Origin of the sequence: Prescottella subtropica (assembly GCF_005434945.1) — a bacterium.
Classification (GTDB): domain Bacteria; phylum Actinomycetota; class Actinomycetes; order Mycobacteriales; family Mycobacteriaceae; genus Prescottella; species Prescottella subtropica.
This window is the reverse complement of the sequence record NZ_SKCH01000010.1, coordinates 1-115,343: the sequence shown is the minus strand read 5'-3', so window position 1 is coordinate 115,343 and position 115,343 is coordinate 1. Positions and strand designations below refer to the sequence as shown.

General features: G+C 68.7%; 95 protein-coding genes, 4 tRNA genes, 1 pseudogene and 2 riboswitches (1 of these 102 running past the window's edge). Of the genes and pseudogenes, 23 read left to right on the top strand and 77 right to left on the bottom strand.

Translation table 11 applies throughout. The annotated features are described in order from the left end of the window. Together E0497_RS11720 and E0497_RS11715 are read right to left on the bottom strand one after the other, a co-directional pair. A protein-coding gene (locus E0497_RS11720; RefSeq protein WP_137724971.1) for a non-ribosomal peptide synthase/polyketide synthase crosses the window boundary here: on the bottom strand, positions 1-10,652 show its 5' portion. 23,098 nt of this gene lie to the left of the window's left edge; only the first 10,652 of its 33,750 coding nucleotides appear in the window; the start codon lies at positions 10,650-10,652; its stop codon lies off the left edge, out of view. A gap of 194 nt (positions 10,653-10,846) precedes the next feature. Further along, positions 10,847-11,602, bottom strand: coding sequence for a FadR/GntR family transcriptional regulator (locus E0497_RS11715; RefSeq protein ID WP_137724970.1), 756 nt, complete (start codon positions 11,600-11,602; stop codon positions 10,847-10,849). 240 nt (positions 11,603-11,842) lie between these two features. Here E0497_RS11715 and asnB point away from each other — a divergent pair, with 240 nt between their 5' ends. Beyond that, the gene (gene asnB / locus E0497_RS11710) at positions 11,843-13,528 is read left to right on the top strand and encodes an asparagine synthase B (RefSeq protein WP_206663634.1); all 1,686 of its coding nucleotides are present in this window, start codon (positions 11,843-11,845) and stop codon (positions 13,526-13,528) included. Between the two features lie 3 nt (positions 13,529-13,531). Here asnB and E0497_RS11705 read toward each other — a convergent pair whose 3' ends face one another. Genes E0497_RS11705 through E0497_RS11680 form a run of 6 tightly spaced genes read right to left on the bottom strand, consistent with a single transcriptional unit; the run spans position 13,532 to position 21,535 of the window. Then, entirely contained in the window at positions 13,532-15,484 is a 1,953-nt protein-coding gene (locus E0497_RS11705; protein ID WP_137724969.1) for an acetoacetate--CoA ligase, read from the bottom strand. After that, positions 15,481-16,290, bottom strand: coding sequence for an HpcH/HpaI aldolase/citrate lyase family protein (locus E0497_RS11700; protein WP_137724968.1), 810 nt, complete (start codon positions 16,288-16,290; stop codon positions 15,481-15,483). The genes E0497_RS11705 and E0497_RS11700 overlap by 4 nt, the downstream gene beginning before the upstream one ends. Further along, a complete protein-coding gene (locus E0497_RS11695) occupies positions 16,287-16,763 on the bottom strand; it encodes a MaoC family dehydratase (protein WP_137724967.1) in 477 nt (158 codons plus the stop codon). Before E0497_RS11695 ends, E0497_RS11700 begins: the two co-directional genes overlap by 4 nt. Then, complete coding sequence (locus tag E0497_RS11690) at positions 16,760-17,929, bottom strand: acyl-CoA dehydrogenase family protein (RefSeq protein ID WP_137724966.1); 1,170 nt, start codon at positions 17,927-17,929, stop codon at positions 16,760-16,762. Before E0497_RS11690 ends, E0497_RS11695 begins: the two co-directional genes overlap by 4 nt. Beyond that, a complete protein-coding gene (locus E0497_RS11685) occupies positions 17,926-19,953 on the bottom strand; it encodes an acetyl-CoA carboxylase biotin carboxylase subunit (protein WP_137724965.1) in 2,028 nt (675 codons plus the stop codon). Before E0497_RS11685 ends, E0497_RS11690 begins: the two co-directional genes overlap by 4 nt. Before the next feature lie 7 nt (positions 19,954-19,960). After that, complete coding sequence (locus tag E0497_RS11680; RefSeq protein WP_137724964.1) at positions 19,961-21,535, bottom strand: carboxyl transferase domain-containing protein; 1,575 nt, start codon at positions 21,533-21,535, stop codon at positions 19,961-19,963. Positions 21,536-21,662: 127 nt separating this feature from the next. Between E0497_RS11680 and E0497_RS11675 the strand changes: the two genes are divergently transcribed. After that, positions 21,663-22,256 (top strand): SACE_7040 family transcriptional regulator, encoded by a 594-nt coding sequence (locus E0497_RS11675; RefSeq protein WP_137724963.1) that lies wholly within the window; start codon positions 21,663-21,665, stop codon positions 22,254-22,256. A gap of 196 nt (positions 22,257-22,452) precedes the next feature. Here E0497_RS11675 and E0497_RS11670 read toward each other — a convergent pair whose 3' ends face one another. The 16 genes and pseudogenes from E0497_RS11670 to mftA all read right to left on the bottom strand — a co-directional run bounded on the left by E0497_RS11670 (position 22,453) and on the right by mftA (position 41,957). Further along, positions 22,453-23,565, bottom strand: a complete 1,113-nt coding sequence (locus E0497_RS11670; RefSeq protein ID WP_137724962.1) for an NDMA-dependent alcohol dehydrogenase — start codon at positions 23,563-23,565, stop codon at positions 22,453-22,455. A 51-nt stretch (positions 23,566-23,616) separates the two neighbouring features. Beyond that, positions 23,617-25,116, bottom strand: a complete 1,500-nt coding sequence (locus E0497_RS11665) for an aldehyde dehydrogenase family protein (RefSeq protein WP_137724961.1) — start codon at positions 25,114-25,116, stop codon at positions 23,617-23,619. Between the two features lie 121 nt (positions 25,117-25,237). Beyond that, positions 25,238-26,872: a sigma-54-dependent Fis family transcriptional regulator gene (locus tag E0497_RS11660; protein ID WP_137724960.1), complete on the bottom strand. Its 1,635-nt coding sequence runs from the start codon at positions 26,870-26,872 to the stop codon at positions 25,238-25,240. Between the two features lie 18 nt (positions 26,873-26,890). Then, entirely contained in the window at positions 26,891-28,543 is a 1,653-nt protein-coding gene (locus E0497_RS11655; RefSeq protein ID WP_137724959.1) for an AMP-binding protein, read from the bottom strand. 123 nt (positions 28,544-28,666) lie between these two features. Next, entirely contained in the window at positions 28,667-29,224 is a 558-nt protein-coding gene (locus E0497_RS11650; protein ID WP_137724958.1) for a hypothetical protein, read from the bottom strand. A gap of 60 nt (positions 29,225-29,284) precedes the next feature. Then, positions 29,285-30,616, bottom strand: a complete 1,332-nt coding sequence (locus E0497_RS11645) for a GAF domain-containing protein (protein ID WP_137724957.1) — start codon at positions 30,614-30,616, stop codon at positions 29,285-29,287. Between the two features lie 63 nt (positions 30,617-30,679). Next, positions 30,680-32,146 (bottom strand): mycofactocin dehydrogenase MftG, encoded by a 1,467-nt coding sequence (mftG, locus tag E0497_RS11640; protein WP_137724956.1) that lies wholly within the window; start codon positions 32,144-32,146, stop codon positions 30,680-30,682. Position 32,147: 1 nt separating this feature from the next. Further along, on the bottom strand, positions 32,148-33,545 hold the full coding sequence (gene mftF / locus E0497_RS11635) for a mycofactocin biosynthesis glycosyltransferase MftF (protein ID WP_137724955.1): 1,398 nt from the start codon (positions 33,543-33,545) through the stop codon (positions 32,148-32,150). Then, a complete protein-coding gene (gene mftE / locus E0497_RS11630; RefSeq protein WP_137724954.1) occupies positions 33,545-34,225 on the bottom strand; it encodes a mycofactocin biosynthesis peptidyl-dipeptidase MftE in 681 nt (226 codons plus the stop codon). The genes mftF and mftE overlap by 1 nt, the downstream gene beginning before the upstream one ends. Positions 34,226-34,345: 120 nt before the next feature. Further along, positions 34,346-36,307: a mycofactocin system FadH/OYE family oxidoreductase 2 gene (locus E0497_RS11625; protein WP_137724953.1), complete on the bottom strand. Its 1,962-nt coding sequence runs from the start codon at positions 36,305-36,307 to the stop codon at positions 34,346-34,348. Between the two features lie 13 nt (positions 36,308-36,320). Continuing rightward, positions 36,321-37,133, bottom strand: a complete 813-nt coding sequence (locus tag E0497_RS11620; protein WP_137724980.1) for a mycofactocin-coupled SDR family oxidoreductase — start codon at positions 37,131-37,133, stop codon at positions 36,321-36,323. A 39-nt stretch (positions 37,134-37,172) separates the two neighbouring features. Continuing rightward, a pseudogene (locus E0497_RS11615) lies at positions 37,173-39,044 on the bottom strand (mycofactocin system FadH/OYE family oxidoreductase 1); the annotation flags it as partial. 13 nt (positions 39,045-39,057) lie between these two features. Next, positions 39,058-40,233, bottom strand: a complete 1,176-nt coding sequence (mftD, locus tag E0497_RS11610) for a pre-mycofactocin synthase MftD (RefSeq protein ID WP_137724952.1) — start codon at positions 40,231-40,233, stop codon at positions 39,058-39,060. A gap of 42 nt (positions 40,234-40,275) precedes the next feature. Continuing rightward, positions 40,276-41,493 (bottom strand): mycofactocin radical SAM maturase, encoded by a 1,218-nt coding sequence (mftC, locus tag E0497_RS11605; RefSeq protein WP_137724951.1) that lies wholly within the window; start codon positions 41,491-41,493, stop codon positions 40,276-40,278. A 66-nt stretch (positions 41,494-41,559) separates the two neighbouring features. Continuing rightward, positions 41,560-41,862, bottom strand: coding sequence for a mycofactocin biosynthesis chaperone MftB (gene mftB / locus E0497_RS11600; RefSeq protein ID WP_137724950.1), 303 nt, complete (start codon positions 41,860-41,862; stop codon positions 41,560-41,562). A gap of 2 nt (positions 41,863-41,864) precedes the next feature. Further along, the gene (gene mftA, locus E0497_RS11595) at positions 41,865-41,957 is read right to left on the bottom strand and encodes a mycofactocin precursor MftA (RefSeq protein ID WP_137724949.1); all 93 of its coding nucleotides are present in this window, start codon (positions 41,955-41,957) and stop codon (positions 41,865-41,867) included. Between the two features lie 124 nt (positions 41,958-42,081). Here mftA and mftR point away from each other — a divergent pair, with 124 nt between their 5' ends. The 5 genes from mftR (at position 42,082) to E0497_RS11570 (ending at position 45,857) form a co-directional block, all read left to right on the top strand. Beyond that, a complete protein-coding gene (gene mftR / locus E0497_RS11590) occupies positions 42,082-42,711 on the top strand; it encodes a mycofactocin system transcriptional regulator (protein ID WP_137724948.1) in 630 nt (209 codons plus the stop codon). Further along, a complete protein-coding gene (gene mftM, locus E0497_RS11585) occupies positions 42,708-43,517 on the top strand; it encodes a mycofactocin oligosaccharide methyltransferase MftM (protein WP_137724947.1) in 810 nt (269 codons plus the stop codon). The genes mftR and mftM overlap by 4 nt, the downstream gene beginning before the upstream one ends. A 160-nt stretch (positions 43,518-43,677) precedes the next feature. Then, positions 43,678-44,733 (top strand): ferredoxin--NADP reductase, encoded by a 1,056-nt coding sequence (locus E0497_RS11580; RefSeq protein ID WP_137724946.1) that lies wholly within the window; start codon positions 43,678-43,680, stop codon positions 44,731-44,733. 205 nt (positions 44,734-44,938) lie between these two features. After that, complete coding sequence (locus E0497_RS11575; RefSeq protein ID WP_137724945.1) at positions 44,939-45,301, top strand: SPW repeat domain-containing protein; 363 nt, start codon at positions 44,939-44,941, stop codon at positions 45,299-45,301. Beyond that, complete coding sequence (locus E0497_RS11570) at positions 45,285-45,857, top strand: TetR/AcrR family transcriptional regulator (protein ID WP_137724944.1); 573 nt, start codon at positions 45,285-45,287, stop codon at positions 45,855-45,857. The genes E0497_RS11575 and E0497_RS11570 overlap by 17 nt, the downstream gene beginning before the upstream one ends. A gap of 8 nt (positions 45,858-45,865) precedes the next feature. Here E0497_RS11570 and E0497_RS11565 read toward each other — a convergent pair whose 3' ends face one another. Both E0497_RS11565 and E0497_RS11560 read right to left on the bottom strand, forming a co-directional pair. Further along, positions 45,866-46,633 carry a glutamate racemase gene (locus tag E0497_RS11565; protein WP_137724943.1) on the bottom strand — a complete coding sequence of 256 codons (768 nt, stop codon included), beginning with the start codon at positions 46,631-46,633 and terminating at the stop codon, positions 45,866-45,868. A gap of 46 nt (positions 46,634-46,679) precedes the next feature. Then, positions 46,680-47,876, bottom strand: a complete 1,197-nt coding sequence (locus tag E0497_RS11560; RefSeq protein ID WP_137724942.1) for an NAD(P)/FAD-dependent oxidoreductase — start codon at positions 47,874-47,876, stop codon at positions 46,680-46,682. 192 nt (positions 47,877-48,068) lie between these two features. Between E0497_RS11560 and E0497_RS11555 the strand changes: the two genes are divergently transcribed. The 5 genes from E0497_RS11555 to E0497_RS11535 are packed head-to-tail and all read left to right on the top strand — an operon-like array spanning position 48,069 to position 50,571. Beyond that, positions 48,069-48,545, top strand: a complete 477-nt coding sequence (locus E0497_RS11555; RefSeq protein WP_137724941.1) for an Asp23/Gls24 family envelope stress response protein — start codon at positions 48,069-48,071, stop codon at positions 48,543-48,545. After that, complete coding sequence (locus E0497_RS11550; protein ID WP_137724940.1) at positions 48,542-48,847, top strand: Asp23/Gls24 family envelope stress response protein; 306 nt, start codon at positions 48,542-48,544, stop codon at positions 48,845-48,847. Before E0497_RS11555 ends, E0497_RS11550 begins: the two co-directional genes overlap by 4 nt. Next, positions 48,844-49,023 carry a DUF2273 domain-containing protein gene (locus E0497_RS11545; protein ID WP_137724939.1) on the top strand — a complete coding sequence of 60 codons (180 nt, stop codon included), beginning with the start codon at positions 48,844-48,846 and terminating at the stop codon, positions 49,021-49,023. The genes E0497_RS11550 and E0497_RS11545 overlap by 4 nt, the downstream gene beginning before the upstream one ends. Next, complete coding sequence (locus tag E0497_RS11540) at positions 49,016-49,984, top strand: DUF6286 domain-containing Asp23/Gls24 family envelope stress response protein (protein ID WP_137724938.1); 969 nt, start codon at positions 49,016-49,018, stop codon at positions 49,982-49,984. The genes E0497_RS11545 and E0497_RS11540 overlap by 8 nt, the downstream gene beginning before the upstream one ends. Continuing rightward, the gene (locus E0497_RS11535; RefSeq protein ID WP_137724937.1) at positions 49,981-50,571 is read left to right on the top strand and encodes a hypothetical protein; all 591 of its coding nucleotides are present in this window, start codon (positions 49,981-49,983) and stop codon (positions 50,569-50,571) included. Before E0497_RS11540 ends, E0497_RS11535 begins: the two co-directional genes overlap by 4 nt. 8 nt (positions 50,572-50,579) lie before the next feature. On the opposite strand, the gene E0497_RS11530 is transcribed toward E0497_RS11535, so the two are convergent. Further along, complete coding sequence (locus E0497_RS11530; protein ID WP_137724936.1) at positions 50,580-50,957, bottom strand: YybH family protein; 378 nt, start codon at positions 50,955-50,957, stop codon at positions 50,580-50,582. A gap of 98 nt (positions 50,958-51,055) precedes the next feature. On the opposite strand from E0497_RS11530, the gene E0497_RS11525 reads away from it, so the two are divergent. Continuing rightward, positions 51,056-51,928 (top strand): LysR family transcriptional regulator, encoded by an 873-nt coding sequence (locus tag E0497_RS11525; protein ID WP_137724935.1) that lies wholly within the window; start codon positions 51,056-51,058, stop codon positions 51,926-51,928. Positions 51,929-52,011: 83 nt separating this feature from the next. Here E0497_RS11525 and tuf read toward each other — a convergent pair whose 3' ends face one another. From tuf to E0497_RS11500, 5 genes are all read right to left on the bottom strand, one after another. Further along, positions 52,012-53,202 (bottom strand): elongation factor Tu, encoded by a 1,191-nt coding sequence (tuf, locus tag E0497_RS11520; RefSeq protein WP_137724934.1) that lies wholly within the window; start codon positions 53,200-53,202, stop codon positions 52,012-52,014. A gap of 89 nt (positions 53,203-53,291) precedes the next feature. Next, positions 53,292-55,394 carry an elongation factor G gene (gene fusA / locus E0497_RS11515; RefSeq protein WP_137724933.1) on the bottom strand — a complete coding sequence of 701 codons (2,103 nt, stop codon included), beginning with the start codon at positions 55,392-55,394 and terminating at the stop codon, positions 53,292-53,294. Between the two features lie 148 nt (positions 55,395-55,542). After that, complete coding sequence (gene rpsG, locus E0497_RS11510; protein ID WP_007531707.1) at positions 55,543-56,013, bottom strand: 30S ribosomal protein S7; 471 nt, start codon at positions 56,011-56,013, stop codon at positions 55,543-55,545. Then, entirely contained in the window at positions 56,013-56,387 is a 375-nt protein-coding gene (gene rpsL, locus E0497_RS11505) for a 30S ribosomal protein S12 (RefSeq protein WP_127915634.1), read from the bottom strand. Before rpsL ends, rpsG begins: the two co-directional genes overlap by 1 nt. A gap of 340 nt (positions 56,388-56,727) precedes the next feature. After that, a complete protein-coding gene (locus tag E0497_RS11500; protein ID WP_241665841.1) occupies positions 56,728-57,381 on the bottom strand; it encodes a TetR/AcrR family transcriptional regulator in 654 nt (217 codons plus the stop codon). Between the two features lie 136 nt (positions 57,382-57,517). Between E0497_RS11500 and E0497_RS20980 the strand changes: the two genes are divergently transcribed. Further along, positions 57,518-57,649 carry a hypothetical protein gene (locus E0497_RS20980; RefSeq protein ID WP_277751681.1) on the top strand — a complete coding sequence of 44 codons (132 nt, stop codon included), beginning with the start codon at positions 57,518-57,520 and terminating at the stop codon, positions 57,647-57,649. 55 nt (positions 57,650-57,704) lie between these two features. Here the strand turns inward: E0497_RS20980 and E0497_RS11495 are convergent, their stop codons facing one another. From E0497_RS11495 to E0497_RS11460, 8 genes are all read right to left on the bottom strand, one after another. Then, the gene (locus E0497_RS11495) at positions 57,705-58,490 is read right to left on the bottom strand and encodes an enoyl-CoA hydratase family protein (protein ID WP_137724932.1); all 786 of its coding nucleotides are present in this window, start codon (positions 58,488-58,490) and stop codon (positions 57,705-57,707) included. Between the two features lie 10 nt (positions 58,491-58,500). Next, positions 58,501-59,664 (bottom strand): acyl-CoA dehydrogenase family protein, encoded by a 1,164-nt coding sequence (locus tag E0497_RS11490; RefSeq protein ID WP_137724931.1) that lies wholly within the window; start codon positions 59,662-59,664, stop codon positions 58,501-58,503. Next, positions 59,661-61,649 (bottom strand): ATP-binding protein, encoded by a 1,989-nt coding sequence (locus E0497_RS11485; RefSeq protein ID WP_137724930.1) that lies wholly within the window; start codon positions 61,647-61,649, stop codon positions 59,661-59,663. Before E0497_RS11485 ends, E0497_RS11490 begins: the two co-directional genes overlap by 4 nt. 23 nt (positions 61,650-61,672) lie before the next feature. Then, the gene (locus E0497_RS11480) at positions 61,673-63,271 is read right to left on the bottom strand and encodes an acyl-CoA carboxylase subunit beta (RefSeq protein ID WP_137724929.1); all 1,599 of its coding nucleotides are present in this window, start codon (positions 63,269-63,271) and stop codon (positions 61,673-61,675) included. Continuing rightward, positions 63,268-64,416: an acyl-CoA dehydrogenase family protein gene (locus E0497_RS11475; protein ID WP_137724928.1), complete on the bottom strand. Its 1,149-nt coding sequence runs from the start codon at positions 64,414-64,416 to the stop codon at positions 63,268-63,270. The genes E0497_RS11480 and E0497_RS11475 overlap by 4 nt, the downstream gene beginning before the upstream one ends. After that, positions 64,413-66,194: an acyclic terpene utilization AtuA family protein gene (locus E0497_RS11470; protein WP_277751680.1), complete on the bottom strand. Its 1,782-nt coding sequence runs from the start codon at positions 66,192-66,194 to the stop codon at positions 64,413-64,415. Before E0497_RS11470 ends, E0497_RS11475 begins: the two co-directional genes overlap by 4 nt. Next, positions 66,191-66,988: a TIGR03084 family metal-binding protein gene (locus E0497_RS11465; protein WP_137724927.1), complete on the bottom strand. Its 798-nt coding sequence runs from the start codon at positions 66,986-66,988 to the stop codon at positions 66,191-66,193. Before E0497_RS11465 ends, E0497_RS11470 begins: the two co-directional genes overlap by 4 nt. Positions 66,989-67,096: 108 nt before the next feature. Beyond that, positions 67,097-68,527, bottom strand: a complete 1,431-nt coding sequence (locus E0497_RS11460; protein WP_194150315.1) for a short-chain fatty acyl-CoA regulator family protein — start codon at positions 68,525-68,527, stop codon at positions 67,097-67,099. A gap of 151 nt (positions 68,528-68,678) precedes the next feature. Between E0497_RS11460 and prpD the strand changes: the two genes are divergently transcribed. Genes prpD through E0497_RS11445 form a run of 3 tightly spaced genes read left to right on the top strand, consistent with a single transcriptional unit; the run spans position 68,679 to position 72,215 of the window. After that, a complete protein-coding gene (gene prpD / locus E0497_RS11455; protein WP_137724925.1) occupies positions 68,679-70,181 on the top strand; it encodes a 2-methylcitrate dehydratase PrpD in 1,503 nt (500 codons plus the stop codon). A 1-nt stretch (position 70,182) separates the two neighbouring features. Next, positions 70,183-71,097: a methylisocitrate lyase gene (prpB, locus tag E0497_RS11450; RefSeq protein WP_137724924.1), complete on the top strand. Its 915-nt coding sequence runs from the start codon at positions 70,183-70,185 to the stop codon at positions 71,095-71,097. Then, complete coding sequence (locus E0497_RS11445; protein ID WP_137724923.1) at positions 71,094-72,215, top strand: bifunctional 2-methylcitrate synthase/citrate synthase; 1,122 nt, start codon at positions 71,094-71,096, stop codon at positions 72,213-72,215. Before prpB ends, E0497_RS11445 begins: the two co-directional genes overlap by 4 nt. Positions 72,216-72,260: 45 nt before the next feature. Here E0497_RS11445 and metE read toward each other — a convergent pair whose 3' ends face one another. After that, positions 72,261-74,522, bottom strand: coding sequence for a 5-methyltetrahydropteroyltriglutamate--homocysteine S-methyltransferase (metE, locus tag E0497_RS11440; protein WP_137724922.1), 2,262 nt, complete (start codon positions 74,520-74,522; stop codon positions 72,261-72,263). A gap of 158 nt (positions 74,523-74,680) precedes the next feature. Further along, a riboswitch (cobalamin riboswitch) is annotated at positions 74,681-74,849 on the bottom strand. A gap of 175 nt (positions 74,850-75,024) precedes the next feature. After that, a riboswitch (cobalamin riboswitch) is annotated at positions 75,025-75,152 on the top strand. Positions 75,153-75,184: 32 nt separating this feature from the next. Between metE and E0497_RS11435 the strand changes: the two genes are divergently transcribed. Genes E0497_RS11435 through E0497_RS11420 form a run of 4 tightly spaced genes read left to right on the top strand, consistent with a single transcriptional unit; the run spans position 75,185 to position 79,951 of the window. Beyond that, positions 75,185-76,777, top strand: coding sequence for an ABC transporter substrate-binding protein (locus E0497_RS11435; protein ID WP_137724921.1), 1,593 nt, complete (start codon positions 75,185-75,187; stop codon positions 76,775-76,777). Further along, the gene (locus E0497_RS11430) at positions 76,774-77,727 is read left to right on the top strand and encodes an ABC transporter permease (RefSeq protein ID WP_161987410.1); all 954 of its coding nucleotides are present in this window, start codon (positions 76,774-76,776) and stop codon (positions 77,725-77,727) included. The genes E0497_RS11435 and E0497_RS11430 overlap by 4 nt, the downstream gene beginning before the upstream one ends. Beyond that, positions 77,724-78,554 (top strand): ABC transporter permease, encoded by an 831-nt coding sequence (locus E0497_RS11425; RefSeq protein WP_137724919.1) that lies wholly within the window; start codon positions 77,724-77,726, stop codon positions 78,552-78,554. Before E0497_RS11430 ends, E0497_RS11425 begins: the two co-directional genes overlap by 4 nt. Then, positions 78,551-79,951: an ABC transporter ATP-binding protein gene (locus E0497_RS11420; protein WP_137724918.1), complete on the top strand. Its 1,401-nt coding sequence runs from the start codon at positions 78,551-78,553 to the stop codon at positions 79,949-79,951. The genes E0497_RS11425 and E0497_RS11420 overlap by 4 nt, the downstream gene beginning before the upstream one ends. Here the strand turns inward: E0497_RS11420 and E0497_RS11415 are convergent. Further along, positions 79,934-80,878, bottom strand: a complete 945-nt coding sequence (locus E0497_RS11415; RefSeq protein ID WP_137724917.1) for an LLM class flavin-dependent oxidoreductase — start codon at positions 80,876-80,878, stop codon at positions 79,934-79,936. The genes E0497_RS11420 and E0497_RS11415 overlap by 18 nt on opposite strands. 215 nt (positions 80,879-81,093) lie before the next feature. Here E0497_RS11415 and E0497_RS11410 point away from each other — a divergent pair, with 215 nt between their 5' ends. Further along, complete coding sequence (locus E0497_RS11410; protein WP_137724916.1) at positions 81,094-81,381, top strand: hypothetical protein; 288 nt, start codon at positions 81,094-81,096, stop codon at positions 81,379-81,381. 47 nt (positions 81,382-81,428) lie between these two features. Here the strand turns inward: E0497_RS11410 and E0497_RS11405 are convergent, their stop codons facing one another. From E0497_RS11405 to E0497_RS11235, 35 genes are all read right to left on the bottom strand, one after another. Then, a complete protein-coding gene (locus E0497_RS11405) occupies positions 81,429-81,977 on the bottom strand; it encodes a hypothetical protein (RefSeq protein WP_137724915.1) in 549 nt (182 codons plus the stop codon). Positions 81,978-81,982: 5 nt separating this feature from the next. Beyond that, positions 81,983-82,789, bottom strand: a complete 807-nt coding sequence (locus E0497_RS11400) for a MerR family transcriptional regulator (RefSeq protein ID WP_241665840.1) — start codon at positions 82,787-82,789, stop codon at positions 81,983-81,985. 64 nt (positions 82,790-82,853) lie between these two features. Continuing rightward, positions 82,854-83,231, bottom strand: a complete 378-nt coding sequence (locus tag E0497_RS11395) for a type II toxin-antitoxin system death-on-curing family toxin (protein ID WP_137724913.1) — start codon at positions 83,229-83,231, stop codon at positions 82,854-82,856. Further along, entirely contained in the window at positions 83,228-83,425 is a 198-nt protein-coding gene (locus tag E0497_RS11390; RefSeq protein WP_137724912.1) for a plasmid mobilization protein, read from the bottom strand. The genes E0497_RS11395 and E0497_RS11390 overlap by 4 nt, the downstream gene beginning before the upstream one ends. A 159-nt stretch (positions 83,426-83,584) precedes the next feature. Then, entirely contained in the window at positions 83,585-85,087 is a 1,503-nt protein-coding gene (locus tag E0497_RS11385; protein ID WP_137724911.1) for a DHA2 family efflux MFS transporter permease subunit, read from the bottom strand. Continuing rightward, positions 85,084-85,503, bottom strand: a complete 420-nt coding sequence (locus tag E0497_RS11380; protein WP_137724978.1) for a MarR family winged helix-turn-helix transcriptional regulator — start codon at positions 85,501-85,503, stop codon at positions 85,084-85,086. The genes E0497_RS11385 and E0497_RS11380 overlap by 4 nt, the downstream gene beginning before the upstream one ends. A gap of 205 nt (positions 85,504-85,708) precedes the next feature. Then, a complete protein-coding gene (locus tag E0497_RS11375; RefSeq protein WP_137724910.1) occupies positions 85,709-86,674 on the bottom strand; it encodes an NADPH:quinone oxidoreductase family protein in 966 nt (321 codons plus the stop codon). Positions 86,675-86,734: 60 nt separating this feature from the next. Next, complete coding sequence (locus E0497_RS11370; protein WP_137724909.1) at positions 86,735-88,429, bottom strand: FAD-dependent oxidoreductase; 1,695 nt, start codon at positions 88,427-88,429, stop codon at positions 86,735-86,737. 88 nt (positions 88,430-88,517) lie between these two features. Continuing rightward, a complete protein-coding gene (locus tag E0497_RS11365; protein ID WP_137724908.1) occupies positions 88,518-88,718 on the bottom strand; it encodes a hypothetical protein in 201 nt (66 codons plus the stop codon). Positions 88,719-88,845: 127 nt separating this feature from the next. Then, complete coding sequence (locus E0497_RS11360; RefSeq protein WP_137724907.1) at positions 88,846-92,805, bottom strand: DNA-directed RNA polymerase subunit beta'; 3,960 nt, start codon at positions 92,803-92,805, stop codon at positions 88,846-88,848. A gap of 127 nt (positions 92,806-92,932) precedes the next feature. After that, positions 92,933-96,439, bottom strand: coding sequence for a DNA-directed RNA polymerase subunit beta (gene rpoB / locus E0497_RS11355; RefSeq protein ID WP_137724906.1), 3,507 nt, complete (start codon positions 96,437-96,439; stop codon positions 92,933-92,935). A gap of 352 nt (positions 96,440-96,791) precedes the next feature. Then, positions 96,792-97,400, bottom strand: coding sequence for a mammalian cell entry protein (locus E0497_RS11350; RefSeq protein ID WP_241665839.1), 609 nt, complete (start codon positions 97,398-97,400; stop codon positions 96,792-96,794). Between the two features lie 126 nt (positions 97,401-97,526). Then, positions 97,527-98,144 (bottom strand): mammalian cell entry protein, encoded by a 618-nt coding sequence (locus E0497_RS11345; protein ID WP_421958336.1) that lies wholly within the window; start codon positions 98,142-98,144, stop codon positions 97,527-97,529. Positions 98,145-98,185: 41 nt separating this feature from the next. Next, positions 98,186-99,436, bottom strand: a complete 1,251-nt coding sequence (locus tag E0497_RS11340; protein ID WP_137724904.1) for an MCE family protein — start codon at positions 99,434-99,436, stop codon at positions 98,186-98,188. Then, a complete protein-coding gene (locus E0497_RS11335; RefSeq protein ID WP_137724903.1) occupies positions 99,436-100,692 on the bottom strand; it encodes an MCE family protein in 1,257 nt (418 codons plus the stop codon). The genes E0497_RS11340 and E0497_RS11335 overlap by 1 nt, the downstream gene beginning before the upstream one ends. Next, positions 100,689-101,918 carry an MCE family protein gene (locus tag E0497_RS11330; RefSeq protein ID WP_137724902.1) on the bottom strand — a complete coding sequence of 410 codons (1,230 nt, stop codon included), beginning with the start codon at positions 101,916-101,918 and terminating at the stop codon, positions 100,689-100,691. The genes E0497_RS11335 and E0497_RS11330 overlap by 4 nt, the downstream gene beginning before the upstream one ends. Continuing rightward, positions 101,918-102,913, bottom strand: a complete 996-nt coding sequence (locus tag E0497_RS11325) for an MCE family protein (RefSeq protein WP_137724901.1) — start codon at positions 102,911-102,913, stop codon at positions 101,918-101,920. The genes E0497_RS11330 and E0497_RS11325 overlap by 1 nt, the downstream gene beginning before the upstream one ends. Next, complete coding sequence (locus tag E0497_RS11320; RefSeq protein ID WP_137724976.1) at positions 102,910-103,974, bottom strand: MCE family protein; 1,065 nt, start codon at positions 103,972-103,974, stop codon at positions 102,910-102,912. Before E0497_RS11320 ends, E0497_RS11325 begins: the two co-directional genes overlap by 4 nt. Positions 103,975-103,982: 8 nt before the next feature. After that, complete coding sequence (locus E0497_RS11315) at positions 103,983-105,320, bottom strand: MCE family protein (RefSeq protein ID WP_137724900.1); 1,338 nt, start codon at positions 105,318-105,320, stop codon at positions 103,983-103,985. Continuing rightward, positions 105,317-106,177 (bottom strand): MlaE family ABC transporter permease, encoded by an 861-nt coding sequence (locus tag E0497_RS11310; RefSeq protein WP_137724899.1) that lies wholly within the window; start codon positions 106,175-106,177, stop codon positions 105,317-105,319. Before E0497_RS11310 ends, E0497_RS11315 begins: the two co-directional genes overlap by 4 nt. Positions 106,178-106,181: 4 nt before the next feature. After that, complete coding sequence (locus E0497_RS11305) at positions 106,182-106,976, bottom strand: MlaE family ABC transporter permease (RefSeq protein ID WP_137724898.1); 795 nt, start codon at positions 106,974-106,976, stop codon at positions 106,182-106,184. A 10-nt stretch (positions 106,977-106,986) separates the two neighbouring features. Then, complete coding sequence (locus E0497_RS11300) at positions 106,987-108,057, bottom strand: ABC transporter ATP-binding protein (RefSeq protein WP_137724975.1); 1,071 nt, start codon at positions 108,055-108,057, stop codon at positions 106,987-106,989. Positions 108,058-108,327: 270 nt separating this feature from the next. Continuing rightward, entirely contained in the window at positions 108,328-108,711 is a 384-nt protein-coding gene (rplL, locus tag E0497_RS11295) for a 50S ribosomal protein L7/L12 (protein ID WP_137724897.1), read from the bottom strand. A gap of 83 nt (positions 108,712-108,794) precedes the next feature. Further along, a complete protein-coding gene (rplJ, locus tag E0497_RS11290) occupies positions 108,795-109,352 on the bottom strand; it encodes a 50S ribosomal protein L10 (protein ID WP_137724896.1) in 558 nt (185 codons plus the stop codon). Positions 109,353-109,779: 427 nt separating this feature from the next. After that, positions 109,780-110,493: a 50S ribosomal protein L1 gene (gene rplA, locus E0497_RS11285; RefSeq protein ID WP_137724895.1), complete on the bottom strand. Its 714-nt coding sequence runs from the start codon at positions 110,491-110,493 to the stop codon at positions 109,780-109,782. Positions 110,494-110,618: 125 nt separating this feature from the next. Continuing rightward, on the bottom strand, positions 110,619-111,053 hold the full coding sequence (rplK, locus tag E0497_RS11280) for a 50S ribosomal protein L11 (RefSeq protein WP_031937663.1): 435 nt from the start codon (positions 111,051-111,053) through the stop codon (positions 110,619-110,621). Positions 111,054-111,151: 98 nt separating this feature from the next. Further along, positions 111,152-111,958 (bottom strand): transcription termination/antitermination protein NusG, encoded by an 807-nt coding sequence (nusG, locus tag E0497_RS11275; protein WP_137724894.1) that lies wholly within the window; start codon positions 111,956-111,958, stop codon positions 111,152-111,154. A 60-nt stretch (positions 111,959-112,018) separates the two neighbouring features. Next, complete coding sequence (gene secE / locus E0497_RS11270; RefSeq protein ID WP_161987409.1) at positions 112,019-112,480, bottom strand: preprotein translocase subunit SecE; 462 nt, start codon at positions 112,478-112,480, stop codon at positions 112,019-112,021. A gap of 34 nt (positions 112,481-112,514) precedes the next feature. After that, positions 112,515-112,587 (bottom strand) — tRNA-Trp (locus tag E0497_RS11265). A gap of 142 nt (positions 112,588-112,729) precedes the next feature. After that, positions 112,730-113,155, bottom strand: a complete 426-nt coding sequence (hadB, locus tag E0497_RS11260) for a (3R)-hydroxyacyl-ACP dehydratase subunit HadB (RefSeq protein WP_137724892.1) — start codon at positions 113,153-113,155, stop codon at positions 112,730-112,732. Continuing rightward, a complete protein-coding gene (gene hadA / locus E0497_RS11255) occupies positions 113,142-113,627 on the bottom strand; it encodes a (3R)-hydroxyacyl-ACP dehydratase subunit HadA (RefSeq protein WP_421958337.1) in 486 nt (161 codons plus the stop codon). The genes hadB and hadA overlap by 14 nt, the downstream gene beginning before the upstream one ends. A 148-nt stretch (positions 113,628-113,775) precedes the next feature. After that, on the bottom strand, positions 113,776-113,943 hold the full coding sequence (gene rpmG / locus E0497_RS11250) for a 50S ribosomal protein L33 (protein ID WP_068156180.1): 168 nt from the start codon (positions 113,941-113,943) through the stop codon (positions 113,776-113,778). Between the two features lie 63 nt (positions 113,944-114,006). Beyond that, positions 114,007-114,079 (bottom strand) — tRNA-Met (locus E0497_RS11245). Positions 114,080-114,124: 45 nt separating this feature from the next. After that, a tRNA-Thr gene (locus E0497_RS11240) sits at positions 114,125-114,197 on the bottom strand. Between the two features lie 285 nt (positions 114,198-114,482). Beyond that, a tRNA-Tyr gene (locus E0497_RS11235) sits at positions 114,483-114,565 on the bottom strand. A gap of 167 nt (positions 114,566-114,732) precedes the next feature. On the opposite strand from E0497_RS11235, the gene E0497_RS11230 reads away from it, so the two are divergent. After that, entirely contained in the window at positions 114,733-115,224 is a 492-nt protein-coding gene (locus tag E0497_RS11230; RefSeq protein WP_137724890.1) for a YajQ family cyclic di-GMP-binding protein, read from the top strand. The last annotated feature ends 119 nt before the right edge of the window (positions 115,225-115,343 follow it).

Here is a 115,343-nt window from a genome sequence, read left to right as displayed (position 1 = left end):
AACGCGGTGCCGAACGGGATCGGGCCGTCCTCGGCGTCGGTCGCCGACAGGTCCACCTCGTAGCAGGACGTGGTGTCCGACGTCTCCGTCGGACCGTACGTGTTGATCATGCGGGTCGACGACCCGATCAGCGGTGCGGTGGCCGCGGGGCGGATCAGCTCGCCGCCGAGCACCACCGCCGACAGCTTCGTCAGGACCGATCCCATGCCGGTGTCCTTCTGGACATCGGCGAGGACCTCGAACGCACTCGGCGCCATGTTCGCGACCGCGACGTCGCCGGTGTCGACGATCTTCAGGATCGCCAGCGGATCGAAGCCGTCCGGCGCGAGATACAGCACACCCCCGAACCCGATCGAGACCCAGATGTTCTTCTGCGTCTGGTCGAACAGCGGCGAGTTGGCGCCCAGCACCCCGGTGCCCGCCTCGAACGCCAGTTCCCGGCGGTACCACTGGAACGTGTTGGACACGCCCAGCATCGGCACCATCGTCGGCTTCGGCCGGCCCGTCGACCCGGACGTGGTGATGACGTACGCGATCCGCGCGCCCGCGTGCGGGCCGGACCACGGGTCGGTGACCGGCAGCCCCTGCGGGTAGCCGGCGAGGGTCGCGGCGGTGGCCGGGTCGTCGAGCACGATCGGATCGAAGCTCGCCGATCCCAGATCCGCCCACGCCGACGTCGTCACGACCGCCTTCGCGCGGACGTCGGTGACCAGACCGGTGATCCGGTCGAGGGCCCACGACTGGTCGAACGGGCAGTAGGCGGCACCGATCTTCCACGCCGCGAGCATGCCGACCACCCAGTCCAGCGAGCGCGGCACCAGCAGCGCCACCACATCGTCCGGTCCGACACCGCGGCCGAGCAGCGCGTGCGCGAGCTGGTCGGTGCGCAGATCGAGTTCACGGCGGGTGGTGGTGACACCGTCGACCACGACGACGGCCGCGTCCGGGTCGGCCTCGACCTGACCGCGCCACAGCGCGACGGCGTCGGCGAGCGGCCACCCCTCCGGGCCCGGGGCATCGGCGTCCGCAGCGGGGGCGGCCGCGACCGCGGTGGCCTCCACCTCCGACAGGTCGATGTCGCCGACCAGGGCGGCGGCGTCCGCGAGCAACTGGTCGAGGACGACGGTGAAGCCGTCCCGGCCGTCCGCGGCCGGCGGCGCCATCATGACCGTCGGCACCAGGCCGGTGAGGACCACCGACACGATCGCGTCCGGGCTCATGCCGCGTTCGGCCATCGGCCCCGACAGCATCCGCAGCCGGTCGTCGAACTCGCGGTACGTGACCTGCATGCCGTCGTGTGCGACCGCGACCGCGTCCGGTGCGACCCCGACAGCCGCCGCGAGCAGTTGCGGGAGCTCCTGGACGGTCAGCGGACGACGATTCTGCGGCTGGCTCAACTGGTTTCTCTCGTGCTCGGTGAAGATGTCGATGTCACCGACGACCGTGGACGGGTCGGCGGTGACGGTATCGAGGACGCGGACGTAACGCTCGGCGAGCGCGGACGCGGTCGCGGCGTCGAACAGATCGGTCGCGTACGTGACACGACCCGAGTAGGCGACCGGACGGCCGGCGGCGTCGACGCGTTCGGTGAGGGTGACGGTGAGGTCGTACTTGGCGCCCTCCGCGAGGTCCTCGAGGACCTCGACGGTCAGGCCCGGCAGTTCGAGCGCGCCGACCCGGTTGTTCTGGAACGAGAGCATCACCTGGAACACCGGCGTGTACGCCGACGTGCGGCGCACGTTCAGCGCGCCGACGATGTCCTCGAACGGGACGTCGGCGTTCTCGAATGCCGCCAGATCCTGCTCGCGGGTGTGGCCGAGCAGGTCGGCGAACGACTCGCCCGACCCGATACGGGTGCGCAGGGCCAGCGAGTTGACGAACATGCCGACCATCGGATGCAGGGCCCGGTCGGTGCGCGACGCGTTCGGGGTGCCGATCACGACGTCCCCGGTGTTCGCGAGCCGGGACAGCAGCGCCGCCAGCGCGGCGTGCGCGACCATGAACGTCGACGCCTCGTGCCGGGCGGCGACCGCGTGCAGGCCGGCGGTCAGCTCGGCGCCGACCTCGAAGTCGACGAACGCGCCGGCCGCCGACGCCCGCGCCGGGCGGGGACGGTCGGTGGGCAGCTCGAGCACCTCGGGGGCGCCGGCAAGGGCGTCCGTCCAGTACGCGATCTGCGCGGCCGCCCGCGAGTCCGGGTCGGCGGCGTCGCCGAGGACCTCGCGCTGCCAGAGCGCGAAGTCGGCGTACTGCACCGGCAGCGGCGACCAGGCGGGCGCCTGCCCGCGGGTGCGGGACCGGTAGGCGGTCATCACGTCCACCGCGAGCGGGGCCAGCGAGGCGCCGTCGGCGCTGATGTGGTGCACCACGAGCACCAGCAGGAACTCGGTGGGTGCGGTGCGCAGCAGCCGGATCCGGACCGGCGCGACGGCCGTCAGATCGAAGCCGCGGGACGCGAAATCGACGACGGACGAACGCAGTTCGGTCTCGGTGACGTCCACGGGCGCGAGGTCGACGGGGACCTCGTCGACCGGCAGCACCCGCTGGAACGGGCCGTCGACCGACTCCGGGAACACGGTGCGCAGCGACTCGTGCCGGCCCAGGACGTCCCGGACCGCGGCCGCCATCGCGGCCACGTCGAGGTCGCCGGACAGCCGGACCGCGAGCGGAATGTTGTAGGCCGCAGAATCCACGTCGAGGCGGTTGAGCAGCCACATGCTGCGCTGCGCCATCGACACCGGGATCCGCTCCGGACGCGGCCGCGGCGCCAGTGCGGGGCGGTCGCCGCCGGTGCCGGCGGACGCGTCCAGCCGGGCCGCGAGCGCCTCGACGGTCTTGGCCTCGAACACGTCCCGCACCCCGAGCTCGGTGCCGGTCTCGGCGCGCAGCGCGGCGACCACCTTGGTGGCCAGCAGCGAGTTGCCGCCCAGCTCGAAGAACGAGTCGACGACGCTCACCTCGGCGAGACCGAGGACCTCGGCGAACACGGCCGCCACGGCCGTCTCGCCCGGGGTGCGGGCCGCGACCGTCTCGCCGCGTACGGCGGTGAAGTCGGGCTCCGGCAGTGCGCGCCGGTCCAGCTTCCCGGCCGGGGTCAGCGGGATCTCGTCCAGCACCACGATCACGCTCGGCACCATGTGCGACGGCACCGAACGGCCCACGAACGTTGTCAGTGCGGCCGGGTCGAGGACGACACCGTCGGTGTCACCCGAGGCATGTACGTACGACACCAGCGCGGTCTCCCCCGCCGGCGTCGACGCACCCAGCGTGGCCGCGAACGCGACATCCGGGTGCGCGTTGAGGACGGCGTCGATCTCGCCGAGTTCGATGCGGAAACCGCGCACCTTCACCTGGAAATCGGAGCGGCCCACGTACTCGACGTCGAGCCCCGACGGGTGACGGGCGTCGGGCACGAACCGCACCACGTCGCCGGTGCGGTACATGCGGGCACCCGGCGCCGCGAACGGGTCGGCGACCATGCGCTCGGCGGTCAGACCGGCGCGGGCGTGGTAGCCGCGGGCCAACTGCGGGCCCGACAGGTACAGCTCACCCGCGACACCGACCGGGACCGGCCGCAGACCGGTGTCGAGGACGTACACGGTCAGGCCGCGGACCGGGCCGCCGATACGGACGGGCGCACCCGGGACCATCGGGGCGCTGACGTTGCTCATGACGGTCGACTCGGTGGGGCCGTACGCGTTGAACAGGCGCCGGCCGACCCCCCAGGAGTCCACCAGTTCCGGCGGGCACGCCTCGCCGCCGACCACGACGGTGGTCAGCGCCGGAAGACCGGCCGGGTCCACCGAGGCGAGCGCGGCCGGGGTGACGAACGCGTGCGTGACGGCGTGCTCGGCCAGGAAGTCGTGCAGTTCGGTGCCGCCGTACACGTCGGCCGGGGCGACGACCATCGTGGCACCGCACCCGAACGCGAGCAGCAGTTCGAGCACCGACGCGTCGAAGCTCGGGGACGCGAAGTGCAGGGTCCGCGCCGCCGGCGTGATGCCGTAGCGCTCCCGCTGCTCCGCCGCGAAGTACGCCAGACCCGCATGGGTGACGGCGACGCCCTTCGGCTGTCCGGTGGTCCCGGACGTGTAGATCATGTAGGCGGTGTTCGCGACCCGCAGCGGGGTCCGCCGGTCCGCGTCGGTGACCGCCGCGGGCGACGCCGCCGCGCACGCCTGCGCGCACTCGTCCGAGTCCAGCGCGAGCCAGTCGACGGCGGCCGGCAGGTCCAGACCCTCGGCACCGACCGAAAGGCCCAGCACCGCACCGGAATCGGCGATCGTGAACGCCACCCGATCGGTCGGGTAGCGTGGGTCGACCGGCACGAAGAAGCCGCCGGCCTTCGCGACCGCCCACGTCGCCGACACCGACTGCCGCGACCGGGTCATCCCCAGCGCCACAGCAGTTTCCGGTCCGACACCACGATCGATCAGGACCCGGGCGAGCCGGTTGGAGTGCTCGTCGAGTTCCCGGTACGTCCACTCGGTGCCGTCGGCGACCAGCGCCGCACCGTCCGGGTTCGCCGCGACCGCCGCCGCGAGGATCTCCGGCAGCAGCAGGGGCTCGGACACGTCGGCTCCGCGAACGGCGCACAGCCGGGCCCGCTCGGCCGGATCGAGCACGTCGATGTCGCCGACCCGGACGGTGCCGTCGGTGGCGACCACGTCGAGTACCCGCACCAGCCGGTCCATGATCGTGGCGGCCTCGTCGGCGGTGAACAGCGACGACCGGTACTTGGCACTCAGGTGCAGCTGCCCGTCGGTGAGTGCGACGACCGCGAACGGGTAGTGGGTGGCGTCGTTGGACGTCACACCCTCCACCTGCAGGCCGCCGATACCACCGGCGCGGGTGAGCGCCTCCCGGTCGAGCGGGTAGGACTCGTACACCATCAGGGTGTCGAACAGCGTGCCCAGACCGGTGGTGCCCTGGATCTGCGGCAGCCCCACGTGATGGTGGTCGAACAGGCCGGTCTGTCGGCCCTGCAGCCGTTCGAGCAGCGCGTCGACGGTCTCGTCGTCACGCAGCGGCACCCGTACCGGCAGCGTGTTGATGAACAGGCCGAGAATGTTCTCGACGCCGTCCACCTCGGGCGGCCGGCCCGACACCGTGGTGCCGAACACGACGTCGTCGCGGCCGGTCAGCCGGCCGAGCACGACGGCCCACGCCGCCTGCACGAGCGTGTTCATGGTGACCCCGAGCATGCGGGAGCGCTTGGTGAGCGCCTCGAGCAGCGCGTCGGGCAGCGTCACGGTCGACTCGGCCGGTTCACTGTCGGCCGGGGCGTCGGCGGTGTCGAGCGCGTCCGCGGCGTGCGGCGCGAGCAACGTCGACTCCTCGAGACCGGCGAGTTCCTGCGTCCATGCCGCGAGCGATGCCCGCGTGTCCCGGGCGCCCAGCCACTCCAGGTAGCTGCGGTACGAGCGGGTCGGCGGCAGCATCGCCCCGTCCCCGTCGAGCGCGTACAGCCCGAGCAGGTCCTGCACCAGGATCGGCAGCGACCAGCCGTCGAACAGGATGTGATGGTTGGTGACGACGAAACGGAAACGGTTGTCCGGCAAGCGGATCAGCAGGAACCGCACGAGCGGCGGCGCCGTCATGTCGAAGCGTTCGGTGCGGGCCGCGGCGATCAGCTCGTCGACCCGGGCCGTGCGGGCCGGCTCGTCGAGCGTGCTCAGATCCGCCTCGGTCCACGGCACGTCCACGTCGCCGACGACGATCTGCATGCCGGTGCCGGCGTCGTCGAGTTCGAACGCGGTGCGCACCGTCTCGTGCCGGGCCACGAACGCCTCCGCGGCCCGCCGCAGCCGCGGCGCGTCCATCGCGCCGGACAGGTCGAACACCAGCTGTGTGGTGTACACGTCGGTGCCGGCATCGGAGATGGCGGCGTGGAACAGCAGGCCCTCCTGCAGCGGGGCCAGCGACCACACGTCCTGCAGCGACGGGTACCGCGCCTCGAGCTCCTCGATGCGGCGCTGCGTCACCCGCACCAGATCCAGCTCGGACGGGGTGCGCCCGCCCGCATCCGGGCGCGCGCAGTGCGACGTGACCGCGGTCAGCGCCCGCACCCACAGGTCCGTGAACTCGCGGACGTCGGCGGCGTCGAGGACCCCGGTCGGGAAGTCGACGGTCGCCGTCAGCTGCGACCCGGCGGCCGTCTTCGTCACCATCGCGTTGATGTCGAGAGCCAGACCGACCCGCATGTCGTCGCCGCGGGTGCCGGTCATCGCCATCGTGTCGACGTCCGGCAGCCACGCCAGCGGGCGCACCTCGTCGGGGACGTCCCCGACGTCGACACGGCCGAGGTAGTTGAAGCCGATCTGCGGGCGGCGCGCGGCCGCCAGTTCGTCGCGGGTCTGCGGATCCACGTAACGCAGCAACCCGTAACCGATGCCGCGCTGCGGCACCGTGAGCAACTGCTCCTTGACGGCCTTGAGGGCGCTGCCGGTGGCGGCGCCGCCGGCGAGGACATCCGTCGCGGACGCACCCGCCAGATCGAGCCGCACCGGGAACATGCTGGTGAACCAGCCGACGGTGTGGTCGAGTGTGGCGCCGGTGAGGGCGTCCTCCTCACGGCCGTGGCCCTCGAGCAGGACCAGCGCCGAGTTCTGCGTCTCGCCGCGGGCCGCGAGCCACGCCGACGTGGCCGCGGTCAGGGCGGTGAGCAGCCCGTCCGGCACACCGACCCGGTAGGCGGCCGGAACCGTGGTGAGCAGCGCCTCGGTGACGTCGACGGGCACCGTCACCTCGACACGACCGAGGTGTTCGACGGTGTCGCGCTCGTCGAGGGCGCGGGTGCCGAGCAGCGCGTCGTCGCCGCCGAGGACCGAACGCCAGTACGGCAGCTCGGCGCGGCGGGCGCCGGCGGTGGCGTTGGCGGTCAGGCCGTGCGCCCACCGCCGGAACGACGTGCCCTCCGTCGACGCGGCGGGCTCGTGACCGGACCGGATCTGCGCCCACGCGGCGGTGAAGTCGGGCACCAGGATGCGCCACGAGACACCGTCGACCGCGAGGTGGTGGACCACGACGAGCAGCCGGGCGAACGCCCGCTCCACCGGGATCGCGTCCGACGACGTGACCCACACACAGCGCACCAGTTCCCCGGCCGCCGGATCCAGGGCGTCGCTCGCCCGGTGCAGGGCGTCGTCGAGCAGCGCCGCGAACTCGGCACTGCCGACGGCCACGTCGGTGACGACGTGTTCGACGACGGACGCCACGTCGACGCTGCCGACCGGCCGCGCCTCCACGGTCCAGTCGTCGCCGTCCCGGACGAGACGGGCCCGCAGCTGGTGGTGGCCGTCCAGGACCGAGCCGACGGTGTGCAGCAGCCCGGTGTGGTCGACGTCGGTGGGGATCTCGAGCAGCACCGCCTGCGCGAACCGGTGCACGTCGTCGCCCTGCTCGGCCATCCAGTACACGGCCGGGGTGGCCGGCATCGTGCCGACACCGCCGCCCGGCAGTTCCTCGAGGGACTCGACGGGAGCGGCTGCGGCAGCGCGGTACTCGGCGACCTCCGCGAGCGCGGCGACGGTCTTGCGTTCGAAGACGTCCCGCGCCTTGATCGCGATCCCCGCCTCCTTGGCACGGGACGCGACCTGGATCGCGACGATGCTGTCGCCGCCGAGCGCCAGGAACGGGTCGCCGACACTGATCCGCTCGATGCCGAGGATGCCCCCGATCAGGTCGGCCAGCGCCCGCTCCATCGGGGTGCGGGGCGCGATGTACTCGCTGGTGACGGTCGCGAACACCGGTTCCGGCAGGGCCGTGCGGTCCAGCTTGCCGCTGCTACCGACCGGCATCTCCGCGAGCACCGTGACCGCGTCCGGCACCATGTACTCGGGCACCAGCGCCGCGACATGCGTGCGCAGCACCTCGATGTCGAGGTCGGTACCGGTGCGGGGCACGACGTACGCGGCCAACCGCTGCCCGAGATCACCGTCGTGCACGACGACCGCGGACTGCGCGACCGACGGATGCGTGTCGAGCGCGGCCTCGATCTCGCCCAGCTCGATCCGCAGGCCACGGACCTTCACCTGGAAGTCGGTGCGGCCCAGGTATTCGACGGTGCCGTCCGGGGTCCACCGCACCAGGTCTCCGGTGCGGTACAGCCGGCTGCCGGCCGGGCCGAACGGGTCGGCGACGAACCGGTCGGCGGTCAGGTCGGGGCGCAGCTCGTAGCCGCGGGCCGCCTGCACACCCGCCAGATACAGCTCACCCGGCACCCCCACCGGAACGGGACGCAGCCGCGCGTCGAGCACGTACGCGCGGCTGTTGCGGACCGGTCGGCCGATCGGGATGACCGACGGATCGTCGTCCTCGACCGCGAACTCGGTGGCGTGGACGGTGAACTCCGTCGGCCCGTACAGATTGTGGATCTCGGCACCCGACACGGCCCGGAACTCGGCGGCCAGCGACGTCGGGAACGCCTCACCGGCCACCAGCACGGCGCGCAGGCTCGCGATGCGGCCGCGGGCGGCACCGGCGACGAACACCGCCAGCATCGACGGCACGAACGACGTGAGCGTCACCGCGTGCCGTTCGATGACGTCGGCCAGGTAGTCGGGGTCGCGGTGCCCGTCCGGGGTGGCGACGATCAGGCGGGCACCGGAGATCGGCGCCGAGAACAGCTCCCACACCGACACGTCGAACGTCGTCGGTGTCTTCTGCAGCACGACGTCGTCGGGGCCGAGACCGTAATGGTCGGCGAGCCAACACACCTGGTTGAGCACGGCCGCGTGCGGCACCGCGACACCCTTGGGCTTGCCCGTCGAACCGGACGTGTACAGCACGTACGCGAGGTTGCCGGGGCGCAGCGGGGCGATCCGGTCGGTGTCGGTGAGCGGTGAACCGTCCCCGACGGTGAGGTCGAGTGCGTCGACCGCGACGGTGCGGACACCGTCGGGCAGCGCGATCGGGTCGCCGGTGCGGGTGAGCACGCACAGCGGTGCCGCGTTGTCGAGCACGTACGCGGTGCGCTCGGCCGGATGGTGCGGATCGAGCGGCACGTACGCGCCGCCCGCGGCGAGCACCGCGTACATCGCGACCATCGCGTCCGTCGACCGGGAGATGCCGAGCGCGACCTTCGTCTCCGGTCCGACACCGAGCCCGACGAGATGCCGGGCCAACCTATTGACGCGGGCACCGAACTCGGCGAACGTCGACACACCGTGCTCGTCGACGAACCCGATCACGTCCGGGGTGGCGGCGACGCGGGCAGCGAAACGGTCCACGACCGTACCCTCGACGGCAGCCGCGACCGGGCCGTTCCAGCCGTCGACGACCTGCGCGCGCTCCCCGTCCCCGAGCACGGGGACGGTGCCGATCGCGACGTCGTCGGCCGCGACGTCGAGGAACCGGGTGAAGAACTCGAAGAAGCGGCCGTGGTGGCGGGCCAGCTCCTCGGACGTGTACAGGTTCGGGTTGGCCTCGAAGTCGATGTGGGTGCGGTTGTCCGCGGACGCCGGGTAGATGTTGAGCGACAGGTCGTCGATCGGGCCGGTGGTGAGCACGTGCGACGTGCCGGTCACGTCCCCGAGCCGGACCTGGCTGTGGAACATCATGATGTTCACCGACGGGCCGAAGAAGCCCCGCTGGTCGTTGGCGGAGCCCGCGTCGCGGCGGATGTCCTCGTAGCGGTACCGCTGACGGCGCAGGGCGCCCGCGATCTCCACCTGTGCGGCCGCGACGACCTCGCTGACCGTCATGTCCGGGGACAGCGTCAGGCGCAGCGGCACCACATTGGACACCATGCCACCCGAATTGCGCAGCTTCGCGGTGGTGCGCGCCGACACCGGCAGGCTCAGCACCACATCGGTGACGCCGGTGAGCTTGGCCAGGTACGCAGCGAACGCGCCGACCGCGTACGGGGCCACCGACGAATTGGTCACCTCGAGCCGCTCGGTGAGCAGGGCCTCGGTCTCGGCGGGCAGCGGATCCGACGCCACCCGGGCGAACCGGCCGACGGGGGCACTACGCCCGGCCAGGCTCGGCGAATCGGGCAGATTCCGGGTCCGCTCCACCCACGCGTCCCGGTCCCGACCGAACCGGGTCGACGCCCGGTACGCCTGATCGTCCTCGACGATCGTCTCGAGTTCGACGGCCGCCGACGCGGGCGGTTCGACACCGTTCACCAGGGCCGTGTAGATGTCGGCGATGCGCTGCTCGAGGGCCATCGCGCCGAATCCGTCGAGCACGATGTGATGGATACGCGCGTACCAGAGGTAGTGCCGGTCGGCGACCTGCAGCAGGTACACGGCGACGAGACGGTCGTGGAGAAGATCGACGGGTGTGCTGTAGTTCTCCCGCATCCACTGCTGCGCCGACGCCATCGGATCGGCGTCGCCCCGGAAATCGAGAAACTGCACCGAATCGTCGATCGACCGGTCCACCACCTGATAGGGGCGGCCGTCCACCTCGATCAGGCGCAGGAACCCCGAACCGAACTCGCGTCCGGCCCGGACACTCGCCTCGGTGAGCAGATCGATGTCGACGTCACCCTCGAGCGAGATGTACTCGGCGATGTTCAGTGGCACGTCCCCGGCGGTGTGCTGGGCGAACCAGATGCCCCGCTGCGCCGCAGACAGGGGGAACGCCCCCTGCGGAAGGTCCCCGACCGCGGCGCTGTCGTCTCGTGCAGCGCTCGCCGAATCCACCACTAAATCTCCTGACACTCTCTCATCAGCCCGTCCCCCCAGCGCGCCCGACGAATCGACCGGGCGCCGACGGGCACGCCTGGGCCCCGCCGAGAGCCTTTGCCATACTCCCCGCGGGCCGCTGGTTGATGCAAACTCGAGACCACGCCGAAGCCGTCCCGTCCACCCCGTCTATCGCGCCCGCGTTACAAACCTCAGGACAACACTTCCACCAGCGTCGCCGCCGAATCCCCCACCATGTACCTCTCGATTCCCTCCAGATGCGTCCGCCAGAACTCCTGGGCGCCGACCGCGTCCCCGGCCCGCAACAACTCCAGCAACTTCACGTACGCGCGCTGCGCCGCACGAGCCGCCGGCTGCTCCTGTCCGTCCCCGTGCGCCGCGATGAACAGGGCATTGTGCGCGTCGATGATGTGGACGAGCATGCCCGCCAGCACCGACAAAGTCTCGTTCCCCGCCAGATCCACCAAACCCTGATGCACCCGCACGTCGTGGCCCGCGAACCCCGCCGCGTCGTCCACCAACCCGGCACCCGCCTCGACCAGAGCCGCCAACGCGTCCAGTGCGGCCACCCGGCCCGGTTCCGCCAGCATCCCCACCGCCGACACCTCCAACGACGCCCGCGCCCGGTACACGTCCACCAGCGGCGTCCCCCGATACTGCAACAACAGGCCCGTGTAGCGGGCCGACATCGACGCATCCGGCGCCAACACCCGCGCCCCACCCCGCGCCCCCCGCAACACCGTGATGATCGACTCCGACTCCAGAATCCGGAACGCCTCCCGCAACGTGGGCCGCGACACACCGAACTGCTCCATCAGCACCGACTCGTTCGGCAACGGATCCCCCGTCCGCAACTCACCCGTGACGATGCGACGCCGCAGATTCGCCGCCACCAGCTCCCCGGCCTTCGGCACCCGCACCACCGTCGACTTCGGTCCGACCGCCACCGCGTCACTCCTCGGTCTCGTCGGGCAACCCGCCCGGATTCACTCGACTGAAGGGTACAAGGGTTCAGCTGATTTCCTCGGGAACGCGGAGGTCGTGGTGGCCAAGGTCTCGAACCGGGCGGACGTGACCGGCGCCTCACAGGGCCGCGAACAGCGGTCGTCGACCCCGGCACCTTGTACTGTCGACGGGCTGTCCGCTTCGTCGACACAGTTGTCTTCTCTGTCGTCTTCTCACGAGGGGTGTTTCTTCCGGTGTGCTCGATCTTCGGCATCTTCGGCCTGTCGTCCGGCGACGACCACACCGCGCTGCGCGCCCATGCCGTGGAACTGTCCCGCCGGCAGCGGCACCGCGGCCCGGACTGGAGCGGGGTGTTCGCCGACGACGGCGCGATCCTGGTGCACGAGCGGCTGGCGATCGTCGATCCGGCGTCGGGTGCGCAGCCGCTGCGGTCGCGGGACGGCCGGCTGGCCCTCGCGGTGAACGGCGAGATCTACAACCATCGGGAGCTGCGGGACGGGCTCGACTACGACTTCACGACCGGCTCGGACAGTGAGGTCGTCAACGCGCTGTACCGCAGCAGCGGCGGCACCGACTTCGTGTCCGCGTTGAACGGCATCTTCGCGTTCGCGCTGTGGGATCGGGACCGGCAGGCGGCGATCATCGCCCGGGATCCGATCGGTGTCTGTCCTCTCTACTGGGGACACGACGCGGCCGGGCGGCTGCTGGTGGCGTCGGAGCTGAAGGCGCTCGTCGACGTGTGCGACGACGCCGCCCAGTTCCCGCCCGGGCACGTGTACGACACCGCGACCGGGGAGTTGCACCGATTCCACCACCGGACCTGGCGTGAGCACGACGCGACCGCGGGCGTCACGATCGCCCCGGAGACGCTGCGGGCGTCGTTCGAGCAGGCCGTGCGCCGACAGCTGATGACGGACGTCCCCTACGGGGTGCTGCTGTCCGGTGGCCTCGATTCGTCGCTGGTGGCCGCGTGCGCCGCGAAGTTCGCCCGCGACCGCATCGAGGACGACGACCGCAGCGAGGCGTGGTGGCCGCGGCTGCATTCGTTCGCGATCGGGTTGGACGGCTCCCCCGATCTGGCGGCCGCCGAGAAGGCCGCCGACATGCTGGGCACCGCGCACCACGGGTTCGTGTACACGTTCGAGGAGGGGCTCGACGCCCTGCCGGAGGTGATCCGGCACATCGAGACGTACGACGTGACCACGATCCGGGCGTCGACGCCGATGTTCCTGCTCGCCCGCCGCATCAAGGCGATGGGCGTGAAGATGGTGCTGTCCGGGGAGGGCGCCGACGAAATCTTCGGCGGCTACCTCTACTTCCACAAGGCGCCGTCGGCGGAGGCGTTCCACGAGGAGACGGTCCGCAAGCTCGACGCACTGCACAACTACGACTGCCTGCGCGCCAACAAGTCGATGATGGCGTGGGGTATCGAGGCGCGGGTGCCGTTCCTCGACCTCGAGTTCCTCGACACCGCGATGGGTATCGACGCGGCCGCGAAGATGGCCGGCGGCGGCCGCATCGAGAAGCACATCGTCCGGGAGGCGTTCGACGGGGCACTGCCCGACGAAATCCTGTGGCGGCAGAAGGAACAGTTCAGCGACGGCGTCGGCTACGGCTGGATCGACGGCCTCAAGGACCATGCCGAACTCGTCGTCACCGACGCCGAATTCTCCGACGCCGCAGCACGTTTCCCACACAACACGCCGGACACGAAGGAAGCGTTCCTGTACCGCAGCATCTTCGACCGCCACTTCCCCGGCGACGCGGCCGCACAGACGGTGCCCGGCGGCAAATCCATCGCCTGCTCCACCCCCGCCGCCCTGGAATGGGATCCCGAATTCGCGGCCCTCGCCGACCCGTCCGGGCGGGCCGTACGCGACGTCCACGACCGGGCACTCGACGCCTGACCGTCACCGCCTCCCGAACCGGGCGTACCAGTCGACGAGGTCGGGGTCGTCGACGGCGCTGCGGTCGATCACCCGGTCCGTCTCCCCGCCCTGCATCAGACGTTTGATCGGGACCTCGAGTTTCTTGCCGGTGCGGGTGTGCGGGACGCCGGGTGCGGCGATGATCTCGTCGGGCACGTGTCGTGGCGACGCGTGGGTGCGGATCTCGGTACGGATGCGGTCGCGCAGGCCGTCGTCGAGGGCGGCGCCGGCCGCGAGGACCACGAACAGCGGCATCCAGTAGCCGCCGTCCGGGAGATCGACACCGAGGACGAGGGCCTCGGCGATCTCCGGCATCCGCTCGACCACCTGGTAGATGTCGGCACTGCCCATCCGGATCCCGTTGCGGTTGAGCGTCGAATCCGAACGGCCGTGCATGACGACGCCGCCACGTTCGGTGATCGTGATCCAGTCGCCGTGCCGCCACACCCCCGGATACGTGTCGAAATAGGCGCCGCGATAGCGGGATCCGTCGCCGTCGTTCCAGAATCGCACCGGCATCGACGGCATCGGCCGGGTGATCACCAGTTCGCCGACCGTGCCGCGGACCGGGTGTCCGCCGGAGTCGAACGCGTCCAGCGCCACCCCCAGATACGGCCCCGACAACTCCCCCGCCCACACCGGCACGGTCCGGGTGCCGCCGACGAACGCCGACACCACATCGGTGCCGCCGCTGATCGACGACACCTGCACCCGTGCGCCGACATTGTCGGACAGCCACCACGACAGTGACGGTGGCAGCGTGGATCCGGTGATACCGACAGTCCGCAGCCGGCTCAGGTCGTGGTCGACGGACGGGCTCAGACCGGCCTTCTCGCACGCCAGCACGTAGCCGGGACTGGTGCCGAGCACGGTGACGGTGTGCCGGGACGCCATGTGCCACAGCCGGTCCGGGGACGGGTGGGCGGGGCTGCCGTCGTAGCAGAGAATTGTCGCCCCGACGAGCAGCCCGGCCACCTGGTAGTTCCACATCATCCAGCTGGGGCTGGTGTACCAGAAGAAGGTGTCGTCGCGGCCCAGATCGGTGTGCAGTGCAGCCGCCTTGAGGTGTTCGAGCACGACGCCGCCGTGCCCGTGCACGATGCCCTTGGGCAGGCCGGTGGTGCCGGACGAGAACACCACCCACAGCGGATGGTCGAACGGGACCTCGACCGGCTCCAGCGGGGCGTCGCCGGCGGTGGCGTCGGCCCACGTCACGGTGCCCGGAATCGTGACGGCCCCCAGCCGCGGCACCACGATCGTGGCCCGCAGGGTCGGCAGCCCGGCCCGCAGTTGCGCGATCTCGGTGTCGCGCCGGTGGTCCCGGCCGGCGAACCGGTAGCCGTCGGCGGTGACGAGAACGACCGGTTCGAGCTGGCCGAGCCGATCGAGGGCGGCGGGTGCCGAATAGTCCTGCCCGCACGCCGACCACACCGCCCCCAGGCTCGCGGTCGCGAGGAACGCGATCACCGCCTCGGGGATGTTCGGCAGATAGCCGACGACCCGGTCGCCGACGCCGACACCGTGCTCACGCAGCGTCGCCGCGAGCGCCCCGGCCTGCCGCAGCAACTCCGCCCACGACAGCGTCTCGGTGTCACCGGCCTCGTCCTCGTGGACGATCGCGGGCCGGTCGTCGCGGGCGTGCCGCACCACCTGGTCGACGTAGTTGAGCGTGACACCGGGAAACCACCGCGCACCGGGCATGCGGTCCTCGGCGAGGGCCGGCTCCCGGTCGCCGGTGACCGGCACGTCGAAGTAGTCGAGGATCGCCCGCCAGAAGCCGTCGACGTCGTCGACCGACCACTGCCACAGGGCGTCGTAGCCGGGCAGGGACAGCCCGGTCCGGGCCTCCACCCACCGAGTGAAGTCGGTGATCCGGGCGCGGGCGACGTCGTCGTCGGACGGTTCCCACTGCGGACGGGTCTGCATCGTCGTCATCCGTTCCCTCCCTGCCGTGCCCGGCGGACGATCTGCTCGGCGTGCCGCAGCACCGGTGCGTCCACCATCCGGCCCTCGAACGCGAACACACCGCGCTCGCGGGTCGCGGCGCCCAGAACCCGTGCCGCCCAGTCGGTCTGCTCGGGTGTCGGTGTGTAGGCGTGGCGGATGACGTCGAGCTGGCTCGGGTGGATCGCGACCTTCGCATCGAAACCGACGGCGACGGCGTCATCGCATTCCGCGGCGAGACCGGTGAGGTCGGGGATGTCGAGGAACACCGAGTCGAGCGCGAACCGGCCGTGTGCCTTCGCCGCGAGCAGCGCCGTCGACCGCACGTGCCGGGCGACGTCGCGATACGTGCCGTCGGCATGTCTGCTCGACGAACCGCCGAGCGCGGCGACGAGATCCTCCGCGCCCCACATGACGCCGGCGCAGTTCGTGGCGGCGGCCGCCTCCGGGATCGCGAGCGCCCCGAGCGGGGATTCGACGAGGGCGATCACCGACCGCGGCGCGAGTGCCCGAACCTGTTCGCCGGACTCGCATTTCGGCAGCATCACCGTCGTGTACGGCGTCCGGTCCAGAACGGCGACGTCGAGCGTGTGGTCGTCGGTGCCGTACGCGCCCACCCGCACGACGGTGCGGTCCGGGTCGAGCGGGGTGTCGATCAGCGCCTGCCGCGCGGCCGCCTTGTCGGCCGGCGCCACCCCGTCCTCGAGGTCGAGGATGACGACGTCCGCGGCGGCCGCGGCCTTGGCGAACCGGTCCGGCCGGTCGGCGGGACAGAACAGCCACGCCGGGCCGATCACGTCGGCTTCTTCCGGACGAGGGTCTTGCGGGTCGCGGTCGCGACGATCTCCCCGTGCTGGTTGCGGCCGGTGTGCTCGAACGTCACGATGCCCTCCCCGGGTCGGCTCCTCGATTCGCGCACGTTCGTCACGACCGTCTCCGCGTACAGGGTGTCGCCGTGGAACAGCGGCTTCGGGAACGCGATCTCCGAGAAACCGAGGTTCGCGACGATGGTGCCCTGCGTCAGGTGCGCCACCGACAACCCGACGAGCGTGGACAGCGTGAACATCGAGTTGACCAGACGCTGGTTGAACGGCGGCAGGGCGTCGCTGAACGCCGCATCGAGGTGCAGCGCCTGCGGATTCATGGTGAGCGTCGTGAACAGGACGTTGTCGGCCTCGGTGACGGTGCGTCCGGGACGATGCTCGTAGAGCACATCGGTCTCGAACTCCTCGAGCCACAGGCCCCGCTGGACGATCCGTCGCATCGTCATTGCCCCACTCCCAACTCGCGTGCGATGAGCATCAACTGCACCTCGGTGGTGCCCTCACCGATCTCGAGGATCTTGCTGTCGCGATAGTGCCGGGCGACCGGGGTCTCGTTCATGAAACCGTATCCGCCGAAGATCTGTGTGCCGTCGCGCGCATTGTCCATCGCGGCCTCGCTCGCGATCAGCTTCGCGATAGCCGCCTGCTTCTTGAACGGTTTGCCGGACAACATGAGTGCGGCGGCGTCGTAGTAGGCGGTGCGGGCGACGTGGGCCCGCACCTCCATCCGGGCGATCTTGAACTCGATGGCCTGGTTCGCGCCGATCGGCCGCCCGAACGCCTCCCGTTCGCGGGCGTAGCGGACGCACTCGTCGACGCAGCCCTGCGCGGCCCCCACCGACAGGGCGGCGATCGCGATGCGGCCCTCGTCGAGGATGCGCAGGAAGTTCGCGTAGCCGCGACCGCGTTCACCGAGCAGGTTCGCCTCGGGGACACGGACGTCCTGCAGGGTCAGCGGATGCGTGTCGGACGCATTCCAGCCGACCTTGTTGTACGCCGGTTCCGCGGTGAAACCGGGGGTGGACGTCGGGACGAGGATGGTGGAGATCTCCTTTTTGCCATTCTCTTTCGTGCCCGTGACGGCGGTGACGGTGACGAGCCGGGTGATGTCGGTGCCGGAGTTGGTGATGAACTGTTTGTTGCCGTTCACCACCCACTGCCCGTCCTCGAGTTTCGCGGTGGTGCGGGTGCCGCCGGCGTCGCTGCCCGCGCCGGGTTCGGTGAGGCCGAACGCGGCCAACGCTTTTCCGCTCGTCAGCCGCGGCAGCCACTCCTGTTTCTGGGCCTCGGTGCCGAACCGGTGGACCGGCATGGCGCCGAGCGACACCCCGGCTTCGAGGGTGATGGCGACGGACTGGTCGACCTTGCCGAGTTCCTCGAGCGCGAGGCACAGCGCGAAGTAGTCGCCGCCCATGCCGCCGTACTCCTCGGGGAACGGCAGCCCGAACAGGCCCATGTCGGCCATGCCGTCGACCACCGCGTACGGGAAGGTGTGGGCGGCATCGTGTTCGGCGGCGACGGGGGCGACGACGGTCTGCGCGAAGTCGCGGACCGTCTTCGCGAGCTGCTGGTACTCGTCGGGCAGCGATGCGGTGGACAGGTAGTCGGTCACGATGCGGCCTCCTCGGCGGCGAGTGCGGGTGCGGAATCGGATACGGGGGTGACGCGGGCGAGCGACTGGTCGACGGTCACCTGATCGCCGACGGCCACCAGGACGTCGACGACGCCGGCGACCGGCGCGGACAGGGTGTGCTCCATCTTCATGGCCTCGACGACCACGACGGCGGTGCCGGCGTCGACGGTGTCGCCGGAGGTCGCGGGGACCGCGATGACGGTGCCGGGCATCGGGCTGACCAGGTCGGCGTCACCGGTGTGGACGTCGTCGCCGCGCACCGCGGTCTCCCGCAGCAGCGACACGGTCCAGGTGCCGCCCCGTCCGGTGAGCCACAGGTCACCGCCGTGTCCGGCGACGCGGTAGGTGTCGCGGAGGCCGTCGACGACGACGGTGAGGGTGTCGCCGTCGCGTCGGGTGACGAGGGTGCGGGGGTCGCCGTCATCGATCTGCACGGTCGCGGCGGCCGTATCGCCCGCGATCCGGACGTGCGCGGTGCGGTCCCCACCGCGCAGCCGCCACGAGACCGGGTGCCGGTCGCCGACCCGCCAGCCGGTCGGCGCATCCCACAGGTCACCGCTCCGGGACACCTTGCCCCACAACGCGAGCCAGTGGTGGGCGGCGGCCGCGGCGAGCACGTCGTCGTCTGCGGCGGGCCCGTGGTAGTCGGGGAGACGCCGGTCCAGCAGACCGGTATCCAGATCGCCCGCGACCACATCGGGATCGGCGAGCAGGAACCGCAGGAAGTGCACGTTGGTCACGACCCCGAGTACCTCCGTCTCCGCCAGGGCCCGGTCGAGTCGGTGCAGGGCCTCACCGCGGTCGGCGCCGTGCGCGATCACCTTCGCGAGCATCGGGTCGTAGTCGCTGCCGATCGCCGCGCCGACCCGCAGACCCGAGTCCACCCGGATATCCATTGCCGCACCGGGTTCCGCGAGACCGAGCACCGTGCCGCCCGTCGGCAGGAAGCCGCGGGCCGGGTCCTCGGCGTAGACGCGGGCCTCGATCGCGTGCCCGGTGAGGGTGACGTCGTCCTGGGTGAAGCCGAGCGGCTCCCCGGCCGCGACCCGCACCTGCCACTCGACCAGGTCGAGGCCGGTGACCATCTCGGTGACCGGATGCTCCACCTGCAGACGGGTGTTCATCTCCATGAAGAAGAACTCGTCGGGCCGGTCCGCGGAGACGATGAACTCGACGGTGCCGGCACCGGCATAGTCGACGCTGCGGGCGGTGTCGCAGGCCGCGGCACCGATCCGGGCGCGGGTCGCGGCGTCGAGCAGCGGTGACGGCGCCTCCTCGATCACCTTCTGGTGCCGGCGCTGCAGACTGCACTCCCGCTCCCCCAGGTGCACGACGTTGCCGTGGGCGTCGGCGATGACCTGCACCTCGATGTGCCGGGGCCGCAGCACGAACCGTTCCAGGAACAGGGTGTCGTCACCGAACGCGGACGCCGCCTCCCGCCTCGCGCTCACCAGGGCGGCGGGCAGATCCGCCGGATCCTCGACCAGGCGCATCCCCTTGCCGCCGCCGCCCGCGGACGGTTTGACGAGCACCGGGTAGCCGATGTCGTCGGCCGCGGCGATCAGGTCGGCGTCGGCGAGGCCGGGTTTCGCGATGCCCGGCACCACCGGCACACCGAACGCCGCGACCGCGTTCTTGGCGGTGATCTTGTCGCCCATCACCTCGATCGCGTGCGCCGACGGGCCCAGGAACACGATGCCCGCGTCCTTACACGCCGCCGCGAACGCCGTGTTCTCGGACAGGAATCCGTAGCCGGGGTGGATCGCCTGCGCGCCGGTGCGGCGTGCCGCGTCCAACACCCGGCCGATGTCGAGGTAGCTGTCGCGGGCGGGTGCCGGACCGATCCGTACCGCGGTGTCGGCCTCGCGGACGTGCCGGGCGTCGACGTCGGCCTCGCTGTAGACGGCGACCGAACGGATCCCCAGACGCCGCAGCGTGCGGACGACCCGGACGGCGATCTCGCCGCGATTGGCGACGAGGACGGTATCGAACTGCATGGTCATGTGTCCCTCACATCCGGAAGACGCCGTAGGAGACCGGTTCGAGCGGCGCGTTGGCGCACGCCGACAGCGCCAGCCCCACAACGGTTCTGGTGTCGGCCGGGTCGATCACACCGTCGTCCCACAGCCGTGCGGTGGAGTAGTACGGGTTGCCCTGCGCCTCGTACCGGTCGCGTATCGCGTCGGGGTCGTGTCCCGAATCCTTGCCGGTCCCGACGGCCCCGAGCACCGACGCCGCCTGCTCCCCGCCCATCACCGAGATACGGGCGCCCGGCCACATCCACAGGAACCGCGGCGAGTACGCGCGCCCGCACATCGAGTAGTTGCCGGCACCGAACGAACCGCCGATCACCACCGTCAGCTTCGGCACCCGCGCACACGCGACCGCGGTGACCATCTTGGCGCCGTGTTTGGCGATACCGCCGGACTCGTACTCGCGGCCCACCATGAATCCGGTGATGTTCTGCAGGAACAGCAGCGGGATCGACCGCTGGTCGCACAGTTCGATGAAATGCGCGCCCTTGAGGGCGGACTCGGCGAACAGCACACCGTTGTTGGCGACGATGCCGACCGGGTGTCCGTGGATACGGGCGAACCCGGTGACCAGCGTCCGGCCGTACTCTGCCTTGAACTCCCGGAAACTCGAGCCGCTCGCGTCCCCGGCTCCGTCCACGAGCCTGGTGATCACCTCGCGCACGTCGTACGGGACGCGGGGATCGGTGGGGACCACGTCGTACAGTTCGTCCTGCTCCGCGTCGGGGGCGACCGTGTCGACGACGTCCCACGGGCGCGGCGCCCGCGGACCGAACGTCGAGACGATGTCCCGGACGATGCGCAGTGCATCCCGGTCGTCGTCGGCGAGATGATCGGTGACCCCGGAGATCCGCGAGTGCAGGTCGCCGCCGCCGAGTTCCTCCGCGGTGACGACCTCCCCGGTCGCGGCCTTCACGAGCGGCGGACCGCCCAGGAAGATGGTGCCCTGGTTCCGGACGATGACAGCCTCGTCGCTCATTGCGGGCACGTACGCGCCGCCCGCCGTGCACGAGCCGAGGACCGCGGCAACCTGCGGAATTCCCTTGGCGCTCATGGTCGCCTGGTTGTAGAAGATGCGGCCGAAATGCTCGCGGTCGGGGAACACCTCGTCCTGCATCGGCAGGAACGCGCCGCCGGAGTCGACGAGGTAGAGGCACGGCAGATTGTTCTGCAGCGCGATCTCCTGCGCCCGCAGATGCTTCTTGACCGTCATCGGATAGTAGGTGCCGCCCTTGACGGTGGCGTCGTTCGCGACGATCACGCACTCGCGCCCGGAGACGCGTCCGACACCGCCGATGACGCCGGCCCCGGGGCACGCGTCGTCGTACATGCCGTTCGCGGCGAGCGGTGCGAGTTCGAGGAACGGGCTGCCCGGATCGAGCAGCGTATCCACCCGGTCGCGGGGCAGGAGTTTGCCGCGCGCCACATGCCGGTCGCGGGCCTTGTCGCTGCCGCCGCGGGCCGCGACGGCGAGTTTGCCGCGCAGTTCGGCGACCAGTTCGAGGTGTCGTTCACGATTCGCCGACTGCGGCGGAGTCTGGAGGGTTGTCACGTCACCGTCCTCTCGGAGGGGCCCGTCACCGCACGATCGCGGCATCGAGTTAATCTCGACTAACTGAAATCAGGTTATCCGTGATTAACTGAGTTGTCCAGATCACAGTGCAGGAAAGGTACGACGCATGACGGACGTGCAGGCCACCAGCCGGAGCCGCGCCAAGGCCGACCGGCGCCGGCAACTGCTGCGGGCGGCGGCTCGACTCGTCGCGCAGCGCGGCTTCCCCGGCGTCCGGCTCGAGGACCTCGGGGCGGCGGTCGGCATCAGCGGCCCCGCGGTGTACCGGCACTTCCCCAACAAGGACGCCCTGCTGGTGGAGCTGCTCACCGACATCAGCGAGCGCCTCCTGGCCGGCGGCCGCGACGTCGTCGAACGAACGACCGACCCGGACGCCGCGCTCGCCGAACTCGTCGACTTCCACCTCGACTTCGCGCTCGGCGAACCGGACCTCATCCGCGTCCAGGACCGCGACCTGCACTCGCTGCCCGACGACGCCCGCCGCCGTGTCCGGCAGACCCAGCGCCGCTACGTCGAGATCTGGGTGGACGTGCTGCGCCGCATCGACCCGGCACTCGACGAGACCCCCGCCCGCATCGCCGCGCACGGCGCGTTCGGACTGTTGAACTCGACGCCGTACAGCGCCGGCGACGCCGCGGACCTCACCCGTGCGGTGCTGCGCCGGATGGCACTCGCCGCGCTGCCGCCGCGCGCGAGTTGACTCCCCGCGCGCACGATCGGGCGCGCGGGAGACGAACTCGCGCGCAGGAGCGTCCGGCACCCCACACCCGCGCACGACGAACCCCTCGCCTGCCAGGGGATGTGCAGACGAGGGGTTCGTGATCACACGTGCGTCGCTCCCGTCGACAGGGGGGAATACGAACGGGATCTCGACACGTGTGCGCCGGTGAGTCCGGTTACGGGGCGTGCATGATCACTCCGCGAATGTTCTTGCCGTCCCGCAGATCCTGGTAGCCCTGGTTGACGTCCTCGAGCCGGTACCGGGTGGTGACGAGTTCGTCGAGCTTGAGCTCACCCTGATCGTACATGCGCAGCAGCCGCACGATGTCGTATTGCGGATTTGCGGAACCGAAAAGTGTTCCCTTGATGGTCTTCTCGTTGAGGGTCAGGTCGGCGCCGGAGAGGTGGACGGTGAGTTTCGTGGGGTCGGCGAGACCGGTGACGACGACGGTGCCACCCTTGCCGATGACGGCGGTGGCCGCCTGCACGACCTCCTCGTCGACCGTACCGACCAGGATCAGCGCCTGATCGGCGCCCTGACCCCAGCTGAGTTCGTTGACCTTCTCCGCAGCCTCCGCCGCGGTCGCGAACGCATGTGTCGCACCGAACTTCAGTGCGGTGTCCCGTTTGAACTCGAGCGGGTCGACCACCACGACGTAGCGGGCACCGGACTGCACCGCACCCTGCACGGCGTTGATGCCGAGCCCGCCGACACCGTAGATCACGGTGATGTCGCCGGCCCGGACACCGCCGGAGTACACGGCGGTCCCCCAGCCGGACGGGACGCCGCAGCCGACGAGGACGGCCGTCTCGAGGGGCAGCCAGTCGTCGACCTTGACGACCGAGTGCTGCGAGATCGTCGCCCGCTCGGAGAACGTGCCGAGCATGCACATGCCACCGAAATCCTTTCCACCGGAGTGGAATCGGAACGATCCGTCGGGCATGGAGCCTTCCAGGATGGTGGCGCCCATGTCGCACAGGTTCTGCCGGCCGGTGGCGCAGTACCGGCAGGTGCCGCAGTTGGGGATGAAACTGCACACCACGTGGTCGCCGGGCTTGACCTTGGTGACGCCGGGGCCGACCTCCTCGATGATGCCGGAACCCTCGTGCCCGCCGACGATGGGATAGCGCGGCGGCAGGTCGCCGTCGGTCAGATGCAGGTCGGAGTGACACAGGCCGGCGGCGGTGTACTTGATCAACACCTCGCCGGGGCCGGGACCGTCCAGGTCGAGTTCCATGATCTCGAAAGGCTTCCCGGGTTCGAGCAGCACAGCAGCAGTGGTCTTCATGGAGCCTCCTTCAGGGGGCGTGACGCCGCAGGGGCGCAGAGCTGGGGAACGTCAGAGTGCGACGTTGACAGACTTGGTCTGGGTGTAGAGGTCGATCGCGGAGGCGCCGAGTTCGCGGCCCCAGCCGGACTGCTTGTAGCCGCCGAACGGCATCGCGGTGTCGAACCCGTTGTACTGGTTGATCCACACCGATCCGGCCTTGAGCCGGCGGGCGGTGCGGTGCGCCTTGGAGATGTCGCGGGTCCAGATGCCGGCGGCGAGACCGTAGATCGAGTCGTTGGCGGCGGTGACGATGCCCTCGTCGGCGTCGAACGGCATGGCCGCGACGACGGGGCCGAAGATCTCCTCCCGCACCACACTGAACTCCGGTCGCACGTCGACCAGGACGGTCGGTTCGACGAAGTATCCGGTGTCGCCCCAGCGTTTTCCGCCGGTGAGCGCGCGGGCGCCGTCGGCGAGCCCCTCGCGCAGATAGCCGGTGACCCGGTCGAACTGTTCCTGCGACACCAGCGGCCCCAGTTCGGTGGTCGGATCGATCCCCGGACCGATCTTGACCTTGCTCGCCGCCTCGGCGACAGCCTCGGTGAAGCGGTCGAAGATGCGGTCCTCGACGAACATCCGGGTACCGGCGACGCAGCACTGGCCGTGGTTGAACAGCCACGCGTTGAGCGAACCCTGCACGGCCACATCGAAATCGGCGTCGGCGAACACGATGTTGGGGCTCTTGCCGCCGAGTTCGAGCGTCACCTTCTTCAGGTTCCCCTTCGCGGCGTCGACGATCTTCTTACCGACCTCGGTGGACCCGGTGAACGCGATCTTGTCGACGTCGTCGTGCCCGGACAGGGCGGCACCGGCGTCCCCGTAGCCGGGCACGACGTTGACGACACCGGGCGGGAACCCGGCCTCCTCGAAGACCTCGGCGAGCATGAGCGCGGTCAGCGGCGTCTGCTCGGCCGGTTTGAGGATGACGGTGTTGCCGGCGGCGAGGGCCGGGGCCAGCTTCCACGACGCCATCAGCAGCGGGAAGTTCCACGGCACGATCAGCCCGCACACACCGATCGGTTCGCGCAGCGTGTAGGCGTGGAACTCACCGCCCGGCGCGAACGGCATCGACACATTGACGGTGCTGCCCTCGATCTTGGTGGCCCAGCCCGCGTAGTAGCGGAACACGTCGGCGGCCCACGCGGTGTCGACGGCCGATGCGACGGCCGCGGACTTGCCGTTGTCGAGCGCCTCGAGCTGGCCGAACTCGGCTGCTCGTTCGGTGAGCAGATCCCCCACCCGCCACAGCATCCGTTCGCGTTCGTTCGGCTTCATCGACGGCCACGGGCCCTCGTCGAACGCGCGGCGCGCGGCGCGGACCGCCCGGTCGATGTCGGCGGATTCGCCGTGGGCGACGTCGGCGAGACGCTGCCCGGTCGCGGGGTTCTCGGTGACGAACGTGCGGCCCGATGCCGCGTCGACGAACGCGCCGTCGATGTACAGCTGTTTGGTTCCGGTGAGGAATTCGCGCACCCGTGGTGACACGGAGTGTTCGGCAGCGACAGTCATGCCCGTACCTCCTGAAGGCCATCGTATGTGATGTGGAGCACATACATGGTGCGGCGGAGGTCCGATGGGGAACTGTTCAAGCTTTGAACAGCCCACCGTGACCGTGCGCGGCCACGTGTGATCAGACGGTGATCTCGAGTGCCCGGATCCGGCTGTACAGCGTGGTACGACTGATCCCGAGCCGGGCCGCGGCATGCACCTTGTTGCCGTGGCTCTCCTGCAGCGCCTCGATGATGGCATCGCGTTCGGCGCGTTCCCGGCCGCCGAGCCGGGCCACCCGACCGGATCCGCGATACTCCTCGGGCAGGTCGACGGCCCGGATCGCACCGGCCGGGGGCCGCGCGGGCAGGCCCGCGAGCACCGCCCGCAGTTCGGTGAGATTGCCCGGCCACGTGTGCTCGGACAGTGCGGTCAGCGCGCTCGGCCCCATCCGTAGACCCTCCCGGCCGAGATCGTGGACGAGGGCGGTGACCAACGCCGGCAGCTCCCGGATCCGTTGCCGCAGTGCGGGCACCGCGACCTGGGCGCCGCAGCGCGCGAGCAGGTCCCGCACGGGCCGGCGGACGGTCACCGGCGGGTCGGACGTCAGTACCGGACGCGGCCCGTCCCCGGCGGCGACGAGCGACGACAGCAGCGCCAGCACCGGGTCCGGGGCCAGATGGACGTGCTCGACGAGCACCCACTGCCCGGCGGGGACGTCGAGCAGCCGCGCACACCACGCCCGCTCCCCCTCCGCGACGATGTGCGCGGCGTCGACCACCGTCACTTCCCCACCAGCGAATTCCCGTGCCGCCCAGCTGCGTCCGCTTCCGGTTTCACCGACGATCGCGAGTGAGGTGACCGACGTCCGCAGTTCCCGCAGCCGGGACCGCAGCCGCGAGGTGGCGTCCTGCGGCGCAGCGGTCCGCCGGATCGGGGCGCGGGTCCCGTCGACGTCGAGCAGGAACAGGGCACCGCTCTCGGCACCGGCCACCCGGTCGATACGCAGTCCGGTGTGCCCGCCCGCGGACAGCGTGAACTCGAGCCGTCGGGTCTCCCCCGCCGGGACCTCCGCGGCGAGCGTCCGCAGCGCGACGTGGTCACCCGGTTCGAGGAGTTCGACGGCGGCCTTGTTGGTGAGCAGGATGTCCTGCCCCATCGCGGCGACGGCGACCCCGCGCTGCCGGGCCGCGAGTTGGAACGCGTCGACGACCCGCCGGTCGGATTCGCGGGCCCCCTCGAGAAGTCGGGACTCGATGTCGCGGACGGCGCGCGCCAGGAACGGCACGAACAGCGGGTTCGCCGTCTGCTCGGTGGCGGTGATGTCGAGGATGCCCTCGATGCGCCGCGTCACCGGATGCACGATCGGCTGCCCGTAACAGCTGAACTGCCGGAACGACTCGAGGAAATGTTCGTGTCCGTGCACGACCACCCCCTGCCGCACCTCGAGCGGGGTGCCGAGCGCATTGGTGCCGTAGTTCTCCTCGCTGAGCGCGACCCCGGGCAGCACCCCGGCGCCCTCCATCGCGATGCGCATCGCGTCGGAGTCGAACACCCGGGACACGACGCGGCAGTCCCGGTCGACGAGCAGGATGCCGCACCCGGTACCGGCCAGTTGTATCCGCAGTTCGTCGAGCACCGGTCGGGCGGCCCGCAACAGCCGCCCGGCCGAGTCCGACGGATCGAGCAGCGTCGGTTCGGGCACACACGCCGGGTCGATACCGCTGAGCTGCGAACGCCGCCACGACATTTCGATCTCCGGACGCAGGCCCTCCACCGCCGCCACCCCCTCCGGTCAACCCTGCGCGAGCAGGGCGATCGACTGCTCCCGCATCTCGACCTTGCGGATCTTCCCGGTGACGGTCATCGGGAACTCGTCGACCAGATGCACGTACCGGGGGATCTTGTAGTGCGCGAGCCGGCCCGTGCAGAACGCGCGCAGCGCGGCGGCGTCGAGAGGCTGCGCGCCGTCGCGCAGCCGGATCCACGCCATCAACTCCTCGCCGTACGTGTCGTCGGGCACCCCGATCACCTGGGCGTCGAGCACATCCGGGTGGGTGTAGAGGAACTCCTCGATCTCCCGCGGGTAGACGTTCTCGCCGCCCCGGATCACCATGTCCTTGATCCGGCCGGTGATCGCGACGTAGCCGTCGGCGTCCATCACCCCGATGTCGCCGGTGTGCATCCAGCGCTCCCCGTCGATCGCCTCGGCGGTTTTCTCGAGGTTGTTCCAGTACCCGAGCATCACCGAGTACCCGCGGGTGCACAGTTCACCGGGCTCGCCGCGCGGCACCGTCTCCCCCGTCACCGGGTCGACGATCTTCACCTCGAGGTGCGGGCCGACGCGTCCGACCGTCGACACCCGCTGGTCGATCGAGTCGTCGCGGCGGGTCTGCAGCGACACCGGCGACGTCTCGGTCATGCCGTAACAGATCGACACCTCGGCCATCCCCATGCGCTCGATGACCTGTTTCATCACCTCGACGGGGCACGGGGATCCGGCCATGATCCCCGTCCGCAGGCTCGACAGGTCGTAGTCCTCGAAACCGGGGACGGCGAGTTCGGCGATGAACATCGTCGGCACCCCGTACAGCGACGTGCACCGCTCCGCCTGCACCGCCGCCAGGGTGGCGACCGGGTCGAACGACGGCGCCGGAATCACCATCGCCGCACCGTGACTGGTGCAGGCGAGGTTGCCCATCACCATCCCGAAGCAGTGGTAGAACGGCACCGGGATGCACACCCGGTCGGCCTCGGTGTAGCCGCACAGTTCCCCGACGAAATAGCCGTTCTCGAGGATGTTGCGGTGACTGAGCGTCGCCCCCTTCGGGAAACCCGTTGTCCCCGACGTGTACTGGATGTTGACGGGATCGTCCGCCGACAACCGCTGCTGCGCCCGGGATACTGCGTCGGGGTCGGCGGCGAGCGTGTCCCGGCCGACGGCGACGAGCCGGTCCCAGTCCGGACCGCCCAGCAGCAGTACGTGTTCGAGCACCGGGCACTCGGGCCGCACCTCGGCGATCATGGCCGCGTAGTCGGACGTCCTGAACGACGGCGCGGACACGAGCATCCGGATCCCGGCCTGGTCGAGGACGTACCGCAGTTCGTGGGAACGGTAGGCGGGATTGATGTTGACGAGGATCGCGCCGATCTTCGCGGTCGCGTACTGGACGAACACCCATTCGGCGCAGTTCGGCGCCCAGATGCCGACCCGGTCGCCCGCGGCGACCCCGAGTCCCAGCAGTCCCGCGGCCAGGGCCTCGACCTCCGCGGCCAGGGCGGTGTACGTCCATCGCCGCCCCGAGCCGTGGTCGACCAGCGCGTCCCGGCCGCCGTGCGCAGCGACGGTGCGATCGAAGTTGCCGCCGATCGTGTCCCCGAGCATCGGAGTGTCACCGGCCCCCGAAGTGTGACTCGGCAGCGGGGTCTTCAGTGGGGTCGCGGACATCGCGGATCCTCTCCGGACGCCTCACCGGCGCCCACCGGGTCTACCGGCCGGGCCGGTCTCCCCAACGTACTAGCTCGAGTGTGATCCAGGACATACTCGGCGACCGGAGAGGGCGGCAACTGTTCAGAGTTCGGACACCATGTCCTCGAGTTCGCGGGCCATCTCACCCCAGACCGTGAGGTACGAGTCGACGCCGGGCGCCGCGATCCAGGTGCGGTCGCCGGACTGCGCCTTCGTCAGCGCCTCCGCGAACAGATCCTGGTACCGGGACAGTCGCGGCACGAACGCGGACACGTCGTCGAACACGTCCTGCGCCTTACGGTCCAACGCGGCCAGCACCTCGACATCCGTGGCGTCCGTATCGGCCCCTGCAATCAGGTCCCGCAGCGGTCCGTCGAGTTCGAGGAACCGCTCGTGGATCTCGGTGATCGAATCCTCGTCGACGGAGACCCGCTCGGCGTCGAGCTGGAACCCGAGTTCGGCGACACCGGCGTCGGTGAGGGCGAACGCCCCGTCGGCCGACGCCTCCGCCTTGCCCTGCGCGAGCAGCGCGTCGCGGGCCGCCTCCGCCGATGCGGCCGTGACACCCAGGTGGGCGGCGAGCAGGTCGGCGGTCACCTGCCCCTTGAGCCGGATCGTCTGCAGCAGTGCCAGTTCGTCGACGTTGCCTGCGAAAGCCATCGGGTTCTCCTCGTGTACGCGAAACGGGTTCCCCGAAAACCTACAACTCGCCGGTGCGGGTCAGTACGGCCCCGACCCGAACCGCCGATCCAGCAGCAGCAGGTGCGCCTCGACCTGCGCGTGCAGCGTCGACTGCCGATCGAGCGTCGACAGGTAGGCGGTCCAGGCCGCGATGTCGTCCCGGCCGTGCACCGACGCCGTCCACGCCGCGAGCAGTTCGGTGTCGCCGCCCCGGAGCACCGTCACCCGCACCCGCGACGCCAGCCCCTCCCGGATGTCGGCGACACCGGGTGCGTCCGATGCCGCGAGCACCGGCCCGCCGTAGAGCCGCAGCGCCGACGCCGTGTCGCCCCGATCCAGACTGCTGCGCACCTCCGCGACGTCGGTGTCGAGCGGGGCGAGCAGCCGGTACGGCCGCGAACCGAGCCGCTGGGCACCGAACACCCTGCGCAGCCGCGACATCTCGGCGCGGACGGTGACGGTGTCGAGGTCGTACTCGTCGAGCAGGACCGCCAGGTGGTCGGCGCCGAGTCCCTCCGGATGTTCGGCGAGGAGCAGCAGGATCTCGGCGTGCCGGCGGGAGATCTCCAGCCGGTCACCGTCGACCACCAGTACCGGACGCCGCACCCCGAGCACCTCGAGCCGCGGCACCGCGGTGACGGGGCGACGGGGTTCCCCGGCCAGCGCCATCAACCGCAGCTCGGCCTCGGCGGCCGCGGCGGTGGCCCGCACCAGGGCCAGGGCCTCGGGGACCGCGACGCGCGGGCCCCCGGTGATGTCGATCGCCCCGATGACCCGGCCCGTGGCCGGATCGTGCACCGGTGCGGCCGAACAACTCCAGGCGTGCATCGCCCGGTTGAAGTGCTCGGCGGCGAAGAGTTGCACACTGTGGTCGAGCGCGAGCGCCGTGCCCGGGGCATTGGTGCCCACCCGGTCCTCGCTCCAGTCGGCGCCCTCGACGAAGTTGATGTCCAGCGCCCGGTCCTTCGCGGCGGAATCACCCTCGACCCACAACAAACGACCGTTCGCATCGCTCATCGCGACGAGCAGGCCCGTCCCGGCGGTGTCCTCGACCAGCAGCTTGCGCACCACCGGCCGGATCGCGGCGAGCGGGTGCGCCGCGCGGTACCGCTCGAGATCGAGTCCGTCGAGGACCACCTCGTCGTCGACGCGGTCGGGACTGACGCCGTTGCCACGACTACGCAGCCACGAGTCGAGGACCACGTCACGGACGGTGTCGGCACCGGATTCCGGTTCGGGCACGGTCTCGGTGGCGGGGGACTCGACGAACCGCTGGTGCGCCGACGAGGTGCGTTCGGCGAGCACGACGACGTCGTCCCCCGGTCGCACCGCAATCCACGGATTGCCCGGCCCGGGTTCACGATGTGTCATCGGCGCCTCCGTCCCGCCCCAAAAACCGACTATTCCCGCAAACTCGCGCTCACTGTAGCGCCTTCACAGGACACGTCCGGCACGTTCGGCCACCATGATCGCGGTGGCGTGCGGGCCACGGCTCGGAACCGACGGCAGAATCGACGTGTCCACGACGAACAGTCCGTCGACACCGTGGACGCGACAGCGCTCGTCGACGACGGAATCGTCGGCGCCCGTACCCATCCGGCAACTGCCCGACAGGTGCAGCGACGTGCCCAGACGGGTCCGCAACCAATCGTTCGACAGTTCGACCGGTTCCGGGTCGATCAGTCGACTCAGCGGGCCTGTGTGCAGCATCTCCGCCGCGTGGGACACCGCGTCCCGCAACGCGCGTCGGTCCTCGGCGGCCTCGAGGTAGCGGTAGGCGACGCGGGGGGCGTCCCGCGGGTCGGCGGACACCAGACGGATCTCGCCGCGGCTGCGCGGCTTCATGAGCACCACACCGAGGCACGGCTTCCCGATACCCGATCCGGGAATCAGATCACCGAACGAGGCCGTGTACGGCCGCATTTCGACGGTGTCGGTGTTCAGGGTGACCTGCAGGGCGGGGGTGCGCCGGGTCCTGGCGGCCGGGCGGCGGTACCGGTACGGCAGCACCACCTCGGGGTGGTCGGTGAACTGCGCCCCGACCATCGGCAGATCCGCGACCACCGGAATCCTGAGCGCCGTCAGATGGTCCGCGTCCCCGACCCCGGACAACATCAGCAGGTGCGGGGTCGCGACGGCACCCGCGGTCACGATCACCTCCGACGTCCGGATCGTGTGTGCGCGTTCACCGTTCACCACCCCGATACCGGTCACCCGGTTTCCGTCGAAGAGGATGCGGGTGACGGTGCTGTCGGACCGGACCGTCAGATTGGTCCGGCCGAGATGCGGCAGCAGATAGGCGGCGGCCGGACCGACCCGGACCCCGTCGCGGATGTTGAGCGGCACCGGTCCGATGCCGTGCGCGCCGGGCGCGTTCTTGTCGGGGTCGTCGGGATGCCCGGCGGCACGGGCGGCGTCTACGAAGGCCGTGGAGATCGGGTGCCAGTCACGCTCGGGTTCCCGGCGGACCGGGATCGGCCCCGTGCTCCCGTGCCACGGTCCCGTGAAGTCGGTGTCGGTCTCGATCGCCCGGTAGTACGGGAGCACCCGCTCGTACGACCACGACGCCGGCCACGCATCGAAGTCGTCGACGGCGGCCCGCACGAAGTAGCCGCCGTTGACCGCGCCGGAGCCGCCGAGGACCCGTCCGCGCGCGATCCAGCCGGGCCGGCCGTGCGTCAACTCCACCGGGTACGGCCAGATCCAGCGGCTGTCCGGGCCGACCGGGAGGACACCGGCGTCGCGCAGTTCGGGAGGGACGTCGGCGGGGAGGCGATGTCCGGGACCGGATTCGACGAGGACGACGGTCCGGTCGGGGTTCTCGCTGAGCCGGGCCGCGAGGACACTGCCGCACGAGCCGCCGCCCACGATCACGACGTCGGCCGACTCCGGGACCGGCACGTCAGTTCCCGATACGCGGCACCAGGGCACGCAGGTCGCGGGACCGGGCAGCGCCGAGCCACAGGCCGGTGCCGTAGGCGAGGTCGTCGAGACGCTTGAACACGGTGTGCCGCACCGGGTCGAGTCCGCCGGTGTCGCGGTGCGTCGCCCAGTCGACGACGCCCTCGACGACCGCGACCGCGACCGTCAGCCGCCGGACACGGCGGGAGCACAGCATCGCGACGAGGGTGATCGGCCAGTACGACCGGCACAGCGCGGACGCGAGTTGCCATGCGCCGTGCCCGAATCCGCGGGCCGCGAGGACCGCCGCGATCCGGGTGGGCTGGTCGAGGTGGGTGAACGTGCGGCGCAGCCGGGCCGTCGTGACCAGGAAGGTCACGACCGCGACGAGGCCGCCGAGCCGGGTGCCGCTCGCGGCGGCGAGGACGGACGCCAGCGTCCACTTCGACATCGCGACCGGTGGGACGAGTCCGTCGTGCCGGGCGGCGAGCGGGGCCGCACCGGTGCCGTAGAACATCTTGCGGGCGAACCAGGTCCGCAGCGAGACCCGGTGGTCGTGCGCGACGTGCGCGACCGGCTCGTACCGCAGTCGCCATCCCGCTTCCTGCAGCCGCCAGCACAGGTCGACGTCCTCGGCGACGTGCATGGCCTCGTCGAATCCGCCGAGGTCGGTGAGGGTCTCGCGGCGCACCACCATCGCGGCGCTCGGCACGTACGACACGGGGCTGCCCGCGCGGACCGCGGATTCCTTGCGGCCGAGGTCCAGTGACGAACGGGTGTGCTCGTAGCGGGCCAGCACCGAGCCGTCCGGGTGCAGCGCCACGATGCGGGGGGCGACGAGGGCGACCGCCGGATCGCTGAAGTGTCCGAGCACCAGTTCCAGCCAACCCTTGCGGGGCACCACGTCCGAGTCCAGAAAGGCCACGAGCGGTGTTGTCGCCGAACGTAATCCGGTGTTGCGTGCGGCGGCGGGGCCGCGGGCGGTGTCGTGCCGGACGACGGTGACACGTGTGGTGTCGTCCGGCGGCTCCGGTGACTCGAGCGGGACGGTGGAGCCGTCGTCGACGACGATCACGGTGAGTCCGCGCAGTACCGGCAGCAGCCGGGTGAGGCCGCCGGCGTTGTCGCGGATCGGGACCACGACGGTGACATCGGACGGTGCCGGGGAACTCATCGGACGCGGGTTGCCGATCCCGGAGTCCAGGAGTCGTCGCGCGACCACCGCGGTGTTCGGGTCGACGACCTCGAGGTGTCCGTCGCCGATCATGTCGACGGCGGCGGGAGCGAGGGTGAGCATGCGCAGCGGGGATCCGCCGATGAGGACCCGGCCGCCGGAGTAGGTGCGGACGGCGGGATCGATGCGGACCCCGAATCCGTCGGGCAGTCGAGCGTCGGACATCAGACCAGTCTCCCACCCGGTCCCGGGTTCCACCGCGCGACCGCCGCCCCGGCCCGGTCGACCAGGCCGGCGAACAGCCGCCGCCCCTCGTCGGCGGAGGCGCCGGTGGGGTCGCCGAGGATCCCGTTGGCGGTGGCCGCGAGCATCCCCCCGGCCCGCAGGCGCGGCATGAGGTCGGCGATCGGTTCGGTGTTCCCGATCTCGGCGCGGTGCATCGCGACCGTGTCGGGGTGCAGGTGCAGCAGCAGTGACGTCTCGGTGCGACCGGCGTGCGCGTCCGCGCCGGGCACCGCGCACGGCCACCAGGTGACGTCCCGGCCCTCGTAGCGCAGCAGATCGACGGCCGCCGCCAGTGCCGGGCCGTTGCCGCCGTGCCCGTTGACGAACACCACCCGCCGCGCCCACCGACACACCGACCGCCCGTACTCGACCAGCAGCATCTCGAGCGCGGCGCTGCCGATCGAGACGGTGCCCGCGAAGCCTTCGTGCTCGCCGCTCGCGCCGTACTCGATCGGCGGCGCCGCCGTCACCCCGTCGAGAGCCTGCACGACGGCCGACGCGATCCGGGTGTCCGTGTCCAGCGGCAGATGCGGGCCGTGCTGTTCGAACGACCCCACCGGAACCGCGACCGTCCACTCGTCACGTGCGACGTCGGGCCAGGGAATGCGGGCGAGAGGCATCGGTCGATCGTAGGTCCCGGGACACCGATCACCACGGAACACGTTTTGTACAAAACCTCGAGGTGTGTACAAAACGTGTTCCGTCAGGATGTGTGTTCCGGCGCTGCGGCCCCACCGCCACTACAGCCCCACCGCCACGCGATGCCCCTCGAGCACGGCCGCGTGCGAGCGCCGCGGCGTCACCGCGTCACCGATCCGATGGACCTCGAACCGAACAGCCTCGTTGTCGGACAGTTCTTTCCACAGCTCGTCCTCGGGTTCCTGATGCGTCGCGCACACCACGGCGTCGAACACCTCGGCCTGTTCGGTTCCGGTGAGATGGTTCGCGAGCGTCACCCGCACACCCCCGTCGACAGCCTCCACCGGACCCGCCACCGTCACATCCGTCCACTGCGCGATCCCGGCCCGATGAGCCCGTTGCTGCCAGCCCTCGGTGTCGAGCGTGATCCCCAGATCCTGTCCGACGATCATCGCCGGCGTCGCGATCGTCACCACAGCGCCGCGGGCGGCCAACGTCTCCGCCGTCGACGGCCCCTGATGGAAGCCGAGTTCGTCCACCACCAGGACCCGGCCACTCGGTGACACCTTTCCTTCCAGCACCTCTCGGGCATGCATCACCGCCGCGCTCTCCCCCGCCCACCACGGCCGCACCGTTCGCGCCCCCGTCGCCACCACGACGACGTCCGGGGCCTCCGCGAGCAAAGTCTCCGCCGCCACGTTCGTACCGGTCACGATCCGCACACCCGCGCGCACACAGGCACGTTCGAGGTTGCGGGTCAACTCCCCCAACTCGCCGCGTCCGGCCGCCGACGCCGCCACCCTGTTCTGGCCGCCCACCCGGTCGGCCCGCTCGAACAACGTCACCCGGTGCCCTCGCCCGGCCGCGGTCGACGCCGCCGACAGCCCTGCCGGACCGCCCCCCACCACGACGACCCGCCGTGCCCGCGCCGACGGCATCGGCAGCGGCACGGATTCCCGTCCGGCACGCGGATTCTCGACACACCCGAGCCAGCGGCCCAGGCCCATGCGTCCGACGCACTCCTGATTGCACGACAGGCACGTGCGGATCTCGTCGGCGGCGCCACGCCGCGCCTTCGCGACGAACTCGGGGTCGGCGATCTGCCCGCGCACCACCCCCACCAGATCGCATCGGCCGTCTGCGAGAGCCTGCTCGGCCTCCGCGGGTTCCTTGATCCGGCCCACCCCGATCACCGGGAGGTCGACGGCGCCGCGGATCGCGGCCGCGATGTGCAGCGCGTACCCGCGCGGCGTCGCCATCGACGGCTCCACCAGGTGCAGGCTCGCGGTCGCCATCCCCATCGTGGTGTTGACGTAGTCCACCGCACCGGTCGAGGCCACCAACCGGGCGGTCGCGACCGCCTCGCCCGGCACGATCCCGCCGGGCACCTGTTCGTCACCGGTCAGGCGCACGCCCACGATCGCGTCCGGTCCGATCGCGGCCCGGACCGCGGTGATCACCTCGAGCAGGAACCGGGCCCGATTCGCGAGCGGGCCACCGTACTCGTCGGTGCGCAGATTGGTGCCGGCGGCGAGGAAGCCGCGGATCAGCGACGACTGCGAACACTGCAGTTCGACGCCGTCGAATCCCCCGTCGCGACACCGGCGGGCGACCGCCGTATATGCGGCCACCAGTTCATCGATCTCGGTGTGCGACAGTTGTTTCGGCACTTCTCGGAACAGCGGGTCCGGGACCGGGCTGGGCGCGAGCAGCGGCCGCCGCGAATACATGCCCGACCCTTGCCCGCCGTTGTGGTTGAGCTGCGCGACGATCACCGCACCGTGGCCGTGCACGGCGTCGGTGATCGCCCGGTAGCCGTCCAGTACGTCCGGACGGTACCCGTGGATCACCTTCTCGTACGGCCAGTCCGACGGGTGGACGCAGTGCTCCTCGGTAACGATCATCCCCACCCCGCCCGCGGCCCGCGCCGCATAGTAGGCGGCGTGCTGCTCGGTGGGCAGGCCACCGCGTGCACTGTTGGTCAGGTGCGCGGTGAACACCATCCGGTTGCGCAGCGTGTGCGCACCGAGGCGGAGCGGGGAGAACAACCGGGGATACTGCATACAGCGGACTGTGTCAGACCTTCGTGTTGCCCTGGTCCAGCGCCACCTGGCTCGCGGTGACCGTCTTGGCGCCGTCCCCGGCCAGCCACATGACGGCGTCGCTGATGTCGTCGGGATCGGCGATCGGCTTCTCCATGAGGATCGGCGCGAAGCTCGGACCGTAGTGCGGGAACTTCTGCAGCATCGCCCCGGCACCCGGATCCGTGCCCATGTGTGTGCTCACCCCGTACGGGTGGATCGAGTTGACACGAATCCGGTACTCGCCCAGTTCCTTCGCCGCGGCCTGCGTCAGACCGACCAGACCGAACTTGGACGCCGCGTAGTGCGCCTGACCCGGCAGCGCCTTGATACCGGCGACCGAGCTGACCACGATGATCGACCCACCGTTGCCGGCCGCGATCATCGCCGGCACCGCCGCCTTGAGCGTCTTGAACGCACCGGTCAGGTTGATGTCGATCAGCGTCTCCCACTGCTCGTCGGACATCTCCCAGAAGCGGTTCCAGTTGCACACACCGGCGTTCGCGATGACGACGTCGAGCCGGCCGAACTGCTCCACCCCGGCGTCGACGACGGCCTTCAGTGCGGCACTGTCGCGGACGTCGGCCTCGCGGGCGTAGATCTTGACGCCCTCGGCCTCGACGAGACGGACCGTCTCCGCGAGATCGTCGGCGGTGGCGGCATCGTACGTGTTGTCGGCCGCGACGCTCGTGCACGCGTCGACCGCGATGATCGTGGCACCCTCCCGCGCCAACCGGACCGCGTGCGTGCGGCCCTGGCCGCGTGCCGCACCCGTGATGAAGGCGACCTTGCCGTCGAACTGTCCCACCGTGTTCTCCTGTCCCGTGACACCGTCTGTGTGCGGCATGGACAGGGCCGCGAGCCGGCCCTCCCGGACCGCCTCGGCAGCGGTGCGCGGGGCGACGCAGTCGCCCACCCACGTCCCACCCATGCTCCCGGTCGACTGTTCGTTTGGTAACGGCAAAGAACAGTCCACCAGCACTGTGCACGCTACGGGGAAACGCTCCCCCGTGAACCGGTTTTCGAGGGTCACCTCGCCGTCCCTCCCACTGACCGGAACGCAGCCGGTGTGCCGGGCGATACCGGCCCGCAGGACCCGCACGTTCGCATCCACCAGATCACCGGTCGGGCCGAGTCGCGCACCCACGATCTGGTCCGGTGTCACGATCGCGACATCACGGCCCCGCTCGGCGAGCAGCAACGCCACCGACACCGCGACCGGCCCGCCGACCGGGTCGAACACGACCACCGGGCCCGGTCCGATGTCGCCGCCGTCCAGCACCTCGTCCAGTACCTCGGCCGGGCCGAGAACCCGGACCCCCGGACCGGCCGGGAACGGCGGCGGCCGCGGCACACTGCCGGTCGCCACGACATCGGCGTCCTCCGCCACCGCCGCGAGCCGGACGTCCACACCGAGTCGGCGGCACTCGTCTTCGAGCCAGTCGGTCAGCAGCGCGAGCCGGCCGCGTCCCACACCGGCCGACGCGGTCCGCAGCATGCCGCCGAGCCGATCCGAGCGCTCCGTCAGCGTCACGTCGAAGCCGCGCACCGCGAGTACGCGGGCGGCCTCGAGCCCGGCCGGCCCGCCACCGGCGACGGTGACCGTACCCGACCCGGTGCCGGGCACCGCTTCGGCGTCGACGGTCTCGAACCCGGCCGACGGATCACCGATGCACGTCACCACCGGATTCCGGGGATCGCGCACCAGGCACGTCTGGTTGCACAGCACGCACGGGCGTGGTGCCCGCCGCTGCCGCACCCGGGTCACCAGATCGGGGTCGGCGATCTGGGCGCGGGTCATTTCGACGAGATCCGCCGTCCCATCCACCAATGCCTGCTCCGCGGCACTCGCGTCGACGACGCTGCCCTGCAGCACCACCGGCACCCGGCCGGCGACGGCGGCCCGCACCTCGCGGCACAGGTCGGTGTTGAAGCCCGGTGCGGTGTGCCCGTCGGGCCGGTACGACGCCACCGAGTACGGGCCGCCGCGCACCACCGTCAGCAGGTCCAGCGAATCGGCCAGGGCGCGTGCATGATCGGCGGCCTGCGTGGGAGTGATCCCCGCCCACGGCGCCTGCTCGTCGCCGCTCAGACGCAGCGCCAGGATGCGGTCGCCGACCGCGTCGCGCACCGCCGTGAGGACCTCGCGGAGCAGTCGCAGCCGGTCGGTGCCGTAGCCGTCGGTGCGCCGGTTGGTCAGACCGGACAGGAACTGGCGCAGCAGCGACGACGGCCCGGCGTCGATCTCGACGCCGTCCACCCCGGCCGCGGCCGCCCGCCGCGCGGCGTCCGCGAAACCGTCGACGACAGCGTCGATCTCGCGCGCGCCCATCTCCATCGGCAACTCGCGGGAGACCGGGTCCGGGAACCTCGACGGTGCCCACAGCGCCGACTGCGACCACGCACTCGACCCCTGCAGCCCGGTGTGACCGAGGCCGGCGAGGACCAGCGTCCCGAACGGGCGACAGGCGCCGACGACTGCACGCCAACCGGTTCCGCAGTCGACGGCGAGCGGTGCCCGCTCGTACGGCCAGTCGTCGACGTGCACGGACGCCGTCTCGGTGACGATGATCCCGGCACCGCCGCGGGCACGTCGCGCGTAGTAGGCGACGTGCCGCGGCGACAGTCCGCGATCGTCCCCGAGATTCGTCTCGTGCGGACCGAACAACACCCTCGCCGGCGCGGTACGGCCGGCGAGGGTGAGCGGTTCGGTCAGCACCGGGTGCCGGGTGTCAGACGCCCAGGTCGCGGCGGAAGCCCTCGGGGACCACCAGGTCGGACGTGCTCAGGTCGTGAATCGACTTGTGGCCCAATCCCAGCACCGCCGAGTCGATACCGCCGCGCAGGATGTCGAGAACGTTCTCGACACCGGCCTGACCGTTGGCCGACAGACCCCACAGGTACGCGCGGCCGATCATGACGGCCCGGGCACCGAGCGCGAGCGCCTTGACGACGTCGCTGCCGCGACGGATACCGCCGTCGAGCAGGACCTCGATCTCGTCGCCGACAGCCTCGGCGATCGCCGGCAGCGCCCGGATCGGGGCCGGGGTGCCGTCGAGGTTGTTGCCACCGTGATTGGACACCGAGATCGCGGTGCACCCGGCGTCCACGGCACGCTTGGCGTCGTCGACCCGCATGACACCCTTGAGCATGAACGGGCCGCCCCACTCCTTACGCAGCCACGCGACGTCCTCCCACGTGGGCAGCGGCGTGCCCATCCACTGTCCGTACGCACCGAAGAACGTGGGCGGCTGCTCACCGGGGGCAGCCAGGTTCGGCGTCGTCAGATCCGGCACCTTGCCGGTCTTCGCGAACTCCCACAACCACTTCGGGCGGGTGATGCCCTCCGGGGCGAACTGGAACATCGCCTTGAGGTCCATCTTCTCCGGGATGGCGGGGCTGCCCCAGTCGCGGCCGTTGGAGAACGACCAGTCGAGCGTGATGATCAGGCCCGTCACACCGGCCTTGCGGGCCCGGTCCATGCGCTGCAGCAGCGTGTCCCGGTCGCCGACCCAGTACATCTGGAAGAAGGTCTGCGGGTTGGCGGCCGCGACCTCCTCGATCGACTTGCTCGCGAACGACGACAACCCGATCGCGGTACCGCGGGCCGCAGCGGCGCGGGCGACCGCGACCTCACCGTCGGGATGGACGGCCTGCACACCCGTCGGCGAGATCATCACCGGCATCGAGATCGGCTGCCCCATCACGGTGGTGGACAGGTCACGCTCCCCGGACAGTCCCGCGACGTGCGGCGCGAAACCGAGCTCGGAGAAGGCCGCGATGTTGTCGTCGACGGTCAACCCCTTCTCGGAACCGGCGACCAGCGCGGCGTACACCGACTTGGGCAGCCGCTTCTGCGCGCGACGCTGCGCCTCGGCAACCGTCTCGAACCACGTGTTCTTGGCCATGGATGGAACTCTCTTCTTCGATCGAGCAGTGTGGGGTGGGGCTTACATGCCGGCGAGCGGGTTCTCGTCGCAGATCTTCGCCGGCGGGCGGGTGAGCAGGGTCAGCGGGACCGGTGCCTGCGGGACGCGTCGTTCGGCGCGCTTGCCGGTGCGGGAGTGGTCCTGGCTGGACTGGGGGACGGTGCGGTCGGCTTCGAGTGCCGACGTGCCGTAGCCCTGCACACATTCGGGGTCCGGGCCGTCCATGGGCAGGCCGGTGAAGAACTTCGCGGCCATGCAGCCACCACGGCACGAGTCGTAGTGGTCACACTTGGCGCACGCGCCACCGGTCTGCGGGGAGCGCAGGTCGCGGAACAGCTCGGAGTTCTGCCACACCTGCTGGAAACCGCCGTCGGCGACGGTGTTTCCGGCGAGGAACTGGTCGTGGATCGCGAACGGGCACGCGTACACGTCACCGATCGGGTCGATGAGGCACACGACACGGCCGGCGCCGCACAGGTTCAGGCCGGGCAGCGCGTCACCGTACGCGGACAGGTGGAAGAACGAGTCGCCGGTGAGGACGCCCTCGCCGTTGGCGACGAGCCAGTCGTACAGTTCCCGCTGCTGCGCCTGCGTGGGATGCAGCTCGTCCCACACGTCGGCGCCGCGACCGGACGGGCGCAGCCGCGTGATCCGCAGCGTCGCACCGTACTTGTCGGCGAGCGCCTTGAACTCGTCGAGCTGGCTCACGTTCTCGCGGGTGACGACGACCGAGATCTTCGCGTCCGTGTACCCGGCCTCGGACAGGTTCTCGAGCGCCCGGACGGCCATCGCGAACGAGCCGGGGCCGCGGACCGCGTCGTTGACCTCGGCGGTCGCCCCGTCGAGGGAGATCTGCACGTCGACGTAGTCGGACGCGGCGAGACGCTCGGCGACCTTCTTGTCGATCTTGACGCCGTTGGTGGAGAACTTCACGCCCACCTGGTGCGCAGTCGCGTAGTCGACGAGCTCCCAGAAGTCCGAGCGGACGGTGGGCTCACCGCCGCCGATGTTGACGTAGAAGACCTGCATCTTCTGCAGTTCGTCGATGATCGACTTGCACTGTTCGGTGGACAGTTCGCGCGGGTCGCGGCGGCCCGACGACGACAGGCAGTGCACGCACGACAGGTTGCACGCGTAGGTGAGTTCCCACGTGAGGCAGATCGGCGCGTCGAGGCCGAGCTCGAACTGGTCGACGAGACGCCCCACTTTCGGGGCGGGAGGCTCGAGAACTGAGGTCATGGGCTGGGGCCTCGAATCTGGGATATCGGAAGATCTGGTTGGGTGCAGGGCGTGGAGAGACGGGGCTCAGGCCGGCACGATCATGCGCGACTCGGCCAGGGTCTCGAGGGCGCGCAGGTACGGGCGCGCCGCGTCTTCGGTGACGCCGTGGGCGGCGAGGGCCGCCCCGATGCTCGGATGCTGGGGCAGCGATTCGACGATCTCGACGATGATCCGGTTCTTCAGGAACGACAGCTTGCGCGTCCCGAAGTGGTAGAGCAGCGCCCCGAAAGGCTCGGGGCGCAGCGCTACCTGCGGGTGGAGCTTCCACGCCGCGTCCGGATCGATCGTGCCGACCGACACCACTGCGTCGACGGCTTGTTCGGACACGGTCAGTACACGCCGCACATGCCGTCGATGGACACCTCTTCGACGAGGGACTCCTCGACGAGCTGGCTCTCGGTGGTGTTGTCGCGATCGGACATCGGTTCCTCCTCGAAAACGGACCCCGGCCGGGGTCCTTCCGGTCAGAGTGACGTGTTCACTGTGACTCGGTTCACCACTGTAATGGCATCCGGTGCACAATGACTAGTGAAGGAGGTCACAGCAGTGCGCACCCGTAGAAATCCGTCGTCGCGGATCGGCCGTCGGCCGACCACCACCCGTGACCGCATCGCGTCGGCCGGCATCGAGCTGTTCGCCACGCGCGGATTCGACGACACCAGCGTCGACGACATCGCCGAGGCCGCCGGCATCGCCCGTCGCACGTTCTTCCGGTACTTCCCGTCGAAGAACGCCGTCCCGTGGGGCGACTTCGACGCGCACCTGGCGGAGATGCGCACGATGCTCGCCGAGGTCCCCGACGACGTCCCCGTCCTCGACGGCCTCGTCTCGGCCCTGTTGGCGTTCAACACGTTTCCGCCGGAGGTGGCGTCCGACCACCGGGAACGGATGCGGCTGATCTTCGTGGTGCCGGCACTGCAGGCGTACTCGGTCGTCATGTACGACGGGTGGCGCCGCGTCGTCGCCGAGTACGTGGCCCGCCGGCTCGGGATCTCCCCCACCGACCAGTTGCCGCGCACCGTCGGCTACCTGCTGCTCGGGGTCGCCCTGGCCGCGTACGAGAGCTGGCTGGCCGACGACGCGTCCGACCTGATCGACCTGCTCGCCCGCGGCAGCCGCCTGCTCCACACGAGCCTGTCCGACCTGAACTCACCCGCACCGAACGAGGACCGATGACCACGACGCTCGACTCCCTCGCCCCCTGCCCGCCCGGCCGCTGGTCCCACGACCACGTCACCGTCGAGAAGGTCCCGTCCGGACCCATCGAACTCGTCCGCGACGGCGACCGCCTGCACGTGCGGCACTCCCTGGGCCCCGAGTCGCTGAGCGAACGCCTCGTCGCGGAGGTGACCGCGTCGATCGGCGACGCCGACTTCGGGCAGACCGAGTTCGAGCTGACGATGGTGGGGTTGGTGCGCTCGACGGTGCCCGGCGCCCTCGAATCGTGGACGACGTACTACCGCAACTCGCTCACCGAACTGATGGACGGCACCGCCGACTTCGCCCCGATCCACGACCGGGCCGCCGACCTGGTCCGCGGCAGCGTCCTCGACCTGGGCTCGTGCTTCGGGTTCCTGCCGCTGCGCCTGGCCCGCGCCGGCGTGCCCGTCACCGCGACCGACATCCTGCCCGGCACCATGACCCTGCTCGACGCGGTCGCCCCCACCCTCGGCCTCGACATCGCCACCCTGGTGTGCGACGCCGCGCACGTCCCGGTCCCCGACGACCACGCCGACACCGTCACCGCGGTCCACCTGCTCGAACACGTAAATGCAACAGTCACGGCGCAGATCGTCGCCGAGGCACTGCGGATCGCCCGCCGACGCGTCGTGATCGCGGTGCCGTACGAGGACGTGGCGACGGCCTGCCACGGGCATGTGCGTACATTCGACACCGACGCCCTGCACGACCTCGGCACCTCGACAGGCCGCCCGTTCGAGGTGTTCGACCACCACGGCGGCTGGCTCGTCCTCGAGGCCTGACGGCCCGAGTCCCCGGCCGCTGCACCCGAGCCGCTCCCGATCAGCGGGAGCCGAAAACGGAGAATTACGCTCTCCCCGGTAGCGTCGCTACGCTGCTACGCTGAAACTAGAACACGTTCTATGCGTGTGGGGCGTGATCCACGAGAGGACCAGAGTTCGCATGACCACAATCGACGTGCCGCACAGCTCTCGATCCGCGGTGCTCACCGTGTCCGGGGTGATCGAGGAGACCCCCGACTCGCGATCGCTGGTCTTCGACGTCCCCGCGGACATGAAGAGCAAGTTCGACTACAAGCCCGGACAGTTCCTGACGCTGCGCATCCCCAGCGAACAGACCGGCTCCGTTGCCCGCTGCTACTCGCTCGCGAGCTCGCCGTTCACCGACGACGCCCCCAAGGTCACCGTCAAGCGCACCGTCGACGGCTACGGCTCCAACTGGCTGTGCGACAACGTCTCGGTGGGCGACCGGATCGAGGTCCTGCCCCCGTCCGGCGTCTTCACGCCCAAGTCCCTCGACCACGACTTCCTGCTCTTCGGTGCCGGCAGCGGCATCACCCCGGTCATGTCGATCCTCAAGTCGGCACTCACCGAGGGCAAGGGCAAGGTCGTCCTCGTCTACGCCAACAACGACGAGAACTCCGTCATCTTCGCCGCCGAGCTGCGCGACCTGGCCGCCAAGCACGCCGACCGGCTGACGATCATCCACTGGATCCTGTCCGTGCAGGGCCTGCCCACCGCAGCCCAGTTCGCGACGCTCGCCGCGCCGTTCACCTCGCACGAGGCGTTCATGTGCGGCCCCGGCCCGTTCATGGACACCGTCCACGACGCCCTCGCACAGGCCGGCATGCCGCGCGCCCAGGTCCACGCCGAGGTGTTCAACTCCCTCGCCGGCGACCCGTTCCAGGACGTCGTGCTCGAGGAGGTCTCCGAGGAGGAGGCCGCCGACGCCGCCACCGTCCAGGTCGAACTCGACGGCGAGACCCACGAACTCAGCTGGCCGCGCAAGCAGACCCTCGTCGACGTCATGCTGTCGAAGGGCCTGGACGTGCCCTACTCCTGCCAGGAAGGCGAGTGCGGCTCCTGCGCCTGCACCGTCCTCGAGGGCAAGGTCGAGATGGAACACTCCGGCGTCCTCGACCAGGAGGACATCGACAACGGCTACATCCTGGGCTGCCAGGCCCGCCCGGTGAGCGACACCCTCAAGATCGAGTTCTGACGCTCGACTCTCTTTCGCGCGTACTTGTGGCCGAATGTCACATGCGTTCGGTCCGACTGAACGTGTGTGACATTCGGCCACAGTCGTCGACGTGGCCTGAACTGCACAATTCTGTGGCCGTAGTGCAATCCGGGCAATCTTGATCGACCGGTCAGTCGGCGCGACACTGAACTCGGGGGACGGTTTCTCCTCGAGGAGGCGCGCCATGAAGGCTTCAACTCGTTGGCAGGACTACGCGGCCGTGATCATCGGCGCGTTCGCGGCCCTGTCCCCACTGTGGCTGGACACGAACACCGGTGCCCGCTGGTCCCTGATCGTGCTCGGTGTGCTCGTCGCCGTGGCCGGTCTGGCGCACATGGCCCGCCCCGGCATCGCGGCGGCGGACTACGCGATGGGCGTGCTCGGCGTCCTGATGTTCATCTCCCCGTGGGTGATGAACTTCCACGCCATGTCGTCGGCCTCCTGGACGGCGTGGGTCGTCGGTGCACTGACGGTGACGGTCTCCGTCGTCGGTATGCCCGCGATGAACGCCCGCATGCACGGCCACGGCGGTGTCGCCGCGCACTGACACGCGTGCGGCGATCCTCGACGCGGCCGAGGATCTCATTGCCGCGCGTGGGTTCGACGCCACGTCCACCGCCGCCATCGCGGCGGCGGCGGACGTCCCGAAAGGCCTGATCTTCTACTACTTCCCCACCAAACCGGACATTCTCGCCGCGCTGCTCACCGAACGACTGCCCACGGCGCCACTCGACGACCTCGGCCCGCTCGTCGCGCGGGGTGATCCGGCGGCGAGCCTGGTGAACCTCGACGACGCCCTCACCGCGCGCGACCACCACGGCGGCGCCATGCGGGCGATCGTGTACCGCGAGGCCGGTACCCGCCCCGACGTCCGCGAGCATCTGCGACGCTTCCGGGCCGGTCTGCGGGACGCGACCGTGCGGATCCTGCAGGCCAGCACCGCCGCCCCGATCCGGCCCGGCACCCTGCGGGACTGCGCCGACGCGTGGGTCGCGGCCGTGACCGCGATGTCCGGCACCCGGATACGCGACCGCGACGAGCACCGCGCCGAACTCGGCAGCGTCGCCCGCGTCGTCGCCGCCGGCATGGTGCAACTGGGGTGACGGCCGGGTCAGCGGGACGGCGCCGCGAGCAGCAGGCGGCCGGCATCGAACCGGGCCGCGCTCGCCGGCAACTCTCCCGGCATCCCACTGAGCAGGATCTCGACCGTGCCGCGACCGGTCGTGTCGCGGCCCAGCGCGTCGATGCGCCGCAGGGTCTGCGCCGCGACCGCCTCGGCACTGTCGAACAGCAGCACCCCCGCCGGCAGGCGTGCCGCGATCTCGTCGGCCATCAGCGGGTAGTGGGTGCAGCCGAGGACGACGCCGGTGACGTCGCCGGGGGTGCGGGCGGCGGCCGCGGCGATCGCGGCAGCAGCAGAGTCCCGGTCGCCGCGGTCGATCGCGTCGGCCAGTCCGTGGCATGCGACGCCGACGACGGAGCTACCGTTCGCGAACTGCTCGACGAGGCCGGCCTGATAGGTGCTCGCGGTGGTGGCCGCGGTGGCCCAGATCGCGACCGAGTCGCACATCGCGGCCGCCGGTTTGATCGCCGGCACCGTCCCGACCACGGGCACGTCCGGTCCGAGATCGGCGCGCACATGCTCGAGCGCGGTGACGCTCGCCGTGTTGCACGGCAGCACCACCACCTCGGCGCCCCGGTCGACGGCCCGACGGGCGGTGCCGACGACCCGGTCGATCACCCACTGCGGGTCCCGAGGACCCCACGGCGCGCCGTCCGGGTCCATCGACAACATCAGGTCCAGATCGGGGCGCATCCGGCGCAGCCATGCGGACGTCGGGAGCAGTCCCAGACCCGAGTCGATGAGCGCAACGATCACCCGACAAATCTAGCCCGGTCGGGTGACCGTCCCGGACGCAGGTGGATCAGGCCGGGGCCAGCAGTTCCGCGACCAGTGCTCCCTCCGCGACCTTCGCGCGCATCTTCATCACCGCGCCCGCCGAGCCCAGTCCCACGACCGCCGTCAGCGCGCCGCCGCTCGAGTAGTAGACGACGAACTTGCGGCCGTCGTCCTTGACCACGTGCACGTCGTCGGCGGCGGACACGGTGCCGAGCGCCTGGATCTTCAGCCCGTACTGGTCGCTCCAGAAGTACGGGACCTGCGCGGGCGCGTCCGGGTCCCCGGTCCCGGTGAGCGCACCGGCGAGGATCTTCGCCTGGTCACCGGCATTGCTCCAGTGTTCGACGCGCTTGTGCCCGCCGACGGTGTGCCGCCACGCCGCGACATCGCCGATCGCCCACACGTGCGGGTCGTCGGTGCGGCCCACCTCGTCGCACAACACCCCGTTCCCGACGGCGATCCCGGACCCGTCGAGCCACCCGGTGACCGGCACCGAACCGATCCCGATCGCGACGACATCCACCGCGATCTCGGTGCCGTCGGACAGGACGGCCGTGCGCACCCGGTCGTCGCCGGTGAGCGACGCCAACCCGACACCGGCCCGCACGTCGACACCCTCCTCGGTGTGCAGACGCCCGACCAGCGCGCCGACCTGCTCGCCCAGCACCGACGCGAGCGGCGCCGACTGCGGCTCCACCAGCACGACGTCGAGGCCGAGGGCCCGCATGCTCGCGGCGAGTTCGCAGCCGATGAACCCGGCACCGACGACCAGCGCCCGCGCCCCCGGACGCAGGTCGGCGCGCAGCGCCCGGCTCTCCTCGACCGAGCGCAGCACGTGCACCCCGGCGAGGTCCGGCAGGCCCGGGATGCGGCGCGGACGCAGGCCCGTCGCGACGATCAGGTCGCCGTAGCCGATCTCGCTGCCGTCGGCGAGCAGTAGCACCCGGCGCTCCCGGTCCACCCCGGTGGCTGCCGTCCCCAGTCGCAGGTCGACGCGCTGCTCGTCGTAGAACTCCTGCGGGCGCAGCGTCGTGTCGTCGTTCTCGCCGCGGACGACGTCCTTCGACAGCGGCGGCCGGTCGTACGGCAGGTGCGTCTCGTCGCCGACGAGGATCAGTGCCCCCGCGTACCCGGACTGCCGCAGCTCCTCCACCGCGCGGACGGCGGCGAGCCCGGCCCCGACGATCACGACCGGCCCGTCGGCCCCTGCACGATTGCTCATTTCCGTCCACCCTCCGTCACCCGGCGCCCTCGCACGAGCCACGCCACAACTGGAACATGTTCTACCAAAGTTCGCGTGCTCACCGATACCCCGTCCGCCACGGTGCGGCGAACCGGCGACGATGCCGCCGACTCACTAGAGTTGAACACGAACCGGCGCCGACGCGGGTACGACGCCGAACGAGGAGCGACGATGGCGACAGATCCCGGTGCCGACTTCACCGGCACCGACAGCGGACGAATCCGATTCGGGGCGAGCGCGTCCCACGACCTGATCGACGCGCACGGCAGGACGATCATCGCGGACGCCGTGGTCGCCAAGATCGCCGGAATCGCCACCCGCGAGGTCAGCGGCGTCCACGACGTCGGCGGCGGCACCGCCCGCGCCGTCGGTGCCCTGCGCGACCGCATCCCCGGCGCCCGCGTCAACCACGGGCAGGGCATCGCCGTCGAGGTCGGCGAGAAGCAGGCCGCCATCGACATCGGCATCGTCGCCGAATACGGGGTCGCCCTGCACGAACTGGCCGTCGGCATCCGGCGCAACGTGATCGCCGCCGTCGAGACCATGACCGGCCTCGAGGTCACCGAAGTGAACATCACCGTCTTCGACGTCGTCCTCCTCGACGACGATCCGGCCGCCGACCCCGAGACGCGGCCGCGGGTCCAGTGACCGCACCCGGACCGGCCGACATCGACCGCGCGGCGGCCGCGGCGCTGTCCGTGCCCGGCGTGACCGGCCTGCACGGCGGCGAGTTCGGCACCGTCGCCACCTACCTGCCCGGACGCCGCGTCACCGGCATCCGCGTCGACGACGGCCACTGCGCCGTCCACGTGACCGTCCGCTACCCGATCGACCTGTTCGCGACCGCGCAGCGGATCCGAACCGCCGTCCACCCGATCGTGGCCGTCCCCGTCGACGTCACCATCGAGGACGTCACCACCGAGAACCTCGAGAAGGAGAGCCGGCCATGACCAGCACGAGCATGGGACTGCTCGCGGGACTACTCCTGGCGCTCGCCGGGATCCTCGGCGGCTTCAGCGGATTCGTCTTCGCCGTCCTCCTCGGCGCCGTCGGCATGGCGATCGGCGCGCACCGCGACGGCCACCTCGACCTCGGAGCCATCCTGCGGTCCCGCGGCCGTGGCTGATCCCGTCCCCGCCCCGGCCCCCGCGGACGACCCCGGCAACCGCGGCCGACTCGTCGTCAAGGACCGCGCGATCGCGAAGATCGCCACCACCGCGGCCCTGCAGGTACCCGGCGTCGTCCCGCACCGCAACGGACTGACCCGCCTCACCGGACGCGACCTGCCCCGCGCCGACGTGTCCACCGGCAGCCGATCCGTCGCCGTCAACCTGTACCTCGGTGTGCAGTGGCCGTGCGACGTCGCCGAACTGACCCGACGCGTCCACGGAGAGGTCGGGGACCGCGTCGAACACCTCTCCGGGCTGCCGCTGCACCGGCTCGGCGTGTACGTCGCCGGCACCGTCCCCGCCCCGCCGGACACCGACCCCGCCGACAACCCCACCGGCCCGGCACCGGTCGCCGCCGACACCGTCGTCGCACCCCGGCCGCCCGCCGCCACACCCGCCGCCGTGCCCGCCGCCGTCGCGATCGCCGTCGGACTACTCGCCGTCGCCGCCGCCACCGCCCGCGAACTGCTCATCGTGCGCGGCACGATCTCCGGGGTGCCGTGGATCCGCAACAGCGTCGAATGGGTGGCGCGCCTGCACTGGGAGCGGTGGCTCGTCCCCGCCTCCCTCGCCGCGCTGGTCGTCGGTGTCCTGCTCGTCCTCCTGGCGCTCGCGCCGCGCACCCGCACCCACGTCCCCACCCGGCGCCGCCCGGACGGCAGCGCCCCCACGGTGTGGCTGCGCCCCGTCGACATCGCCCGCCTGTGCAGTGTCCGCGCCGGGACCGTCGCCGGCGTACGGACCGCGCACACCACCGTGAACCGTCGCCGCGCCACCGTCCAGGTGACCACACCACCCGAGGGCGCCCCGACCGGACTCGAGGACGCGGTGGCCGACGCCGTCACCGACTCCCTGACCGTCCTCGACCGGCCCCTGCGGGTGACCGTGAAGACCCGCCGGCCACGAGGCACCGCATGAAGCGCGGCGCGGCGGCCCTCAACCGTCTCCTCGTCCTCGCCGCCGGACTCGCCCTCGCCGCGGTCGGGGCGGCGGCCCTCGCCTGGGAGCAGGGTGTCACCACCGTCCGCGACACCGTCGGCCGCGTCGACCGGGACCGGGTCACCGCACTCCCCGACCAGTCCTGGTGGACGTGGGCGCTGGGCGCGACACTCGCCGCCTGCCTCGTCCTCGGTGTCGTCGTCCTCGCCGTCGACCTCACCCGCCGGCGCACCGCCGCCGGCACGATGCTCGAGACCAGCACCGACACCCCCGTCGCGATCGACCTCGGCCCGATCGCGACCGGAGTCGCCACCGAACTCGCCGCGCTCCCCGGGGTCCGACGCGCCCGCGGCCGGGCCGTCTCCGACCGCGGACTCCCCACCCTCCAGATCGTTCTCGACGCCGACCCACACGCCGACGTCCCCGCACTGCTCGCGGCCGCCGACCGGATCGCCGCGACCACGACCGCCGCGCTCGGCGGCGCCGCCGTCACCGACGTCGCCGTGCGGGTGCTGCTGCACCTCGACCGGGCAGACCCGGCGCCCACACGCACCCGCGACGGCTGACGGCGGGGTCAGCGAGTGGCGTCGGGGCGGGCTAACTCCGGCTGGTCCAACACCCGCAGCCAGCTGCCGTCCGACTGCCGGCGCACCACCTGCGCTCGCGCCCCGGCCCCGTCCCGCGGCGGGGTCGCCGTCAGGGCCAGATCACCGCTGACGAGTGTCGGCAGCGGCGGCTCGGGCTCGAAGTGCGGAGCATGCGCGAGCACCCCTGCCCACAGCTCCCGGATCGCAGCCCTCCCGACGGTGACCGACCCCGGCGGGTAGGCCATCACCGCATCCTCTGCATACAGGGCGGCCACTCCGTCGGAGTCCCCCGCGTTGGAGCGTTCGACGAACAGCCGGGTGATGTCCTCAGGGGTCATCGCCTTCTCCCGCTCGTGCTGTGTCATGGCCCGGTTCCTTTCCTCGAATCCCTACTCCTCCAGGATCGAATCCCCCCGAGCAGAAGTCCAACAGCTACTTCTTCTCGAAACTAGAATCACAGCTCATGGAACTGCGTCAGCTCACCTACTTCGTCGCGGTCGCCGAGGAAGCCAACTTCACGCGTGCCGCTGCCCGCGTCCACATCAGCCAATCCGGAATCAGCGCCCAGATCCGACAACTCGAGAACGAACTGGGAACACCCCTGTTCGATCGGACCGCCCGCACCGCCGCACTCACGGTCGCCGGGAAGGCCTCCCTGCCGCATGCGCGCGCCGCACTCGCCGCGGCCCGGTCCGTCCACGAGGCCGTGGACGACGTCAATCAGCTGGTCCGCGGGCAGTTGTCGGTGGGCATGGTCACCGCCTGCACCGTCACCCCGCTGTTCGACGCCCTGGCCGCCTGCCGCCGCGCCCATCCGGGCATCGGCGTCGATCTCGTCGAAGACATCTCGGACGTCCTGCTCGACCGTGTCCGGACAGGACACCTCGACGTCGCTCTCGTCGGGCTCGCGGGCGGCCCACCGACAGACCTGGACACCCTGACGGTCGTCTCCGAGCGGATCACGGCCCTCGTCGAACCCGGACATCCACTGACCGCGTCGGCACCGGTACGCCTGGCCGACGTGTGCGAACATCCTCTGATCTGCATGCCCGTCGGCACCGGTGTCCGCACCGTCCTCGACCGGGAGTGCGCCGCGGCCGGTATCGAGGGTGAGGTCGTCATGCAGGCCAGCGCCCCGGACGCGGTGGCCGACCTCGCCGGCCGCGGACTGGGCGTCGCGATCCTCAGCACGTCGATGGCGGCCGCCTATCCACACCTCGTACCGGTGCCCATCGCCGACACCGATGTCGACGCCGTCCTCGCACTCGTGTGGAAACCGGCGCCGTCCCCGGCGCTGCGCGAGTTCCTGCGGCACGCACACCGAGCATTCCGGTAGGCGCCCCGAGACGAGTACCCAGAAACGCCGAATGGCGTCCACTCCCGAAGGAGTGGACGCCATTCGCGTCAGTGAGAACTAGCTCACTTGATGATCTTCGTGACGCGACCGGCGCCGACGGTGCGGCCACCCTCACGGATCGCGAAGCGCAGGCCCTCGTCCATGGCGACCGGCTGGATCAGCACGACGGACATCTCGGTGTTGTCACCGGGCATGACCATCTCGGTGCCCTCGGGCAGGGTCACAACGCCCGTCACGTCAGTCGTACGGAAGTAGAACTGCGGACGGTAGTTGTTGAAGAACGGCGTGTGACGGCCGCCCTCGTCCTTGGACAGGATGTACGCCTGGCCCTCGAACTCGGTGTGCGGGGTGGTGGTGCCGGGCTTGACGACAACCTGGCCACGCTCGACATCTTCGCGCTTGATGCCACGAACCAGCAGACCGACGTTGTCGCCGGCCTGGCCCTGGTCGAGCAGCTTGCGGAACATCTCGATGCCGGTGACCGTGGTCTTGGTGGTCTCCGTGCGGATGCCGACGATCTCGACTTCCTCGTTCACGTTGACCACGCCACGCTCGATACGACCGGTGACGACGGTGCCACGACCGGTGATCGTGAAGACGTCCTCGACGGGCATGAGGAACGGCTTGTCGGTCTCACGGACCGGATCCGGGATGGAGTCGTCGACGGCCTGCATGAGGTCGACGATCGACTGAACCCACTTCTCTTCGCCCTCGAGTGCCTTGAGCGCCGAGATCGGGACGACCGGAGCGTTCTCGTCGAACTCCTGGCCGGCCAGCAGTTCGCGGACCTCCATCTCGACGAGCTCGAGGATTTCCTCGTCGTCGACCATATCGGCCTTGTTCAGAGCAACGAGGATGTAGGGCACGCCGACCTGGCGAGCGAGCAGCACGTGCTCGCGGGTCTGCGGCATCGGGCCGTCGGTAGCAGCCACGACCAGGATCGCGCCGTCCATCTGGGCAGCGCCGGTGATCATGTTCTTGATGTAGTCGGCGTGACCCGGAGCATCGACGTGAGCGTAGTGACGCTTCTCCGTCTGGTACTCGACGTGGGAGATGTTGATCGTGATACCACGAGCCTTCTCCTCCGGCGCCTTGTCGATCTGATCGAAAGCGAAGCTCTCGTTCAGGTCGGGGTACTTGTCGGCCAGCACCTTGGTGATCGCAGCCGTGGTGGTGGTCTTGCCGTGGTCGACGTGACCGATGGTGCCGATGTTCACGTGCGGCTTGGTCCGCTCGAACTTCGCCTTCGCCACTGGATGTCCTCCTGGACTGATTGTGCTTGCGGTATGCAGCAGTGCGGTTGGTTATTACTTGGTCGTGCTTGCGGTCGACGAAACCGAGGTTACTCGCCGGTCGCCTTGGCGATGATCTCCTTCGAGACGTTCGAGGGAACCTCTGCGTAGGAGTTGAACACCATGGAGAAGTTCGCGCGACCCTGGGTCTTCGACCGCAGGTCACCGATGTAGCCGAACATCTCCGAGAGCGGAACCAGCGCCTTGACGACACGGGCACCACTGCGTTCCTCCATGGCCTGGATCTGGCCACGGCGGGAGTTGAGGTCGCCGATCACTTCACCCATGTAGTCCTCGGGGGTGGTGACCTCGACAGCCATGAGGGGCTCGAGAATGACCGGGCCGGCCTTGCGGGCAGCTTCCTTCAGCGCCTGCGAACCGGCGACCTTGAAGGCCATTTCCGAGGAGTCGACGTCGTGGTACGCGCCGTCGAGCAGGGTCAGCTTCAGGTTCACGAGCGGGTAGCCGGCGAGCACGCCGTACTGCATCGCATCCTGCGCGCCGTGATCGACGGAGGGGATGTACTCGCGAGGAACGCGGCCACCGGAGACCTTGTTCTCGAACGCGTAGGACTCGCCGTCCTCGCCGATGTACGGCTCGAGGGCGATGATGACCTTTGCGAACTGGCCGGAGCCACCCGTCTGCTTCTTGTGGGTGAACTCGTGCTTCTCGACGGCCTTGGTGATCGTCTCACGGTACGCGACCTGCGGCTTGCCGACGTTGGCCTCGACCTTGAACTCGCGACGCATACGGTCGACGAGGATGTCGAGGTGCAGCTCGCCCATGCCGCCGATGACGGTCTGGCCGGTCTCCTCGTCCAGCTCGACCGAGAAGGTCGGGTCCTCTTCGGCGAGCTTCTGGATCGCGGTGCCCAGCTTCTCCTGGTCGGACTTGGTCTTGGGCTCGATCGAGACCTGGATGACCGGGTCCGGGAACGTCATCGACTCGAGGACGATCGGGTTGTCCTGCGCGCACAGGGTGTCACCGGTCGTGGTGTCCTTCAGGCCGATCATCGCGTAGATGTGGCCGGCCACGGCCTCGTCGACCGGGTTCTCCTTGTTGGCGTGCATCTGGAAGAGCTTGCCGATGCGCTCCTTCTTGCCCTTGGTGGCGTTGAGCACCTGGGCACCCGGATCGATACGACCCGAGTAGACGCGCACGAAGGTGAGCTTGCCGAAGAACGGGTGCGCAGCGATCTTGAAGGCCAGAGCCGAGAACGGCTCGTCCTTGCTCGGCTTGCGCTTGAGGATGGTCTCCTCGTCGTTCAGCTTGTGACCCTCGACCTCACCGATGTCCAGCGGGGTCGGCAGGTAGTCGATGACCGCGTCGAGCATGGGCTGAACGCCCTTGTTCTTGAACGCGGTGCCACACAGCACCGGGTACAGCTCGGAGTTGACCGTCATCTTGCGGATGGCGCCCTTGATCTCCTCGACCGTGAGCTCCTCGCCGCCGAAGTACTTCTCCATGAGAGCTTCGTCGGACTCGGCAACGGTCTCGAGCAGCTTCTCGCGGTACTCGGCGGCCTTGTCGGCCAGATCCGCGGGGATCTCCTCGATGGTGGCCTCGGTGCCGATCTCGGTGACGCCGCGCCAGGTCAGCGCGCGCATCTCGACGAGGTCGACGACACCGTCGAACTCGTCCTCGGCGCCGATCGGCAGCTGCAGGACGAGCGGCTTCGCACCGAGACGATCGATGATCGTCTGCACGGTGAAGTAGAAGTCCGCGCCCATCTTGTCCATCTTGTTGACGAAGCAGATGCGCGGCACGTCGTACTTGGCAGCCTGGCGCCAGACCTGCTCGGACTGGGGCTCGACGCCTTCCTTGCCGTCGAAGACGGCAACGGCACCGTCGAGCACGCGCAGCGAGCGCTCGACCTCGACCGTGAAGTCGACGTGGCCCGGGGTGTCGATGATGTTGATCTGGTTGTTGTTCCAGAAGCAGGTGACGGCGGCGGAGGTGATCGTGATGCCACGCTCCTTCTCCTGCTCCATCCAGTCCGTCGTCGACGCGCCGTCGTGGGTCTCACCGATCTTGTAGTTCACACCGGTGTAGAAGAGGATGCGCTCGGTGGTGGTGGTCTTGCCGGCATCGATGTGCGCCATGATGCCGATGTTGCGGACCTTGTTCAGGTCGGTCAGCACTTCCTGTGCCACAGGATTCTTCCCCGCTCGTTGATCGTGTCGGCCCTTCTGGGGCCACGTCTTCTATTCTTGTCAGCCGGCCCGGTGACGGAACCGACACAGTAGTGACAACGCCAGGCCGAGAGTCTGTGCCGTGAGGCTCCCTCGGCCTGGCGTGGTATCACCAGCGGTAGTGCGCGAACGCCTTGTTGGCTTCAGCCATCTTGTGGGTGTCCTCGCGGCGCTTGACAGCAGCGCCCAGGCCGTTGCTCGCATCGAGAAGTTCGTTGGCGAGACGCTCGACCATGGTCTTCTCACGACGGGCGCGCGAGAAGGTCACCAGCCAGCGCAGGGCCAGCGTGGTGGAACGGCCCGGACGAACCTCGACCGGGACCTGGTAGGTGGCGCCACCGACGCGACGGCTGCGGACCTCGAGGGCGGGCTTGACGTTGTCGAGCGCACGCTTGAGGGTGACGACCGGATCGGTGCCGGTCTTCTCGCGGGCCTGCTCGAGGGCACCGTAGACGATGCGCTCGGCGGTGGACTTCTTGCCGTCCAGCAGGATCTTGTTGACGAGCTGGGTCACCAGCGGCGAACCGTAGACCGGGTCGGCGACCAGGGGGCGCTTGGGAGCGGGGCCCTTACGTGGCATTAGCTCTTCTCCTTCTTGGCGCCGTAGCGGCTGCGGGCCTGCTTGCGGTTCTTGACGCCCTGCGTGTCGAGCGAGCCGCGGATGATCTTGTAGCGCACACCCGGGAGGTCCTTCACACGACCGCCGCGGACGAGCACCATCGAGTGCTCCTGCAGGTTGTGGCCCTCACCCGGGATGTAAGCGGTGACCTCGACAGAGCTGGTCAGGCGCACGCGGGCGACCTTCCGCAGCGCGGAGTTCGGCTTCTTCGGGGTGGTGGTGTACACGCGGGTGCACACGCCACGACGCTGCGGGCTGCCCTTCAGGGCCGCGGTCTTGACCTTGGCGGCCTTGTCGCGGCGGCCCTTGCGGACCAGCTGGTTGATGGTTGGCATGTATCGGCTTTCTTCGTAGGTTCCAGTTCGCCTCGACACAGTCGAGCAATCCTGGCTGTTCTGAAATTAGGGATCCATCGGTTGGGGCAAGAAAGCTACTGCCCCGCACCCATCCCCGCGTGCACACGAGGTCGGGCGTGTCGCGCACCCCTACACAGGCAACCGGATGCTCGTACCTGCGGAAACTGACCGAAAATCGGCCGGAAAGCCACAGCAACACGCGCACGCCAATGCCTCGCATAGGCACACTGATCGGCCCGAGCATGCAGAAGTAAAGCCTGCGTAGCGACCCCTGCGGTCGGACACGACCCCCAACGATACCTGGCAGCTCCGGGCCAGGTCAAAGTGAGGTAGGCGGCACCGGGTGCACGTCACACGGGACGATTCCCGATCGATCCGCAGGTGCGGACGCCAGTGCCGCGTCGACCTGGACGGCCCAGCACCGCACGATCTCGGCGCGGCGACGCGAGTCGTCGGTGAGCACGTCCGCGAGCCCCAGCCCGCGCGCGAAGTCGAGCGTGGCCTGCACGAGGCGCCGGGCCGCAGGGTCGGAGTCGTCGACACCGAGACTCTCGACGGCGGTGCGGTGCACGACGCGGCCGAAACGCTCCTCCAGCGGCAGGATCCGCGCCCGTAGCGCCGGGTCCGCGGCCGCCGCCGTCCACACCTGCAGCGCCGCCTTGAACAGGGTCCCCGTGTAGTAGTCGACGAGCCGGGCGACGACCGCCTCGGTACGCCCCTCCCCCTCCGGCAGTTCCGTGATCTCCCGGCGCGCCTGTTCGATCCGGCCGTCGAACATGAACTCGAGCGCCGCGGTGATGAGGTCCTCTCGGGTCGGGAAGTGATGCTGCGCCGCACCCCGCGACACGCCGGCCCGCTGTGCGACCACCGCCACCGTGGTGGCCGACCATCCGAACTCGACCAGACAGTCGACCGTCGCCTCGAGCAGTCGATGCCGCGTCAGCCGACTCCGGTCCTGTTGCGGTGCACGCATCCGTTTCCTCTCGTCGAGCCACCAGAAGTAAGGGTTACCTCCATCACAATCTCATTGCGGGTCGGCCTCGAACACGTTACTAATTCAGGGCAAGGAAGGGTTACCTTCCCTCACCACCACGTAGCTAGGAGAAATCATGGGTTCCGCCGAGGTTCTGCCCTTCCTGAAGTTCGTTTCCGACCTGGCCAGCAACGCCAACAGCTCGCTGAAAGCCCTCGTGTTCTTCACCGGTTCGCTGGACGAGCTCGGCAAGCTGGGCCAGAAGTAAGCCCGATCTCCCCGGCGAGGGCGGTGACCGTCACGGTCACCGCCCTCGCCTCGTTTCACCCCTCCCCCGCCCAGGCCGGCGGCCGCTTCTGGAGGAACGCGGTCATGCCCTCGACGGCCTCCGCGGTTCCGAACAGTCGCGCGGACTGCTGGGCGAGGCCGTCCGCGTACCGGTCGAAGTCGGCGAGCATCCGCATCGTGGTGAGTTTCTTCGATTCGGCGAGCCCCTGCGGGGAACATTTCCGCAGTGCGGCCGCCAGTTCGCCGATCGCCTTGCCCGTGTCGGGGACGGCTTCGCTGATCAGTCCGATCGCCTCCGCCTCGTGGGGGCCGAACTTCTCCCCGGTGAGGAAGTAGCGTCCGGCGGCCCGGGACGTGAGCCGAGGGATCACCGTCAGCGAGATGATCGACGCCGCCAGCCCGAGGCGGGCCTCGGTGAGTGCGAACGTGGTGTCGGGTCCGGCGACGACGATGTCGCACGCCCCGACCAGCCCCATTCCGCCGGCGCGGACGTGCCCGTCGAGGCGTCCGATCACCGGTTTGGGTAGTTCGACGATGACGCGCAGCAGCTCGGTCATCTGTGTCGTGCGCTGCGCGGCGAGTTCCTGGGGTGTCGTCTCCGCGGCGGTGCTCGCCTCGGACAGGTCGGCCCCGGCACAGAACGTGCCGCCGGTGTGGGTGAGGACGACGGCGCGGACGGACGCGTCGGCGGCGGCGTCGGACAGACCCTGCCGCAGCTCGGCGACGAGCCGGCTCGAGATGGCGTTGCGGTTGCGCGGCGAGTCCAGGGTCAGCGTCGCCAGGCCGTCGGCGACGTCGTAGCGGACGAGACGATCCGTCATCGGCATTCCCCTAGTACGACTTGGGCAGGCCCAGCGAATGCTGGGAGACGAAGTTGAGGATCATCTCGCGGCTGACCGGCGCGACGCGCGCGATGCGGGCGGCCCCGAGCATCGCCGCCAGCCCGTACTCCTTGGCCAGTCCGCCGCCGCCGTGGGTCTGGATGGCCTGGTCGAGGGTCTTGATGCTGGCCTCGGCGGCCGCGTACTTGGCCATGTTGGCGGCCTCGGCGGCCCCGAAGTCGTCGCCGTTGTCGTAGAGGGTCGCGGCCTTCTGCATCATCAGCTTGGCGAGCTCGAGTTCGATCTTGCACTGTGCGAGCGGGTGCGCGAGACCCTGGTGCGCACCGATCGGGGTGTTCCACACGGTGCGTTCCTTCGCGAACTGCACCCCCCTGTCGAGCGCCCAGCGGCCCATACCGATCGCCATCGCGGCGCCGAGGATGCGTTCCGGGTTCAGGCCCGCGAACAGTTGCATCAGCGCGGCATCCTCCGATCCGACGAGCGCGTCGGCGGGGAGTCGGACGTCGTCGAGGAACAGCGTGAACTGGTGGTCGGGTTCGACGATGTCCATCTCCATCCGGGTCGCGACGAGGTTGTCGGCGTCGGTGGGGACGATGAACAGCGCGGGCTTGAGTTTGCCCGTCTTGTGGTCCTCGGTGCGGGCGACGATCAGGACCGCGTCGGCCTGGTCGACGCCGGAGATGTAGACCTTGTTGCCGCGCAGGATCCACTGGTCGCCGTCTCTGCGGGCGGTGGTGGTGATCCTGTGCGAGTTGGAGCCGGCGTCGGGTTCGGTGATGCCGAACGCCATGATCTTGGAGCCGTCGGCGAGTGCGGTGAGCCAGTCCTGTTTCTGGGCGTCGGTGCCGTACTTGCCGATGATGGTGCCGCAGATCGCGGGTGAGACGACGACGAGTAGCAGGCCGGCGCCCTGCGCAGCGAGTTCCTCCTGGACGAGGGCGAGTTCGTAGATGCCTGCTCCCCCGCCGCCGTACTCCTCGGACAGGTTGACGCCGAGGAAACCGAGCTTGCCGGCCTCGGTCCACAGTTCGGTGAGCGGTTCACCCTTGCGCGCCTTGGGCAGAACGTAGTCGACGTAGTTGTAGCGCTGCGCAAGTGTGGACACCGCGGCCCGCAGCGCCTTCTGCTCGTCGGTCTCGATGAAGCTGCTCATGCGGACTCCCCTTCGGACACTGCGGTTTCGGTTTCGACGACGGCCAGGACGGCACCGACGTCGACCTGCCGGCCGACGTCGACGGACAGTTCGGTGAGCACCCCGGTGACGGGGGCCTTGACGGTGTGTTCCATCTTCATGGCCTCGAGCCACAGGATCGGCTGTCCGGCCTCGACGCGGTCGCCGACGGCGGCACCGAGCCGGATCACCGCGCCGGGCATCGGTGCGAGCAGCGAGCCCTCGGCGACGACGGTCGACGGGTCGACGAACCGCGGGACGGCGGTGAGGGTCACCGGCCCGAGCGGCGAGTCGACGCATACGAGCGCGCCGTAGCGGGCGACGTCGAAGCGGCGTCGCAGCCCGGCGATGTCGAGGACGACGACATCGGACTCGGACGAGACGAGCGTGACGTCGGGGTGACCCTCGGCGTGCAGCCCGGATCGGGTGAGCCGGTAACGGACGTCGTGGTCGTCGTGGATTCCGGTGTAGCGCTTGACCTGCGGCTGGGACGGCAGGTTCCGCCAGCCGCTCGGCAGGCCCCGGTTCACCGGGGCCGCAGCCCGGTTCGCGGCGGCGTCCGCGAGGGCCGCGGCGAGTGCGGACAGTGTCTCCGCGGCCTCGTCGGCGAGCGGCCGGGACAGCACGTCGAGGCCGTGGGTGTCGAAGAACGCGGTGTCGGTGTCGCCGGCGAGGAACGCCGGATGCCGCAGCACGGTGACGAGCAGATCCCGGTTGGTGGTCAGCCCGTGCAGCCGCATCCGGGCCAGCGCGGACGCCAGTACCTGCGCGGCCTGCCCACGGGTGGGCGCATACGAGATCACCTTCGCGAGCATCGGGTCGTAGAACACGCTCACCACGGAGCCGTCCTCGACGCCGGAGTCGAGCCGGACCCCGGTCCGGTCCAGGATCTCGAACGCGGCTGTGGCGTCGGGGACCTCGATGCGTTCGACGGTGCCGGACTGCGGACGCCAGCCGTGGGCGGGATCCTCGGCGTACAACCGGACCTCGATCGAGTGCCCGCGGATCTGCGGTGGCTCCGGCGGCAGCGGCGTCCCGGACGCGACCTGTAGTTGCATCTCGACGAGGTCGAGTCCGGTGGTGCACTCGGTGACCGGATGCTCCACCTGCAGGCGGGTGTTCATCTCGAGGAAGAAGAAACCACCGTTTTCATCAGCGAGGAACTCGACCGTGCCGGCACCTTCGTACCCGATCACCGTCGCGGCGAGCCGGGCCGCATGGAAGAGCTTGTCCCGCATGGACGGAATGCGCTGCACCAACGGCGACGGCGCCTCCTCGACGACCTTCTGGTGGCGGCGTTGGAGGGAGCATTCGCGTTCGCCGATCGCCCACACGGTGCCGTGGCCGTCGGCCATCACCTGGACCTCGATGTGGCGTCCGGTCTCGAGGTAGCGCTCGCAGAACACCGTCGGATCCCCGAACGCGGACTGCGCTTCCCGGCGGGCGGCCTCGATCTCGCCGGGCAGCGCCGACAACTCGCGCACGACGCGCATGCCGCGTCCGCCGCCACCGGCGGACGCCTTCACCAGCACCGGCAGGTCTGCGTCGGTGACGGTGGCGGGATCGAGTTCGGCGAGGACGGGGACACCGGCGTCGGCCATGATCCGCTTGGATTCGACCTTGGAGCCCATGAGTTCGATGGCCTTGACGGGCGGGCCGATCCAGGTGAGGCCGGCGGCCTCGACGGCGCGGGCGAAGTCGGCGTTCTCGGACAGGAACCCGTACCCGGGGTGGACGGCGTCGGCCCCGGACGTGCGGGCGGCGTCGACGATCTTGTCGATCTGCAGATAGGTGTCGGCGGGTGTCGCACCGGGCAGGCGGACGGCGGCGTCGGCCTCGGCGACGTGGGGGGCGGCGGCGTCGGGATCGGAGAAGACGGCGACGGTGCCGACACCGGTGCGCCGGCACGTCGCGAAGACGCGACGGGCGATCTCACCGCGGTTGGCGACCAGAACGGATCGGATCATGGGCTTACTCATTTTCCGGTGCCTCACATCCGGAAGACACCGAAGTTGGCGGCGCCCTCGATCGGGGCGGTGGCAATGGCCGACAGGCACATTCCCACCACCGTGCGGGTGTCGCGGGGGTCGATGACGCCGTCGTCGTAGAGCATCCCGGACAGGAACGTCGGCAGCGATTCGGCCTCGATCTGGTTCTCGATCATGGCGCGCATCCCGGCGTCGGCCTCGGGATCGAACGCCTGCCCGCGGGCCTCGGCGGCGGCGCGGCCGACGATGGAGACGACACCGGCGAGTTGCGCGCCGCCCATGACGGCGGACTTGGAGCTGGGCCACGCGAACAGGAATCGGGGATCGAAGGCGCGTCCGCACATGCCGTAGTGACCGGCTCCGTAGGAGGCGCCGAGCAGGATCGAGATGTGCGGGACGGTGGAGTTGGAGACCGCGTTGATCATCATCGACCCGTGTTTGATCATGCCGCCCTCCTCGTACTCCTTGCCGACCATGTAGCCGGTGGTGTTGTGCAGGAACAGCAACGGCGTGTTCGACCGGTTGGCGAGCTGGATGAACTGGGTAGCCTTCTGGGCTTCCTCGCTGAACAGGATTCCGCGGGCGTTGGCGAGAATGCCGATCGGATACCCGTGCAGCTGCGCCCAGCCGGTGACGAGCGAACTGCCGTACAGCGGCTTGAACTCGTCGAAGTCGGAGCCGTCGACGATGCGGGCGATCACCTCCCGTGGATCGAACGGAATCTTCAGGTCCTCCGGCACGATGCCGAGTAGATCCTCGGCGTCGTAGAGGGGTTCGATCACCTCGGAACGCGGCGGCGGCCCCTGTTTGCGCCAGTTCAGGCGGGCGACGATGCTGCGTCCGATGCGGATGGCGTCCTGCTCGTCCTGCGCGAAGTAATCGGCCAGACCCGAGGTGCGGGCGTGCATCTCGGCGCCGCCGAGGGATTCGTCGTCGGACTCCTCGCCGGTGGCCATCTTCACCAGCGGCGGCCCGGCCAGGAACACCTTGGACCGCTCCTTGATCATCACGACGTGGTCGGACATGCCGGGGATGTAGGCGCCACCGGCGGTGGAGTTGCCGAACACCAGTGCGATGGTGGGGATTCCGGCCGCGGACAGTCGGGTGAGGTCGCGGAACATGCGTCCGCCGGGGATGAACACCTCCTTCTGAGTCGGCAGGTCGGCACCACCGGATTCGACGAGGGAGATCACCGGCAGCCGGTTGGCGACGGCGATGTCGTTGGCGCGGAACCCCTTCTTGAGCGTCCACGGGTTCGAGGTGCCGCCGCGGACCGTCGGATCGCTGGCGACGATCAGGCATTCGACGCCGCTGACCGTGCCGATCCCGACGATCGTGGACGCCCCGACCGGGAACTGGCTGCCCCACGCGGCGAGCGGCGACAACTCCAGGAACGGGGAATCCTCGTCGAGGAGCAGTTCGATGCGTTCACGGGCCAGCAGTTTGCCGCGCTTGTGGTGCCGCTCGACGTACTTCTCGCCGCCGCCGGCGAGGGCCTTGGCGTGTTCGACCTCGAGGTCGGAGAGCTTGGTCGTCATGGTTTCGGCCGCCGACACGTACTCCAGGGAGGCGGTGTCGAGGGTCGATCGCAGGATCGTCACGCGTGGTACCCCAATCGCTTCGCGGCCAGGGCGGTCAGGATCTCCGTGGTGCCGCCGCCGATTCCCAGAATGCGCATGTCCCGGTACTGCCTCTCCACTTCACTCTCACGCATGTAGCCCATGCCGCCGAACAGTTGGACGGCCTGGTGCGCAACCCATTCCACGGCCTCGACGGCGGTGTTCTTCGCGAAGCACACCTCGGCGACGAAGTCCTCGTCCGAGGTGAGCGAACGTTCGACCAGGGTCCGCGTGTAGACGCGGGCGACGTCGGTGCGCCGCATCATCTCGGTGAGGGTGTTCTGCACGGCCTGCCGGGAGATCAGGGGCCGGCCGAACGTGTCGCGGTCGCGGCACCACCGGATCGTGAGGTCCAGGCAGCGTTGCGCACTCGCATACGCCTGCGCGGCCAGCGCGATACGTTCGGTGAGGAACGCCTGCGCGATCTGCGCGAACCCCGAATTCTCGATGCCCACCAGGTTGCCCGCGGGGACACGGCAGTCGACGAACGCCAGTTCCGCGGTGTCCGACGCCCGCCAGCCCATCTTGTCGAGTTTGCGGGCTACCTCGAATCCCGGTGTGCCCTTCTCGATCACGAGCAGCGATACCCCACCGGCACCCGCCCCGCCGGTGCGGACGGCGGTGACGACGAAGTCGGCGCGTACCGCGGACGTGATGAACGTCTTGGATCCGTTGACGATGTAATGGTCACCGTCCCGAACCGCGGTGGTGCGCAGGTGTCCGACGTCGGAGCCGCCACCGGGTTCGGTGACGGCGAGCGAGCCGATCTTCTCGCCGGCGAGGGTGGGCCGCACCCAGTGTTCGATCTGGTCCGGGTCACCGGCCGCAACGAGGTGCGGCAGTGCGATCCCGCACGTGAACAGGGACGCGAACAGGCCCCCGGACGCGCCGGCCTGGTGCATCTCCTCGCAGATGACGACGGCGTCGACCAGGTCACCGCCCTCGCCGCCGACGTGCTCCGGGAAGCCGGCGCCGAGCAGTCCCAGGGCCGCGGCCTTGCGATGCAGCTCTCGCGGGATCTCGCCGTCGCGTTCCCAGTCGTCCTGGTACGGCAGGATCTCCTGCTCCACGAACGAGCGGACGGTCTTGCGGAGTTGCTGTCGTTCCGGGGTGTCCCACATGGTCACGCGTGGCCTTCCTCGAGTTCGTTGCGGTAGTCGGGTACGAGTGCCACCGGGATGTCGATGTGCCGGGAGCGCAGCCATTCGCCGAGGCCCTTGGCCTGCGGGTCGAAGCGGGCCTGGGAGGCGACGCCACGCCCGAGGATTCCCTCGATCACGAAGTTGACCGCCCGCAGGTTCGGCAGCACGTGCCGGGTGACGGTGAGCGGTTCCGCTTCGGGGAGAAGTCGTTTCAGCTCGCCGACGGTGAGGGTGTGCACGAGCCAGCGCCAGGCGTCGTCGGTGCGGACCCACACTCCGACGTTGGCGTTGCCGCCCTTGTCGCCACTGCGGGCGGCCGCGACCGTCCCGAGCGGGACGGTGACGGTGCCGGCAGCGTCGTCGGTGAACGGTTGCGGGAGATCGGGTTCCGGGACGCCCTCGAGTTCTTTCGTCGTGCCACTCGGCGTGATGTCGACGCGGGTGCCGTCGGGGTGGACCGCGATGTGCGGCACCTGTCCGGCGTCGACGTAGCCGGGGGTGAACACCGCGTACGGCTGCCCGTGCGACGGCGGTGCGGTGAGCGTGAAACCCGGGTAGCTCGCAAGGGCGAGTTCCACGGCGACGGACGAGAAGGCGCGTCCCACCACATTCGGGTCGGTGTCGCGGACCGTGCACCGCAGCAGTGCGCTCGCGGCCTCCTCGGTGTCGGCGTTCGGGTGGTCGGTGCGGGCGAGAGTCCAGTCGAGTTCCTGCGGTCGGGTCGTCAGCCACGACTCCAGTTGCCGGCGCACCAGTTCCGCCTTGGCCTCGATGTCCAGGCCGGTGAGCACGAACGTGGCCTCGTTGCGGAATCCGGCGAGCGCGTTGAGCGACACCTTGTACTGCGGTGGAGGCGCCTCCCCGCGGACCCCGCTGATGCGGACACGGTCGGGTCCGTCGTCGGACAGGACGATCGTGTCCATGCGGGCGGTGACGTCGGGGTTCGCGTAGCGGCCGCCGGTGATCTCGTACAGCAGTTGCGCGGTGACGGTGCCGACGGTGACCGCGCCCCCGGTGCCCGCATGTTTGGTGATGACGGACGCGCCGTCGGCGTGGATCTCGGCGATCGGGAAGCCGGGCCGGGTGAGGTCGCCGATCTCGGTGAACCACGAGTAGTTGCCACCGGCGGCCTGGGTGCCGCATTCGATGACGTGCCCGGCGACGACGGCACCCGCGAGCCGGTCGAAGTCGTCACGCGCCCAACCGAAGTGCGCGGCAGCTGGTCCGACGAGGACGGAGGCGTCGGTGACGCGGCCGGTGACGACGACGTCGGCGCCCGCGTGCAGGCAGTCGACGATCCCCCACGCGCCAAGGTAGGCGTTGGCGGTGAGCGGGGCGATGTCGCGGTCGAGACCGAGTTCGCCGGCGCGGGCGATGAGATCGTCGCCTTCGACATGGGCGATCGTGGCGTGCAGTCCGAGCCGGTCGTTCACTTCGCGGAGCGCGTCGGCGAGACCGGCAGGGTTGAGTCCGCCGGCGTTCGCGACGATCTTCACGCCCTTCTCCAGGGCGAGCCCGAGACAGTCCTCCGCCTGCCGCAGAAAGGTTTTCGCGTATCCGCGGGACGGGTCCTTCAACCGGTCGCGGCCGAGGATGAGCATCGTCAACTCGGCCAGGTAGTCGCCGGTGAGGTAGTCGAGGTCACCGCCGGTGAGCATCTCCCGCATCGCGGAGAGCCGGTCTCCGTAGAAGCCGGAACAGTTGCCGATCCGCACCGGGGCCGTCGTCGGGACTGTCGTCGGGGCTGCCGTCGGGATCGTCACTGCGTCGCCTCCGCTGTCGTGTCACGTCCGACCCCGGGCAGGCCCGCGAAGGCCTGCGCGATACCGAGCCACCGGTCGGCGTCGGCGCCGGTCGCGGTGAGCGCGGTGCCGTCGCGGTGGATGCGCTGGGTGACGAGCAGGCAGAAGTCCTCGGCCGGGCCGGTCACCCGCTGGGCCGCATCATCCGGTCCGAACGTCCAGACGGAACCGTCGGGTGCCGTGAGCTCGATACGGAATTCCGCTGTGGGTGGCGGCAACTGGTGGACGTCGAACGCGAAGTTCCGGGTCCGGACACCGAGTCGCGCGATGTGCCGCAGTCGCGGCGTCGGTTCGGTGCGGATCCCGAGTGTGTCGGCGACGTCCCGGCCGTGCGCCCACGTCTCCATCAGCCGGGCCGTCGCCATGGACGCCGCGCCCATCGGCGGCCCGTACCACGGGAGCTTCGTGCCCGCCGGGACATCGAGCAGGACGTCGGCGAGCCGCGCGCGGGTGGCCCGCCAGTCGGCGAGCAGGTCGCGCGGCGGCCGCTGCGCCTCGACGTCGGCGGCGTCGTCGACGAAACCGTGCGGGTTCTTCCACGCTTCCGTCACCTGATCGGCGAACGCGTCGTTGTCGGTGGCCGCCAGCAGCGACGACCGATCCGTCCAGTGCAGGTGTCCGATCTGGTGCGCGATCGACCACCCCACGGCCGGCGTCGACGTCGCCCACTGCTCCTCGGTCAGGTCCGCGACCAGCGCATCGAGCGCGTCGCCTTCCGCACGCAGGTCGTCGACGATCTTGTCCAAGTCCGTCACACACGCCTCCTCGAATGATGAGACGAGCATCACAGGACGAGGCCCCGGAATCAAGCATCTGTGATTGTTTCCGGGGCGCGTCGCGAGGAAAGTGCAGGTCGGCAGGAGTCAGTGGTCGCGTTCGACCGGCGGGTACGGCAGCCTGCTGCTGACGTTCACGTCGGCGCGCACCGGACGGCCGATCTGCGGAAAGGCCCGCTGCGCGCAGTCGGTGCGTTCACAGATCTTGCATCCGGCACCGATCGGCACCGGCGACATCCGTTCGTCGAGCCGCAGTCCCTGCGAGTAGACGAGTCGTTCGGCGTGGGTGATGTCGCAGCCGAGGCCGACGGCAAAGTTCCGTTCGGGAGTGCCGTACGGGGACGCACCCCCGTCGACGGTCCGCGCGATCCACAGGTAGGTGCGCCCGTCCGGCATGCGAGCCACCTGGGTGAGGATGCGGTCGGGGGTGCCGAAGGCGTCGTGCACCACCCACAGGGGACAGCTGCCACCGACCCGCGAGAAGTGGAAGGCAGTGGCGGACTGCCGTTTCGAGATGTTCCCGGCCCGGTCGGTGCGGACGAAGAAGAACGGAACACCCCGCCGGGTGCGGCGCTGCATCGTCGACAACCGATGGCAGACCGTCTCGAACCCCACCTCGAACTGCAGTGCCAGCATGTCGATGTCGTAGTGCAGCCGCTCCGCGGCATCGAGGAACTCGTTGTACGGCAACAACAGTGCGCCCGCGAAGTAGTTGGCCAGGCCGATCTTCGCGAGTTCCCGGGCGTTCTCACTGAGCGTCACCGCGGCGACCACCTGCCGGTCGATCACCTCCGACTGGGTGAGGAACGCGAGCTGCGTGGCGATCTGGAAGGCACGCTGACCGGGCGACAGGTGCCGCGACAGGGTCAGCACACGCCCGGTGGCGTCGTAGTGGCGTTTGGGGCCGGGCCGGTCGGGCGGGTCGCTCCGCAACCGGACGACGATGCCGTATCCGGATTCGAGCAGCGCCGTCAACTGGGTGTCGAGCGACCCGATCCGCAGACCGCTGCCGACGAACAGCCGTTCGGCGGCGTCGTCGAGTTCGGCGATGTGGTTATGCCTGTCGTAGAAGAAGTCTCGCACCTCCTCGAACGGCATCGGGGTCACCTCACCGGCGTCCGCGGAGGACGGGGCCGTGAAATGCGCACTGAACTGTTCGAGCTGTTCGGTCGCCGCCTGCAGCCGGCGGTGCATGCCCACCAGCGCGTACCCCACCTCGGGCATACGCGCCACGAACTCGTCGATGGTCGACGACGACGCCGGTGTCCCGAGCGCGGTCAGCACGTCCTGCAGGTCGGCGGCCAGTCGCGCGTCGGACTCGGCGGCGAAGAACTGCGCATCCAGGTCGAACATCGCGTTCAGTTTGAGTAGCACCGGCACGGTGAGCGGTCGCTGGTCGTTCTCGAGTTGATTGACGTAGCTGGCCGACAGATCCAGGATCCGGGCGAGCGCCAGCTGCGTGAGCCCCCTCTCCTCACGCAGCCGGCGCAGCCTGGGACCGCCGTATATCTTCTGCACCGCGTCACTCAACCACGACCCCGCGCATTCGCACCATTCGCAGAACCCGGCCACCCACACCACCGAAATACGCATGTTCAGCCACTTTCCGGCGGTGCCCGGCGTGCATACGCTGCAAGACACAGCACAGTTTCGACGAAGGGCACCGAAGTTGAAGACCCATTCCGTCCGCACCCACCGCTCGGCCGAGACCTTCCCGAAGTGCGAGCACCTCGCATGGAAGATCGCCGAGGTCGCGACCGATCCGGTCGAGGTTCCCGCCGACAGCACCGAGATGATCGTGAACCGGATCATCGACAACGCGGCCGTCGCGGCGGCATCGGTGACGCGCCGCCCTGTAGTGAACGCCCGCGCCCAGGCCGTGGCCCACCCGTACACGCCGGGTGCGACGGTCGTCGGCGTGACCGGCCGGTACTCGCCCGAGTGGGCGGCGTGGGCCAACGGGGTCGCGGTGCGTGAACTCGACTTCCACGACACGTTCCTGGCCGCGGAATACTCGCACCCGGGCGACAACATTCCACCGATCCTCGCGGTCGCCCAGCACGCCGGCCGCAGCGGTGCCGATCTGATCCGCGGCATCGCCACCGGCTACGAGGTCCAGGTGGACCTGGTGCGCTCGATCTGCCTGCACGAGCACAAGATCGACCACGTCGCGCACCTCGGACCGTCCGCGGCAGCCGGCATCGGCGCGCTGCTCGGGCTGGACACCGAGACCGTGTACCAGGCGGTCGGGCAGGCGCTGCACACCACCACGGCGACCCGTCAGTCCCGCAAGGGCGAGATCTCCAGTTGGAAGGCGTACGCGCCGGCGTTCGCCGGGAAGATGGCCGTCGAGGCCGTCGACCGGGCGATGCGCGGTGAGGGCGCACCGTCCCCGATCTGGGAGGGCGAGGACGGTGTCATCGCGTGGCTGCTCGGCGGCCCGAACGCCGAATACGCTGTGCCGCTGCCCGGCCCGGGCGAGGCGAAGCGCGCGATCCTGGACACCTACACCAAGGAGCACTCCGCGGAGTACCAGAGCCAGGCCCCGATCGACCTGGCCCGCCGGATGCGCGAACGGATCGGCGACCTCGAGCAGATCGCGTCGATCGTGCTGCACACCAGCCACCACACCCACGTCGTGATCGGCACCGGGTCCGGCGACCCGCAGAAGTTCGACCCGACGGCCAGCCGCGAGACCCTCGACCACTCGGTGATGTACATCTTCGCGGTCGCCCTGCAGGACGGCACGTGGCACCACGAGCGCTCGTACGCCCCCGAGCGGGCACAGCGCCCCGACACGATCGGACTGTGGCGCAAGATCTCCACCGCCGAGGATCCGGAGTGGACGCGCCGCTACCACTCCACCGATCCAGCCGAGAAGGCGTTCGGTGCCCGTGCCGAGATCACGCTGAAGAGCGGCGAGGTGATCGTCGACGAACTCGCGGTCGCCGACGCGCACCCGCTCGGCGCCCGCCCGTTCGCCCGCGACCAGTACGTCGCGAAGTTCCGCACCCTCTCCGACGGTGTCGTCGACCCGGCCGAACAGGACCGCTTCCTCGACGCCGCACAGCGCACCCCCGAACTGAAAGCCGGCGAGCTGGACCAGCTCACGTTCACCGTCACCGGCGACGTCCTCGCGCACGCCCCGAAGTCGCCGAAGGGACTGTTCTGACATGACCGGCCTCATCGCCGCCGCCACCTCCCCCGCCGACAAGCGCGCCGCGTTCCGGGCGGGGCTGACCTCGGGCACGATCCAGCGTCTGCCCGGTGCGATCAACCCGTTGACCGCCAAACTGATCCAGGAGATCGGGTTCGAGGGCGTGTACGTCTCCGGCGGCGCGTTCTCCGCCGCGCTCGGCCTGCCCGACATCGGCCTGACGACGCTCACCGAGGTGGTCGGGCACAGTCGGCAGATCGCCGGGGTGACGGATCTGCCGGTACTGATCGACGCCGACACCGGCTTCGGGGAGCCGATGTCGGCGGCCCGCACCGTCCTGGCCGCCGAGGATGCCGGGATCGCCGGCCTGCACCTCGAGGACCAGGTCAATCCCAAGCGCTGCGGCCACCTCGACGGCAAGGCCATCGTCCCCACCGACGAGATGGTCCGTCGTCTGCGCGCCGCCGTCGCGGCCCGGCGGGATCCGAACTTCGTGATCTGTGCCCGCACCGATGCCGCCGGGATCGACGGCATCGACGCGGCGATCGAACGTGCGAAGGCGTACGCCGACGCCGGCGCGGACATGATCTTCACCGAGGCACTGCACACTGAGGCCGACTTCACGAAGTTCCGTTACGCCGTGGACATCCCGCTGCTCGCGAACATGACCGAGTTCGGCAAGTCGACGCTGATCCCGGCGCGGACACTCGAGGACATCGGCTACAACGCGGTGATCTACCCGGTCACCACACTGCGACTGGCGATGGGCGCGATCGAGGCCGGCCTGCGGGAGATCCACGCCACCGGCACCCAGGAGAGTCTGCTCGGGTCCATGCAGACCCGATCGCGACTGTACGAACTGCTCGAGTACGACCGCTACAACGAATTCGATTCCGGCATCTTCACTTTCACACTCGGAGGGAACCAATGACGAACACCGCCCCGACGATCCACAAGGGCCTCGCCGGTGTCGTCGTCGACACCACCGCAATCTCCAAGGTGGTGCCCGAGAGCAACTCGCTGACCTACCGCGGCTACGCGGTCGAGGATCTCGCCGCGCACTGCAGCTTCGAACAGGTCGCCTACCTGCTGTGGAACGGCGAGCTGCCCACCGACGCCCAGCTCGAGCTGTTCTGTCAGCGGGAGCGAGCGAGCCGTCGGGCCGACCGCTCGATGCTGTCGCTGGTGGCGAAGCTACCCGACAACTGCCATCCGATGGACGTGGTCCGCACCGCGATCAGCTACCTCGGCGCGGAGGATCCGGAGGAGGCCGACAACTCGCCGAACGTCAACCGGGAGAAGGCACTCCGCATGATGGCGGTCCTGCCGACGATCGTCGCCGCAGACCATCGTCGCCGCCGCGGCCTCGACCCGATCGCACCGCACAGTCACCTCGGGTTCGCCGAGAACTTTCTACGCATGTGCTTCGGCGAGGTACCGGAACCGGAACTGGTCACGGCATTCGAGGTGTCGCTGATCCTGTACGCGGAGCACAGCTTCAACGCGTCGACGTTCGCAGCCCGCGTGGTCACCTCGACGCTGTCGGACATCTACAGCGCGGTCACCGCCGCGATCGGCACCCTCAAGGGTCCGCTGCACGGCGGCGCGAACGAGGCCGTCATGCACGACATGCTCGAGATCGGTGAACCCGAGCGCGCCGAGGACTGGATGCGGGACAAGCTGGCCCGCAAGGAGAAGGTCATGGGCTTCGGTCACCGTGTCTACCGCAGTGGCGATTCGCGGGTGCCGACGATGCGCGCAGCGTTCCGGGATGTCGCCGCCCGCACCGACGGCGACAAGTGGGTGCAGATGTACGAGATCCTCGAACGCACCATGGACGCTGCCACCGGGATCGCGCCGAACCTCGACTTCCCCACCGGCCCGACGTACCACCTGCTCGGCTTCGACATCGAGGTATTCACCCCGATCTTCGTGATGAGCCGTATCGTCGGATGGACCGCGCACATCATCGAACAGGGTGAATCGAACGCCCTGATCCGGCCGCTCAGCGAGTACACGGGCGTCCCACAACGGCCCGTGGTGGCCTGAAACTGTGGCCCCGCACCGATACCGGTGCGGGGCCACAGTTTTCGGTCACAGGCTCGCGCGCACCCGCTTCGCGGCCTCCACCATGTTCCGCAGCGACGCCTCGACCTCGACGCGTCCACGGGTCTTGAGACCGCAGTCGGGATTGACCCACAGGCGTTCCGCCGGAACGGCTTCCAGCGCTTCCTTCAGGGACGTGACGATCTCGTCGACACTCGGGACGCGGGGCGAGTGGATGTCGTAGACACCCGGACCGACCCCCCGGTCGAACCCGACCGCGTCGAGGTCATCGAGCACCTCCATGTGCGAGCGCGCCGCCTCGATCGAGGTCACGTCCGCGTCGAGGTTCACGATCGCGTCGATCACCTCACCGAACTCCGAGTAGCACAGGTGCGTGTGGATCTGGGTCGAGTCCTCGACACCCGACGTCGAGAGGCGGAACGATCCGACCGACCAGTCGAGGTACTCCTGCCGACCGGCCGCACGTAGCGGCAACAACTCCCGCAGCGCCGGCTCGTCGACCTGGACAATGGCGATCCCTGCGTTCTGCAGGTCGACGGTCTCGTCGCGAATGGCCAGCGCCACCTGGTTCGCCGACTCGGCGAAGGGCTGGTCGTCCCGCACGAACGACCACGCCAGGATCGTCGCGGGACCGGTGAGCATGCCCTTGACCGGACGGTCCGTCAGCGACTGCGCGTACGAGATCCAATCGACGGTCATCGCCACCGGACGCCGGACGTCACCGAACAGGATCGGTGGCCGCACGCACCGACTGCCGTACGACTGCACCCAGCCGTTCACCGTCGCGGCGAAACCGTCGAGCTGTTCCGCGAAGTACTGCACCATGTCGTTGCGCTCCGGCTCACCGTGCACGAGCACATCGAGTCCCAGTTCCTCTTGCAGTGCAACCACATCGACGATCTCCGACCGCATCCGGTCGCGGTACTCCGACTCGGTGATCTCCCCCTTGCGCAGCGCCGCGCGCGCGACCCTGATCTGCATCGTCTGCGGGTACGAGCCGATCGTCGTGGTCGGCAGCACCGGCAGGTTCAGTCCGGACTGGGCTGCGCGACGACGATCCGCCGGCGACCGGCCCGGATCGGACGCCAGGATCGACGCGAGCCGGGTGCGGACGGCATCGTCGTGCAGACGCGGGTCGGAGGTCCGCGTCGACCGCGCGGCCCGATCGGACACGAGACGGTCGGCCACCGCGTCACGACCCCGTGTCAGTGCGGTCGCGAGGGTCACCACCTCCTCGGTCTTCTCCGACCCGAACGCCAGCCACGACCGAAGCGCGGCATCGAGATTCGTCTCGGCGTCGAGCGTGTACGGCACGTGCAGCAGCGAGCACGATGTCGACACCGCCAGCGACCCGACGCTCCCCCGCAGTGCGTCCAGCGTGGTCAGGGTCCGATCGAGGTCGGTGCGCCAGACGTTCCGGCCGTCCACGACGCCCGCGACGACGTGCTTGTGCGCGAGGTCGGGGACCGCGCCGAGCACGTCGGACCCGGCGACGGCGTCAATGGCAAGGCCCTCGATCCCGGTCGCCGCGAGCGCGGGCAACGCGTCGCCGAGGCTGCCGAAGTACGACGCGACCAGGATCGCGGGCCGCCGCGGGATCGCGGCGAGACGGTCGTAGACGCGGGCGGCGACGGCGATCTCGTCCGCCGTCCGATCGGCGACCAGCGCCGGTTCGTCGATCTGCACCCAGTCCGCTCCGGCCTCGTGCAGTCTGCCCAGGAGGTCGGCGTACAGGGGCACGAGTTCGTCGATCCGGTCGAGCAGCGGTGTGTCCGAGCCGACCGCCTTCGACAGCAGCAGGAACGTGACCGGGCCGATGACGACGGGCCGCGCGGGAACGTCGAGGTCGCGGGCCTCCTGCAATTCGGCCAGAACCTTCGACGCGTCGAGTACGAACGACGTCGCTGCGGTGATCTCCGGAACCAGGTAGTGGTAGTTGGTGTCGAACCACTTGGTCATCTCGAGGGGCACGACGGTGTCGGTGCCGCGGGCGGCCGCGAAGTAGCGGTCGAGGTCGGTGCCGAGTCCGATGACCCGGTCCGGCAGTGCCCCGAGCATGACGGCTGTATCGAGCATCTGGTCGTAGTACGAGAACGTGTTGACCGGAACGGAGTCCAGGCCGGCGTCCCGGAGTCCGATCCACATCCGACGACGCAGATCGGCACCGACAGCGGCCAGGGCGTCGGCGCCGATGCGGCCCGCCCAGTAGGCCTCGACGGCCTTCTTGAGTTCGCGACGAGGACCGATACGGGGCGAGCCCAGTACGGTTGCGGTGAACGAGGTAGTCACGTGTGTGTCTCCAGTGTGCATTCGCGGGATGAACCACCGCCGGCAGAACTGGTACACCCCTCGAAGCCCCGAACGAACGCATGCGGCAACACGAGTGGTCTACACGCCCATTCCCCGAGGCGGTGGCCCGTCGGGCACGACGCGCCCGACACAGTGGGCAGGTCTTCGGACTCGCGGGCATCCGGTATCGATACCGAACCTACTGGCCGTCGCTTCCCGGACCCTGGGGTCCAGTGCTCATGACGGCGGTCGTTCCCACTCACCGCTGCGGGACAGTCCCGGATTCCCACCGGGTTCCCTCTCACGCACCCCTCCCGGAGGGGTGGATGCGCTTCGACGCCGCCCCCGGTCTTCGGGGCTCCTCACGACCGGGGCAGGCGAACCAACTGCGTCCGCCAGTTTAGGGGCAGTTCCCGGCGCGCGTACAGCGGCTGTCCGGGAACATCGGTCGACTGTTGCATCCGAGTTGCCCGAATCGGTCTAGTAGGGTGCGTCTCGTCGCAGGGAACACCGGTGGGAATCCGGGGCTGTCCCGCAACTGTCACCGAGGAGCGAACCCCCAACGTTCGGCCACGACCCCGAGGGGTTGGAAGGCCGGGGGCGAGTGTCGATTCGGGAGCCAGGACACCTGTGGCGACTGCAGGACACCACGAGGATGGAATATGAACAACTCGATACCCACCACCCGCACCGGGTGGCAGTCGGTGCTGTGCGCCGGCATCGTCACTGTCGCCGCGGCCGTCGCCGTCGCCGGCTGCTCGTCGAGTACGGCCGACACCCGGTCCGGCCCCACCGACGATCACCTGACGATCTACAACTCCTACAAGATCGCCGGTCTCGACCCCGTCGCCACCGGCACCAATTGGCTGTTCGACTGGGGCATCGCCGAGAACCTCCTCCAGGTGGACGAGGACGGCACGATCAGCCCGTGGCTCGCGGAGAGCGTCGAGCGCCGCGACGACCTCACGTGGGCCGTCGAATTGCGGGACGGTCAGACGTTCCAGAACGGCACACCCGTGACGGCGCAGGCGGTCGCGGCCGCGTTGAGCCGGCAGATCGACAGGTCGAAGGCCGCGCAGGTGTACCTGCAGCCGGGCACCCGCGCGGTCGCCGAGGACGACGACACCGTGCTGCTGCACACCCCCACCCCGAACGCGATGGTGCCCGCGGGGCTGGCCGCCCGCGACAACTCGCTGCAGATCTACGACGTCGAGGCCGTCGAGGCCGCCGGCGGCGACTCCGCGAAGATCGTCGGATCCGGCGCCTACACCGGCCCGTACGCGATCACCGCGTGGACGCCGACGGATCTGGAGCTCGCCCGCTACGACGGGTACTGGCAGGGCACCCCGGCCCTGGCCGGGATCAGTGTCGACGTCGTGCCCGACGAGCAGGCCCGTATCGCCGGCGTGGAGAGCGGCGAGGCCGACATGGCGTTCTACCCGTCGACCGGTGCGCGACTGGCACTCTCGGGCCGCGACGACGTGGCGGTGAAGAACTCGCCGGAGGCGCTGCAGTCGCTGCTCGTCGAGATGAACCTGAAGCAGGGCATCTTCACCGACGTCGACGTCCGCAAAGCGTTCGTGCAGGCCATCGACTACCAGGGGCTGGCCGACAACATCGGCAACGGCTCGTTCGACGCCGCCGAAGGCTTGTACCCGCAGCAGCTGTCGTTCGCTCTGGGCAACCAGAAGTACGACGTGGAGTCCGCGAAGGCGTTGCTGGACAAGGCCGGCTGGGTTCCGGGCGCCGACGGTGTCCGCACCAAGGACGGGCAGCGTCTCACGGTCCGCTTCGTCACGCAGGCGCAGGGACCGGAGACCACCGACGTCGCCATCGGCATCCAGGACCAGGTCGCGCGGGCCGGGTTCGAGCTGAAAATCGACGTCGCCGAGGATTCCGCGGCGGTGAAGGAGAACCCGGCCGGCTGGGAGTCGTCCATCGCGCTGAGTGGATCGCTGTCCGGCACAGCCGATCCCGTCCAGCCGTACCTGGTGCGGTGGACGACCGGCGGCTCGTCGAACATGCAGGGCCTGTCGAATCCGGAGATCGACGCGATCGGCGACACGCTGCGCAGCACGTTCGACGACGGCGAGCGTGACGCCCTACTGAAGCGGGCCCAGGAGATCCTGGTGACCGAGCAGGCGTACGTCGTCGCGGGCACCTTCAAGTACTTCACGGTCGTCACCTCGCAGCAGTGGTCCGGCTACGAGGTCTCCAACGTCCGACGCCACATCCGGTACGACACCGGCGCGTGAGATCCCGCCTGCGCTCCGGCGTCCTGCGCCTGCTGCAGGCGCTGGGCGCCGCCTGGGGTGCGAGCCTGCTCATCTGGGCGCTGCTGCCGCTGGCACCCGGGGATCCGGCCCGGTTGACGCTGACCGCGCAGGGGATCCCGGAGCCGACGGACGAACAGCTGTCCGAGGTCCGGGAACAGCTCGGCCTCGACCTGTCGCTGCCGCAGCAGTACCTGCACTGGCTGGCCGGTGTCGTGCGACTCGACTTCGGGTCGTCGTACGTCACCGGTCGGCCCGTGGCCACCGAGTTCGCCGAACGACTCGGCCCCACACTGCGTCTCGCGTCGGCCGCACTGGTCCTGGCCGTGCTGCTGTCGCTCGGCCTCGGCCTGCTCGCCGCCCGCTACCGGGACCGCTGGCCCGACACGGTCGCCCGGGTGATCGCGTTGCTGTCGGCGTCCACCCCGGGATTCGTGGTGGGTCTCGTGCTCATCCAGGTCGTCGTCATCGATCTCGGTGTCGGCAGGGTCGTCCTGGACGGCTCGTGGGCGACGGTCGCGATGCCGGCGATCTGCCTGGCGTTCGGGCTGTTCGACACGTGGTCACGGCTGCTGCGGTCGAATCTGGTGGAGGTCACGGAGTCGTCGGTGGCGACGGTCGCCCGCAGTCGCGGTGCCACCACGCGGCGGGTGCTGCTGCGGCACGCCCTGCCGCACAGCCTGCCGTCGTACCTGCATGCGGTGGCCGTAGGCGCCGGCAGTGTCCTCGGTGGGGCGGCGATCGTCGAAACCGTGTTCACCTGGCCCGGACTCGGGGCGTGGGTCGTCACCTCGGTCGCCACCCGGGACCTGCCGGTCATCCAGGCGTTCGCGATGTTCGCCACCGTCACCTACGTGGTGGTCAACCTGGCGGCGGACGCGGTTGCGGCACTGATCGATCCGCGACTACGGAACCGGGAGTCCCCCGTATGACCGGCCGCACCGCTCCCCCACGCCGCGACCTCGCGCTGTGGACCGGCGCCGGACTGGCGGTCCTCGTCGTGGCCGTCGCGGCCCTCGGTCCGCTGGTGGTGTCCGTGGACCCGAACCTGCCCGACTACGGCGCCAAACTCCGTCCGCCGAGCGCCGAACACTGGCTCGGGACCGACCAGTACGGCCGCGACCAGGCCGCCCGGCTCGCCGTCGGCCTGCGCCGGTCGCTGTTGTCGGCGCTGGCCGTGCTCGCCGGGTCGATGACCGTGAGCCTGCTCGTCGGCGTGTTCGCCGCGTTGTCCGGACGCTGGGTCGACGGGGTCCTCAGTCGGATCGTCGACATCCTGCTCGCGGTGCCCAGTCTCGTACTGGCGCTGGCCCTCGTCGGGGTCCTCGGCCCGGGATACGTGAACCTTCTTCTCGCCCTCGTCGTCTCGTCGTGGGCGGCCGACGCCCGACTGGCCCGCGCCCTCACCCTCGAGGTGCTCCACCGGCCGTACATCACGGCGGCACGGCTGTCCGGGTCCGGGACCGTCCGGATCGCACTGCGGCACATCGTGCCCGCGGTACTGCCGCGGCTGTCGATCGTCGCGACCCTGCGCCTGGGTGCGGTCGTGGTGTCGCTGGCCGGGCTGTCGTTCCTCGGTCTCGGCGTCCAACAGCCGGACGCGGAACTCGGCGCGATGCTCGGCGACGCCCGCAAGTTCCTCACCGCCGCACCGTGGTTGCTGATCGTGCCGGCGACGGCGATCCTCGCGATGACCGCGGCCGCCAACCTGATCGCCGACAGCCTGCACCGTCGACACACCCCGGAGGGACGCCGATGACCGACCCCTCCGCGGCCGGGATCACCGGACTCACCGTCACCTACGCCGACGGGCGCCGCGCCCTGCACGACGTCACCGTCACCGTTCCGGCCGGGTCGGTCGTCGCCGTGATCGGTGAGAGCGGCTGCGGCAAGAGCACTCTGGTCAAGGCGCTGCTGGGGCTGCTGCCGTCGACGGCGACCGTGTCCGGGACCGTCCGCATCGACGGGCACGACGTACAGGGCATGTCCGGGACGGCACTGAGGGCCCTGCGCGGCAGCGATGTCGGGTACGTCAACCAGGACGCCTACGGCGGGCTGGACCCGCTGCTGCGGATCGGGGCGAACGTCGAGGAGGCGTGGCGGGCGAAGTCGCTGCCCGTCCCCGCGGCCGGGGCCGCCGACCGGCTCACCGCCCTCGGTATCGAGCACGGTGCCGGCCGGGTGCGGGACTGGCCGCACACGTGGTCCGGCGGCATGCAGCAGCGTGCGGGGATCGCTGCGGCGACCGCGCTCGCACCGGCGCTCGTGGTGGCCGACGAACCCACGTCCGCGTTGGACGCGGTCACCGCCGACGCCGTCCTGGCCCGGCTGGTCGCGGAGTCCCAGAGCCTGCTGATCGTCAGTCACGACCTGCCGCTCGTCGCGAGGTTCGCCGACCACGTCTACGTCCTGAAGGACGGCGAGATCGTGGAGCACGGCGACGCCGACCGGGTGCTCCGGGCCCCGCAGGATCCGTACACCCGCACACTGGTCCACGCACACGACCCGATGACCGGCGTGTCGACCACCGCCCCCGACGGCGACGTGGTGGTGAATGTCGATGCCGTCGCCCACGACTACGGGGCCAGGCGGGTCGTCCCGCCGACGACGTTCCGGGTGTGCCGCGGCGAGATCCTCGGTCTCCGAGGGCCGTCCGGTTCCGGCAAGAGCACGCTGCTCCGGATCCTGGCCGGTCTGGAGCGGGCCACGACCGGGACCGTCTCGTGGTCCGGCGCCGCCGCCCCCGCACCGGGGTCGGTCCAGATGGTGTTCCAGGACGCGGTCGGCAGCCTCGATCCGCGGTGGCCGATCTGGAAGTCGGTCGTCGAACCGGTCCGGCTACGCGGAACCCGGGGCCGCGAGGCCGCGGCGGCGGCGCTGCACCGGCTCGGGCTGGAATCGATACCGCTGCAGGCCCGCCCGGCCGCGCTGTCCGGTGGGCAGTGCCAGCGGGTCGCGCTCGCCCGCGCACTCGTCTCGGGTGCCCGGTTGGTGCTGGCCGACGAACCCACCGCAGCACTCGACCCCACGGTGGGCCGGCAGGTGCTCCGCGCCCTGCGCGACCTGGCCGACACCGGGACCGCGGTGGTGATGGTCAGCCACGACGACCGGGCACTGGCGTCAGTGTGCGACCGCATCCTAACGCTCGGCCAGTAGCGGACGCAGCCGGCCGGCGATCCGTTCCAGGATCGGATTCCACTGTGCCGCAGTGAGCTGCACCGGCTGCACGTGGCACAGCAGGTCGGTGGCGTAGACCAGGCCGGCGTCACCGCGCAGGCCGTCGGCGACCTGTTCCGCCGACCCGTGGTAGATGTGGCCGCGGTCCAGGTAGTCGGTGGCGGTGTAGCCGTCCGGGAAGCGTCCGGCCTCGATGCCCCGCCGCACCCAGTCGGTCACCCCGTCCGCGAGCAGGGCCCGCGCCGACGCGACGTCGTCGGTGCAGGCCACCGGACGGGACAGTCCGACACGGGGATCGGCGGCGTGCCGGGTGTACTCGTCGAGCATCCGGGCGGCGGTCGTGTCGTCGGGTCCGTGCGGTGTCGAACTGCGCCCGGACAGCACCCCCAGCCCACGCTCGGCGGCCAGCCGCATCCCGGACTCCGACGCGGTGCCCAGCCAGATCCGGTCCCGCAGCCCCCGCTCGTCGGGGACGATGCCACCGCCCTCGAGCAGGTCGATCACGGTGTCGACGGCGCGCCGCAACTCGTCCCGCCGCCGGTCGTGGTCCCGGCCGAACCGGCGGGCGGTGTCCGGGTCGGCGCCCGCCCCGAGCCCGAGTTCGAGCCGGCCACCACTGAGGGCGTCGACGGTTGCGGCGTCCTCGGCCAGCCGGATCGGATCCTCGAGCGACGCCACGACGACCGCGGTGCCGAGCCGGATGGACGTGGTGCGTTCCGCGACCGCGGCGAGCAGCACCAGCGGGGACGGCGAATGCCCCCGCTGCGCACCGAAATGATGCTGCGCGATCCAGAACGAATCGAACCCCAACTCCTCGGCCCGGCACGCCGATTCGACGGTGTCGCGCAGTTCCTCCCGCGAACTCCGTGCCCCCGCACAGTGGCTGATCACTCCGAAACGCGTCATGCACAATCCTTCGATCCCGATGTCCGGGAACATTCGATCACGGTCGGCGGGTCGTGCCGTCGCGCACCCCAACCGTCAGCACTGCACGCAACGTCACGGTGCGCGCGCAGCACAGCCGTCCCGGAGTGTCGGGCACGACCGCTACAGTGCAGACAGCGGCGAGGAGTTCGACCGGATCCGTCATGGGACGGCGGTCGGGAGGGATCGGTGGTCGTATGAAGAACGTGGTCGGCTGGATTGCCGCGTTCCTTGTTCTCGCGTTCGTGATGACGTACTGGAAGTGGCTTGTCGCTGCTGCCATCATCGGCGGAATTGTGTGGGCCGGATGCGCATTCGGGGTCCCGTTGTGGCAGCGGAGGCAGCAGCAGGTGCAGGATCGGCGCAACGGTGAGACCGCCCGCCGATCGGCACTCGCCGCCCGAGCCGACATTCAGCACCAGCAGCACCTCGCCGGCGAGGACCGCGGTATCTACGGTAATTTCCCGCCGACAGCGTTGGATTAGCCGGCCCGCATCGACCGATCACCCGGGCCGGCCGTCGCGCACCCCGATCAACCGTTCAACGAGCTGCTGCGGTTCGTCGACGGACAAGCGCCCACAGCCGTCACCGACTCCGTCGTCCGGTGGCCCGGCAACAACGCCGGAAGACGCACCGGGATCGGTCTCGCCACCGTCACATCGACTGTGGTGCCGTCGGAGTTCGGCAGGAACAGTCGTCCGTCGACGATCACCGGGGCCGTCTCCGCGTACCGGGACGTCCGCGACACGTGTTCCACCTCGTCCAGGTCGATCGAGGCGACAACAGATCCGAACTGCCGCAGTACCAGGCGATCCTCGGTGATGTAGTGCGGATGCGTCCGGTGCACAGCCAGGAAGCCGAACAGCATCAGCAGCGACCAGACGGAGAGAACCGCGAGCACGATTTGCAGCCACGGCCACGGCACGAGCAGATGCAGGACGACCATCTCGACACCCGTCGCGATCGCGAACGCCACCGGGACGGCAAGTGTCCCCCGGTCCGCGGTGAATACCTCTACCGCCGCGTCCGGAACCGACCGTCGGCCACGCACCCACATCCACAACGCTCTCAGTACCCTCACGACCCTCACGATTCCTCCGTGCGGGACAGCAGGATTCGTGTCGCCCGCAGCACGACCTCGCGTTGCGCAGGATCCGGGACGACGTCGTCGAGGTCGAGTGCCCAGTGCGCGGAGTCGTCGCTCGAGTCGATGCCCGCCGGTATTCCCGGGTGATGTGTGTGGTTCCGGTCGAAGCTGTCGACCATCCGGTGCACCAGCACGTCGATCTCCTTCCCGACGGATGCCGGAGGCCGGCCCGCGAGTGTCGACCACTCGACGAGGATCGCGAGGTACTCGGATCGCTGCCCGGGATCGGTCAGGAACGCAGCGAACCCGTCGAGCAGTGATGCCGGGGCATTGCCGGTGATCGCGAGCATCTCGAGCAGATCGCGCTCGCGTTCCAGTACCGCTGCAGCCGAGGCCGTCTCGGCGGTGCCGATCGCGTCCCGGAAGGCCGCGGCAATCCCCGTGGGCAGTGCCGAGATCGGGTTCCCCGATTCGGCGTCCGACAGCATCCCGGCGAGCAGCGCACTGCGTCGCGCGAGCGTCGCCTGTTCCCGCCGGATCGCGTCGAGCAGGGCCCGCAGATCGTCCACCACATCACGGCTTCCGGCATCGGACGCGTCGCCACCGAGAACGGCGGCAACGGAACCGAGCGGAACACCGCTGTCGGCGAGCCACCGGATCCGCATCAACCGGACGACGTCGTCGACCGTGTACTCGCGGTACCCGTTGGGCAACCGTTCCGGCTCCGCCAACAGTCCGAGCCGGTGATAGTGCCGCACCGCTCTCGTCGTCGTCCCCGCCGCCTCTGCCACCTGACCGATTCGCATGTCCCGAGTCTCGACCATGACGCTGCGTCAAGGTCAAGGGACGAGAGAAGGAACGGCCATCGATTCAGGCGGTGAACGATACGAGGGCAGCAGCAATGACGTCCACGTCGTGGACACCCGCAGCGACATCGTTCATCAGCAGTTCGGCGGCATCGACGTCGAACCCACGACGTAGGCGGATGCCGTTGTAACCGAGGAACAGCCATGCCGCGGCCCAGGCGGTGCGCTTGTTGCCGTCGACGAGCGCCTGATTCCGGGCGACCGAATGAAGCAGAGCCGCGGCCTTCTCGTACACAGTCGAGTAGACGTCGACACCGAATACCGTGCTTCGCGGTCTCGCAATGGCCGCATCCAGCAGTCCCATGTCCCGGACAGCAGGGTTCCCGTTGTTGATACGGGCCGCAATCGCGAGGAGGTCGCCGCGATCGAGGTGAACGGTCACGCGAGGCGCTCGTTCAACTCGGCCGATTTGTCGAAGATGTCGGCAAGCAACTCGTCCCGCAGATGTTTCCGGGAACTGGCCGCATCGAGAGCCACGCTTCGCACAAAGGCCTTGAGGGAGACCCCTTCGCGGTCCGCAGCCTCACGGATCAGGATCTGCTCGTCGTCGGTGAACTGAATGTTGAGCGCAGGCATACCACCGATGGTACCTATCCAGGTACCGGAATAGGTACCTCATCGTCGGCAAGCATCGGACCGGACGCCATACGAGATTCACCCGCCGAGGATCGGCAAACACCCGTGCCCCCGAACGATCGGATCGTTCGGGGGCACGGGGTCACAGTGTCGAACCGGTCAGTGCATCATCACCGGTGCGTCGCTGCTCTTCTGGACGGTGAGTTTCCGCGGCAGGAAGAACGCGGGGATCAACGTGCACAGCAGCAGCAGGAACGCGATGAAGAACGTGTTGCCGAACGCGTCGGATGCGGCGCTGAGGATCTGATCTGTCGCGTCAGATTCCTGGACGTGCTGCATCGCGACCTTCTCGTTGGTGAGGTCGCGGGACAGCAGCTGGTTGGTGAGGATCACCGACATGGTGGCGGTGCCGATGGAGCCGGCGGTCTGCTGGACGATGTTCATCAGTGTCGAGCCGCGGGCGATCATCTCGTTCTTGAGGGTGACCATCGCGGCGGTCATCAGCGGCATCATGGTGCAGCCCATGCCGAGGCCCTGCACGAACAGCGACCCGAGCAGCAGCCAGTACGGTGTGTCGGCGGACAGCTGGGTGAACGAGAACATGCCGAGCGCGATCAGCGGCAGACCCGTGAGCACGATCTTGCCGGGGCCGATCTTGTCGACGAGGCGTCCGGCGATCGGCATGGTCACCATTGCGCCGATGCCCTGTGGGGCGAGCAGCAGACCGGCGGCGAGCGTCGACTCACCGCGCACCTGGATGAAGTAGCTGGGGAACAGCAGACCGGCACCCATGAACGCGACGATGAACGTCGACGTGGTGAGCACGGCGACGGTCAGCTGCCGGTTCTTGAACAGGTGCAGGTCGATCAGCGGGTGATCCTTGCGGAGCGCATGGAAGACGAAACCGACGATCAACAGCAGGCCGACACCGGCGGAGACGAGCACCCGCGCCGACGCGACGGTGCCGGTCTCGGGGATCGAGGAGACACCGAACAGGAACAGCGCCAGACCGGGCGAGAGCAGCAGCATGCCGACGACGTCGAACGCCTGCGACGGGCTCGCCTCGTCCTTGGGCAGCAGCTTGACCGCGGCCACGAGGGCGATGATGCCGACGGGCAGGTTGATGAGGAAGATCCAGTGCCAGCTGGCCGCGTCGATCAGCCAGCCGCCGAGGATCGGGCCGCAGATCGGGCCGAGCAGCATCGGGATACCGAGGACGGCCATGACGCGTCCGACCCGTTCGGGGCCGGCGGCACGGGTCATGATCGTCATACCGAGCGGCATGAGCATGCCGCCGCCGAAGCCCTGCAGCACGCGGAACGCGATGAGCGAGGTGATGTCCCACGCGAACGCGCACGCCACCGAACCGGCGACGAACAGGATCAGAGCGCCGATGTAGAGACGTTTGGTGCCGAACCGGTCGGCCGCCCAGCCCGTGACCGGGATGACGGTGGCCAGGGCCAGCGTGTAGGCGGTCATCGTCCAGGCGACGACGGCGTAGCTGGTCTCGAACGTTTGGATGAACGTGGGTACCGCGACGCTGACCACGGTGACGTCGAGAATGGACATGATGGCGCCGAGCACCACCACGGACGCGATCTTGAGGACCGCCCCGTCGATCTTGTCGGACACTGGTGGTCCGGTGGTCGAATTGGTCGTCATCCGCAGAATTCCTGACTTCGGGCCCGCAGGGCGGTGCCCGCGAGTATGGGTTGGAGAGCGTCGAGTAACCGCACACGATCCGACCGGTCCAGCCGGCCCGCGAACGCGCGGAGCTCGTCACGCTTGTCCTCGAGGTGACGGGACACCAGGGCACGCCCGGCCTCCGTCAGCGAGACCCGTTTGATCCGACGATCGTCCGGGTCCTCGCGGCGCAGCACCAACTCCTGGGACACCAGCTGGTCGATGTTGCGGCCGGCGGCGGCCACCGAGATCCGCAGATGCTCGGCGACCACGTTGATCGCGATCGGCTCTCCGTGCTGCGCCAGCACGAACAGTGCCCGGACCTGCGAGAACGACAGGTCCATCGCGACGAGGGTGTCCATCGATTCGGACTCCCCCATGCCCAACAGACGCATGATGAACTCCTCGAGCACCGTGTAGACGTCGTCCGGAGTCGCCTCTGTTGCCACGCACGAGATGCTAACGCCGCTGCAACTATTGCGACAACGCAATAAAACCCCCGGGCCGCCCCCGATCGCGACCCGTCCACGACACCACGCGCCCCCGACCTGCGGCAACAGGTTTTCCACCCGCACCGCCGTCAGGTGACGAGGAACACATTCATTCCTGGGTGAGAACGGCCTTCCCGATCACCCGGCCGGCCTCGAGGTCCGCGAGGGCCTGCGCGGCGTCGGCCAGCGGATACCGGGCCTCGACGAGGGGACGCAGCCCACGCCGCACGTGCTCGACGAGCGCCGCATGCGTCTGCGCGAGCGCCGACGGCTCGTGCCGCAGGAACTCGCCCCACGCCGCACCGACGATGCTGATGTTGCGGAACAGCACCCGGTTGAGTTTCACCGACGGGATGCCGCCGCCCGCGAACCCGATCACCACGAGCCGGCCCTCCGGGGCGAGCGCCCGGACCGCGTCGTCGAACGCGTCCCCGCCGACCGGGTCGACGACGACGTCCGCGCCGCGCCCGTCGGTGAGCTCGTGGATCCGTCCGGCCCAGCCGTCGGCGAGCCGGACCACGTCGTCGGCCCCGACCTGACGCAGGAAGTCGTCGGCGCCCTCCCGTCGCACCACCGCGATCACCCGAGCGCCGTGCGCCTTCGCCAACTGGATCGCGGACGTGCCGATACCGCCGGCCGCACCGAGAACGACGACGGTCTCCCCCGGCTGCAGCTTCGCGCGGCGACCGAACGCGAACTCCATCGTCTGATAGTTGATGATGAGCGACGCGCCCTCGGCGAACGTGAGCTCGTCCGGCATCGGCAGCACCAGATTCGGGTGGACGGCGACGCGTTCGCCGTAACCGCCGAGGCTGGACACGGCGAGCACCCGCTGCCCGGCCGTGAACCCGCTACCGAAGGGGGCGTCGAGCACCACACCGGCCACCTCGGTGCCCGGCACGAACGGCGCCTCGGGCCGCAACTGATACTTGCCGTAGCTGATGAGCAGGTCGGGGAAGCACACGCCGGACGCCTTCACATCGATCAGGACCAGCCCCGACGCCTCCGGTTCGGGAACGTCCCGGAGAACCATCGCCGACGGTCCCGCCAACTCGGTGACCACCACTGCGCGCACGTACCCCACCTCCGCCTCGTCCGGGCCCCGCTCGAATGCTGTCGGCCCGTGCGGGCGACGCTACCGCGCGAACAGGCCGCGACGCTTGTGTCCGACGTCGACCATCTCGGTCGTGTCGGTCATCTTCACGCGTGGACGGCCCTCGACGACGCCGCGGCCGCGTTCGGTCTCGTCGATGGCCTGCCAGCCGCGGCGGGTGATCTGTTGCGGCTGCCGCTGGTCGAGCAGTCTGCCGAGTTCCTTGCGGCCCGCGGCGGGGGCGGGCAGGCGGCGGGCCTCGAAGTCCTCGATGATCCGGGCGACGGTTTCCTTGGCGCACGTCTTGTTGGTGCCGATGACCCCGTTGGGGCCGCGTTTGATCCAGCCGGTCACGTAGACGCCGGGGAGCGCGTTTCCCTCGTCGAGGACGACGCGGCCGCGGTCGTTGGGGACGACGCCACGCCGCTCGTCGAACGGGATCCCCGGGATCGGGCGGCCCCGGTAGCCGATGGACCGCAGCACCAGCGTCGTGTCGATCCGCTCGGCGCGGTCGGTGGGGCGGGCGGTGAACCCGCCGGCCGCGTTCTCTACGAGTCCGTTGGCGACGACGGTCAGGCCCGCAACCCGCTCGTCGCCGTCGACCTCGGTGGGCGACGTCAGGTAGCGGAACACGATCCGCTTGTTGCCGGGTGTCGGGGTGCGCTGCGAGAACTCAAGGGCGAGACGCACTTTCATGGTGATCGCGGGTTCGACGTCGCCGCTGTCGAGCAGGGCCTGCGAATGCTCGTCGAGCTGCAGTTCGGCGGGGTCGACGACGACGTCCACGCCGGGCAGGTCGCCGAGCGCGAGGAATTCGGGGTTGGTGTAGGCAGCCTGAGCGGGTCCGCGGCGTCCGAGGAGGATCACCTCACGGATGTTGCTGTCCCGCAGCGCCTTCAACGCGTGGTCGGCGATGTCGGTCTTGGCGAGGTCGTCCGGGTCCGCTGCGAGGATGCGGGCGACGTCGAGGGCGACGTTGCCGTTGCCGACGATGACGGCCCGCTCCCCGGACAGGTCGAACGTTCGGTCGGCGTAGTCGGGATGCCCGTTGTACCAGGCGACGAACTCGGTGGCGGCGTGACTGCCGGGCAGGTCCTCGCCGGGGATGCCGAGCGTGCGGTCCGCGGACGCGCCGACCGCGTAGATCACGGCATGGTGGTGGGTGAGCAGGTCCGCGTGGCCGAGATGCTTGCCGATCTCGACGTTGAGGTGGAACTGGAAGGCGTCCCGGTCGAGGGACCAGTCGAACATCTCGGTGACGGTCTTGGTGCCGGGATGGTCGGGGGCGACGCCGGCGCGGACGAGCCCCCACGGGGTGGGCAGCTTCTCGAACATCTCGACCTCGACGTCGGAGCGCTTGAGCAACTCCTCCGCGGCGTAGCAGGCGGCGGGGCCGGCGCCGACGACGGCGACCCGCAACGTCCCGAGGTCCCGCACCGGCGGCGTCTCCGGGGTGATCGGAATCCATGTCTCCGGCATGGGGTGCCGCGTGTAGTAGTCGGCGTTGATCTCCGCGTACCGCCGCAGGGGTGCGGTGAGCTGATCCTCGGGGAAGATCGCGTCGACGGGGCACGCGTCGACGCAGGCGCCGCAGTCGATGCACGCCTGCGGTTCGATGTACAGCATCTCAGTGGTGGCGAACTCGGGCTCGTCGGGCGTGGGGTGAATGCAGTTCACCGGGCACGCGGACACGCAGCTCGCGTCGTTGCAGCATGCCTGGGTGATGACGTAGGCCATGGTCGATTCCCGTCCTTCATGTGACCGAGAGTTACAGCTATAGGACTGTAGTCGGCATCACACGGTCCGACAAGCGTGACGGGGTCGCTTACAGGACTTTCTTGGCGACGACGGCGAGTCCGGCGAGGATCGCGGTGACGAGGAGTGCAGTTCCGAAGCCTGTGAGCCACCACAGCACACCGAAGATGATGATGGCGGGGGCGGCGACGATTCCGACGATCACCGGGCTTTCCTTGACGACCTCGAGTGCCGATTCGGTTTTCACGCGGTCTATTTTCTTGCCGGCCATGTCGCCTCCAGGGTCCGTTCCGGTCGTGCTGTCTCCAGAATGCCCGAAGGTTCCGTCCCCGGACAGAGGGACATACGACTGTGGCCCCACATCCCGTGAAGGATGTGGGGCCACACGCCGCTAATGGTTAGCGGTAGTCGTTACCGAACCCGTAGTCGTCCAGCGGAACCGCAGCACCGGTACCGGTGCCGAAGCCCTCCGGGCTGTAGTACTGGTCGTCGTACGACGGGACCGCGTACGCGGCCGCACGTGCCTCTTCGGTCGGCTGCACCTGGATGTTCCGGTACCGGTTGATGCCGGTGCCGGCCGGGATCAGCTTGCCGATGATCACGTTCTCCTTGAGACCGATCAGCTTGTCCGAGCGGCAGTTGATCGCCGCATCGGTCAGCACTCGGGTGGTCTCCTGGAACGACGCCGCCGACAGCCACGAATCCGTCGCCAGCGACGCCTTCGTGATACCCATCAGCACCGGGCGACCCGACGCCGGCTCGCCACCCTCGGCGACGACCCGACGGTTCGCGGACTCGAACTCGGCGCGCTCGACCAGCGAACCGGGCAGGAACTCCGTCGCACCCGAATCGATGATCGTGACGCGACGCAGCATCTGGCGCACGATGACCTCGATGTGCTTGTCGTGGATCGACACACCCTGGCTCCGGTACACCTCCTGGACCTCGTTGACGAGGTGGATCTGCACCTGACGGGGGCCCATGACACGCAGCACCTCGTGCGGATCGGCAGCACCCTCCATGAGCTGCTGGCCGACGTCGACGTGGTCGCCGTCCGACAGCAGACGCTCGGAGCCGTCGTCGTGCTTGAACACGCGCAGACGCTGACGCTTCGAGAGCTTGTCGTAGACAACCTCTTCGCCACCGTCGTCCGGGACGATGGTGATCTTGTAGAAGCGCTCGCCGTCCTCGAGCTGCACCCGGCCGGAGACGTCCGCGATCGGCGCCTTGCCCTTCGGGATACGCGCCTCGAACAGCTCCTGGACACGCGGCAGACCACCGGTGATGTCGGCCGCGCCGGCCGCACCACCCTGGTGGAAGGTACGCATCGTCAGCTGGGTACCCGGCTCACCGATCGACTGGGCGGCGACGATACCGACGGCCTCGCCGATGTCGACGAGCTTGCCCGTCGCCATCGAACGGCCGTAGCAGGTGGCACACACACCGGTCGCGGTGGTGCAGGTGAGGACCGAACGGACCTTGACCTGCGTGACACCCGCCGCGAGCAGCGCGTCGATCGCCGGATCGCCCAGATCGTGGCCGCGCTCGACGATCACGTTGCCGTTCTCGTCGACCGCATCCGAGGCGAGGGTGCGGGCGTACGTCGAGGTCTCGACGTGCGCGTCGCGGATGATCGTGCCGTCGGCCTGCTTCTCCGCGATGTGCGTGATGATGCCGCGCTCGGTGCCACAGTCGACCTCACGGACGATGACGTCCTGCGACACGTCCACCAGACGACGGGTCAGGTAACCCGAGTCGGCGGTACGCAGCGCGGTATCGGCCAGACCCTTACGGGCACCGTGCGTGTTGATGAAGTACTCGAGAACCGTCAGGCCCTCCTTGAAGGAGGACTTGATCGGACGCGGGATGAACTCACCCTTCGGGTTCGTCACCAGACCCTTCATGCCGGCGAGCGACCGAACCTGCGTCATGTTGCCGGCCGCGCCGGACTTCACGATCATCGGAATCGGGTTGTCGTCGGGGAAGTGGGCCTCCATGGCCTTACCGACCTCGTCGGTGGCCTCGGACCAGATCTTCACCAGAGCACTGTTGCGCTCCGTGTGGTTGAGAGCACCACGCTGGTACTTCTTCTCGATCTGGTCGGCCTGCGCCTCGAACTGCTCCATGATCTGAGCCTTCTCCGGCGGCACGAGCACGTCGGAGATCGAGACCGTCACGCCGGAACGGGTGGCCCAGTAGAAGCCGGTGTCCTTGAGCTTGTCGACCGTCTGCGCGACCACGATCATCGGGTAACGCTCGGCGAGATCGTTGATGATCGTCGCCTGACGCTTCTTCGGCATCTGCTCGTTGACGAACGGGTAGTCCGCCGGCAGCAGATCGTTGAACATGATCCGGCCCAGCGTCGTCTCCGCGATCCACGCGTCGCCGTAACCCCAACCCTCGGGGAACAGTTCGGCCTCGACCTCGGCCGACGGACGCTGATGCGTCAGACGGATCTTGATCTTCGACTGCACCGACAGCACACCGCGGTCGACGGCCATCTGCGCCTCGGCCGGGGACGAGTACACGCCCTGCTCGGCCTGATCGGTGGCGGCCGGCCGGTACTCGCCCAGCCCGTCCTCGATCTGACGGGTCAGGTGGAACAGACCCGTCACCATGTCCAGACGCGGCATGGCGAGCGGACGACCCGACGCCGGCGACAGGATGTTGTTCGACGACAGCATCAGGATGCGGGCCTCGGCCTGCGCCTCCGCCGACAGCGGCAGATGGACGGCCATCTGGTCACCGTCGAAGTCGGCGTTGAACGCCTCACACACCAGCGGGTGCAGCTGGATGGCCTTGCCCTCGACGAGCTGCGGCTCGAACGCCTGGATACCCAGACGGTGCAGCGTAGGTGCACGGTTCAGCAGCACCGGATGCTCGGCGATGACCTCTTCGAGGACATCCCACACCTGGGCGCGCTGACGCTCGACCATGCGCTTCGCCGACTTGATGTTCTGCGCGTGGTTCAGATCGACCAGACGCTTCATCACGAACGGCTTGAACAGCTCGAGCGCCATCAGCTTCGGCAGACCACACTGGTGCAGTTTCAGCTGCGGGCCGACGACGATGACGGAACGACCCGAGTAGTCGACGCGCTTACCGAGCAGGTTCTGACGGAAACGACCCTGCTTGCCCTTGAGCAGATCGGACAGCGACTTGAGCGGACGGTTGCCCGGACCCGTGACGGGCCGGCCACGACGACCGTTGTCGAACAGCGCGTCCACCGACTCCTGCAGCATCCGCTTCTCGTTGTTGACGATGATCTCGGGGGCACCCAGATCGATCAGTCGCTTGAGACGGTTGTTGCGGTTGATGACGCGGCGGTACAGGTCGTTCAGGTCCGACGTGGCGAACCGGCCACCGTCGAGCTGCACCATCGGGCGCAGCTCCGGCGGGATCACCGGAACAGCGTCGAGGACCATGCCCATCGGCGAATTCCCGGACATCTGGAACGCGGCGACGACCTTGAGACGCTTGAGCGCACGCAGCTTCTTCTGGCCCTTGCCGGACCGGATGGTCTCGCGCAGCGACTCGGCCTCGGCCGCGATGTCGAAGTTCTCCATCAGCTTCTGGAGCGACTCCGCGCCCATCGCACCGGTGAAGTACTCGCCGTAACGGTCGACCAGCTCGCGGTAGATGCCCTCGTCGACGATCAGCTGCTTGACAGCCAGCTTCGTGAACGTGGTCCAGATCTCGTCGAGCCGGTCCAGCTCACGCTGCGCACGGTCCCGGAGCTGACGCATCTCACGCTCGCCGCCGTCCTTGACCTTGCGACGGACGTCCGACTTCGCGCCCTCGGCCTCGAGCTCGGCGATATCGGTTTCGAGCTTCTGCGCACGGGCCTCGAGGTCGGCGTCACGCTGATCCGCGACGGTCTTCTTCTCGACCTCCATCTCGGCCTCGAGGGTCGAGAGTTCGTTGTGGCGCAGCTCGTCGTCGACACCGACGATCACGTAGGCGGCGAAGTAGATGATCTTCTCGAGATCCTTCGGCGCCAGATCCAGCAGGTAGCCCAGCCGGCTCGGCACACCCTTGAAGTACCAGATGTGCGTGACCGGAGCCGCGAGCTCGATGTGACCCATGCGCTCACGACGAACCTTCGCACGCGTCACCTCGACGCCGCAGCGCTCACAGATGATGCCCTTGAAACGGACACGCTTGTACTTACCGCAGTAGCACTCCCAGTCCCGGGTAGGGCCGAAGATCTTCTCGCAGAAGAGGCCGTCCTTCTCGGGCTTGAGCGTGCGGTAGTTGATGGTCTCCGGCTTCTTGACCTCGCCGTAGGACCAGTTGCGGATGTCCTCCGCGGTCGCCAGACCGATGCGGAGTTCATCGAAGAAGTTGACGTCGAGCACGTAACTTCCTTTCCCCAGAGGGATTGCGGATCGGCGGTGGAGGTCCGCCATTCCTGACTGCCAATTCAAATGTGCTCTAGCGCCCCCGGGGCCGTGCACTCACAGCACGGCCCCGGGGACCGGAAACCTAGTTCGCGAGATCGTCCACGGTCGCGGCCTCGTTCCGGGACAGGTTGATGCCCAGGTTCGCGGCGGCACGCTCGAGGTCCTCGTCGTCACCGTCGGCCATCGCGATGGCGGCGCCGTCCGACGACAGCACCTCCACGTTCAGGCACAGCGACTGGAGCTCCTTGAGGAGCACCTTGAAGGACTCCGGGATGCCCGGCTCGGGGATGTTCTCGCCCTTGACGATCGCCTCGTACACCTTCACGCGGCCGACGACGTCGTCCGACTTGATGGTGAGCAGCTCCTGCAGCGTGTAGGCAGCGCCGTACGCCTGCATCGCCCAGCACTCCATCTCACCGAAGCGCTGGCCACCGAACTGGGCCTTACCGCCGAGCGGCTGCTGGGTGATCATCGAGTACGGACCCGTCGAACGCGCGTGGATCTTGTCGTCGACCAAGTGGTGCAGCTTGATGATGTACATGTAGCCGACCGACACCGGGTACGGGAACGGCTCGCCGGAACGACCGTCGAACAGCGTCGCCTTGCCGTCCGGACCGACCATCCGCTCACCGTCACGGTTCGGCAGCGTCGAACCGAGCAGACCGGTGAGCTCGTCCTCCTTGGCACCGTCGAACACCGGCGTGGCGATGTTCGAGTTCACCGGAGCGGACAGCATCTCCTCGGGCAGCGTCTCCGCCCAGTCCGGGCGCGAACCGTCGGCCGCGATCTGCACGTTCCAGCCGGCCTTGCCGACCCAACCGAGGTGCGTCTCGAGAACCTGACCGATGTTCATACGACGCGGAACACCGTGCGTGTTCAGGATGATGTCGACCGGAGTGCCGTCGGGCAGGAACGGCATGTCCTCCTGCGGGAGGATCTTGCCGATGACACCCTTGTTGCCGTGGCGGCCGGCGAGCTTGTCGCCGTCCTGGATCTTGCGCTTCTGGGCAACGTAGACGCGGACCAACTCGTTGACACCCGGAGGCAGATCGTCGTCGTCGTCACGCGAGAACACGCGGATGCCGATGACCTTGCCGGACTCGCCGTGCGGCACCTTCAGAGAGGTGTCGCGGACCTCGCGGGCCTTCTCACCGAAGATCGCGCGCAGCAGCCGCTCCTCCGGAGTCAGCTCCGTCTCACCCTTCGGGGTGACCTTGCCGACCAGGATGTCGCCGTCGCGGACCTCGGCACCGATACGGATGATGCCGCGCTCGTCGAGATCCGCGAGGACCTCGTCCGAGACGTTCGGGATGTCCCGAGTGATCTCCTCGGCACCGAGCTTGGTGTCGCGGGCGTCGATCTCGTGCTCCTCGATGTGGATCGAGGTGAGCACGTCCTCCTCCACGAGGCGCTGCGACAGGATGATCGCGTCCTCGTAGTTGTGGCCCTCCCACGGCATGATCGCCACGAGCAGGTTCTTGCCGAGCGCCATCTCACCGTTCTCGGTGCAGGGGCCGTCGGCCAGGACCTGACCGGCCTCGACCCGCTGACCCTCGTCCACGATCGGACGCTGGTTGGCGCACGTGCCCTGGTTCGAGCGCGCGAACTTGCGCAGACGGTACGTCTTGCGGCTCGCATCGTCGGCCATGACGGTGACGTAGTCGGAGGAGACCTCCTCGACGACACCGCTCTTCTCGGTGACGATGACGTCACCGGCGTCGACCGCGGCACGCAACTCCATGCCGGTACCGACCAGCGGAGCCTCACTGCGGACCAGCGGCACCGCCTGACGCTGCATGTTCGCACCCATCAGGGCACGGTTGGCGTCGTCGTGCTCGAGGAACGGAATCATCGCGGTCGCGACCGACACCATCTGGCGCGGCGAGACGTCCATGTAGTCGACCTCGGACCCGGAGACCAGCTCAGCGTCGCCGCCCTTACGGCGGACCAGGACGCGATCCTCGACGAAGTGACCGCTCGTGTCGACAGGCGAATTGGCCTGCGCGACGACGTACCGGTCCTCCTCGTCAGCGGTCAGGTAGTCGACCTGATCGGTGATGACACCGTTCTCGACCTTGCGGTACGGGGTCTCGATGAAGCCGAACGGGTTGACCCGCGCGTACACCGACAGCGAACCGATCAGGCCGATGTTCGGGCCTTCCGGAGTCTCGATCGGGCACATACGGCCGTAGTGCGACGGGTGGACGTCACGGACCTCGAGGCCGGCACGCTCACGCGACAGACCACCCGGGCCCAGCGCCGACAGACGACGCTTGTGCGTCAGACCCGACAGCGGGTTGTTCTGGTCCATGAACTGCGACAGCTGCGACGTTCCGAAGAACTCCTTGATCGCAGCCACGACCGGACGGATGTTGATCAGCGTCTGCGGGGTGATCGCCTCGACGTCCTGCGTCGTCATGCGCTCACGGACCACACGCTCCATACGGGACAGGCCCACACGGATCTGGTTCTGGATCAGCTCGCCGACCGTACGCAGACGACGGTTACCGAAGTGGTCGATGTCGTCGACCTCGACCGGCACCTCGACGCCGCCCGGAGCGGTCATCTCGGTGTCACCCGCATGCAGGTGCACCAGGTACTCGATCGTCGCGACGATGTCTTCCTCGGTGAGGGTCGACGCCTCGATCGGCAGCCCGAAGTTCAGGCCCAGCTTCTTGTTCAGCTTGTAACGGCCGACACGAGCCAGGTCGTAACGCTTGTCCTTGAAGAACAGGTTCTCCAGCAGGGTCTGCGCCGACTCCTTCGTCGGCGGCTCGCCCGGACGCAGCTTGCGGTAGATGTCGAGCAGCGCCTCGTCGGTGCCGGCCGTCGAGTCCTTCTCCAACGTCGACATCATGATCTCGGAGAACCCGAAACGCTCGGTGATCTGCTCGGTGGTCCACCCCAGCGCCTTGAGCAGCACGGTGACCGGCTGACGGCGCTTGCGGTCGATACGCACACCGACGGTGTCACGCTTGTCGACATCGAACTCGAGCCACGCACCGCGACCCGGGATGACCTTGACGCTGTGCAGCGTCTTCTCGGTGCTCTTGTCGATCGTGTCGTCGAAGTACACGCCCGGCGAACGCACCAACTGCGACACCACGACACGCTCGGTGCCGTTGATGATGAACGTGCCCTTGTCGGTCATCATCGGGAAATCACCCATGAAGACCGTCTGGCTCTTGATCTCACCGGTGTTGTTGTTGATGAACTCGGCGGTGACGAACAGCGGCGCCGCGTACGTCATGTCCTTGTCTTTGCACTCGTCAGTCGAGGCCTTGACCTCGTCGAAGCGCGGGTCCGAGAAGGACAGGGACATCGAGCCCGAGAAATCCTCGATGGGAGAGAGCTCGGCCAGGACCTCGTCGAGACCACCCATGACGGCGCCGTCACCACGTGCGGCCGCGCGCTCGCGCCAGGCCTGTGAACCAACCAACCATTCGAACGAATCGGTCTGTAGATCGAGGAGCCCTGGGACCTCGAGGGGCTCGCGAATCTTCGCGAATGACACCCTTCGGGGGGCTCCGGGGATTCCGGCAACTGCCTTGGTCTGGCTAGAGACTGCCAAGATGCGTCCTTCCAGCACCTCACGCGGGCCGCTCGTGCAGGTGCGACCGCCGCTGTATCTGCTTCTTCATGTGGGGCGAATTCGCTGGTCACAACCCGAACGAATTCTCGCCACGGAAGCAGGAAGCGAGTCACTTCACCGCAGTGAGGTCGAGAGGTGGACAGGAGGCAGCCAGCGCAACGTCCAAAATTACACCCAATCTCGAGAGATGTCGAGTCGGGTCGCAGAAAGAGCACCCACAGCAGGCGCCGCGCGCGGAACCCCCGCGCGAATGTTCACGGATAGAGTGACGCGTGATCATCGCCCCGTCAAGCCGGAGAGTCCGTGTGCCGGGAGACAGGAGGCGCTGACCGACCTGCCACGCACCCGACTACTGATCCGCGATATCCGACAATAGCCACACGCCGTCCACTTTTTCCATCTGGACGATCAACGGGCCCGACGCACTGTCCTGCGCGACCCCGTTCGACTCGGCACTGACGGTCATGTTCACGATCAACTCGGCCCGATCGCCGTCGAGCACCTTCACCCCGATGTCGCTCACCTGAACCGACGTACGCGTCCCCATCTGCTCGACCGCCGACACCGTCGGATCGACAGTCTTGTCGAACTCCGCCCGCATCGACTCCGTCAGCACACCCCGCGCCCGGTCCGGATACTCGCCGATCGAATCCGGCGCGTACGCGTACAGCGTCTCCAACGCGCCGCGGACAGCCTCGGTGACCTGCGCAGTCCCCGATACGTCGACATACGCGGTATTGCTCACCTGCGCACCCGGACGCCACGCCGCCACACCCGCGAACCCCGCCAGCACCAGCGCCGCGGCACCCGTACCCGCGACCAGCTTCCACGACAGCCGGGACCGCGCCCCGGTTTCGGCGGTGTCCGGGATCGTCACCGGATCGATCGCCGGTTCTCGGTCCTTCACGAGCGTCACCGCGGCACCGGCCGACTCGGCCACGTCCGACTCTCCGGGCACGGTGACATCCGGTCCCGGACGGGTCGCGCTACCTGCAATCTTCGGACGCCGCAACGACGACGCGTTCGGCCTGGTGGTACGGCGAATCGGGGGCACTGCACATACTCCTTCGAAAGCTGTCCGACGCTACTGGCCGTCGGCGTCGGACGACGGCGACGCCGCCTCCGCGTCCGGATGCGCGGCCGGTGCGGGCGCCGGGGTCTCGTCGAGCACCGCCGCATTGCCGAGGTTCACCGACTTCGCCGCCCGCCAGACGCCGTCGTCGCCCTCGACCATCGTCAACCGCATCGTCACCCGCACCTTGCGCGAGGAATCGTTCGGCCACGCCGTGGTGGTGGCGAGAACGACGAGCGCATCGGCGGTGCCGGCATCGGTGTCGAGCGATGTCAGCGTCGCGCCGATCACCTCCGCGGAACTACGGGCACCGGTCTGCCGCGTCTGCTCCGTCAACTGGTCCCGGGTCGACGCCAGATCCCCGGTGAGATCACCGGTGATCGACGACTCGATGTTCGCGAACGACCCGTCCAGGTTCTCCGCATCGAACGAGTTCAGGTTGATCGCCGCCTGCCGGGCATCCGACAGCGCCGACTCGCGGGCGTCCGCACGGGGCTTGTCCACGATCGCGGCCCGTCCCCAACCTGCGCCGAACACCACCGCCGCCACCAACGCGGACAGCAGCAGCACGGCTGCCACGGCAGTCGCCGCGACGAGGGCCTTGTCGTTCTTGGTCGTGGTGTCCGTCACACGGCAACCTTACTCTCAGGTAACGAGGTGATACCGAAACGCTACCGGACCGGCGTGACACCCATGAGGGTCGCGAGCTGGCCGGCGATCGGATTGAGGTTCAGTTTGTCGGGATCGACCTTCGGGGTGCTGTCCCACGGCTGAGGCACCTGCGGGTCGGCGTAGACGATCCGCTCCGCACTGCGCACACCCGTCGGATTACCCGGCTCGGTCGCACACCGCACGTTCGTGTTGAACGGGAAATCGTCGACCGTGTCGTCGAAGTCCGGGTTCTGCGCCTTCATCTGCGCCAGGATCTCGTACGTGCTCTCGTAACCCCGGGTGCACGGCGACGGATTGTTCGTCTCGAGCACCAGACCGAAGTGGATCGTGCCGTCACCCGGAGCCACAGCCGACGCACCCGCCGACAGCGCCGGCAGGAACTGCAGGAACGGCTGCAACGCGATCGACCGCGGGCCGACCGTCCGCAGCGTCGTCGCCAGGTTCGTCAGATCCGTGGTGAGCGCGCTCCCACTGTCGGCGACCAGCTTGCCGACCGTGTCGGTGGCCTCCTTGCCGGTGCCGATCAGCCGGCGCACATCCGGATCGCTCGACTTCAACTGCGCGGCCACCTGCAGCAACCCGTCACTGAACTCCCGGATCGCACCCGACTGGTTCGCCTGGGTGTCGAGTGCGGTACGGCCGTCGGAGATGAACGTGAGGGTCTGCGGCAGCGCCTCCGTCGCCGTCTCCGTGAACCGGCCCAGCGAATCCACCAGAACCTGCAGATCCTCCCCCTTGCCGGTGAACGCCTTGCCCAGTTCGACGACCGCGGTGTGCAACGAATCCACCGGGACCGAGCGGGCCAGCTTGTCGACGCTGCCGATCAGGTCCTCCACCGGGACCGGGGTCGCGGTGTCGGGTTCGGCGATCACCGAACCCTCGGCCAGGAACGGACCCTGATCGGTGTCCGGTTGCAGATCGACGTACTGCTCACCGATCGCCGACCGGTTCGCCACCACGGCCCGCGCCGATGCAGGAATCGGCGGGGCACCGTTGTCGATCATCAACGCAACCGACACCCCGTTCTCGGTGAGTGCCAGGTCGCCGACCCGGCCGACCGGAACACCGCGATACGTCACCTCGGCGTTCGTGAAGATGCCACCCGAATGCGCGAGTTCGACATCCACCCGGTACTCCCCGAACCCGAGCAGCGAATCGAGCCGCACGTACTTGGCGCCGACGTAACCGATTCCCAGCACCGCGACGACGATGAACGCCACCAACTGCCACCTGGCCAGACGCGAGACCACTACTCACCCACCCCCAGCTGGTTCAGGAACGCATCGAACGGATTGGGCTGCGCCTTCGCCTTCGCGGACACCGCCGCCGTGCCCGGCTCCGGAACCGGATTCGGAACGATCGGAGGCAGCGGCAGCAGCGACACCGTCGGCCACCCCGGCCTCGGCCCGTTGCCGTTGTAGTACGGGTTGCTCGGATCCACCGGCACCGGCGGACCGAACTTCGGGGGCAGATACACCGGATCCGGCTTGCCGACACCCAGATTCGACAGCGTGTCCCCGATCTGCAGATCGATCGACAGGAACACGTTGGTCTGCCCGCCGTGGATCGACGGGATGATCGAATCCGGGAACGGGAACGTCGGCACGATCGGCAACGACGTGATCAGGTCCGGCGCGGCCTCCCCCAACTGCTGCAGCGTGGGCCGCAGCGCCCGCAGATCCGCGATCAGATCGTCCTTCGACCGGTTGATGACATCGGCACCCACCTGACCCAGCCGATCCACCTGCGTGAGCATCTGCACGAGCTGCGGTCGCTGCTCGGACAGGATCTCCACACCCCGCGGTAGTTCGTCGAGGATCTTCTCGAGTTTGCCCGTCTGGTCGGAGACCCTCGCGCTGAGCGTGTCGAGACCGTCGAGCGCCCGCGTGATCGAATCCCTCTGCTCCTCGAGACCCGCGATGAGCGTGTTCGCCTGTTCGAGCAGACTCCGCACCTTGGTCTCGCGGCCGTCGAGCGCCTTCTCCAGTTCCGAGACGATCGGCTGCAACTGCGCGACACCGCCGCCGTTGAGCAGCAGCGACATCGCGCCGAGCACCTGCTCGATGTCCGTCGCGTGCCGGGTGCGGTCCACCGGAATCGTCGCGCCGCTCACCAACCGCTCCGACGACGGCTTCTGCGTCGGCGCCGAGATCGCGACAAACTTCTCACCCAGCAGATTGGACTGCTGCACCTCCGCGACCGCGTTCGCCGGCAACTCCACCGAACTGTTCACCAGCGTGTCCACCTGCGCGGTCCAACCGTCCGGCGCCATCACGATGCTCTCGACACGACCGACCGGGACACCGTCGACCTTCACGGTCGACTGCGGCACCAGATCCAGGACGTCGTCGAACTGGATCGACACCCGCATCGGATCGCTGCCGACATCGGCACCACCGGGCAGAGGAATCGAGTAGATCCCGCCCGACCCGCACGCGCTCGCCGTCAACGCCACCGCGCACACCCCCGCAGCGACCGCCGCGGACCGCACCTTCACCGTCCTCACGGCGTCCCCCCCAACCGCGGCGACGGCGTGCCCGGAACCGTGCCCGGAACCGTGCCCCGCTGCAGATTGTCGCCACTGAGAATGCCCAACGGCAGATTCAGCGACGGATTCTTCACCCCGGCCGTCATCTGATCGGTGATCATCTTGCAGTTGTCGATCACCGGCCGCATCTGCCGGCCCAGCGCCTCGAACCGCGGATCACCCGGCATCAGCTTCGCGACGTCGATGAGCTTGCAGCCGAGCCCGAGCGGATCCTGCAGATCGGGCAGGTCGACACGCATCTGCAGCGTGCCGGACTCCGCATCGTGCGCGTTCACCAGGTTGCTCAGCGCCAACGGGATCGTCACCAGCGACTCCGCGAGTTCGTCCCGCCGGTTCGCGACGGTCTGCGTGACCGTCGTCAATCCGTCGATGTTGCGTCCGAGCAGTTCCCGATTGTTCTCCACGAACCGGGCCACGTCCCCGAGCGCGAGCGACAACTGGTTCAGCGCGAGCCCCAGATTGTCCTTCTCCCCCGCCAGGAAACCGCTCAGATCCGCGAGCTGCGTGTTGAACTGACGCACCTGCGTGTCGTTGGCCGCCAACGCACTCACGAACACCTGCAGGTTCTTGATCGTGTCGAAGATGTCCGTCCGCGAATCCGACAGGGTCCGGGCGGCATCCGAGAGCTTCGAGAACGTGTTCCCGAGCGCGTCACCGTTGCCGTCGAGGTTCGCGGCCGCACTGTCGACGAGATTCGACAGGGCACCGTCCTTGTTGGCGCCGTCCGGCCCCAACGCCTGCGACAGTTCGGTGACACTCGCGTACAACTGGTCCACCTCGACCGGGGTCGCGGTGCGCTCCCGCGGGATCTCCGCATCCGACGCCATCTTCTCGCCCCCGGTGTACGCGGGAGTGAGCTGGATGTAGCGATCCGACACCACCGACGGCGTGACCTGCGCGGCCTTCGCGTCGGCAGGAATGTCGACACCCCGCTCCACCGTCATCGTCACCTGCACCTGCTCGCCCTGCGGCTCGACCGAGTCGACCCGACCGACCTTCACACCCAGAACCCGCACGTCGGACCCCGAATAGATGCCGACCGACTTGTCGAAGTACGCGGTGATCTTCGTGGTGCCGGCGTTCTGGAACAGCCACCACCCCGCACCCGCCGCAACCACGGCCACCACCGCGATCAGGGCCACCGGAATCCACCGGCGACGACCGCCGCCTCGTGTATCACTCATCAGTTACCCCCCAGGGTGCGGAAGGGCTCACGCTCACCCGGAACGTCCGGCAGCCCGGGCGGAAGCAGGTTCGTCACGACCGTGTCGAACCAGCGGCCGTTGCCGAGAACGTTCGCGTAGATCCGGTAGAACGGCGCCGCGTACTCGAGCGCCTTGTCCAGGTTCTGCTGGTTCTCGTTGAGGATGTCGATGACACCCTGCAGCTGCGTCAACGCCGGCGTGATCTGCGCTTCGTTGTCCGCCACCAGGCCCGCCAATTCCCGTGACAACGTCTGGGTGCTGGTGAGCAGCTGCGCGATCGCCTCCTGCCGGGTATTGAGTTCCGCCAGCAGCGTGCCACCGTTCGCGAGGATCTTCTCGAACTGCTCGCTGCGGTCCGCGAGAATCTGCGACGTCTGCTTGGTCGCCCCGAACAGATGCTTCAACTCCTGGTCCCGTTTCGCCACCGTCTCCGACAGCCGCGCGACACCGTCGAGCGACGCCCGGATCTCGTCCGGTGTGCCCTCGAACGCCTGGGACAGCACCTCGAAGCTCGACGCCAACTGGGTGGTATCGATCTCCTCGAGCGTGGTCGCGGCATCACTGAACGCGTCGATGACGTCGTACGGCGACGTGGTCCGCTCCAACGGAATCCGCACCCCCGGGGCGAGCACCTCGGTACCCCGCGGATCGAGGGACAGATACTTCTGCCCGAGGATCGTCTTGATCTGGATCGACGCCGTCGTCTGGTCCCCGACCCACGCATCCTTCGTCTGGAACGTCACCAGAACCCGATCGCCGTCGAGGCCCACACCGGTCACCTTGCCGACCTTCACGCCCGCGACACGCACCTCGTTGCCGGACTTGAGACCGGCCGCCTCCGAGAACTCGGCGGTGTACCGGTTGGCGGCCCCGACGATCGGCAGGCTGTCGAGGAAGAACGCCGACATGGTCGCCAGCAGAACCACGACGATGCCGAGGGCACCGGTGGCGGCCGGGCTGCGCTTGTTCGTCATCGCACACCGTCCGCGTAGCACCGGGTAGCCGTGTTCGTGTAGATCGGCTGATTCACCGTCGGCAGATTCGACGGCAGATTCAGCTGCGGGGCACTACCCGGCCCGGCGACGACGTCGATGCCACACAGATAGAACTGGAACCACGAACCGTAACTACCGGCCCGCCCCAGCTTCGCCATCTTCACCGGCAGATTCGCGAGCACCTGGTTCACGTCGTCGGACCGATCGTTGATGTGACCGGCGAGCGTGTTCAACCCGGCGATCGACCCCTGGATCGACGGCCGTGTCGGCACCAGCAGATCGGCGGTCGCGCTGGTCAACTCCGACAGCGACTGCACCGACTGCCCGATGACCCCCCGATCGGCGTCGAGTCCACTCACCAGTCTTTCCGTGTTGACGATCAACTGGTCGACCTGCTCGTCCCGGGCGTTGACGGTGTCGAGGACCTTGTTCAGATTGGTGACGAGTTCACCGATCACCTTGTCCTTGTCCGCGATCGTGTTCGTCAGCGACGCCGTGTTCGCCACGAGCTCCTCGATGGTTCCGCCCTCCCCCTGGAACACCTGGACGATCTGATACGACAGCTTGTTGACATCGTCCGCACTCAACGTCTGGAACAGCGGCCGGAACCCGTTGAACAACGTCGTCAGGTTGACCGCCGGCTTCGTACGATCGAGCGGGATCGTCTCCCCCGCCGACATCTTGTAGCCCTGCTGCCCGGTGCCCTGCTCGAGCGCGATGTACCGCTGCCCGACGAGATTGCGGAACCGGATCGTCGCCGTCGTACTGGCCGGCAGCCAGTCCCGATCCGTCACCGCGAACTCGACCTGAGCCTCCCGGTCGTCGACGATCTCGATGTTCGTCACCTGACCGACCCGCACACCCGCGATACGCACCTCGTCGCCGTTGTTGAGCGATGTCACATCGGTGAACCGGGCACTGAACTTCGTGCCACCGGTCGAGGTCGTGTTCGCGATCGTGAGCGCCAGGAACCCCGTCGCCAGGATCGTGACGACCGCGAAGATCAGCAACTTGATCAGCGGGGCAGCCACCCCTCGCAGCTGTCGCCTCACTTGATGCTCACCTCGTTTCCACGGAGCGCGGGCGCACCGATCTTCGCCGCCCACGACGGCACATCCTGCGGAGCGATTCCCGTGGCCTCGCCGTACACGACCGCGAGCGTGTCCTGCTCCAACTGCGAACCCACGTACGAGACCGGGGCCGTCGCAGCCGGCACCATCGAGTACTGCGGCGACGGCAGATCCGAAATGGTCTGGTCACCCGGATTACGGGACGGCACCTGGTAGGAACCGTCATGGATGGCTCCACCCGGGTACTGACCGATGTCCGTGCCCAGCGGCGGCGGCGTGTAGCACCGCGGCCCACGCGTGTCGAACAACCGCGGCTCGTCCTGGTTGGGCAGATACCGCCCGCGCGGATTGACCAACTCGATCGTCGCCCGGGCGCCGGGCATGTCCGATCCCTCACCGGTGATCGCACCGGAACGCCTCATCACGTCGGCGAAGTTCGCGAACGTGCACCCGAACGTCCCCGAGAACCGCGCCAGGATCCCGAGCGCCTCCCGCGAGTCCGCGGCGATCGAGATGAGCGAATCCCGGTTGGTGGTGAGCAGATCCGCTGTGCTCGCCCCGGTCGCGGTCACCGACGCCATGAGTGCGTCGATCGACGTGCGTTCCTGCACGATCGTGGCGTTGGTGGTCCGCAGATCGTCGAGCGCGTCGATCAACTGCGGCGCCGCATCCGAATAGGTCTGGGTGAACGTCGCGAAGCTCTGCAGACCCGCCTTCAGGTCCGGCATCCGCGTGTTCACGCCCGCGAAGATCGTGTCGAGCTGATCGAGGGTGACGCCAATCTGCTCGCCCCGCCCGTCGAGGGCCTGCGACAGCGCACCCAGCGTCGACGCCAGACTCTCCGGCGGGATCGCCTGCAACAGCGGCAGCAGACCGTCGAGCATCTTGCCGAGCTCGACCGCATTGCCGCTCTTGTCCTGGTAGATGGTGCCGCCGGCCACGATCGGGTTGGGACTCGGGTTCGCCGGCATCACGAGATCGACGTACCGCTCACCGAACAACGTCTTCGGCAGCAACCGTGCCGTCGTGTTCGACGGGATCAGATCCACCTTGTCCGGTTGGATCGCCATGACCGACGTGACCTTGCCGTCCGCGGTGGCCGCCGAGCGCACCTCACCGACGATCAGACCGCGTACCTTGACGTCCGCGTTGCGGGGCAGCGCGTTACCGACGGTGTCGGTCACGAGATCCACCTTGACGACCGAGGTGAACGCCTGGTTGTAGCTGGCGATGGTGCCGCCCAGGAACAGTGCCAGGACCAGGAAGAACACGATTCCCAGGATCCGGCGGCGCAGCTTCGACGGGTGCTCGATCATCCGGCCACCCGCACCGTCGTCGTCGTGCCCCAGATGGCGAGGCTCAGGAAGAAGTCCAGGACGGCGATGGTGACGATGGCGGTCCGCACGGCGTGACCGACGGCGACACCGACACCGGCCGGCCCGCCGCGGGCGTGGAACCCGTAATAGCAGTGGATGAGGATGAGGACGAACGCGAACACCAGCACCTTGCCGAAGGACCACAGCACGTCCACCGGCGGCAGGAACAGGTTGAAGTAATGGTCGTACGATCCGGTCGACTGCCCGTTGAACACGGTACTCACGACACGTGAGGCCAGGTAGGCGGCGAGCAGACCCACGATGTACAGCGGGATCACCGCGATGAAACCGGCGATCATGCGGGTGGTCACGAGGAACGGCACACTCGGCACGGCCATCACCTCGAGAGCATCGATCTCCTCCGAGATCCGCATGGCACCGAGTTGCGCGGTGAACCCACAGCCCACCGTCGCGGACAGGGCCAGCGCCGCCACGATCGGCGCGATCTCACGGGTGTTGACGTACGCGGACAGGAAGCCGGTCAGCACCGAACTGCCCAACTGGTCGAGGGCCGCGAAGCCCTGCAGGCCGACGACGACGCCGGTGAAACCGGACATCATCACGATCACGCCGATGGTGCCGCCGATCACCGCGAGCGCGCCACTGCCGAAGGTCACCTCGGCGAGCAGTCGCAGCAACTCCTTGCGGTAGCGGCGCAGCGTACGCGGCGTCCAGGCGATGGCCCGCGAGTAGAACGACATCTGCTCGCCGGCATTGTCGAGCACGTCGAGCGGTTTGCGCGCCCAGCGGCGTGCCCGCATCAATGCCAGGTCACCGCGACCTCGTGCGATCGTCATCGGCTCATGCCCCCTTCGCCGGGACGATCTGGAGGTAGACCATCGTCAGGATCAGGTTCGCGAAGAACAGCACCAGGAACGTGATGACGACGGCCTGGTTCACCGCCTCGCCGACACCCTTCGGGCCGCCCTTGGGGGTGAGTCCCTTGTAGGACGCGATGACACCGGCGATGACACCGAAGACGGCGGCCTTGACCTCCGCGATGTACAGGTCCGGCAGCTGGGCGAGCGCCGAGAACGACGCCAGGTACGCACCGGGCGTACCGCCCTGCAGGATCACGTTGAAGAAGTAGCCGCCCGCGATACCGACGACCGACACCAAACCGTTGAGGAGCACCGCCACCAGCACCATCGCGAGCACCCGCGGGACGACGAGACGCTGGATCGGGTTGATGCCGAGCACCTCCATCGCGTCGATCTCCTCACGGATGGTCCGTGACCCGAGATCGGCGGTGACCGCGGAACCCGCGGCACCCGCGATGAGCAACGCCGTCACGATCGGACTGCCCTGTTGGATCACCGCCAGCACACTGGCGGCACCCGTGAACGCCTCGGCACCCAACTGCTTGATCAACGAACCGGTCTGCAACGACACGACCGCGCCGAACGGGATCGCGACGAGCGCCGTCGGCAGGATCGTCACGCTCGCGATGAACCACGCCTGCTCGATGAATTCCTTGAACTGGAACGGGCGCTTGAACGTGTTCCGGACGACGTCGACGAACAGCTGGACGATGTTGCCGGCCTGCGTCAACGCCCCGGTGACCGGCTTCATCATCGAAGTACGAGTGCCCCCCATGCGCGGTCCCCTAACCGCGCTCGATGGTGGACTGCCCGAATCCCCCGTCGTCGTACGTGGGAATGACCTGCGTCGCCTGATCCCCGTCGAGACTCTCGAGGATGGCCTTCTGCGCGTCGTACGGCAGCGTGTGCAGGATCTCCCGGACGCGCGCCTGACGACGGCCGACGGCCTGCCGCTCCGGCAGGCCCGGGGTTGCCAGCATCTGCGGGACGACACCGTAGACGTCGTCGGTGCCGCCGTGGTGGTGGCCGGCGTCGACGAGCGCCTGCTCGTGCGCCATCTGCGCGTCGTCCTTCTCCTCCGACATGCCGATCGGCCCGATCTTGCTGCCGTTGAGGAACTGGTGGACGACGGGCTCGTCGCTGGTGAGCAGCACCTCGCGGGGACCGAACATGACGAGCTGCTTACGGAACAGCATGCCCAGGTTGTCCGGCACCGTCCGGGCGAGGTTGATGTTGTGCGTCACGATCAGGATCGTGGCGTCGATCTGCGCGTTGATGTCGATCAGCAACTGGCTGAGATACGTGGTGCGGACCGGATCCAGGCCCGAGTCCGGCTCGTCGACGAGGATGATCTGCGGGTCCAGCACGAGTGCCCGCGCGAGGCCGGCACGCTTGCGCATACCGCCGGAGATCTCGCCGGGGAGCTTGTTCTCCGCTCCGACGAGACCGTTGAGCTCGAGCTTCTCCATCACGATCCTGCGGATCTCGGACTCGGGCTTCTTGGTGTGCTCGCGCAGCGGGAACGCCACGTTGTCGTAGAGGTTCATCGAGCCGAACAGCGCGCCGTCCTGGAACAGGACACCGAACAGCTTGCGGATCTCGTACAACTCTTTGGAGGAGCACTGCAGGATGTCGGTGCCGTCGATGACGATCGAACCCTCTTCGGGCCGGAGCAGACCGATCAGGGACTTCAGGAACACCGACTTACCGGTACCGGACGGACCGAGCAGGGCGCTGACCTCGCCGGACGGCAGCGTGAGCGTCACGTCCTGCCAGATCTTCTGAGAGCCGAAAGACTTCGTAAGTCCCTCGACTGCTACCTCGACTCCCACCTTTACCTCCTGCGTCGGGCACATCTCCCCCAACGTCGAGTCCGCTGTGGGTTGGGTCACTCTATCGCATTGAAGTGTTACGCGTAACTTCAAACCTTACTTGCGAGTAAGGAAAAATGGCAATACGACGATCGTGATCACTCCGACTTGCCTATCACGCCTCGCGACCCGCACACAACGGTCCCGTCACCCCACGGACGCCCTCGAACAGTCTCGGAAGCCGAAGAGGGCCGCCCCCGAACGGGGACGGCCCTCTTCTCGATGCTTCGTCAGGAAGCAGCGCGCAGCAACCTCTTACTTGAGGGTGATCTTCGCGCCGGCAGCCTCGAGCTTCTCCTTGGCGGCCTCGGCGGCCTCCTTGGCAACCTTCTCCAGGATCGCCTTCGGAGCGCCCTCGACGAGGTCCTTGGCTTCCTTCAGGCCCAGGCCCGCGACGACCTCACGGACGACCTTGATGACCTGGATCTTCTTGTCGCCGGCCGACTCGATGATGACGTCGAACTCGTCCTGCTCCTCGGCAGCCTCAGCGGCAGCCGGAGCGCCGGCAACGGCGACGGCGACCGGAGCAGCAGCGGTGACCTCGAAGGTCTCCTCGAAAGCCTTCACGAACTCCGAGAGCTCGAGCAGGGTCAGCTCCTTGAACTGGTCCAGCAACTCTTCGGTGGTGAGCTTCGCCATGATGGCGTCCCTTCTCTAAAGTCCCTGTCGCCGATCCGCGACCGGACAGGTGGTGATGGTTGTGATGCGCAGGTGCGGATCAGCTATTCGGCAGCGGCGTCGGCGGGAGCCTCGGCGGCCCCACCTTCCGCAGCCTTCTTCTCCTGCAGCGCGGCGGCCAGACGGGCCACCTGCGAAGCGGGAGCGTTGAACAGGCCGGCGGCCTTTGCCAAGTTGCCCTTCATCGCGCCGGCAAGCTTGGCCAACAGAACCTCGCGGGACTCGAGGTCCGCGATCTTGTTGACCTGATCCACGGACAGCGCAGCGCCGTCCATGTAGCCGCCCTTGATGACAAGCGCCTTGTTGTCCTTCGCGAAAGCCTTCATGGCCTTCGCAGCGTCGACCGGCTCGCCCTTGATGAATGCAATGGCGGTCGGTCCGACGAACAGGTCGTCAAGGCCCTCGACGCCCGCTTCAGCAGCGGCGCGCTTGACCAGGGTGTTCTTGGCGACGGAGTAGGTGGCACCCTCTCCGAGAGCGCGTCGCAGTTGCGTCAGACTCGTGACCGACAGACCACGGTATTCCGTGATGACTGCGGCAGACGACTCCTTGAACTGTTCGGTGATCTCCGCAACCGCGGAAACCTTCTCAGGCTTTGCCATACTTCGCCTCCTCTCGTGACAGTCGTTGTTCCACTTCGGGCCGTGACATGCAAAACGCCCCGGTGCAGGGCACACGGGGCGTACACGAGGAAACCGACCGGCCGATCGAAATCGGACGCAGACAAGCATCCCCCACCTCGTCCTCCTGCGTGGGCCGCCGGGCAATCCCGGACCTTCAACCGATTCCAGACTGGATCGGTGACCAACGGTCTTGGGTAGAACATTTTCGGGGCGGAATTCGCATCTAGCACCGAACTCCATCGAGCAGCGTAACGGACCCGATGCCGTGAAGCAAAACCGATCCGGCCCGGGACGTCGGATCGTGGCGACCGTCACGTCCGCCGACCGCCACCCGGATACGCCGAAGGCCGGCACAGAACACTCTGTGCCGGCCTTCGGAGTCGATCAGATCGCGTGGTGACGCGATTTACTCGCCGTCCTCGAGGAGGTTGCGGGTACGGTTCGGATCCACCGGGATGCCCGGTCCGGAGGTGGTCGAAACCGTGACCTTCTTGACGTAGCGGCCCTTGGCCGACGACGGCTTCGCACGCAGGATCTCGTCGAGCGCGGCGCCGTAGTTCTCGACCAGCTTGGCCTCGTCGAACGACGCCTTACCGATCACGAAGTGCAGGTTGGCCTGCTTGTCGACGCGAAAGTTGATCTTGCCGCCCTTGATGTCCGCAACAGCCTTCGCGACATCCGGGGTGACCGTGCCGGTCTTCGGGTTCGGCATCAGGCCACGCGGTCCGAGGACACGCGCGATGCGGCCGACCTTGGCCATCTGGTCCGGGGTGGCGATCGCGGCGTCGAAGTCGGTCCAACCGCCCTGGATGCGCTCGATCAGGTCCTCGGCACCCACGACGTCGGCACCGGCGGCCTCGGCCTCGGCGGCCTTCTCGCCGACGGCGAACACGACGACGCGCGCGGTCTTACCCGTGCCGTGCGGCAGGTTGACCGTGCCGCGGACCATCTGGTCCGCCTTGCGGGGGTCGACGCCCAGCCGGACGGCAACCTCGACGGTCGAATCCATCTTGCTCGACGACGTCTCCTTGGCCAGCTTCGCAGCCTGCAGGGGGCTGTAGAGGCTGTCCGCATCGATCTTCTCAGCGGCGGCGAGGTACGCCTTGCTGCGCTTTGCCATTTCTTCTGTCCTTACATTCTCACCCTGGAACGATCGTCCCGGGTGAATGGTTCAGTTGTGGTTACGGGCCTGGCAGGCCCTCCCACTAGGAATCACCCACTGCTTACATGCGGGCTTCGCTGAGCTCAGCCCTCGACGGTGATACCCATCGAACGCGCGGTGCCGGCGATGATCTTCGCGGCCGCGTCGATGTCGTTCGCGTTGAGGTCTTCCTGCTTGGTCTTCGCGATCTCGCGCACCTGATCCATGGTCACGGTCGCAACCTTGGTCTTGTGCGGCTCGCCGGAGCCCTTCTGGACACCAGCAGCCTTGAGCAGCAGCTTGGCGGCCGGCGGGGTCTTCAGCTTGAAGTCGAAGGTCCGGTCTTCGTAGACGGAGATCTCGACCGGGATCACGTTGCCGCGCTGAGACTCAGTCGCCGCGTTGTAAGCCTTGCAGAACTCCATGATGTTGACGCCGTGCTGACCGAGCGCCGGACCCACGGGCGGGGCAGGGTTGGCCTGACCAGCCTGGATCTGAAGCTTGATGAGCCCTGCGAGCTTCTTCTTCTTGGGGGGCATCTTCGTTCCTTGTTCTTACGGGGTGTGTTTCTTGCCGTACTGCGTGCAAGTGTGTGTGTGTCCCGGCCGGGCGCCCGTGACGGACGCCGTGGGACGAACTAGATCTTCTGGACCTGGTTGAACGACAGCTCGACCGGGGTCTCACGACCGAAGATCGAGACCAGCACCTTGAGCTTCTGCTGCTCGGCGTTGACCTCACTGATGCTCGCCGGCAGGGTCGCGAACGGACCGTCCATGACGGTGACCGACTCGCCGACCTCGAAGTCGACCTCGATGGCGGGCTTGGCGGTGGCCGACGCGGCACTGCCGCCTGCGGCTGCAGCGGAAGCGGCCGGCTTCTTCTGGCCCTCCTGCGGCATCAGGAACTTGACGACCTCGTTCAGCGTCAGCGGCGACGGCCGGCCCGTGGCGCCGACGAACCCGGTGACGCCCGGCGTGTTGCGCACCGCGCCCCACGACTCGTCGTTGAGTTCCATACGCACCAGGATGTAGCCCGGCAGGATCTTCCGATTGACCTGCTTGCGCTGGCCGTTCTTAATCTCGGTGACCTCTTCGGTGGGAACCTCCACCTGGAAGATGTAGTCGCCGACGTCGAGGTTCTGGACGCGGGTCTCGAGGTTGGTCTTCACCTTGTTCTCGTAACCGGCGTACGAGTGGATGACGTACCAGTCGCCGGGGGCACGACGCAGCGCCGCCTTGAACTCCGCGACGGGGTCGACCTCTTCCTCGGCGACGATATCCGCAGCCTCGGGAGCCTGCTCTTCCACGGCACCGTCCTCGACAACCTCGCCGGCGGTGTCGTCGTCGGCCGTCACGTCGGCAGACACACCGTCTTCGGTTACCGCCTCGGCCGAAACGCGCTCCTCGGCCAGGGCCTTGTCAGAGTCGTTCTCGGGGGTGCTCACTGGAGGCACTCTTCCTCTCGTCAATCACATCGTTCGGGAACGCCGACGGGCGTCCCCGGATTAGCCGAACAACCAGGTGACGCCCTGGGCGAAGCCGAGATCGAGGACGCTGACGAACGTCACCATGAAGGCCACGAACACGAGCACCACGCTGGTGTAGGTGATCATCTGCTTACGATTGGGCCAGATGACCTTACGGAGCTCGGCGATCACTTCCCGCAGGAAGCGGCGCAGCCGCATGAAGATGTTCTCGGTGCCGGCCTTGCCCGCCTTGGCGGCAGCCTTGCCGCCGGACTTCGTCGTCTTCACGGACGACGCTGCGACCGCCGGAGACGCCAGCTCGGTGGTTCCGGTGCGACGTGCACCGCGCTTGCCGCTGGGCTTGCCTGCTGGGGCCACGCTCGTGGGGCTCTCTTCAGCAGGAACCTGGGCGTCCTGATCGGAAACGACCGAATCGTCGACAGGTGTGGAGTCCGAAGACCCGGCAACGCTGTCGTCGGGCTTACCGCGCTCCTCGCTCACCGTCGTTCCTCTCAGTCGCTGGCCGATCCGGATGCAGGGGCGACAGGACTTGAACCTGCAACCTGCGGTTTTGGAGACCGCTGCTCTGCCAGTTGAGCTACGCCCCTTTGGCCGACCGATCGAGTCGATCGACCTGTCTGTGTTCACATGACATGCGCGCCACCCTCACAGGGCAGCGCGCAGCTCCTGAGTAACCACAGAAACTCTAGTGTACTTCAATGCCCGGATCAAACCCAATCCGCAAGGCCATCAGGCCAAACGGACCGTTGCGGTGGCCCGTCCGAAGATCTTCCGACCCTCGGACCGCGCCACGATCGCGACTACTGCGGTCTTGCTTTCGGCGTCCACCGACTTGATCTTGCCGGTGAACTCCACTTCGGCAGCCTTGTCGGCCGCCACGTACACCGGACTGGTGAACCGAACGTTGTATTCGGTCACGGCACCCGGATCGCCGAGCCAGGACGAGACGAACCCGCCGCCCAGACCCATCGTGAGCATCCCGTGTGCGACGACGTCCGGCAAGCCGGCCAGTCGGGCCACATGGTCGCTCCAGTGGATCGGGTTGGGATCGCCCGACACGCCGGCATAGTTGACGAGATTGCCACGGGTCAGAGTGACGACACGCTCAGGCAGTTCATCGCCGACAGCGACGTCCTCGAACCTACGGAGCGGCATGCATCATCACATCCTTGACCGCGTGGGCGATGTTCTCGTCCACTTCACCCCCGGAACGCGCAACCAGCGTCGTCCAAGTGGTCTGCACCAGTTCACCGTTCACATCGGAGATGACGTTCTTGGTGACGATGATGTCACTGCCCGCCACCTGACGGAACGACTCCAGGTAGACGTCGCAGATCAGTCGGTCGCCGGCCTGCAGGGGTCGATGGAACACCAACCGCTGGTCGGTCTGCATGATCTGGCTGAGGTCGTAACCGGTGACGATCTCCTCGAACAGCTTGCGCTGCGCGAGCATCCCCACGATGGAAACGAAGGTCAGCGGTGCGATCAGACCGTCGTAGCCGAGACTCTTCGCCGCGTCCTCGTCGTGATGGGCGGGGTGATTGTCCAGGACCGCACGAGCGTACTCGCGGACCTTCTCCCGGCCGATCTCGTAGAAGTCGGTCACACGGTAGTGATGTCCGACCATCGCGGCCGCATGAGCGGCGGGATCGAGCACCGCGTCGGTCTCTCTCACGACTGTTTCCGTCACAACGAAACACCCCTGCCCTGTTGACGCTTCCGTTAGGGCAGTGTGACAGCGAACCTAACGCGCGCGCATCGACTCCGTGAAGAACTTACTTGGACTCGCGGTGCGCCTGGTGAGATCCGCAGTTCGGGCAGAACTTCTTCAGCTCGAGCCGATCGGGATCGTTGCGGCGGTTCTTCTTGGTGATGTAGTTGCGGTGCTTGCACACCTCGCAGGCCAGGGTGATCTTCGGCCGAACGTCAGTCGAGGAGGCCACGGGGATGCCTTCTTTCGCGTGAATCTGATCAAAGAGTGATCAGGGTGGATCATTCGTCTTGTGTAGCGATGGCCGGACTTGAACCGGCGACACAACGATTATGAGTCGTTTGCTCTACCAACTGAGCTACACCGCCTCGGTGTCGAGTGTCGCGTGGAACAGGCGACACCACAATCCAGCGAGCCCCCTGACGGAATCGAACCGTCGACCTTTTCCTTACCATGGAAACGCTCTGCCGACTGAGCTAAGGGGGCGTGGCTTCGCTGGGCATCTCTGCTCGCCGAAGCCTCCAGAAGATTACACAGACCTTCGCACCAGATACAAATTGCCTGGTCAGATCCGGTATATCGGCGCATCGACCGGGGTCTGCCGACGTCCGGGCCGCGTTGGAACCCCACCGACATCGCACCGGGGCCGCCGGCACCGGTCGCGGGACGTCAGGTAGCGGGCCCTCCTGCAGTCGCGAAGTCGGGGCGAAGGCCACCGGGCCCGGAAAGCAGTTCAGCCCCGGTCCGTTTCCGGACCGGGGCTGAACTGTGTGGCAGATGTAGGATTCGAACCTACGTAGGCATAAGCCGACGGATTTACAGTCCGCTCCCATTGGCCGCTCGGGCAATCTGCCTGGTTCGCACTCACGGCGCCGCAGCGCCCTGATGCGTATCGAAGAATACAACGAAGCACCCCCCGAAACGCAAACCGGGTGGATACGGGCGGTTGCGAACCGATAGCGTCGACCTCGACCGCCGCTGTCCGCGGCGGGTCCGTCCGCTAGTGAATTGGGAGTGTGCAGTGGCTGATTCGTCCTTCGACGTGGTGAGCAAAGTCGACCGTCAAGAGGTGGACAACGCTCTGCATCAGGCTGAGAAGGAGCTCGGCACCCGGTTCGACTTCCGCAACACCGGTGCGAGCATCGAGTGGTCCGGCGAGGAGTCCATCACGCTGACCGCCGAGACCGAGGAGCGTCTGACGGCCGCGCTCGACGTCTTCAAGGAGAAGTTGATCCGCCGGGACATCTCGCTCAAGGCGTTCGACGCCGGCGAGCCCGCGCAGTCCGGCAAGATCTACAAGCTCAGCGGCACCCTGGTCCAGGGCATCAGCAGCGAGAACGCGAAGAAGATCTCGAAGAAGATCCGCGACGAAGGCCCCAAGGGCGTCAAGGCACAGATCCAGGGCGAGGAACTGCGGGTGAGCAGCAAGAAGCGGGACGACCTGCAGGCCGTCATCTCGCTGCTCAAGAACGAGGACTTCGGGATCGCCCTGCAGTTCGTGAACTACCGCTAGTGGTCGTCGGCGTTAGTTCGTCGGGGGTTCAGCCCCACGCGGTCGGGTCTGCGAGGTAGAGGCCGCAGGCGGTGTCGAGAGCGTCCTCGGCGGTGCCGGCGCCTTGGCCGGTGGGCAGG

Excerpts from the sequence above, each read along its gene's own strand:
- E0497_RS11675 (WP_137724963.1), top strand. The coding sequence starts at position 21,663 with ATGACGGACGTGCAGGCCACCAGCCGGAGCCGCGCCAAGGCCGACCGG.
- E0497_RS11650 (WP_137724958.1), bottom strand. The coding sequence starts at position 29,224 with ATGGCTTTCGCAGGCAACGTCGACGAACTGGCACTGCTGCAGACGATC.
- E0497_RS11705 (WP_137724969.1), bottom strand. The coding sequence starts at position 15,484 with ATGACGACGATGCAGACCCGTCCGCAGTGGGAACCGTCCGACGACGAC.
- E0497_RS20980 (WP_277751681.1), top strand. The coding sequence starts at position 57,518 with ATGGGTTCCGCCGAGGTTCTGCCCTTCCTGAAGTTCGTTTCCGACCTG.
- E0497_RS11420 (WP_137724918.1), top strand. The coding sequence starts at position 78,551 with ATGACCGACCCCTCCGCGGCCGGGATCACCGGACTCACCGTCACCTAC.
- E0497_RS11625 (WP_137724953.1), bottom strand. The coding sequence starts at position 36,307 with ATGCAGTATCCCCGGTTGTTCTCCCCGCTCCGCCTCGGTGCGCACACG.
- E0497_RS11310 (WP_137724899.1), bottom strand. The coding sequence starts at position 106,177 with ATGACGATCGCACGAGGTCGCGGTGACCTGGCATTGATGCGGGCACGC.
- E0497_RS11380 (WP_137724978.1), bottom strand. The coding sequence starts at position 85,503 with ATGCGTCTGTTGGGCATGGGGGAGTCCGAATCGATGGACACCCTCGTC.
- hadB (WP_137724892.1), bottom strand. The coding sequence starts at position 113,155 with ATGCCGCTCCGTAGGTTCGAGGACGTCGCTGTCGGCGATGAACTGCCT.
- E0497_RS11665 (WP_137724961.1), bottom strand. The coding sequence starts at position 25,116 with ATGACTGTCGCTGCCGAACACTCCGTGTCACCACGGGTGCGCGAATTC.
- rpsL (WP_127915634.1), bottom strand. The coding sequence starts at position 56,387 with ATGCCAACCATCAACCAGCTGGTCCGCAAGGGCCGCCGCGACAAGGCC.
- mftF (WP_137724955.1), bottom strand. The coding sequence starts at position 33,545 with ATGTCCGACGCTCGACTGCCCGACGGATTCGGGGTCCGCATCGATCCC.
- E0497_RS11575 (WP_137724945.1), top strand. The coding sequence starts at position 44,939 with ATGAAGGCTTCAACTCGTTGGCAGGACTACGCGGCCGTGATCATCGGC.
- E0497_RS11315 (WP_137724900.1), bottom strand. The coding sequence starts at position 105,320 with ATGATCGAGCACCCGTCGAAGCTGCGCCGCCGGATCCTGGGAATCGTG.
- E0497_RS11555 (WP_137724941.1), top strand. The coding sequence starts at position 48,069 with ATGGCGACAGATCCCGGTGCCGACTTCACCGGCACCGACAGCGGACGA.
- E0497_RS11645 (WP_137724957.1), bottom strand. The coding sequence starts at position 30,616 with ATGACACATCGTGAACCCGGGCCGGGCAATCCGTGGATTGCGGTGCGA.
- E0497_RS11695 (WP_137724967.1), bottom strand. The coding sequence starts at position 16,763 with ATGACGATGCGACGGATCGTCCAGCGGGGCCTGTGGCTCGAGGAGTTC.
- E0497_RS11370 (WP_137724909.1), bottom strand. The coding sequence starts at position 88,429 with ATGGCCTACGTCATCACCCAGGCATGCTGCAACGACGCGAGCTGCGTG.
- E0497_RS11365 (WP_137724908.1), bottom strand. The coding sequence starts at position 88,718 with ATGGCCGGCAAGAAAATAGACCGCGTGAAAACCGAATCGGCACTCGAG.
- E0497_RS11485 (WP_137724930.1), bottom strand. The coding sequence starts at position 61,649 with ATGATCCGATCCGTTCTGGTCGCCAACCGCGGTGAGATCGCCCGTCGC.
- mftA (WP_137724949.1), bottom strand. The coding sequence starts at position 41,957 with ATGTCCGATCGCGACAACACCACCGAGAGCCAGCTCGTCGAGGAGTCC.
- E0497_RS11490 (WP_137724931.1), bottom strand. The coding sequence starts at position 59,664 with ATGAGCAGCTTCATCGAGACCGACGAGCAGAAGGCGCTGCGGGCCGCG.
- E0497_RS11580 (WP_137724946.1), top strand. The coding sequence starts at position 43,678 with ATGACCACAATCGACGTGCCGCACAGCTCTCGATCCGCGGTGCTCACC.
- rplJ (WP_137724896.1), bottom strand. The coding sequence starts at position 109,352 with ATGGCAAAGCCTGAGAAGGTTTCCGCGGTTGCGGAGATCACCGAACAG.
- E0497_RS11410 (WP_137724916.1), top strand. The coding sequence starts at position 81,094 with ATGAAGAACGTGGTCGGCTGGATTGCCGCGTTCCTTGTTCTCGCGTTC.
- rplA (WP_137724895.1), bottom strand. The coding sequence starts at position 110,493 with ATGGCAAAGCGCAGCAAGGCGTACCTCGCCGCCGCTGAGAAGATCGAT.
- E0497_RS11530 (WP_137724936.1), bottom strand. The coding sequence starts at position 50,957 with ATGACACAGCACGAGCGGGAGAAGGCGATGACCCCTGAGGACATCACC.
- E0497_RS11415 (WP_137724917.1), bottom strand. The coding sequence starts at position 80,878 with ATGACGCGTTTCGGAGTGATCAGCCACTGTGCGGGGGCACGGAGTTCG.
- E0497_RS11425 (WP_137724919.1), top strand. The coding sequence starts at position 77,724 with ATGACCGGCCGCACCGCTCCCCCACGCCGCGACCTCGCGCTGTGGACC.
- rplK (WP_031937663.1), bottom strand. The coding sequence starts at position 111,053 with ATGCCCCCCAAGAAGAAGAAGCTCGCAGGGCTCATCAAGCTTCAGATC.
- rpsG (WP_007531707.1), bottom strand. The coding sequence starts at position 56,013 with ATGCCACGTAAGGGCCCCGCTCCCAAGCGCCCCCTGGTCGCCGACCCG.
- E0497_RS11305 (WP_137724898.1), bottom strand. The coding sequence starts at position 106,976 with ATGGGGGGCACTCGTACTTCGATGATGAAGCCGGTCACCGGGGCGTTG.
- E0497_RS11400 (WP_241665840.1), bottom strand. The coding sequence starts at position 82,789 with ATGCGAATCGGTCAGGTGGCAGAGGCGGCGGGGACGACGACGAGAGCG.
- E0497_RS11495 (WP_137724932.1), bottom strand. The coding sequence starts at position 58,490 with ATGACGGATCGTCTCGTCCGCTACGACGTCGCCGACGGCCTGGCGACG.
- hadA (WP_421958337.1), bottom strand. The coding sequence starts at position 113,627 with ATGGTCGGACATCACTACCGTGTGACCGACTTCTACGAGATCGGCCGG.
- E0497_RS11655 (WP_137724959.1), bottom strand. The coding sequence starts at position 28,543 with ATGTCCGCGACCCCACTGAAGACCCCGCTGCCGAGTCACACTTCGGGG.
- E0497_RS11535 (WP_137724937.1), top strand. The coding sequence starts at position 49,981 with ATGAAGCGCGGCGCGGCGGCCCTCAACCGTCTCCTCGTCCTCGCCGCC.
- E0497_RS11390 (WP_137724912.1), bottom strand. The coding sequence starts at position 83,425 with ATGCCTGCGCTCAACATTCAGTTCACCGACGACGAGCAGATCCTGATC.
- rplL (WP_137724897.1), bottom strand. The coding sequence starts at position 108,711 with ATGGCGAAGCTCACCACCGAAGAGTTGCTGGACCAGTTCAAGGAGCTG.
- E0497_RS11300 (WP_137724975.1), bottom strand. The coding sequence starts at position 108,057 with ATGTGCCCGACGCAGGAGGTAAAGGTGGGAGTCGAGGTAGCAGTCGAG.
- E0497_RS11500 (WP_241665841.1), bottom strand. The coding sequence starts at position 57,381 with ATGCGTGCACCGCAACAGGACCGGAGTCGGCTGACGCGGCATCGACTG.
- E0497_RS11330 (WP_137724902.1), bottom strand. The coding sequence starts at position 101,918 with ATGAGTGATACACGAGGCGGCGGTCGTCGCCGGTGGATTCCGGTGGCC.
- mftM (WP_137724947.1), top strand. The coding sequence starts at position 42,708 with ATGACCACGACGCTCGACTCCCTCGCCCCCTGCCCGCCCGGCCGCTGG.
- E0497_RS11445 (WP_137724923.1), top strand. The coding sequence starts at position 71,094 with ATGACGAACACCGCCCCGACGATCCACAAGGGCCTCGCCGGTGTCGTC.
- mftD (WP_137724952.1), bottom strand. The coding sequence starts at position 40,233 with ATGGCCAAGAACACGTGGTTCGAGACGGTTGCCGAGGCGCAGCGTCGC.
- mftE (WP_137724954.1), bottom strand. The coding sequence starts at position 34,225 with ATGCCTCTCGCCCGCATTCCCTGGCCCGACGTCGCACGTGACGAGTGG.
- E0497_RS11685 (WP_137724965.1), bottom strand. The coding sequence starts at position 19,953 with ATGACCATGCAGTTCGATACCGTCCTCGTCGCCAATCGCGGCGAGATC.
- E0497_RS11560 (WP_137724942.1), bottom strand. The coding sequence starts at position 47,876 with ATGAGCAATCGTGCAGGGGCCGACGGGCCGGTCGTGATCGTCGGGGCC.
- mftC (WP_137724951.1), bottom strand. The coding sequence starts at position 41,493 with ATGACCTCAGTTCTCGAGCCTCCCGCCCCGAAAGTGGGGCGTCTCGTC.
- E0497_RS11385 (WP_137724911.1), bottom strand. The coding sequence starts at position 85,087 with ATGACGACCAATTCGACCACCGGACCACCAGTGTCCGACAAGATCGAC.
- E0497_RS11670 (WP_137724962.1), bottom strand. The coding sequence starts at position 23,565 with ATGAAGACCACTGCTGCTGTGCTGCTCGAACCCGGGAAGCCTTTCGAG.
- E0497_RS11435 (WP_137724921.1), top strand. The coding sequence starts at position 75,185 with ATGAACAACTCGATACCCACCACCCGCACCGGGTGGCAGTCGGTGCTG.
- E0497_RS11545 (WP_137724939.1), top strand. The coding sequence starts at position 48,844 with ATGACCAGCACGAGCATGGGACTGCTCGCGGGACTACTCCTGGCGCTC.
- E0497_RS11325 (WP_137724901.1), bottom strand. The coding sequence starts at position 102,913 with ATGACGAACAAGCGCAGCCCGGCCGCCACCGGTGCCCTCGGCATCGTC.
- E0497_RS11525 (WP_137724935.1), top strand. The coding sequence starts at position 51,056 with ATGGAACTGCGTCAGCTCACCTACTTCGTCGCGGTCGCCGAGGAAGCC.
- prpB (WP_137724924.1), top strand. The coding sequence starts at position 70,183 with ATGACCGGCCTCATCGCCGCCGCCACCTCCCCCGCCGACAAGCGCGCC.